This is a genomic window from Flavobacteriales bacterium, from assembly GCA_020635795.1.
Lineage (GTDB): Bacteria > Bacteroidota > Bacteroidia > Flavobacteriales_E > Vicingaceae > Vicingus.
Window position 1 is genome coordinate 1 of the sequence record JACJZD010000001.1, and the last position, 115,343, is coordinate 115,343.

Genomic DNA, 115,343 nt, shown 5'->3' on the forward strand with positions numbered 1-115,343 from the left:
TGTCAAACTCACTATAATCAGCCCTAAAACTATCAAAAAAATGATCTTTTAAATCTACTTCTGCAAAGTCCATTTTCTTAACAGCTAATACTTTATGGTCTATAAGCTCAGGATTCTCGGCCGTAACTTTTTCAAGAAAAGTTTGAATTTTAAAGACTTTTTCCGCGATACCTAATAAAGCAGCTTTAGCATGTATTTTTTTGTCTTCTGAAATTAAAATATCTACTCGATTCTCAAATACTTCATTTAGCAGTTGAGTATCGTTAAAGTCATTGCTTAGATTGTCTATTTGTTTACTGACATTTAGTATCTTTTCTCCTAGAGGTGCGGAATGTTTTATTTTGTTATAACTTTCAATTTTGATATTCATTGTTTTAAGAATATCTGGATCTTTATATCGGTTTAATTCTTCGACTGTTAAAGGATGAATATATTTTGAATATTTTAACTTATCTAACCAATGAAAAAGTTGTCCAATATCAAGATTATAAATCTTGTTAGCTTCTCTATGAATAATAATATTTGTGTCTAAAAGGACTTTCATATCATAGAACTAAAGATAATAACTTTTTCTCTTAGTTGGAAACCTTAAAACGAATACGTCAAACCACCCATCACGTTAAAACGTTGCGTAGGGTAATCTTCAAATTTTTGGTAATGTACAGCACCAATGTTGTTAAAGTTGATAAAAGCAGAAAGCTTTTTGGTGTATCGGTATTCCAAGCCTAAATTAGCATCAAATACGCCTTTTAATTCTTTGGCTTCTTTGGTAATTATAATTACACCGCTTGCATCGGTAACGCTGTTAAATGCTTTTGCATATTGTTTGTTTATAAAGAACAAATCGGTACGTACAATAATTTTATCGCTTAAATCGTAAATGCCAGAAAGCGAAATTTTCATATCGGGTTTGTGCCAAGCTTTTAACTCGTTAGCAGGGCTGTAATCAAAATAATCGCCACGTACAATTATTTTTAGTTTTTCTAATTTTTGGTAAGCCAATTCGCCACTTATTTGGTTTAAACCAACGGTATCGTAAAGTACAGTAAATTGGTTTTCCAACACATTGCTAAAGTCTTTCACAAACAAAGGCATGGTTTCCAATTGTTGTTTGCTAAAGCTGGTGTTAAAGGTTACATGCTTGCTTAAACTACCTCTAATACCAATGTAAATGTTGTATTTTTGGTTGGTGTTGGCAGCCGCCAATGTTTTGGTATTGATAAACGGGTTTTCGTTAAAATACGAGTTGAGGTTGTTTGCCAAAATACCACCCTTTATTCCCACATAAGGAATAATAATGTTTTCTACCACATTGTATTTAAACTCTGCCTCTGGGTAAAAATGGAATTTAGAAACACTATCGGCTTGGTTTACATACAAGCCTAAACCAACTTTAAATTGCCAGCTTTTAGCTGATGTTTTGATGTATGGACGTAAACCAACCATTAAGGTGTTGCCCAAATCCAATACATTGTTGAGGTTGTTGTAATTTACTTCGGCATCAATGGCGTACAATTCACGTTTGTGGTATTTACTTAAGCTACCGTCTAAACGGAGGTTGTTTTCTTCGGTGTTGTGTATATCAAAAATATGGTGGTAGTTGATGTCGAAATTGTAATCGAATTGCGAGGAGTCGGTAAAGTTTCGGGTTAATCCTGCATTGGCACTCAATTTAGTTAAGCGTTGGCGTAATTCTTTGCCATTGGTTATTTCAGGTTTAATTTTTTCTGGAAAACCATAGTAATGAACCATGTTTCTATCAAAATTAAGTTTGCTATAAAGCGTAAATTCTTTTAAAAAGCGTTTGCCAAACAAACTCAAATGGTTGTCGCTATACTCGCTATAATCAATGTTTGAAATTCCGCTTGAACTTTGGTGTTTTCCAAAAAAGCCGTATGAGAATTCTTTAGAACGTTGCGAGTTAAAATACAATTCTGCCAACGGTGTAGTCTGGCTACCAAACCCAGCTTTTGCATAACCTCGATATAGTTTAACTAACGGTTCTCCTTTAATTTTTGCAGGCAAGATGTTCTCTACTTGAAAATCGACAGGCACTTGTTTATTGATAAAGGTGTACGATAATTTTGGGATGACTTTGTCGGTATCCTGAATGGTTGGGTGTTCTTTAATTTTAAAGGCATCCGACAAAACTGGGTCGTATGGTTTAACGGTAATAATGGTGGTAGTATCAATTGGTTTTTGAGCAAAAGAAGGGGTGTTTGCTAACACAAATGTGGCAAACATGGAAATAAACAGTACGTATGTTTTATTCTTCTTCATTTGGTACATCTTCTTTTATTACAGGGTTTTCTCCCGTAGGAATAGGTTCATCAAAACTTTTTTCAGGTTCTGAAAAAAGCTTGTTTACATCTAATCCAATGTTTAAATCAATAGTCGTTTCTTCAGTTTTTGGCACTACTCGTTGGGCAGCTTCTTGTTCTTCAATAATGCGCAATTTATCTTGTGCAGCCGAAACCAATTCGGGGTATTTACTGTTGTCGATTACATTTTTTAATGTAACTTTTGCTTGGAATAAATCGCCTTTAGCAACATAATTGTCGCTCAACAATACCAACGATTTTCCCATCCAATAGTCGTAAGCCGAAAACTTTTTAATTAAAGCAAACACTTCCAATTCGCAATTGGCATATTCACCTCTTAAATACAAGATGTAAGCCACTTGGTATTTGGCTTCAGCACCAAATTTATTGTTTGATGTTGATGCTGTTTTAAACTCTTTCAACGCCAAGTTGTAATCGTCTTTGCTTAACAAACATTTACCATAAATCAAATGTGCTTCGGCAATCAGTTTAGCATCATCGTTATCTTTGTTGATAATGATTTCGCAATATTTAATGGCATTGTCAATGTTGTTTAACTGATAGTTTAAACGCATTTGTTCTACTTGTGCTTTAAACACATTGGCTTGTACATCTGCCATGTATTCTAATTTGCTGTAGTTGTTTAATGCTTCTGCAGCATTGCCCAAATCGGCATTTATTTTGGCAGCATTTAATAGCGATGTTTCGGTAAACTTATTTTTTTGTTGAGCAATAACTTTGTTAAAATCTAACAATGCCTCGTTAACATAACCAGCTTTTTGCTCGCATATGGCTTTATAAAAATGAGCGTTAATCATGTAAGCACCATCAGGATATTTTTCTAAATATTTGGTAAACTCGTTAGTGGCTTTATCGCAATTCCCATCCATGTAACTGTTTTCAGCCACTTCGTAATAATCGGTATCTAAAATTAATGCCGAAGAATCTGCTCCACCAACGGTGTTTAAATAATTTTCGTAAGCCAATAAATCACCTTTATCAATGTATATTTTTTTGATTTTTTCTAACGATTCTTTCGATTCATCGGTATTTGGATAGTCGTTTACCACTTTTTTGAAAACAGCCAAAGCATCGTTATCTTGTTTTCTATTGTAGTAAATTAATCCTTCTTTTACCAACGCACGGCTAATGTAAGGGCTGTTTGGAAATTCACTGTTAAGTTGTTTAAAGCTTTTTAGAGCCTTTTCGTTATCGTTAACAATAAGGTGAGTTTGACCCAGTTCAAAGTAAGCATCGTCCAACAAATGCGACTTTTCTTTACGTGCAATAAAGGTATTTAACAAACTAATTTTGTCATTGTAATTACCATTAACACCGTTACAAACTGCACTTTGAAAAAGTGAATAATCCGTTTGATACAATCCCATCATGGCAGCTTTATCGTAAAACTCTATAGCTCCTTTGTAATTTTTGGTAATGAAAAAGCAATCGCCAACTCGGTTTAAGGCATCGTTATTTAATTTCGATTTTTCATCAGGTGCATTTTGCGTGTATTTTCTAAACCACGTTTTGGCTTCTTCGTATTCTTTTAATTTAAAGTAAGCATAGCCCAAATTGTAGTTAGCCTTATTGCTGTTTTTTGAAGAAGTAGAGTTTGGCTCAAAAATAAATTTCTTGAATTCTCCAACAGCTTTTTGAAAATCGTCGTTCGCATAATACGATTCCGCTCTCCAGTATGTGTTTTCAGTTTTTATGTTTTTATCAATGATGTACTCGTCGCTTTTATTAAAATGAGCAATTGCTTCGTTGTATTTCTGGTTGTTAAACAATTCTAAACCACGGTAATGAGCAATTTTTTGATGAGCCTCTTGCAATTTTGGATCTAACACTTTGATGTTTGCTAACGATTTTAACGCAGCTTCGTAGTTTTTAGTGGTGTAATAAACACCTACCAAGTATTCGTAAGCATTACTTAATTTGTTTGAGTTTGGATAAGTATTGATAAACTCTTCGAAAGCAATAATAGCATCGTTAAACGGATGTAGCGATAATTCGTAGGAAATTTTCGCAAAATTAAACAAGGCATCTTCTTTAATTTGAGAATCAAAATCTTGCTTGTAAGCTTCTCTAAACGAAGTACGAGCATATTGTTTGTTGTTGTTTTTAATGTAGCACTCTGCCATGTGGTAATGTGCTGCTTGCGAAATGCTATCAGCCTCACCAATCGATTTTTTAAACCAGTTGATGGCATTGTCGCAACTATCAGTTTTAAAATAAGCAAAACCCAATTGGTAAAAATCGGCGCGTGTGGCTAACGCCGCCTTTTCTTTGTGGAAACGACTTAAATACGGAATGGCTTCGTTGTATTTTTTTGTGCGATAATAGGATTCTCCAATAATACGAGCAATTTCGGCACTACGAGCAGGTAAAGCGGTATCTAATAATGCTGGAGCGTATTCAATAACCTTGTCGTACTTGCCTTGTAAATAATAGATTTGAGAAATGTAATAAGGAGTAATTGGTGAGAACTTTTCGTCGTTGTTTAACAACAAAAAGGTTTGTAAAGCCGATTCGTATTTCTTTTGCAAATATGCAATATGTCCATAATAATAACGAGCAGGAGATGTGTATTGATTGTCGTAATCTTTTATCTCGTAAAAGTGTTTTGAAGCTTCATCAAAGTTCTCTAACGAAAAATAAGAATATCCAACTTTAAAGCGGTATTCGGCTAGTTCTTCTTCCGACAAATCAAGTGCATCAATTTTATGAAACCAAACCAAGGCCTCTTCATATTTTTTGCCTCTAAAATGGTATGAGCCCAAATAAAAGTAGGCTTGTTTAATTTTTGGACTATCAGGATAATCGTTAATAAATTCAACAAACAAATTTTCGGCATCGGTGTTAAATAAGTTTAAACCACACAATGCCATGTAGTATTTAGCATTTATCGCTACTTCCGATTTTTTATCCATGGTTGATTTGTAAACCATCGAAAATTTATCTTGGGCAGCACTGTATTTTTCTTTATCAAACAGCTCTAAAGCACTGTTATAATCTACATTTTTGTGTGTGTAAATAGTGGTTTTTTGTGCATTTAGCGAAAGACTAAAAACTACTGCAAGAATCAGGAATGATATTATTTTTCTTAAAATCAATTTATACTTTAGGTAAGTTAAATAGTTGGATAAAATTAGAATGAATAAACCAAGTTAGCGGTTTAGTGTTTTCAAGTTTTCAACGTGCGTTTGTTGAAATTATTTTGTATTCCAAAAAAGGTAATTACCAGAAGAGCAATAAAATATGTTATTTTTGTTTGACCTTATAATAATGAGTTTGTAAACCATTGAGCATGATTATAGATATTTCTTCGGCAACCATTTTTCAGCAAGACAACCTAGTTTTACAAGATGTGAACATCAATATTGAAGCTGGAGAGTTTGTATATTTAATTGGTAAAACGGGTTCTGGAAAAAGTAGTTTACTAAAAACCTTGTACGGCGAATTGCCACTTAAACAAGGCGAAGCCAAAGTGGTTGATTTTGATTTAAATACCATAAAACGAAGTAAAGTACCTTTTTTGAGAAGAAAATTGGGAATTGTTTTTCAAGATTTTCAGTTGTTAACCGATAGAAGTGTTTACGATAATTTAAAATTTGTTTTAACGGCAACTGGCTGGAAAGACAAATTAAAAATTGAAGAACGAATTAATGAAGTGTTGCGAAGTGTTGGGTTGTCGAGCAAAGGCTTTAAATTTCCTAACGAATTATCTGGAGGAGAGCAACAACGAGTTGTTATTGCAAGAGCATTGTTAAACGAACCCGATTTAATTTTAGCCGACGAACCAACAGGAAATTTAGACCCAGAAACATCAGAAGAAATCATGAACTTGTTGATTGAAATTAGCAACAAAGGAAAGGCTATTTTAATGGCTACTCACGATTTTCATTTAATGGAAAAATTTCCATCGCGTACTTTAAAATGTGAAGATGGAACGGTAAAAGATACGCATCAAAATATTACCAGAAAAAACACGTTTAAATCATCTACTCCTACTGAAGAACCAAGAACAGAAGGGGAGAATTTGTAGCTAGAATTAGCTTCATTCCTGCGTAGGCAGGAAACCAGTTTTAAAAATGTGTAAAAATGGATTCCTGACTTCCGCTTCGCTTCATCAGGAAAAATAAAAAAGTATGATAGGCAACAAGTAAAAATAAATGTTATCCATTCTTATTCCCATATACAATTTTGATGTTGTTGGTTTTGTAAAAGACTTGTCCAATCAAGCCTCGGCATGTAACATTGAGTTTAAAATTTTGTGTTTTGACGATGGTTCTATAACTGAATTTAAATCGAAAAATCAAGAACTAGCAACACTACCAAATGTTGTTTATACCGAATTACCTCAAAATGTTGGTCGTTCGAAAATAAGAAATTTATTAGCTGAAAAAGCCCAATTTGAATACTTGCTGTTTTTAGATTGCGATTCAACAACCAATAATAATCAGTTTGTTAGAAACTACATTGAAAATTTGAAATCAAACACGGTAGTTTATGGGGGTAGAAATTACGCAAATCAAGCTCCTGCTACTAAAGAAACTCATTTTAGGTGGTGGTATGGTGTTAATAGAGAGACTATTTCTGCAAAAGAGCGAGTAAAACAGCCTTATGATTCGTTTATGACCAACAATTTTATGATTTCAAAATCATTATTTCTTTCCATAAAATTGGATGAAACCTTGCAAGGTTATGGGCATGAAGACACCTTGTTTGGAATTGAATTGAAAAAGAAAAACATTCCCATTTTGCATATCGAAAACCCTTTGTGCCATATCGGTTTAGAAGGCTTAGATGAATTTTTACAAAAAACAAAAGAGGGTATTCAAAATTTACATCAGCTTATTCAGTCGGGCAAGGTTGATGAGTCCATTAAACTATTTCGTTTTTATAAGTTGGTAAACAAGTTGGGATTGTCGAATAAAATACTGAAATATTACACCAAAAATAAAACTACTATTGAGCAAAAACTTGCTGAAAACGAACCCAATTTGCGTTGGTTCGATATTTACAAGTTGGGTTACTTGATTTCTTTGACTAAACCGTAATGGTTTTTTTATTTGGAATTAATAATTTCGATTGCTTTTTCCAATAATTCGTCTTTGCCATTTTTTATACCCTCAATGGTTGGTTTAATTTCTATGTCAGGCACAATGCCGATTCGTTGTGTTTCTCTACCATCAGGATAATAAACACCAATACCACTAATCATAGTGGTTATACCTCCAGGTAAAAATATTTGAGAAACATTTCCATCTGCTCCAGCTGTTGTTGAGCCTATTGTTGTTGTGTTTGGGTTGACTTGATAAGCCATAGCATGAAACTCGGCAGAACTTTGTGTTATTTCATTTACAATTAGTACAACTTTGCCTTTATAATAATTTTTCTTTTTCATTCCTGAATATAATCGTTTTCCAAAAACAAAAAGACCAGGAGTTTCAACACTACCATTGGTAAATTTTACAAAAGGAGTCTTTTTAGGCATTAAATAATTACTCAAGGAATAGATAACAAAGTCTGAAGGGTAATTTCTAATGTCAATGATAAGTCCTTTGGTGTTTTCAATTGCTTTCCAAATTTCGGGTAAGTATTCTTTTTTTACAGAGCCGTTATCAATGTATGCTATGTCAGTATTTATTATTTTGAAGCAGGTGTCGGTTGTTTCAAATTTACTGTAAATGTTAATTTCATTTTTATTATATGTTTTTAAGACTTTGACATCCTTTTTATTGTTGCGAACAAATTCTATTTCTATGTTAGAGTCGTTACTTCTAAGAAGTGTTGATGAGATGTTTCTTAACTGTGTAGGATAGTTTGATGCAGCGGCATATTTTAAGTTATCTTTTATAATATCTTCAATTGCTCGATTATTAATCATTGTAATTTCATCACCCATTATTAAACCTGTTTCTTTTCCAAAGTTCTCATCATAATACCCAGTTACTATCGGCTTATTCTCAACAAAAGTTAAATCAAGGGGTGTATATCTTAGCCCAAAATAATTACTTAATATTTTGTTTCCTCCCCATATATTTGCGTGAGTATCATGTACACGACCAATAAGCTCTAAAATTGTAAGTGTATAATCGGTTTCATTATTAGTATTTATAACTTTAGGAATAAATTCCTCTAAAACCATTTTCCAATCTTCTTCAATCAGATTTTTATAGGGGAAGTAATATTGAATCATATTCCAGTATCTATATAATGATAAAAGACGAAATCCAGTATCTGGGTATTTCATTGATGAATAGGGATTTTCATTTTTGAAATCGGGGTTAAGAACGCCACGATGTAAGCCTATGTAATAATGCTCATTTGTTCTTTTTGCATCTTTTACTTTTAGTAATAAAGTGGTAAGTTTGTCTGAAAAAAAAGAAGTTTTAATCCAGTCTAAATCAGGTTCAATTTTTATTGTTGATGATTTAATGACTGGTGTTTTGCCAACTGTAAATTCTCCAAATTTGTTTATCCATTTCACTAAAATCTCATCTCTAGTTGAATTGTTTTCTGAATTGAGTATCTCTGGAAGGATTCTAAAAAGCTCGTAGTCCCAATTGTAATCACCTTTTGCAATATTAGGGTGGTAGTATTTTAAAAATCCCCAAACCAAACCTAGTGTTTTTAAATTTGCTATCTGGCTTGTGTTTAAAGCTATGTTTTCGATGTTTGAGCCCTTGTCAAATTCTTTATCTTTTTCGGCAGGTAATTCTTTTCTTACTATAGGTTTTAAATCTTTAATATCCTTACCATCAATACTAACTTTAAAATCATCAAGCCACATTTTGCCTTTCCCAACTAGTAAACCACCAACAACTATACGATCAGTTTTTTCAGGTTCCATATCTAGTGTTATCTCATACTTTGTCCAATCAGTTGTTTTTTGAACACCGTTTTTGTTCATATTGTCAAATGCAATTTGTGGATCAATTCGCATCCATAATCCAGCATAACCATTGGTTACATTGTCGGTTTTAATATAACCAGATAAAGTTATTTTTTTGCCATTATAGTTGTTAGGAATATTAAAAGCCCAAGCTTTAAAGTCTGAAACTTCTCCATGGTATTCAATTACAGCAGAATATTTACCACTTTTAAAAATGGTTGAATCTAAAGAAATGCTATAGTTTGCACTTCCAAAATTATTCCAGCCAATAGGCATATCATTTTCAATAGATTCAAAATCAAAATTTAAAACTGATTCAGCCTTATTTATACTAGTTTGGCAAAAGCTTGATATTGTAAAAAAGCTTAAAATTATTGTCAGCAATTTTTTCATGAGTTTTCCTAATTTAATGTTGCAGTATTCTTTGACTTTTTTTGGAGAAAATAGGTTTTAAAATTCGCTACATCCAACCATCAAACACAAACCTAGTTTTTATTTAAAAGAGTTACTAATAAGTGTTTGTTTTTCTTTTGAACGATCGGTTTTTCCAATTAAACGGTCGGTTTTGGTAAAAAAGTATTTGCAACTAAAATAAAATTTGAATTTATTAGAATAAAAGAGAAATTACTTATCTAATTTCTTTGACTAAAGCATAAAGCTTTTGTTGTTCGTTTTCCCAACACAATTCTTCTTTTGCTTTTAAGCAATTTGTAGCGTATTGTTTAAGGAGAGTTTCATTACTAAACAACTCATTAATTTTTTCAGCAATTTTTTCAGGTGTAATCACTTCTATTGTCTCCCCAACGTTATACGTAGAAACTATTTTTTTCATTTCGGGCAAATCGGAAGTTAAAACGGGGACAGCAGCATTAATGTAGTCGAACAATTTGTTTGGTAATGCGTATTTGTAATTCAAACCAACATTTTCTTCTAAACTAACACCTAAATCGGCTTGGTACGTATAATGAGGAAGTAATTCAAAAGGTATTTTTCCCAATAAAGTAACTTTATCTTGCAACTTTAAATCCAAAATTTGTTGCACTATTTTGTCAAAAACGTCACCATCACCAATAATATAAAGGTGTGTATTTTCAATCTGTTGCATGGCCGCTATTAATGGCTCCAAACCTCTATTTATATTCACCCAACCTTGATATAGAATGATTTTTTTACCGTCTATTTTAATATTTTTTACTTCGTAATGTGCTTTAATTTTAATGGGTAAATTTCTGATTACAGTAATTTTCACACCATATTTAGCCGAGTATTCATCTGCAATTTGTGGACTTACGGTAACCACATTTTTTAATTTAGGAAAAAACCATTGTTCAATGGTTTGCCATATTTTTTGAACTTTTGGGCGATTTACCAATTCAGGAACTTCGGTAAAATATTCGTGGCTATCGTAAATTAATTTTACGCCTTTAATTTTTGAAATAAGGTAATTGGCTGGTAAGGTGTCTAAATCGTTACTCCAAAGCAGGGTAGATTTAGAAAATAATAGAAAGAAAAACAAACGAATGTTGTAATTGGCGTAAAACAAAAAACCAGTATTAAACCACAAATTAAATCGTTTGGTTTTATATTTTCTATCAATGGGTAATGAGTTGTTAAGTTTTCTGCCAACGAGGACAACCTCGTAGTTTAACCCAACAAACGAAGAACAAATACGGTTAACACGTTGGTCTGTAACCAAGTCGTTTGTAACCGAAATAATTATTTGTTGTTTGCTCATGGTAGTGTAAAACTAATAGATTATAGCAAACCTATCAACATTGCACTATGAATATTTATTGTGAAGATTAGAATTAATAATAAAATAACTCGATACATTTGGCTTATTGTTAATGATACTCTTTTATGTCATTTTAAGTATGTTAATTGTCATCCTGAGCTTGTCGAAGGATATTTTACAGTTCGACACTCACTGTGACAGAATTTTAGAAAACTATGAAAACAATTGCTATTCTTGAAGGTGGCTATAGTCACGAAAAAGTAATTTCATTAAGAAGTGCTGAAACTGTGTTTCAACAGATTGATAGAGAAAAGTATGCTCCAATTAAGGTGAGAATTGACGAAGAAGGCTGGTTTGCTTTTGTAGATGGAGAGAAAATTGAAGTAAATAGAAACGATTTTTCTATTTTAGTGAACGGCAAAAAAAAAGTTTTTGAATTGGCTTTTATTGTAATACATGGTACGCCAGGGGAAGACGGGAAATTACAAGCCTATTTCGACATGTTAAACATTCCTTATAGTACTTGCAGTCAGTTGGCTTCTACACTTACCTTTAATAAATTTGTGTGTAATCAATTCTTAAAAAACTTTAACATACCTGTTGCCAATGCGGTGTTGATTCGGAAAAATGAAAAATTTGATGACGCCGATATTATCAACAAAGTGGGATTACCTTGTTTTGTTAAGCCTGCTGATGGGGGAAGTAGTTTTGGTGTTACCAAAGTTAAAGAGCAAAGCCAGCTGAAAGCAGCTATCGAATTAGCTTTAAGTCACGGTACTCAAGCGATTATTGAATCGTTTATGCAAGGTAGAGAATTTACTAATGGTATTTATAAAGGAAAAAACGGAATAAAAGTGTTGCCAATAACCGAGATTGTTTCCGATAACGAATTTTTTGATTTTAATGCAAAATATTCTGGAGAATCAAAAGAAATTACTCCAGCTGAGTTACCATTAGATATTGAAAAAACGATAAAAGCTACCACTCAAAAAATATATGAAATTTTAGATTTAAGCGGAATTTGCAGAGCTGATTATATTGTTGTTAACGATGTACCACATCTAATTGAAATCAATACTGTTCCAGGTCAATCGGCACAAAGCATTATTCCACAAATGGCTGCCCATGAAGGTATTTCACTTAAAGAATTGTTTAACGATGTAATCAGTGTTGCGTTAAGCTAACTTTCTAGATTCAAGCTTATTGATAAGCGAACTTAAGTATTTTAAAATCTCTAGAGATAAACCATTGTTGTTGGATAACAACTCTTTAAAATCGGAAATTAATACCTTGTAAACGATAGATGGTTGCAGTACCAGTGCTGAATATTCACAATCGTGGTCGTTAAAAATTAAATCAACACCTACTATTTCGCCATCGTTTTGGCTCATAATTTCTATTTTTTTCTCTTGTTTGTCTTTTACTAAAGCCACTTCACCCTTTTCAATCAAATAGATGTATTCTTTATGATCGCCTTCTTTAAACAATACCTCGCCCTGAGCAAAAGAAATACCTTTATTGGCAATTGATTTTATTCTCTCAATCAAATCTACCGACAATGCATTTAATTTATTTTTACTCTTATTCAAAACTTGTATTCTTCTTTTAAATTTAGTTTGATAAAGCTAAACCCTTCGTGAGCAACTAAAAATGATTAGTATCATATCAAAATATGATAAAATTCACTTTAACCTGCTTTAGTCGAAAATGTTAGCTGTTCTAAAAAGTTTTTTTAGGTCTAGTATTTTAATGTCTTTACCGTCTAGTTCTATGATTTTATCCTTATGAAATTCCGATAAAATTCGAATAGATGTTTCGGTGGTGGTTCCAGCAATATTTGCAATTTCTTTTCTAGTTAAGTTGGAATCGATGGTTTTGTTATCTTCTTTTAAACCATAAGCCTCATGCAAAAGTAAAATGGCTTCTGCTATACGTTCTCGCACATGTTTTTGAGCCATGTGTGTAATTTTTTCTTCTGCCCGCTTTAAATCATCCGACAGCAAATCCATTAAAGAAAAAGAAAAATTGCTGTTGGTTTTGATAAGGTTGATAATTGCTGGTTTCGAAATAAAACAAACTTCGGTATCCTCTAAAGCAGTAGCTGATGCAAAATAGCTGTCGCTATTTAAAACCGAGCGATAACCAATAATGTTTGAGGTATTTGCTAAACGTACAATTTGTTCTTTGCCCTCATCACCCAATTTGTGAATTTTTACTTTGCCAGAATGTATACAATAAATACCATGCGGCTGATTTCCTTCACTAAAAATAACCTGCCCACGTTTAAAGGTCATGTTTCTTTTTCCTTGCGAAAGCGTATCTAACTCGTCATTAGTTAGGCAGCAAAAAATGGAACTCCCAGCCTGCTTGTTCTGACACAAGGTACACGAGGGAACTTGATTTTTATTAAAAGTCATAGTTAAAAAACACTTTTTTTCAAATATCGAATTATCCAAACAATTAAAACCTGACATATGTCAGATTTTTAAATCCCATAAATTAAATAACTTTACCTAAAAATCTAATGCAATGATAAGTGTAGAAGAGGCTAAAAATCTGGTGTTAACCAATATTCAACAACAAGAAAAAAAGCGTGTCGCAATAAATTCGGCGTTAAATTATTTTTTGGCGGAGGATGTTTTAGCGCCTATTTGTGTGCCTTTGTTTAACCAATCAGCCATGGATGGATATGCCTTTAAATTTGAAGATGTACATCAACAGCTTAACATTGTTGACACTATTCCAGCTGGCGATGTTAGAATTGTAGAAGTAAAGAAAGGAGAAGCTGTGCGAATATTTACGGGGTCTAAAGTGCCTGATTCGTGTGATACGGTGGTGATGCAAGAATTGACAACAGTTAACAGAAATCTACTTACTGTTAAGGATGAAGGGTTGAAGTTTGGCGGGAACGTTCGTAAAAAAGGAAACCAAATTAAAGAAGGAGATGTTGCTCTAAAAAAAGGAACGAGAATAAACGCTGCTGCAATTGGCTTTTTAACCACTCTTGGTTTTACTCATGTAGAAGTCTTTGATTTGCCTAAAATAACTGTAATTGCAACAGGTAGCGAATTGGTAGAGTTGGGTAGACCATTAAACGAAGGGCAAATTTACGAATCGAACACACACATGTTGAATGCAGGCATACAGCAAATAGGAATAACACCTATCATTCATGTGGTTAAAGATGATGTGGCTGCAACTGAAAAGCTTATTCAAGAGGCATTGATAAATGCTGATTTTTTAATTCTTTCTGGAGGTATTTCTGTTGGTGATTACGATTTTGTAAAAGAATCGTTACTTAAAAATGGAGTGGAAGAAATCTTTTATAAAATAAAGCAAAAACCAGGCAAGCCATTGTTTTTTGGAAAAAAAGGAGAAAAAGCAATTTTTGCTTTACCAGGAAATCCTGCAGCAGCATTAAATTGTTTTTACATGTATGTGTTGCCAGCAATTAATTTGGCAATGGGGTCGTTAACCCCCTTTTTACCTATTGTTAAACTACCATTGGCAGATAAGTACATTAAAAAGGAAGGACGAGCACAGTTTTTAAAAGCACAATTTAACCCTAATGGGGTTTCATTAATGTTAGGGCAAGATTCTGATGCACTACAATCGTTTGCATTGGCTAATGGCTTAGTGTATATTGCTGCCGAAAAAGTAACTGTAGAGCAAAATGAATTGGTAGATGTTTATTTGTTGCCAAATTAAAATTTAGGTACTGATAAAAATCATAGAAAAAAGAAAATTTAGCCATTACTTTTACTTATCGTTATTTATTAGATTATACAACGCATGACAGTTAAGAATTATAAAATAAAAAGCCGAGTGTGGGTTGATGGTGAGTTTGGGACATTTTTGGCTGAAGGCAGAATTGCTTTGTTAAAGGAAATTATTTCGACTGGTTCGATTAGTTCGGCTGCAAAACAAATGAAAATGAGTTATAAAAAAGCTTGGGAAATGATTGATGCCATGAACAAAGAAGCCGAACAACCATTAGTAGTTAGAGTGTCGGGAGGAAAAGGTGGAGGGGGAACTCAAGTTACCAAAGAAGGAGAGAAAATGATCAAATTATTTGAGAAGTTAAACAAAAACTGTCAGGCATATTTAGATAAAGAATTAATAAAGATTTTTGGATAAATTGGATTTTGGGGCATTTATATTAGCAGGAGGAAAAAGCTCAAGAATGGGCAATGATAAAGGATTGTTGATGTTGAACAACAAACCGATGATAGTTCATGTTATTGAAACGTTAAAGCAATTAACAACAGATATTATAATTGTTTCAAACCAAGCGGAATACAACGAATTTGGATTGCCCGTTTTTGAAGATATGATTAAAGACGCTGGTCCATTAGCAGGAATATATACGGGGCTGACGCGCTCAAAACACAAAAAAAATATTGTGGTTAGTTGCGATGTGCCTTTTGTAAGTGTCGAATTATTAACCTTTTTGCTTGAAAATAGTTGGGAAAACGACGTGACTATTCCATTAAAAAACAATAAAACACACCAAGTAATAGGAGTGTATGATAAGGATTGTGTTGAGGTGTTTAAACAAGAATTGGAAAACAATCAACGAAAAATGAAAGTCGCATTAGAAAAAGTGAAATTGAATGTGGTTGATGCAAACAGGTTTGATGAAAAAGAATTTTTCAATGTAAATACACCACAAGAACTTAACGAATTACGATGAATTTAAAGGTAAAATATTTTGGAATGCTTGCTGAGGCTGTGGGTTGCCAAGAAGATGAAATACAAGTTACTACCTCACAAATATCAGTGGTTGAATTAACAGAGCAAGTAGTTCAAAAACATCCAAAATTAAATACGATGAGTTTTAAAGTTGCTGTAAACCAAAGTGTAGTTGATACCAATTTGATTATTACTGAAACCGACGAAATTGCTTTTTTACCGCCATTTGCTGGAGGATAAATGAATGTTAGACGATAAAGAAAAATACAGATACAGTCGTCATTTACTTTTAGATAAAGTAGGTGAACTTGGTCAGCAAAAACTGAAAGCTGCGAAGGTGTTGGTTATTGGTGCTGGAGGGTTGGGTTGTCCTGTTTTGCAGTATTTAACTGCGGCAGGGGTTGGTACAATTGGAATAATTGATTTTGATAAGGTGGACGAAACTAATTTGCAACGACAAATTTTGTTTTCCATTAACGATATTGGTAAAAATAAAGCCATAGCTGCAAAAGAACGATTAGAACAACTCAATCAATTTGTAAAATTTGAAGTGAATGTTGAAAAATTAACATCAAAAAATGCATTGTCAATTTTTAATAATTATGATGTAGTTGTAGATGGTACTGATAATTTTTCTACACGATATTTGGTAAATGATGCGTGTGTTATCAAGCAAAAACCATTGGTTTACGGGGCAATCTATAAATTTGAAGGACAAGTATCGGTGTTTAATTACCAAAATGGACCTTCGTATCGTTGTTTGTTTCCGGAGCCACCAAAACCAGGTAGTGTTCCAAGTTGTTCTGATGTTGGCGTAATAGGTGTTTTGCCTGGAATAATTGGCACTCAACAAGCCAACGAAGCACTTAAAATTATTTTAGAAATTGGAACTCCTTTGTCAGGTAAATTACTAATGTATGATGCTTTACAAAGCAGTTTTACAACTCTAAAAGTGAATCGTTCGGAAGAACAAATTACAAAAGTGTTGAATTCAAAAAATGAATTTGAAAATAATGATTATGACCTGTTTTGTGGAATAAAACCAGCAGGATTAAAGGGAGAAATAACATCATCAGAACTAAAAAAAATACTAGAGAATGAAGCCCTTCAATTGCTTGATGTTAGAGAAGAGTGGGAGCAACCTAAAATTGAACACTTTGAGGTGTTGAATATTCCTCTTAACCAAATACCAGTGAGTTTAGCACAAATAGATAAAACTAAAAAAACGGTGGTTATTTGTCAGCATGGAGTACGAAGTTTAAAAGCCATTGAGTTTTTGAAAGCCAATGGATTTAATAATTTGATTAATCTAACAGGTGGTATGGCTACCTATTAAACAATAGAAATATGAGTGAGAAAAAAATTAAAAATGTCTTTGTCGAAGGACCAATTACTCCAGAGAAAATTGCCAATTCCATTGCACATCATCAAGTAAAAACGAATATTGGTGCTCACGATATTTTTTTGGGACAAGTTAGAGCCGACGAAATTGATGGGAAAATTGTTGCTGCAATTGATTATTCTGCTTACGAAGAAATGGCAAATAAAGTATTTGATGACATTCGAGAATCAGCATTTGATAAATATGATTTAACTTGTGCTCACATTTATCATAGCAAAGGAATAGTTAAAGCAGGCGAATTGTGTTTGTTTGTTTTTACATCGTCGAAACACAGAGCAATGGCTTTTGATGCTTGCAGGTACATCACAGAAGAAATTAAAGCAAAAGCACCCGTTTTTGGTAAAGAAATATTTGAGGACGAAACTCATCAATGGAAAGTAAATAAATAGATACATGGTCGATATTACAACAAAAACTTCAACCCTCAGAATAGCAACTGCTCAGGCAATTGTAAAAGTGAGCAAACAAGAAACAATAGATGCTATAGTAAATAAAACTGTTCCAAAAGGAGATGTTTTTGCTATGAGTAAAGCAGTTGGTTTGTTAGGGGTTAAAAACACACCGTTAATTTTGGCGGACTGCCATCCAATGCCAATTGAATATACGGGTATTGATTATGAAATAAATGGGTTGGAAATTAAAGTAACCATGACTGTAAAAACCATTTATAAAACAGGGGTTGAGGTAGAAGCCATGCATGGCGCTAGTGTAGTTGCTTTAAACATGTACGACATGCTTAAGCCGATTGATAAAGGGGTTGAAATACATCACATTAAGTTGGTGGAGAAAAAAGGTGGTAAATCAGACTTTAAAGATAAATTTAGAAAAGATTTAAAAGCTGCTGTTGTAGTGTGCTCCGATACCATTTCGGCTGGACAAAAAGAAGATAAAGCAGGAAAAGCGATAATTAAAAAGTTGGAAGAATGTGGTGTTGAAATAATAGATTATGTTATAATTCCAGATGAAGTAAATGTAATTCAAGAAAAAGCAAAAGCTTACGTGGCTTCAGGAGTTAATTTAATCATCTATACCGGTGGTACAGGGTTGTCGAACAGAGATGTTACACCAGAGGCATTAAAACCTTTAATTGAACGAGAAATACCGGGTATTGACGAAGCTATAAGAAGTTACGGACAAGACAGGACGCCATATTCGATGTTAAGCAGAAGTGTTGCGGGTGTTATTGGTGAGAGCTTAGTGTTGGCTTTGCCGGGTTCAACCAATGGAGCAAAAGAAAGTATGGATGCCGTTTTTCCAGCAGTATTACACGTTTTTAGGATACTAAAAGGTGCTCAACATGACTGAAAAAGAATTGATACCTTATAATAGATTAATAATTATTGGGAATGGGTTTGATTTATCTCAAGGATTAAAATCTTGCTATAATGATTTTCTAATAGATTATTTTGGGAAAGCTTGTCATAATGTGTTTAGGAATAGCAATTATAAAGATGAATTTATTGAAATCACTTTGAATTATGGATTTGGTGATACAAGTTGGCCAGATAAATATAATGAATATAATAAAGTTATACAGTTCGTAAGAGATCCCACCCTATTAGAAGGTATAATATATCATTCAGAATTATTCAAGGAGTTAATTTCAAGTAAGCCTAAGGAAAATTGGATTGATATTGAAAAATTCTATTTTAAAAAACTTAAACAAATTTACGAAGAAGGAGAGTCACAAAATTCTTATAGTAAAGTAAAAAAGCTTAATGAGTTCTTAGATAATATATCAAAGAAACTTAATGATTATTTAAATAATATTCACTCAGTTTTTGATTATAATAAAAATGAGGCTACAGAAAATTATATTGATCATTATTACAGAAAACTTGAGGATAAAGATTTAGCTTTTATATACAGAAGAAATAAAAGTGGTTATCGAAATTCTGTGCTTAATAGAGTGATGTTGTTAAATTTTAATTATACTAATGTATTAGAAAAAGCCATAATGCAAACCAAAAATAGCTCTATCAGTGAGATAGTAAATATTCATGGTGAAGTTAATTCTGAAATTAATCCAATTATTTTTGGTTATGGAGATGATACAAGTGAAGAATATAGAAAATTAGAATTAAGAGATGAGGATGAATATTTAAGAAATATTAAATCATCAAAATACTCTAGAACAAACAATTATCATAAGATGCTAAGTTTTCTAGATAAGCAAAATTTTGAAGTTTTTATTGTTGGTCATTCATGTGGTTTGTCAGATAAAACTTTGCTTCGAACTATTTTTGAACATGAAAAATGTTTAGCAATAAAAATTTTTCATCACCAAGGCTATAATGAACATTTGAATAAAGGGATAGCAATTTCAAGGCACTTTTCTGATAAAGTTAAAATGAGAGAAAAGGTACTGCCTTTCGATGAAAATGCTAAAATTATTCAAAGAGTAGTTAAATAACTACTTCACAATTATCATTTTTTTGGTTGTTGAACGTTGGTTGTTAAAATCAATAAAATAGTAATAAATACCTTGTTCAAAATTTTCAGTTGAAATGGTTATTTTGTTGTTGGTATTTGCAACAGTTTTTCTGCTAATTTCTTGTCCTAAAGTGTTGGTAATGATTAAAGTTGCAGAGCTTAAGCCAGATGGTAAAATATAGTTGATGGTTGTTTCATTTTTTGCGGGGTTTGGAAAGCTTTGACCAAGAAATGCACCATTTTCAGTAAGTGCTTCAATACCAGTTGTACCATAAACAACATTCACTTTAAAATCATCAAAATAAAAACCATCTCTAGTTACTCCACCATCAGAAACGATTTGAAAACGTATTTTAATGGTTTGACCTAAATATTGACTCAAATCAATTTCTTCTAATACCCAAGTGTTTTGAGTACCATCATACAATGGTTTGTTAAAATCTTGGTCGGAATTTCCTAGATGTGTATAATTACCACATTGTGGAGTCCAAGTTGCACCATTATTGGTTGATACTTCTATTTGAACATAATCCCAGCCTGCTTCAATATCCCATTTAGCATAATACGACATGCTAGCAGATGTAACATTGGTTAAATTAATTGGATTAGAAAGTGTTATGGTTTTATTGATGTTGTCATTATAATTTCCTGAAGGAGAATCGGTAATTGAGCTTGACGGAGAGTAATATGTTGATGAGGTGATCCCCCAAGTTTGAGAAACTGTCCAGTTCGAAAGGTTGTTTGCATTGTCTGATAAAATAGTTTGTTGTGTTCCAAAAGTCTTGGTAATGGTGTCGTTTACAGTAAACAAACCGTTGTTAACAGTTATTACATAAGTGATTAAATCACCTGGGGTAATAGCAGGGTTTAAAACGTAGCTTATCGAATCAGTATCAGTTTGTGTTAAACTCATGCCAGTGTGGTTTTTTTGAGCACCAATGCTGATAAAATTTGTTGAAACAGGCGAAATGGTTACAGTAAAATCACCATTACCATTTAACCCCAAGCGTTGCAAATTGTAATATAAAAAACCTGATTGATTTTGAATCATTAATGGTTGTAAGTCGGTTGCTTTGGCATAGTTGTTTGCTAAATGTGCAGCTGTTAAATTTAGATGCATCATTCCTTGGCAAAGAGGATTGATGTCTACTTGGGTAGGCCAAAAACCTTGTGCGGGAGAACCAATTTCTGGAGTAAATGAATAAATTTTATTGTGGTTTGCCGTCTCACCATACATCCAATCATCAGAACCACCAGATGTTTCATATAGTGCCCACCCAGGTTGATTCGCAAAGTTGTTTTCGGCAACCATTACATCAGAAATAGCTTCGAATGTTGCATTATCAGGACAAAATCTGCCTGTTTCAAAACCATAAGGATACAAAAGTAAATTACTGTAAGAATGGAAGTTAAATGCTAAAATAAAATCGTGTTGGTTTACAAACCATTTCATGGTTTGGTTTTCGGGTTCTGAAAAAGCACTTGGACCACAATGAACATCGCTAGTTGAATCTAAACTAATACCCACAGTTCCCCAAATTGGACCGTTTGCTCCATCTGTGAAATCGTAGTTTCGGTTGTTGTCAACACCAAAAACTCCTGTACCATAATCTCTTCTGTTTTTACGCCACATGCCACCACCATTTGGGTTGGTAAATTCATTGTATAAAAATCCATCAGGATTAACGAAAGGAACAAAATACAATTCGGTATTATCCAAAATGGCTTGAATCTTAGTATTTGTTGAATAATTTTCTAATAAATACCACATGTAAAAAATCATTTGGTGGATTGAAATAGCTTCTCTAGCATGATGAACAGCATCGTACAATACTTCCGGTTCGTTTTCTTTTGTATTTGCATTGTCGCTCATTCTAATCCAATACAAATTTCTTCCTTCGTGAGTCGTAAAAGTATCTATTGGTGCTCTTGCAGTTATTAAATTCGGATATAAAAAAGTCATGCTATCAATTTCTTGCATAACTTCTGCATACGTTAAAAAACCTCCCATCGAGCCATGATTGTAATTTACAGGATTGGTGTAGGTTATAGGATTTCCTCCATTTGAACAGGTGCTGTTTTTAAATGTTGGAGTCTTAGTTTGTTGATTTCGGTCAATATAAAACTGTTGAACATCGTCTATAATTATTTCGACTGTTGCGCCTAAATTTTCGGCAAGGGCAATTTCTGAAGAGGAAAAATCGCTTTCGAAAAATACGCCCATTTTGTGTTTACCATGGTCCATAGCAATTCCACTTTGGGTTAATTTTTGAAACGTTTCAACGTTGTTGTAGTAAATTCTTGCCTTGCTGTATTTTTCTGTTTTTTGAGCCGTGATATTGCTAATAAAAGCAATTAGAAAAAGAATGGTCGTAATTTTTTTCATGAGTTTAGTCGTTTATGTTATTCCCAAAATACTTGATTAATTTCAGTAATGTAATCGAGCTGGGAGAGTTTGCATAATATTTTTTTAATGTCTTTGTTGTATGAGTTGCCAATCATTATGATGTGATTTTCTTTACATTTTGTTCTCCCTTTACCATTTAAAGGTTTTATACTTGAATCGATCTCGCTTATCGTTTTTAAAGTTTCAGCATTATTTGGCACACAAAATTCATAATCTATTGCTGTTTTAGTATCTCCGTACAAACCACGATCATCAAAATGTTTTATATTAAATGTTATTTTTTTTAGGTTGCAATTGGTAAGTTGGTTTTTTGATGAATTGCATGATAGCAAGACGAACAACGCAACAATGTATAAAAAATAAGGTTTCATAGTGATTTACCCAAAGTTAATGAATTAAAAGCCCAAAAGCACATTTTGAGTAAAGACATAAATAAAGTAAGATTCCAATTTTAGGAACTCACAGTTTATATTATTTCTTAAATATAAAGTAAACGGCAAGAATTAAAAAAGCAAAACCAATAAGGTGGTTGGTTGTAATTTTTGAATTGAATACATAAACCGAAAATGCGGAGAAAATAACTAGCGTAATAACTTCTTGAATTACTTTTAGCTGTACCAAACTGAATGGACCAGCATTGCCTTCGAACCCAATTTTATTGGCTGGCACTTGAAAAATATATTCTACCAAAGCAAAACTCCAACTAATTAAAATTACCCACAACAAGTTCCATTTGTTAAACCATTTTAAATGCCCATACCAAGCAATGGTCATAAAAATGTTAGAGACAATAAGCATGGATATGGTTAGAAAAATTTTCATCTGTATATCGAGTATTTAATACAAACACACCCCTAACCCCTCTCAAGAGGGGAAATAAATGGTTTATTTTTTTCTCATAAAAATTTGAATGGGAACTCCTGAATAACGGTAGTTTTCCCTGATTTTGTTTTCCAAAAATCGCTTGTAAGGATCTTTAACGTATTGCGGTAAGTTGCAATAAAAAACAAAAGTAGGAGCTAATGTTGGCAACATGCTCACAAATTTTATTTTAATGTATTTCCCTTTAATGGCTGGAGGTGGATTTCGTTGAATAATGTCGAGCATTAATTCATTAAGTTTAGAAGTGGTTATTTTTCGAGTACGGTTTTCGTACACTTTTACCACTTCTTCCAACACCTTAATTACGCGTTGCTTTTTAGTTACCGAAGTAAAAATAATAGGAATATCGTTAAACGGAGAAAGTCTATGACGGATTGCTTCTTCGTATTCTTTTGAGGTATTGCTCTCTTTTTCTACCAAATCCCACTTGTTTACTGCAATTACCACTCCTTTTTTATTTTTAGCAATAAGGTGTAAAATGTTTAAATCTTGAGCCATAATACCTTCGTGGGCTTCAATCATCAACAAACAGATGTCAGAATTTTCGATAGCACGAATGGAACGCATTACGGAGTAAAACTCTAAATCTTCTTCAACTTTTCCACGTTTTCTTAAACCAGCGGTGTCAATCAATTTCATATCGAAACCAAACGCTGAAAAACGAGTAGAAACCGCATCTCTGGTAGTTCCGGCAATGTTGGTTACTATGTTTCTATCATTACCCAATAATGCATTGGTTAGTGATGATTTACCCACATTTGGACGGCCAACAATAGCTAATTTTAATAAACCATCATCGTCAATTTCTTCAGGTTTTTCTATTAAATGTTTAACTACTTCGTCTAACAATTCACCAGTTCCGCTTCCACTAACAGAAGAAACGTTGAAAATCTCATCAGAAATTCCAAAACGATAAAAGACACTTGATTCTGGTATTCTGTCGTAATTATCAACTTTGTTGGAAACAAGAATTACTTTTTTCTTGCTACGTCTTAACACATTGGCAACTTGTTGGTCGAGGTCGGTTAAGCCACTGGTTACATCAACTACAAAAATTAGCAAATCAGCTTCTTCAATGGCAATCATTACTTGTTTTCTAATCTCTTCCTCAAAAATATCGCCCGAACCTTTTACATAACCACCAGTATCGATTAAAGTAAATTCTTTTCCTGCCCAATCTACTTTTCCGTAATGTCTATCACGGGTTACACCACTTGCTTCGTCAACAATAGCTTGTCTGCTTTCGGTTAGTCTGTTAAAAAGTGTAGATTTTCCAACATTCGGACGACCTACTATTGCTACTATGTTGCTCATTTTTGTTTTATAAATGATGATTATTTAAGGCTACGAAATTACGAATTAACATTTAGGGATTTGAATTTTGAGTTTCTCAATTAATCACCCACCTTACTCCTCCCTCAAGGGAGGAATCCATCGCACAATGCTAACTTCCGTCTTCCAACTTCTGACTTCCAACTACTGATTATACCCAAATCGTTTTAATTGGTTGTCGTTGTCTCTCCAATCTTTACTTACTTTAACGTAAAGTTCTAAAAACACTTTGTTTTGTACAAAAGTTTCAATGTCTTTACGGGCTTCAGTACCAATTTTCTTCAATTCTTTTCCTTGGTGACCAATAATAATACCTTTTTGAGAATCACGTGCCACAATAATTATTGCTCTAATTTTTACAATATGAGGAAACTCCTTGTATTCTTCCACTTCAACCTCACAAGAGTATGGGATTTCCTTTTGGTAATTCATCAATATTTTCTCGCGTATAATTTCCGACACGAAAAACTTCTCTGGTTTATCCGTCAACGCATCTTTATCGTAATACGGTTCGCCTTCAGGCAGAAGTTCTTTTATGCGTTCAAAAATATTGTCGATATTAAATCCGTGCAGAGCAGATAGTGGATAGATTTGAGCTTTTGGCAATTCTTTTTTCCAGAACGCTACTTTTTCCTCTAAAAATTGTTGGTCAACTTCGTCTATTTTATTGATGAGTAAAAGGATTGGTGTGTCGGTTTTCTTTAAGCTGTTTAAGATATCAGCATCACGAAACCTGTTTTCTTTTACCTCTACCATAAACAGAATAACATCAGCATCTGATAAAGCCGATTTTACAAAAGTCATCATGCTTTGGTGCATTTTGTAGGCAGGTTCTAAAACACCTGGAGTATCGGAAAACACAATTTGATGATTTTCGTCGTTAACAATACCTAAAATACGGTGTCGAGTAGTTTGTGCTTTAGAGGTGATAATGGATAAACGTTCGCCCACCAAAGCGTTCATAAGCGTTGATTTTCCTACGTTTGGGTTGCCAATAATGTTTACAAAGCCTGATTTATGCATTATTTATAGATAAAATTTGAATACAAAGAAACTAAATATTATATTTGCAGCCCGATAAACAGAAAGATAGTTCTTAAAATATATCGCGGGGTGGAGTCCGTCAGCTGACGGAGAAGCTCGTTGGGCTCATATCCGTCAATTGACGGACAACGGTTCGAGTTGAAAGAAATGATAAGGATTACGATAGTCCTCTAAATATATCGCGGGGTGGAGCAGTTGGTAGCTCGTTGGGCTCATAACCCAAAGGTCATCGGTTCGAGTCCGGTCCCCGCTACTTGAGAAAAGCTTCGAAGAAATTCGAGGCTTTTTTATTTTAAAAAAAATGTATAAAGTATATATATTATACTCAAGGAATTTCAATAAAATCTATATTGGATATACGTCTAATTTAGAAGGTAGATTTATTTCTCACAATGAAAAAGCAACAAAAGGTTATACAATAAAATATAGACCATGGGTAATTGCTTTTTTTGAAGAATTCGAGAGTAAATCAGAAGCTATTAAACGTGAGAAAGAATTAAAATCAAGTAGAGGAAGAGCTTTTGTTTGGGAAAAGATTAATGAATTAGGACTCATTCACTAATCGTCGGACTTATGTAATGGTACAGCTGCATTGAGTTTCTTAGCATTGCAGGAGTTTTTTATTTCTCTTTATTTAAGTTTTGTTCCCAAAGCCAAGCCGATTTTACCATGTCGTTAATATTGTAGTTGGTTTTCCAACCCAATACTTTTAGTGCTTTGCTCGAATCGGAGTAAATACTTTCTACATCACCTTGTCGGCGAGGACCAAACTTGTAATTTAACTTGATGTTGTTTTGTTGCTCAAAGGCATTGATAATTTCCAGCACGCTCACACCATTACCACTACCTAAATTAATTACATCGTAATTCGGAAAATTGGCATTTTCAAACAATGTTTTTAATGCAGCCACATGTGCAGAAGCAATATCACTTACATGAATGTAATCTCTTACACATGTGCCATCTTTAGTGTTGTAATTGTTGCCAAATACATTTAATTGTTTAATTTTTCCAATAGCTGTTTGCGTTACAAATGGAATTAAGTTGTTAGGTATAGGTTGTATTTCACCATTTAAACCAGAGATATGAGCACCCACAGGGTTAAAGTATCGTAACGAAATGGCTTTCAATTGGTTGTTTGCATAAATAAAATCTTCTATTATTCGTTCTCCAACTTGTTTAGTATATGCATAAGGAGACTCTGCTTTATTTAGTTGTGTTTTCTCGGTAACAGGAAGCGTGTCAATGTTCCCATACACCGAACAGGAAGAAGAAAAGATTAAACTTTTGATGTTGAACTCTTTTTGAAGTGTAAGTATATTTGTTAATCCAATTAAGTTATTGTTGTAATATTTAAGAGGGTTTTCTACTGAATCACCAACCCATTTATGAGCAGCAAAATGAATAATGCCCTTGATGTCTTTATTTTCTTCAAAAACTTTTTTTGTAGCGTCAATGTCTTTTAAATCAACATTATAAAACATTATGGTTTTACCAGTAATTTTCTCAATTCTCTGATAAGTTGTTTCTGTAGAGGTTGAATAGTTATCAATAGAGATAACATCCCAATTTGTATTTTCAAGGATGTCAATTATAGTGTGAGAGCCAATATAACCTGCGCCGCCTGTGATGAGTATTTTCATAACTAGTGTTGACTGTTTTATAAAAAAACAAGGATTTAATTTATCAACTAAATTATGCTAATTTTAAACTTTTCAAAACTATAAATTGAATATTTTAAAAAAGATATCTGTATTTACAGGGGTTAATGTGATTTCTAGTGGAATTTCATTTCTATTATTACCTGTGTTAACAAAATATCTTTCTCCTGAGGATTATGGTGTTTTATCATTATTTACAGCTGCAACTAGTTTTATTGTAGCACTTTTGTCATTTGGAACAACTAATATTATAATGGTAAAGCTATATAGTGAAAAAAATAATTTTGGAAGTTATTTTAGGACATTTTTAGGGCTAATTACCCTCAATATGTTAATTACTGTAGTTTTATTTTTACTTATAACAATGGTATCTCCAAATTTTATGGGATTACCTAAATATTTAATACTCTTTGTTCCAATTGTTGCAATAGGGGTTGTTTTTTTTGAGACTATTTCAACACTAATGACTTATAAAAAACAAACGATTAAGTTTGCCTTGTTTTCGCTTTTTAAATTCTTTATTGAGATAGGTTTAGTTATTTTATTTGTAATAGTTTTGAATTATACTTGGAAAGGTAGAATTTTAGCATTGTTTCTGAGCTTATTAGTAATTGGAATATTTGGGTATAGATACTTAGTAAGTGAAGATTTATTGAAGGGTAAACTTCAATTTGTATTTTATAAAAATCTACTAAAAGAAGGATCTCCTTTAATACTTATGAGTGTATCAATTATGGTTATGAATTTATCTGATAGATTCTATTTAGAAAAAATGGTTGGATTAAAAGAGACAGGTCTTTATAGTGTAGCATATAGTATTGCAAGCATAGAACTACTAGTTATTGGCGCCTCAATGAATGTTTTTAGACCTATGATTTATGATTATTTAGAAAACATAAAGGAAAACAAAAAACGATTATTGAATTTGTCGTTAGTTTTTATACTGTTGACATTAGGGATATTTATTATTATAGCTTTTTCAAATGAGTTTATTTTCAAATATTTTTTAGAGGTTTCGTATGAGTCTGCTTCTATCTTTGTTATACCGTTAACTTTGTCTAGCTTGTTTTGGGGGATATTTAGTTTTTATATTTCATATTATCTTTACTACAAAAAAAACAGAATAATAGGTTTGTTTTCAGTAATTGGTATTGTAATAAATTTAGTATTAAACTATTATTGTATTCTATATTATGGTGCTGTCGGAGCTGCTTATGCTACTTTAATTACTTATTTTTCAATAGCTGTTTTGGCGGTTATTTTTAAAGGGTCTATTTTAAAACAGATTAAAAACTGATGATTAATTTCTTGATAGTTGGAACACCAAAAGCTGGAACGACAGCCCTTCATAATTATTTGAGGCAGCATAATGAAATATTTATGCCTGCAAAAAAAGAAATTCATTTTTTTGGATCAGAGTTTAAATTTGGAAAAACAAGATATAGGAAAAGGATGACAGCTAATGAATATACATCGTTTTTTAAAGATTCAAAAAATAGCCAAATTAAAGGTGAGACATCTGTGTTTTACTTATATTCTAAAGATGCATTTTTAGAGATTAAAGAATATAATGAGAACATGAAAATAATCATAATGTTAAGACATCCAGTTGACTTTCTCATTTCTTATCATCAAGATGCATTATATGTGGGGATTGAAAATGAACCTGATTTTTGGAAGGCACTTGATTTAGAAAAAAATAGAAAACAAGGATTAAATATTCCAATTACTAATAATTTTGAAAAAGGGCTGTATTATTCTGAATTGATTGACTATGCTACTCATATAGAAAAATTTATGAAAACATTTAAGAATAACGTTAAGGTTATTCTTTTTGAAGAATTTTTTTCTAATCCCACAGAAGGTTATAAGGAAGTATTATCATTTTTAGAAGTGAAAAATAATGATTTTAAACTCGAAAATTTTGAAATTATAAATAAAAGAAGAAGTGTTAAAAGCAAGAAATTAAATGCTTTAATCTTTAAACCCAATCGAGTTTTTCGGATTTTATTGAGAATGATTTTTCCTTCCGAAGAATTGAGGTTGAAAATTTTTAAGCGAGTGAGAAAATTAAATACATCTCATCAACAAATTAATGATTTAAATATGGAGGAGAAGATAAAACTTCAAGCATCATATCTACATCAAATAAATATTTTAGAGAAATTACTGAATAGAAATTTAGATATTTGGAAAAACAAATATGTATAGACTTTATAGGAAGATATTTGAAATAAAAGATAAAGTATTCTCTAAGATTAGGATTTTTCATTTATCTTTAAAGTATCCTGGGTTAAAAATTCAAGGAGATACTACCATTGAACGAAATTGTAAAATAGTATGTGTTGATGGTGGTATTTTAACATTAAAAGATACTCATATTAGTGAAGGTACTTATATCATAGCTGCACAGAATGCTATGATTCAAATTTCTAATTCATTTATTGGTCGTAATTGTTTATTATCTGCAAATAAAGAAATTATTATTAAAAATGATTGCCTGATAGCTGAGATGGTTGTTGTAAGAGATCACAATCATAATTATACGCTTTCTGATGAGCTTACAAGTTCACAAGGCAACGATATTGGCTCAATCTATATCGAGAATAATGTCTGGATTGGAACAAAATCTACTGTGCTTAAAGGGGTTACTATTGGTAAGAATGCTGTTGTTGGTGCTCATTCCTTAGTTAATTCGAATTTAGAATCAAATAGTGTAAATGTAGGTGTTCCTGCAAAAAATATAAAACAAGGGTAATAATACCAAAAATTAGCGTGAAACAAATTTTAAAATTTATATATAAAAATATTCCCTTTAAGACTGTCGTTTTTAAAGGAGTGAGAATGTTTAGATTGCCAGAATCAATTTATAAACATTTATATTTTAAGGGTGTTTTTAGGGTTAAAATAAAAAGAGATCAAACATTTCAAATTAATCATTATGGATTTCAAGTCGAAAACGATATTTTTTGGTCTGGTTTGTTTGGAAGGTGGGAAAAAGATTCACTGTTATTGTGGAGCAGATTATGCGAGAAATCGGATGTAATATTTGATATAGGAGCTAATACTGGGGTTTATTCGTTAATAGCAAAAGCAGTTAATAAGAATAATAATGTTTATGCTTTCGATCCTGTAAAAAGAGTTTACGAGAAACTAGTTCAGAATATTGAGTTGAATAATTATGATATTAAGCCTTATCAAATAGCCTTATCAAATAATACGGGAGTAGCAAAAATCTATGATACTGATTCTGAACATACTTATTCCGTTACAGTTAATAAAAATTTAAACACTACAAAAAGTAAAGTTACAGAGATAGATATTGAAACTCTTCGATTGGATGAGTTTATACCGTTAAATAATATTAATAAAATTGATTTAATGAAAATTGATGTTGAAACTCATGAGCCAGAAGTGTTAGAAGGGATGGGAAAATACCTTAGAAATTATAAGCCTACACTTTTAATTGAGATATTGAATGATGAAATTGCAGGAAAGATAGAGTGCCTAATTCAAGATTTAGATTATATCTATTTTAATTTAAATGAACAAGGTTCTATTCAGAAGGTAGATAGTTTAACAAAGAGTGATTATCATAATTTCTTAATTTGTACAACAGCTGTTGCCTTAGATTTAAATCTCTTAGATTGAGTATAAAAGTTGTTCAAATAATAGCGAATACAAATAAATCTCTTGCATTTGAAATAGTAGCAAAAGGATTTAAAGAAAATAATATTGATGTAACTTACTTTTTGCTTCAAAAAGAAGAGTCAGAATTTTCTAAGTTTTTAGAGTTGATTGGTATAAAATTTTATATAATTCCAATTGATGGAAAAATAAATATTTCGAAGTCTTTCTTTAAAATATTTTACTTGTTAGTTCGGATAAGACCAAAGATTGTACATACTCATTTAAGAGAGGCGAATTTGATTGGACTAACCATTTCAAGCTTTTTATTTATACCAAATAGAATATATACTAGACATCATTCCACTTCAAATATAGAGTACCATCCAGATGCAGTAAAATGGGATAGATATACTAACTATTTATCCACACATATTGTTTCTATTTCTCAAAATGTTACAAATGTTTTAACTGAAAGGGAAAATGTTTCATTAAGAAAAATAACATTAATTCCACATGGGTTTAATATCGACAAGTTTAAACATACAAATGAACAAAAAACAAATAGCTTAAAAGTTAAGTACAATATAAAAGGAGATTCATATCCAATAATTGGGGTTATTTCTAGATACATACACTTAAAAGGGCTGCAACATATAATTCCTGCCTTTTCAGAGCTTAAAAAGATTTACCCTAAAGCATACCTGGTTTTAGCAAATGCAATAGGTAGTGATTCTAATGAAATAAAAAACATGTTAGCTGATAATTTGAAACAAGAAGATTATTTGGAAATTGCTTTTGAAAGTGATCTTTATCATCTGTATGGAGTATTTGATTTTTTCGTGCACACACCTATTAATAATGAAGTTGAAGCATTTGGCCAGACATACGTAGAAGCTTTGGCCGCTGGCGTTCCATCTGTTTTTACGCTTTCAGGAATTGCAAATGACATTATAATTAATGAGAATAATGCTTTAGTTGTAGCTCATAAGTCATCAACTGAGATTTTTAACGCTTTACAAAGATTAATAAAAGATGATTCTTTAAGAAATAAGATAATAGAAAACGGTGAAAAAACAGTTCAATGTTTTTCTGGTGAATTATATGTTGAGAATCATTTAAATTTGTATAAAAAATTATGTCATCCGAAAGACAAGAAATAAACAAAGTTAGTCCATGGTGGGGTGAACACCTTCATCGTTATGAAGAAATACTTAAATCTTTTTCAGGTACAGAAACTATTCTTGATATTGCGTGTGGTTCTGGTTTTGGAACACATTTATTAGCAACTAAAACTGAAGGAAAAGTTTATGGCGGAGATTTGTCTTCTGATGCAATTAATTTATGTCAAAAAACATGGAGAAAAAATAACCTCTCGTTCCAAATAATGGATGGAACAAATCTTTGTTTTGAGGATGATTATTTTGATATTGTTGTTTCTTTTGAAACCATAGAGCATACTACGGAGTTTAATAAGATGATTAATGAATTTAAACGCGTTTTAAAACCTAATGGGATTATTTATTTATCTACACCTAATATAATAATTAATAGCCCTTCAGGAATTGTTACAAACCCATACCATACTCAAGAGTGGAATTATGAAGAATTTATAGAGATTCTCAATTTCCATTTTAATAGTTTTGACTTATATGGGCAGAAATATAATCGATATGCTGAAAATAAAAATATAGGATATTATATTGAGAAACTATTATATAAAAAAGGGGTAAGAAAATTACCTATAAAATTCCAAGATTATATAATGAATGTGTTTGGTCAACCATCAATCTATCCAAAGTCTTCCGAATTTATTTTGGTTAATAATAGCGATGAAATACGTAAATGTAAAACCTTTTTTGCTGTATGTCGTTAGCTAAAGATGTTCTAGTTTCTATAATAATACCTTGTTATAATACAGAACTTTATATTAAGGATACTATAGATTCAATTATAAATCAATCAGTTGAAAATATTGAAATTATAGTTGTTAATGATGGTTCTACTGATAAATCAGTTCAAATTATTGAAAGTATTGAAGATTCTAGAATTAAAATAATTAACCAGAAAAATAAAGGTGTATCGGTTGCTAGAAATAATGGTTTTAATGTTTCAAAAGGTGATTTTGTTATTTTTTTTGATGCTGATGATATTATGTCAGATGGATTTATTGAAAAGAGAATCCAAATATTAAAGAGTAATTTAGATTTAGATTTTGTTTGTTCAAAAATTATCATGTTCAAGAACTTCGGTGAATTTATATCAGAAGATTTAGAAGGACCTGTAATAAATATAGAGGAGAAGATATTGATGTTTCAGAAAAATATTCATACATGCCCTTCAAACTATATGTATAGAAAAAAATCGTTGAAAAAATATAATTTGTTGTACAACCCTGTTTTATCAAGTCCAGCGGATAGATTTTTTCTTTTAGAGGTGGCAAAAGCTAGATTAAGAGGTGTATTGTTAGATAATGGAGGAGAGTTATTCTATCGTATAAATGATAAAAGTATGTCTCACCATCTTACAGAAAATTTAGTGATGAATACTGAATTGTATTATTCCGAATTAATTAGGTGTAATATTATACCCTCTAAACTAAGGAGTAAAACTTTAGCAAAAGGTTATTACATTATTAGTGGTTCTAATTTTAAAATAAAAAGAATAGATAAAGCTTTAAAGTTTGCATTTTTGTCTTTTTTTTATTCCCCATCCGTTTTTATTAGAAATTTATTTTAATCAATCTCTCAAAGATTAAATATATGTGTGGTATAGTAGGTATATATTCTATAGAACAAGTTTTTTCTGAAGAAAAAATAAAGTTAATGACATCAACCTTAATACATAGAGGTCCTGATGCGGGCGGTGTTTATGTTGAGGGTAATATTGCATTAGGACATCGGCGATTGAGTATTTTAGATTTATCGAACAATGCGAATCAACCTATGGTTTCGCATAATGGACGATATGTAATGGTTTATAACGGCGAAGTTTATAATTATAGAGATATAGCTGCCGAATTAAAACAAATTCATCAGATTGATTTTAAAACATCATCAGATTCAGAAGTTATCTTAGAAGCATTTTCTCATTATGGGATGTCTTTTGTTGAAAAATTGAACGGTATGTTTGCTATTGCTATTTATGACAAACAATTACAGGAGCTATTTTTAATTAGAGATAGAATTGGAATAAAACCTTTGTATTATTTCAAACAAGGTAATGATGTAATGTTTGCATCCGAAATAAAAGCCATAAAAGCCGTAAACACACAATTAAAAATTAATCCTCAAGCAATTCAATTATTTCTATATTTAGGTTTTATACCAGCACCTATAAGTATTTATGAAAACTTATATAAATTAGAGTCTGGTCATTACCTTAAAATAACTAAAGGGCGTGTTGAAAAAATAAAATATTGGTCTACTATAGATGCAGTCTCTGATAAAATCATAACCAATGAAAAAGAAGCACTTGTTAAGATTTCAGATTTACTATCAAGTTCAATTCAATATCAATTAAAAAGCGATGTTCCTTTTGGGATTTTTTTATCAGGAGGTATTGATTCCAGTTTAATTACGGCTCAAGCATCATCTATTTCTAGTGTGCCTATTAATACGTTTTCTATTGGATTTAAAGAAAATAGATATAATGAATCTATCTATGCAAAAAAAGTGGCTAATTATTTTAAAACTAACCATACCGAATTTATTGTATCTCAACAAGAAACTTTGGAACAAATAGATGAATTAATAAATGTTTATGATGAGCCTTTTGCTGATTCATCAGCTTTTCCAACTCTTTTGGTTTCCAAATTAGCTAAGAGTAATGTTACGGTATGTTTATCTGGAGAGGGAGGTGATGAATTGTTTTTGGGTTATGGGTCTTATAAATGGGCACAACGATTAAATAACCCTTTAGTACAGACTTTTAGGAAGCCTATTTCATTATTTTTATCTAGCTCAAATACCAAATATAAACGACATTCAAATTATTTTAATTATGCAAATAAGAAATTAATTCCAAGTCATATTCTTTCCCAGGAACAAGACTATTTTTCAATTTTGGAACTAAATAATCTAATGTCAGATGATATTAACCAAAAAGCGAAGGATGGAGTTAATTTTTTGTATGATTTTAACGAAAAGATGGATATTTTAGATAGAAAATTAAATCCAATGGAACGGCAGGCATTTTTTGATTTAAATTATTATTTACAAGAAGATTTGTTAACAAAAGTTGATAGAGCAAGTATGTACTACTCTCTAGAGACTAGAGTGCCATATTTAGATCATCGGTTAATTGAGTTGGCTTTAAACATTTCTCCAAATTTAAAATATAAACATGGAGAAAGTAAATATCTTTTGAAAGAAATTTTGTATCAGTACATACCAAAATCGTATTTTGATAGACCAAAACAAGGGTTTGCAATACCATTATCGATTTGGTTAAAAAATGACTGGAAGTTCCTTATTGACAAATACTTGGATGATAAGATTATTATGAAACATAATGTTGTAAAAGTTGAATATTGTAACGATTTAGTAAATAGATATTTGAAAGGAGAAAATTCATTGTACAATCGAATATGGTTATTGATTGTTTTGCATAAGTTTTTAGAAAAACAATGATATATAATTTTTTATTTCATAGAGTCAGCCCTGAAAGGGATGTATTATGGGACCCGATGGATCCTAAATTATTTCAAAAGTGTATTAGACAAATCACTAATAAGTTTGAAGTGATTAGAATTGAAGACTATGTTCTTGATAAATCGTTATTTCAAAGTGGTAAATATGCGACCATTGTTTTTGATGATGGCTATAAAGACAACATTGAATTTGCTGCAGATATCTTAAATAAGTATAATGTTAAATCATCTTTTTATGTAGTTACAGATTGCATAGATAATAATAGTCTTACATGGACTCATTTGTTAGAATATTTATTCCAACAAGCTAGAAAAATTGAATTAGAGTTACCATACTCATTTCTTCCTTCACACATGAGAAATGTTAAGCTTTGTAATAAATCAGAAATATTAGATTTTATATTAAAATTCAAACCATTCTTAAAAACAATTGCTCATGAAGAAAGAAGCATTGTTCTTAATCATATAACTAAACATTTTTCTGATATAGTATACCCAAAATTGATGATGAATTGGACAGATATTAGACAACTGAATCAATCAGGTCATTATATCGGGTCTCATGGACTAACCCATAATATGCTCGGTACAATGAAGAAAAAAACTGATCAAGTCTTTGAATTATCTCAGTCAGCCACTAGAATTTATCAGGAATTGGGATATTCACCGATATCAATATCTTACCCTATTGGAAGTTATAATAGAGATACAATTGAAGCAGCAAAACTTTTGGGTTATAAATTAGGGCTAGCGGTGAAACAAACAGTGTATAATCCACTTATTGACAATGATTTTGAGATTCCTAGAATAGAACTTTATAATGAGGCTTGGTGGAAAACACAGTTAAGAATATCAAATAAGCTAGAACACATTAAAAAATTAATTCGCTATAAATGAGAGTTGTTCTTTGGATTGGAAAGGAGCCAAATCAAATAGCTCTTTTAAATAAAATTTCAAAACAACACCAAGTTTTAGGTGTTGTTTTAGAAACAAAACAAGGGATAGTTAAAAAAAGAAAACTTACCTTAAACATCGTTATCAAAAAAGTTATTGAAAGAATACTCTTAAGGAAAGTAGCTGTAACATGGAAGATGTTAATGGAACATTATAAGAAGCACTTTGTAGATATTTCGTGTTCAAATATTATAGAAGTTACAAATATCAATTCAAAAGAAGTTATTGATTTTACAAATTCATTGGAATGTGAATTAATCCTAGTTTCAGGAACACTTATTATAAAAAAGCACATGTTTTTGGCAGAATCAACTTATGGAATTATTAATTTACATACAGGTCTTTCTCCATATATAAAAGGGGGTCCGAATTGTACAAATTGGTGTATTGCAACTCGCCAGTTTCATTTAATAGGTAATTCCGTAATGTGGTTGAATGAAGGAATAGATAGTGGAGAATTGATTTTAACAGAATGTACTAAATTTGATGGTAATGAGTCTTTTTTTGAAATACATTTAAAGGTAATGGAACATGCTCATGAATTGTATCTTAAAGCATTGAAATTGATAGAAAGCAATGAGGCGAATCGGGTTAATCAAGATATAATAGGGTGTGGTACAACTTATTACACAAGGGATTGGGGTTTAATTTGGCAAATAAGATTATGTAAAAATTTGAAACAATTTAGTAAAGTGATTAATTCGAATGAGTACAAATTTTTACAGGAAAAAGTAGTAAAGGTTGATTTAAAGAATTGATGAATAAAAAACAGGTATTATATATTTCGTATGATGGAATGACTGACCCACTTGGGCAAAGCCAAGTATTACCTTATTTGGTTGGTTTATCAAAAGAAGGTTTTCAATTTACGCTTGTTTCATGCGAAAAAAAAGAGCGTTACAGTAAAAATAAATCTATTATTGAAGATATTTGTTTTCAATATAATATTGATTGGAAGCCCATTTTTTACACTAAAACACCTCCTGTTTTTTCTACCGTTTGGGATATAATTAAACTCAATAAAAGAGCAAAAAAACTTCATCAAAAAAAACAGTTTCAACTTATACATTGTCGCAGTTATATACCCTCATTAATCGGATTAGCTTTTAAACAAAAGTATGGTGTTAAATTTATTTTTGATATGCGTGGGTTTTGGGCTGATGAGCGTGTAGATGGTGGGATATGGAATCTTAAAAATCCTCTTTTTAAACAGGTTTATAAGTATTTTAAAAAGAAAGAAAAAGAATATTTAACACATGCTGATAAAATCATTTCTTTAACCGATAATGGGAAAAAAGAAATGTTGAATTGGGATATACCAAACTTGTATGCTGAAAAAATAACAGTAATACCTTGTGCAGCAGATTACAACCTCTTTGAATTAGTAACATCTGATAAAAAAGAAAAGGCTAAATACAATTTAAACTTAAATAATGATGAGTTTGTGCTTTCTTATATAGGTTCTTTAGGAACTTGGTATTTGGTTGATGAGATGTTGTTGTTTTTCTCGATTTTGAAATCAAAATATCAAGATGCAAAATTTCTAATTATTACTCCTGACGATAAGAAAACTATTTTTGACTTAGGAAGCAAATACAAGCTAGAACCCGAAGATTTTAGAATTCAATTTGTACAAAGAAATCAGTTGCCAATGGTCGCTTATGCATCTAATGTAAGTATTTTTTTTATAAAACCTTCATATTCTAAAAAAGCAAGTTCACCTACAAAAATGGGCGAATTATTGGCTATGGGGATACCAATTATTTGTAATAATAATGTTGGAGATGTGGAAGAAATTATCAATACTACAGGAGGAGGATTTTGTATTACAGAAATGAATGAAGCCAATTTCACAAAGATTGTTGATTCTTTAGAGCAATTTGCTGATTTTATTGGGTCACATGTAAGGGAAAAATCAAGAGATTACTATGATTTACAAAAGGGATTAAATTTGTATATTTCTGTTTATAAAGAATTATTTTAAGATAAATTTGCCAAATGAACTTTTTACCTTATAATAGATTTCCAACAAAAGAGATAAAACTTGTAAATGATAAATCTATAGCTTCTTTTTTAATTGATAATGATTCAAATTTTGATGAAGAAACGGTTAAATCATTTGGAGATGAATGGTTAAAGTTTAATTTATTTTCAGAAGAAGAAATTAAACTTGCAGGTAATCAGTATTTTGATTTAGTTGGGGAAGATATTTTAAATAAGGAAACTATTGTCCTTGATTTGGGGTGCGGAAGTGGTAGGTGGACAAAGTTTATATCGAAAAAGGTAAAGATAGTTGAAGCAATTGATCCTAGTGATGCTATTATTTCTGCAGCTAATTTAAATAAAAATGAAGAAAATGTTAGAATTACCCAAGCAAGTGTAAGTAATATTCCATTTGAAGATGAAAGTTTTGATTTTGTTATATGTTTGGGAGTTTTACATCATATTCCTAATACATCTCAAGCACTTATTGATGTTGTAAAAAAAATTAAAACTGGGGGATCTATATTGCTTTATTTATATTACAACCTTGATAATAGGGGTATGTTGTATAAATACTTATTCAAAATTTCAACAGTTTTTAGATTAATGATTAGTAAATTACCTCATGGATTAAAGAAATTGACATGTGATATAGTGGCTGTAGTTGTTTATTTACCTTTGGTTTTAATCACAAGAAGTTTAATTAATTTATTTGGGACAAAAAGTTGGATTAAAAAAATTCCATTGTCATATTATTCAGATAAATCATTTAACATCATTCGAAATGATGCTTTAGATCGATTTGGAACACCATTAGAACAACGATTTAGTAAAATTCAAATAGAACAAATGATGTTGAAATCAGGATTAACAAAAATTGTTTTCTCTGATAACGAACCGTATTGGCATGTTTTGGGTACAAAATAATATGTGTAAAAAAATTTTAATTGTAACACACCATCGTAAAGATAGATCTCCTGGTCAAAGATTTAGATTTGAACAATATCTAGATTTTATTTCGGCTAATAACATTCAATTTGAATGGGATATTTTGTTGTCTAAAGAAGATGATTTAATATTTTATTCAAATAGAAACATTAGTAAAATAGTATTAATAATTAAGCTTTTTTTTAAGCGGTTAAAAACGGTGAGAAAAGCAAAAAATTACGATGCAATTTTCATTTTTAGAGAGACATTTGTTGTAGGGGGTGCATTCTTTGAAAGATGGATACATAAACGAAATCCAAATATTATTTTTGATTTTGATGATGCAATATGGCTCAAAAATGTATCAAATCAAAACAAAAAATTTGAGTGGTTAAAAAAACCAGAAAAGACAAATGACATCATTAAAATTTCAAAAGTAATAATTACAGGAAACAGTTATTTATCTCAGTATACTAGAAAAATTAATCCTAAAGTTGTTGTAATTCCGACAACGATTGATACATCGTATCATTTTGTAAGAAATAATAACTGTAAAGATGTAGTTACAATTGGATGGACAGGTTCCTCCACTACCTTGCCTTATTTTGAAGAAATATTGCCAGAATTAGAAAAATTAAAATTAGAGTTTGGTGATAGAATAAACTTTCAAGTTATTGTTGATATTAATAAATATTATTCATCTATAAATACACAAACAACCCCTTGGTCAATAGAAAAAGAGATAGAGGATTTATCTAAAATAGATATAGGTTTAATGCCATTGCCTGATACAGAATGGGCGAAGGGAAAATGTGGCTTTAAAGCATTACAGTATATGAGCTTAGAAATACCTGCTATTGTTTCTGCTGTCGGAGTAAATAAAGAAATTATTAATGATAATGAAAATGGATTTTTAATTTATAATAATGAGTGGATTGATAAAATCAAAATTTTATTAAACAATCCTGAAATAAGAGTTAATATTGGGCGGAGAGCAAGGAAAACAATTGAGCAAGAGTATTCTGTGGAATCAAATAAATTGAAATATTTAAAGATATTTAAAGATATTTAATTGGTCTGTTCCTTTGATTTATAATAAACAATTATTAGGCTTGTAATAAAAAACATTTCGGCTGGTATTTTATAACGCGAAAGTGCTCCAAAATTATAAGAACTAATTCCCACTACCACACCAAAAATTATTGCAAAAAGCATCATAAAAAAAGCCTCTTTACTTTTAAAAAGTAGAATAAATAGTCTTAATCGTAATTTTATTACTAAATATAAGAAAAAAATAAAAAGAACTAATCCTTCAAAAGCACCTAACAATGTAGGTAGATTACGTACTTCCCACAAATATGGTCTAAAAAAAGTAACATTTAGTGCTGCTGGTGCAATTGATAACATTCCTAAAGGTGTGAAATCCATATCGCCTAAAGTATAGCCTGATTGATCTTGGGTTTCTGCTAAGTAGGTGTGCCATCCCTGAAACCCCTCAAGAGTTTTATCTATGTTTTCTAAGTTGTATTTTCCTGCACTTTCAGAGAAACTGAGTGTTAGGAAGTATCCTGAAATTAAAAGGAATACTAGCAGTATAGGTAGTATAATGATTCGAATAAAAGAACCTTTTATTAATTCTTTAGAGCTAGATTGTATCCAAATAAAAAAACAAGGTATAAGAACATACAAAATATAAGGCTTTAACTTAAATAGGATATAAGCGCCTATTACTAAAATTAGGATACTTAATATTTTTTTTCGATTAAAAATAAACAGGTTTGATACTGTATAAATCAACCAGCCTATTATGCCTTGGGTAACAGTGTCTTTTAATATACCAGAACTCCAAAGTATTGCAGTTGGGACGAAAAAAAAACCAATTAATAAATATTTTGAGATGTTTGGGTATAATTTAGATAGGTTTGAGTATCCAAACCAAAGCCCAAGAAATGAAGTGAATGCGAATAAAATGGAGGTTAATAAATAGCTGTTTAATCCTATAAAAGTTAATAAAATAGTGTTATAAGCCATTGTAAAAACATCGTTTGCTCTATAAATATAATTATGTTCAAAACTATAGTCATCAATTAGTTGCTCTGATGATAACAACATTTTTAGATTATCTAAAGGATTGTCAATTATATAATTAACCCATCCTTCAGCTGCATTGAAATAAAAAAAGGTGTCTCCACCTTTATAATAATAAATAGAAAAAAGTGCGAAAAAAATCCCGCCAAATAATTTTGCAGAAAGTGCCCATAAAAAGTATTTGTATTCTGGATTTTCGTGTTTTTTTATACGAATATAAAACAATGCAAACACATAAATAATAAACAAGTATAAAAATGCTAATACAAAATCATATAGTCCTAATTCTGGAATCATATAACTTCAAAAAATGATTTTATACGATTACAAACCAACTCAACATTATTTTTTTCTAATCCATAAAACAAAGGTAACCTCACAACTCTCTCACTTTCTATTTTACTAAAATCATTACCTGAAGAAATAAACTTATATTTAATACCCATATCACTCAAATGTAAAGGAGAATAATGGAAATAAGCACTAACACCAGACTGGCTTAAGTTAGAAATCAATTTATCCCTAACATCTATATTTTTTACTTTAATAAAAAAAATGTGAGCATTATGGTTGTTGGTAGGTTCAGGAAAATCAATCAATCCTTTTTCTTTTAACGGTTGTAAACCTTTTTGATATAAACTGTATAGCTCTTTTCGAGTGTTGGTTACTGATTTCAAACTTTGTAGTTGACCATACAAAAATGCAGCATTAATTTCGCTCAAACCATAACTTGAACCTAAACTTTTCCAGCTGTATGTAGAAATTTTACCTTCAAGAAATTTTTTCCTATCGGTTCCTTTCTCCAAAATAATGTCAATTTTTTCAACCAATTTGCTATTATTTATCAGGATAGCACCACCTTCTCCGCAATGTATGTTTTTAGTATCGTGAAAACTTAAGCATCCTACATCACCAAATGTTCCCAAGTGTTTATTTTGGCAATAAGAATCAATGCTTTGTGCTGCATCTTCAATTAAAAAGAGATTGTTTTTTTTACAAAATTCAACGATTTTTTCAATATTTTCTGCTAGTCCAGCATAATGAACTAACACCACAGCTTTAGTCTTTTTGGTAAGTGCTTTTTCCAGTAAAGTCTCGTCCAAACACATTGTTTTCGGATTGATATCTACAAAAACTAAATTAGCTCCTCTCAACGCAAATGCATTTGCTGAAGAAACAAAAGTATATGACGGTATTATAACTTCGTCTTCTGGTTTCAATCCAATAGCTAAAGCTGATAATTCAAGAGCAGAAGTACAGCTTGTTGTTAATCGAATTTCTTTACATCCAGTTAGTTTAGATAATTCTTCTTCGCACATCCTCGAGAATTTTCCGGGTGATGAAAATACTTTTTCTTGGATTACTTCATTGATGTAAGTAACTTCGTTTCCAGAAATATAAGGTATGTTAAAAGGAATTTTCAAATGTTAAAACTTGTTTTCGCTACAAATAACAAAAATAAAATTAAAGAAATAAAGCATTTAATAGGTAATTCTATCGAATTATTGAGTTTAGAGGATATTGGATGTGTAGAAGATATTCCTGAAACTTCTGATACCATTCAGGGTAATGCTATTCAAAAGGCAAAATATGTTTATGATAATTATGGATACAATTGTTTTGCCGACGATACAGGACTTGAAATTGATGAATTAAATGGAGAGCCTGGTATTTATTCTGCACGTTATGCTGGTGAGCAAAGAAATTCTGAAGATAATATGAATAAAGTGTTGGAAAAATTGAATGATGCAACCAACAGAAATGCTCAATTTAAAACAGTAATCGCATTAATAATTAATGGAGAGATATCTTGTTTTGAAGGGATTGTTAAAGGTGAAATGACTCGTGTTAGGAGTGGCGAAGAAGGCTTTGGATACGACCCAATTTTTAAACCAAAGGGGTATGATATAACGTATTCAGAAATGAATTTGGAGTTGAAAAATAAAATCAGTCATAGGGCTTTGGCTACACATCAATTAATTGAACATCTGCAAAAGATGAGTTCGTTCTAAAAATAAACCACATAGATACATAGTTGTTTGTGAAATCAAAAAAGTTTTTTCGACAAATTCAGCATGAACATAGCTTTCTATAGTTATCCCGATTTATCGGGATAAAACTATTGTATGGCTATATAAAAGAATTGTTCAATGTGAATAGTAGAAATCTATGTGTCTATGTGGTAAATTTTAGTTAAAAATTTCCTCTTAATGTTATTACCAAGTTCCTACCTGGAGCACTAATGTTTGATGCAAAAACTCGATAGTTTTGGTCAAGTATGTTCTCAAGAGCAACTTGTAGTTGCATGTATTTGTTAAATTGATAAGCAGATCTCACATTTAAAGTCATCCAAGAAGGCATATATCCATTAATGGGGTCTGTTGAGTAAGCTTGATTATCTTCTCCGGCAAGATTATAGTCGTTTGAACTTTTTGTTCCATTATACTGAATAAAAAATTCACCCCTAAACTTGTTTAGTTTTAAATTAAAACTTGTTTTTCCGAATACTGGAGAAATATGGTCTAAAGGATAATCTGTTGAATCGGTTTTAAGTCTTCCAAAAGTATAATTAACTGTATTGGTAATCGAAAAATGTTCCGTTACATCAGCATTTAAATAAGCATTAAATCCATAAATAAAAGCCTCTGCAGCATTTACATTTGTGGTTACTTGGCTCAATTGCCCACTATACATTATGGAATCTTGTCCGTTAAATTTACCAGAACTAGAAGTTATCGCATTTTTATATATGGTATAATATCCAGTCCCTCCAACGGTAATCTTATCATCAAAAGTTTTAGATAATCCAAAATCGATGTTATAAGTGTATTCTGGTTTTAAATTTGGATTTGGCACAACCACTCTTCCTGGAACCGACTCAAACACCTTGCTTAAATCATCTACATTTGGAGCTCTAAACCCTGAAGAACCTAACAAAGTAAATCTCCAACCCAACCCTGGCATATAAATCAAACCTAAATTGCCGTTTACAGAAGTACTATGCTGAGTAACTTCTTTAAAAGGAAAAGGGAAGAATGTAGTGTCAATAAACTTGGAATTTAATAACACATTATTTACCCTTAAACCATCGGTTAAAATAAGTTTTTTGCTTATTTCGAATGTATGAGAAAGGTAACCAGCAATACTTTGCATTATAGAACCTCCATCAGGATATCTAGTGTCTATAGGAGCTATTTTTCCAGTTACAATGTTTTGCTCACTTGCAGTAGAATTAACCTGGTTATACCAACCATCAAGTCCATAACGAAATTCATGCTTGTTCAGCTTTTTTTCAAAGTCAGCGTTAAGAGTAAAAACAGCTACGGTTTCAATACGGCGATTGAGCATATCTTTTCTAAATCTTCGGTCGTAACGACTTTCTTCAATGTTCTGATAACCTAATATTATTCTAGCATTGTCATAAATCACATTTTCATTCGACAAGGTTAACGTGTACGATGCAAACATTCTTTTTTGTGGTCCATAATACCATTCTGCAAACTTTGGATTCGTTCCACTAAGTTGAGTTAATCTATCATAACGAGGAACATTAGAAGATGATGAATACTGCAAGTTAATGGTATGTGAGACCTTGCTGCTCTGCTTAAACAAAAACTTTTGTAAGATGTCGTATTGCAAATATCCAGATTGTTTTTGGATGTTAACATTGTTGTTGGTCAACATCGAATCTTTTCCATTTATGCGTTCTACGTAGAAAGTTCTTTTTCCAAAATCACCATAAAAAGGGTTTCTGATGTTACCTTGACGTAAATCTCCAAACTTAGAATAAGTAATGCTGGTTAGTGAACCAAATTTTTTTCCGCCAACACTTATGTCCGTATGCCCAGTTTGTTCGTTATAAGCAGTGGAGTAACGAGTAAAAGCATTTGATTTTACAGTTAAACTTGTACTGTCGGATAAAATCGGATTTTTAGTATAAAAGTGCATTACACCGCCCAAAGCATCGCTACCATACATTACAGAACCTGGACCAAAAACAATTTCTAATTTATCTAACATAGAGTTGTCGAGTGTAATAATATTTTGGAGATGACCTCCACGATAAATGGCATTATTCATTCGGACACCATCAACAACCATTAATACTTTGTTGGTCTCAAATCCTCTAATAACAGGGCTTCCACCACCAAGCTGACTTTTTTGTACCAATACATTCCCCGAACTCTGCATTACTTCGGCAGTGGTTTGTTGGTTCATAAAAGCCAATTCTTTTGACTTGATAACTTGAATGGGTTGTGCTACGTCTTTTATTTTTTCTTCAAAACGACTAGCAGAAATAACCACTTCATCAATAGAAAATGATTTTTCGGATAAGCGAACAGTATAATTTAAAGCTATTAATTCACTATAACTATAAGCTTTAATGGTGTAGCCAATATGACTAAACACAATCGTATCCATATTTTTGAACGCACTGATGTCAGCCAAACCTTTGGTGTTGGTAATGGCTGATATGGTTGGGTTGCTGCAATAAATAGCTACTTCTGATAAAGGCTGCAAGTTAGTGTTATCAGTAACTTTTACCAATTGAGCACACAACGATAACGAGTATATTATACTCGTAAAGAGTAAAATAATTTTTCTCATTTTTATTGGGTTATTAAACAAATAAGTAAAGGCAGTTGTACAAAATACACCGCCAATTTTTTAATTAAAGAGTAATTTAAACCAATTCGGGAGGTGGGTTTGTTGTACCAATAAATGGTATTTGATAATAACAAGAATAATTTGTTAGAGGCTTTTTGATTAACAAAATATCCAAATTTAATGTGACTTCATTACTAGGAAAGTATATATTAGATAGAAGTTTAAATACATTTTTTATAGGATGAGAACCATTGTTTTTGGAGTCCATACTTTTTTTAACTTCATCATTTAGTCTGGCAAAAAGTATAGTTTCTTGACTATCAGTAATGCAATGTAAAAGTGTTGTAGTTTCGTTTACACTTTCTTTTTTCACTACATCGTACATTACTCCTTTATAGCGAAACTCCCTTTCGTGTTCCCAATCAAATTCGTTGCTATTTTGTTGAGTTAAAACTATAGTGGTTAAATCTTCGGTGGGAACATGGTTTTTAATTCGCTGCTTTATTTCTCTTTTTACTTGATATTGTTGAACTTTAAATAACACAACAACCCCAACTGCATTAAACAGTAATGTAAGTAAAAGTAATATAGCGAAGGTTTTTTTTACCACTACACCAAAGGTACATTAAATCATAAATAATTTAAGTGGTAATTAAGTAAAGTTAAAATTGAATAATTTTTGTGATATTATTGGCAAGAAAATAACGTTTAAATAAAAAAGACCCCAACGAAAGTTGAGGTCTCTGTGGGCCCACTTGGAATCGAACCAAGCACCTACTGATTATGAGTCAGTTGCTCTAACCGAATGAGCTATAGGCCCTTTTGTGTATTACACAAAATTAAGGGTGCAATTTTACGTATTTGAAATTAAATAACCAATAAATAGCGGGACTATTTTGCTATTTTTGTTTTCTGTAAATGCTAAAAGGGATTGAAAATATCATATTTGATTTAGGAGGGGTTATTATCAATCTTAATCAAGACTTAACCCATAAGGCTTTTAAAGAATTGTTTGATGATAATTTTGATAAAATTATTGCTGAAGCAACAGCTAATAATATATTTGAACATTATGAAACAGGCAATTTATCTACGCTTCAGTTTTTAAATTTCTTTCAAAAATATAAGCCAGTATTGAGCCATCAACAATTAATTTCAGCATGGAATAGTATGCTGTTGGATATTCCAAAATCAAGAATAGACTTAATCAAAGAGCTATCGAAAAATTATAATGTTTATCTACTGAGTAATACCAATGAAATACATTACAATTATATTGAAGACTACTATCAACGAATTTTTATACAGGGTAATTTTGAGTCGTTGTTTAATAAAGTTTACCTTTCTTATCAAGTAAGATTGAGAAAACCAACCCTTGAAATTTTTGAGTTTGTATTGGATAACGGCAGCCTTAATCCTGAAAAAACCTTGTTTATTGATGATTCATTAGAACACATTAATTCAGCACTAAAACTGGGCATTAAAGCTCAGCATTTGAATCTTAACAATAATGATACATTAACAACATTGCTAAATGAATATTAACGGAAAACATCATCATACGATTTGGGTTAATGAAACTAATCCTGCGTTAATCCAAGTTTTTGACCAACGCTATTTTCCTCATAAAATTGAAGTTTTTGATATTTCTACAACCAACGAAGCAGCTTTTGCTATTAAAGATATGGTAGTTAGAGGTGCACCATTAATTGGAGTTACAGCTGCTTATGCGATGTATTTGGGTTGTTTAGAAGCAAAATCGCAGCCTAGACCTCAAGAATACTTAAAAAAAGTAGCTGAAAAACTAAATGCAACCCGACCTACGGCTGTAAATTTGGCTTGGGCAATAACAGAAATGATTAAAGCTATTGATGGAATTGAAGATGCTGATGATAGAATTGGAGTAGCGTTAAAACGAGCTAATGAAATTAAACAAGAAGACATCGATATCTGTTTTAATATTGGACAGCATGGATTAAAAATAATTCAAGAAATTGCAGAAAAAAAAGGTTCTAGAGTAAATGTTTTGACCCATTGCAATGCTGGTTGGTTAGCTACTGTCGATTGGGGAACAGCAACATCGCCCATTTATCAAGCATATCAAGCAGGTATTGACGTACATGTTTGGGTAGATGAAACTCGTCCAAGAAATCAAGGGGCTAACTTAACTGCTTTTGAATTAAATCAACAAGGCGTTCCACACACTTTAATTAATGATAATACGGGCGGGCATTTAATGCAGCATGGAATGGTTGATTTGGTTATTGTGGGTACTGATAGAACCACTCGAAATGGAGATGTTGCCAATAAAATTGGAACATATTTAAAAGCGCTTGCAGCTCACGACAACAATGTGCCTTTTTATGTAGGATTACCTTCGTCAACATTAGATTTTAATATGATTGATGGGGTTAAAAACATCCCTATAGAAACTCGTGATGAAAATGAAGTAAAGTACATACAAGGGTTGGAAAAAGGTGAAATTAAATCTGTATTGATTTGTCCTGAAACTACTCCAGCATTAAACTATGGGTTTGATGTTACTCCTGCAAAATATGTAACAGGATTGATTACCGAAAGAGGTATTTGTAAGGCTTCAGAAGAAGGAATTAAAGCATTGTTTCCTGAAAAATTTTAACATGAGCAATCAAAAGCACAATATAGACGAAGGGTACATAAAATTTAATATTGAATGGATTAATGAGCCGTTATGTGTTGATGTGCCTAAAGAGTTGATGTTATGGAGGGACAAAATGCACGAATTAAAACAAATTGGTCATTATGCTGAGATAAACATTGGATATGGAAATATAAGTGTTAAACTAGATAATGGATTTTTAATTTCAGGTACTCAAACGGGTAATATTTTTCCCATTCAACCTAACCATTTTACGTTGGTATCTGATTACAATATTGCTCAAAATAGTGTTGTTTGTATAGGTCCAATAAAAGCTTCGTCTGAATCAATGACTCATGCAGCAATTTACGAAGCTCATCCATCAATCAAAGCAATTATTCACATTCATAATTTAGATTTATGGGAGGAGCTATTGAACAAAGTACCAACAACAAATAAAGATGTTCCATACGGAACGCCAGAAATGGCGAATGAAGTATTTCGTTTATTTAAAGAAACAAACGTAGATAAAGAGAAAATAATTGTAATGGCTGGTCACGACGAAGGTATTATTGCCTTCGGAAAAAATTTGGACGAAGCAGGAGCGGTTTTACTTAATTTCTTGACAAAGTTCAATTAACACTCCATTTGCAGATTTTGGATGCACAAAGCATACTAATTTGTTGTCAGCCCCTTTCTTTGGATTTTCATTAAGAATAACAAATCCTTCTGATTTTAAACGAGACATTTCAGCATAAATGTCTTCCACATCAAAAGCAATATGATGAATGCCTTCACCTTTTTTTTCGATAAACTTGGCAATTGCACTATCAGGATTGGTAGCTTCTAATAATTCAATTTTATTCTCACCTACCATAAAAAAAGAAGTGGAGACCGCTTCACTTTCTACCGATTCAGTTTTATAAGGTTCTTGATTAAAGATTTTGCTATAAATTAAATTAGCATCGTTTAAGTTTTTAACCGCTATCCCTATGTGTTCTATCTTTTTCATTATTATGTCGAAAAAAAAAGTCCCGAAATTTCGGGACTTAGTATAAAATATTTTTTTCAGCTTATTTCTTTACGAAAGTATCTGTTTTGTTATCGTAATTTAAATAGTAAATTCCTTTTTTAAGGTTTGTAACATCCACTTTTTCACCAAATCCTTTCTTAACAATGTTTCCGAAACTATCGTAAACCTCAAATAATGTTTCTCCAGTAAAAGTTAAGAAATCTTTTGCTTTAATTGGACTAAAAGTAACTTCTCCACTTGTAGAAATATAACGAGAAGCTTGTGAATATCTAGGTTTGCTAGAGTAATCAACTTGTTTTACTCTAAATTTATTCTCACCAGAGTGAGGAGTGATTTTAAAATCGTATTTATTTTCATCTACAGCACCGTTACCATCAACTTCGCCCACTTTAATCCATTTGTTCCATCTGTATTGCTCAATAATATAAGCCAATTTACCTGTTTCGTTTTTTGTAGTCCAAACAAAGTTGCCATCTTTTGAAATGTCCATTGAAACAATTTCGAATGTACTTTTTGGCTTTAAAACCTCAGGGTTTAAAACTTTTGGTTTACAATCATCTTTATGTTTGATTTTAACGATAACTGGATCGCCAACTTTTAATTGGAAATTTGCAAAATCTATTTCAAAAGCACTAGAGTTAACCTCGTCAGTAGTAACATCACCATTAATGGTTACTTCGAAAGTACAAAAACCAACACCACTACCAGCAAATGGATTTTGAACGTAAAGGTTTTTTCCTTGATAATGACCTTCTAAAACAATAACTCCAGCGTTTACATTTAATGTAAGAACAGCTAAAAGTATTATGGTTAAAATTCGTTTCATTTTGTTCTGAATATAGAATTAGAGTAATTTAATGTGCAATATTAAAACCTTATTTGGTTTTTTCAAAATTTTTCTTGCGATTTTATCTAAAATATAACCCGATTAATCGATTTTGTTAAACTATTCAACTAACATTCTTGCGATAGTTAATTTTATAACATTATGTCCAAATATAATAAAAATTCATAATATTTTAAACATATGTTGTTAAAAAACTTATTTTTTTAAAAGTGAGGTTAAAATTGAAGCTATTCCAATTAACATTAAAATGCTAAAAATCAATATCAAATACGAAGAAAATTTAGTTTGATATCCAAAACCATGGAGAGTGATAAATAATTCGCTAAAAACAAACCCAACAATTATTAACCATAAACTATATTTTATAGCAGTAGTGTTTTTAAAAATGTTTGTTAGCTTAAAAAAAACGAGTAACGAAAATGTAATGAACCCAATCAAGGTGAGATGTATGAAGCTCATGATAATATACCGATTACCAAAAGCAATATTTTGAAAAATTGTTAGAACAGAGATTGATTGTAGAAGTGTTTTGACAAAAAAAGAAAAAACAAAAATCAGTATTAATGTTTTGGTAAGTCTTGTGTTTTGTTTGAAAAAGGGTTTAATATTCGGTAAAATAGCAATGGCAAAATACACTAAAGCAATAAGCTGCATTATAGAAGCTATAGATGCATAAATCAGTATGTTGTTTCTGAACGTCATTCCCAATAACATTAAAAAATAAGCAGGAACAACTGACGCAGTTAAAAGATAAAAGAAGATGTTAAAATGTTTCGTATGTGTTATTTTACCATGGTTATCTAAGTGATAAATTAAAATTCCGAGTGCCGCAAACGTAAAATAGCCATTAAACTGAAAATGTAAAAAGAAATAAATGGTTGAATGATAAAGTTCGCTACCTGCAAGTCCTTTAGCAGAAATAATTCCAATTGCCCAAGGAGCTAATGTCGATAACACATAAAGCATTAAACCTGTTTTTATATATTTTACAGGCAACGAATGTTGATTTAATAAGGTATTCTTTTTTACATCAATAAAAAAACGAGCAACAAACCAATAACTCATCAATTGAAATAGAGTGGAAAACAATATAGAAAAGAAACCATACCCCTGATAAATAAAGGAAATAAGTATGCCAACAATTACTGTTGTTGTGAGCAGAAATTGTAGCTTGTAACCATTTTTTATAATGTCCTGTCTACTAATGAAAGTGGTGGTGATGATATAAAAAAATGAAAGATAGACCCACCCCTGGAAAGCAACATGAGAATGAGCATGCAACAAATTGGAATATGTGAAGGGAACAGATAATATTGGAAATATTCGCATGACAACTCCTAAAAGAGCTACCATAAACAAAAATGAAAAACTAATGCGAATTAATTTTGGACTCAAAATGTATTTAGTGTTTACCTTTTCGACTTAAAAAAAGTAGTTAATAATTCGGTAGATTCATTACTCAGCGTATTGGCTATCACTTCTGTTTTAGGGTGAAGAATATTTTTGCCTATAGAATTAAAACCTCGTTTTTCATCTGAAGCAGCGTAAACTATTTTTTTTACTTGGCTCCAATAAAGTGCACCAGCACACATTACACAAGGTTCTAAAGTGACATAAATAGTACATTCGTTTAAATACTTTCCACCTAAAAAGTTGGTTGTCGATGTTATTGCTAACATTTCAGCATGAGCAGTTACATCGTTAAGTTTTTCTGTCATGTTGTGTGCTCGGGCAATTATTTTATTGTCGCAAACCACAATTGCTCCTACAGGAACTTCATCTTCATCAAAAGCCTTTTGAGCTTCCTTTAAAGCTTCTTTCATAAAATATTCGTCAGAAAAAACAGATAGCATGCGGAGTTATTTGGTAGTGATTTTTGCAAAGGTCGACCAAAGAACATAAAGTAATAAAATTAATGGGAATGCCACCAAGCTAAATAATGCTAAAAACAAAAAGAATAGCAATATAAATGTTAATGGTAATTCATTACCCTTCCATTTTAGCGATTTCATTTTTAAAGAAAACATTGGGACTTCGGCAAGTAAAAGAAAAGAAAATACAATTCCTAAACCTAGCATTAATATGGGGTTAGATATAATTGGAATCACCATATTTTTTGTAGGAATAATTTGCGGAAAATCAGGAAAGAAATAAATAACCACAATGAAAATAAAAAAACCAGCATTTGCAGGGGTAGGTAATCCTATAAAGCTTGAAGTTTGGCGTGTGTCTATATTAAACTTTGCCAATCGAAATGAAGAAAAAACGGGGATAAAAAAGGCTAAATAGGGTAGCCAAGAATAACTAGTTATCAAATCAGAAGGATTGATTTCCTGTAAATGATTTACATATTGGAACAAAATAATACCAGGCGCTAAACCAAAGGAAACCATGTCTGACAAAGAATCCAATTGTTCGCCTAAAGGGTTTGAAACTTTTAACAATCTAGCTGCAGCTCCATCCATAAAATCGAAAATGGTCCCTACAAAAATTAATAATGAAGAAATATAAAGCTCTCCAGTAAAAGCATTAGTAATGGCTAAACAACCACAAAGTAGGTTTAAAGTCGTTATTGCGTTTGGAATATGTTTTTTCATGTTGGTGTTAATTGCTTGTAAAAGTATAAAACTTCGATTTAAGTTTAAGGAAATAGTTTTCAAAATACTTAAAACTGATGTGCGAAATAAATATGGTAGCGATTAAAATGATGATTGGGTAAATAAGGAAGACGTGCCAATAGGTTTCGGCAAACGAAAATTGTTCTAAAGCTTTAATTAGAATGGTAATAACAACACCATGAAAACAATATAATCCGTATGAAATTTTCCCTAAATGGTTCAATATTTTTGACTTTCCGGGGTTAAAAAATCTATTTTTTCCGTATGATTGTTCAAGTATAAAAAGTGCAAAAAGTATGGAGAAATAGAGTCTAGAAACAATAGTAAATAGTTTATACTGGTTGAGTTGATTAAAAAACACTATGCTTAAAACCAGAATGGTATACAAAGCAATGGTTTGTATTTTGCTCATTCCAATTACTTTTTGAAATATTTTTTTATTATAAAAAGCCAAGTAAGCAATTATTCCTCCAATACCAAAATTACCTAATGCACTAATGGTATTAAAGTATAGTTGTAGACTTTCATGGATGTAGTATGCCCTGAAAACAACAGAAATTACAATAAGTAGTACAGATAGCCATAATAAGTTTATTTTCAAGTACTTCATAACCACCGACCAAACAATATAAAATTGTTCTTCAATAGAAATTGACCAAAGAAAAGCAAGGAAAAAAAGGAAGTTTGTGCCGTTTTCAATAATGTAAAAGTTGATAATAAACAATCCAAAGTATTTAAATGGTGGAATGGGTTCAATTTGAATGGTTAATTGCTGGCTCAAATACGAGAGCATAATTCCAATTAATACAATTAAAAAATAAAGCGGCCAAACTCTTAATGTACGACGAACTAAAAAGTTTTTAATATTGAATGATTGAGTAATTTTTTGTTCTTCAAGTATTATCCAAGAAATTAAAAAACTAGAGAGTACAAAAAAATATTCTAATCCCAGCATGCCTATTTTCCCCCAATTATAAACAAATTGAAACGCTCCGCTAGATTTAATTATGGGGTTAATAGATATAAAGGTGTGAGCTAAAAATACAATGATGAATGCAAAAAAACGGCTTGCATCTAAATTGTCGAAGTATTTTTTTGAATTAGTCAAGCAATTTTTTTTACAATAATATTCTATTTTTTAAGTTAAAGCAAAGGAAAAAGAAACGAGTAAATTGAAATATGCCAACAATATATTCAATTATTTGTTAATTTTCATCCCTATTTGCACCAATGCTTAAAGTAAAAATAACCATATTATTAATTTGTTCTACGATATTGTCGTTTGCACAAACTTCTGCACCAAAATATAGTAACGAGTTTTTAGCTATTGGTGTAGGGGCAAGAGCGTTGGGTATGTCTAATTCTAACATAACCTCTGTTAATGATGTTACTTCTGGTTATTGGAACCCTGCTGGATTAACCAGAATTGATAAAGATTTTTCATTAGGATTGATGCATGCAGAATACTTCGCTGGTATTGCTAAATACGATTATGGTGGTTTTGCAGCAAAAATTGACAGTGTAAGTTCGTTTGGTGTTTCTATCGTTCGATTTGGTGTTGATGATATTCCGAATACCACTCAATTAATTGATGCAGATGGCAATATAAATTACGATAGAATAACTTCGTTTTCGGTGGCTGACTATGCCTTTTTATTTTCTTATGCTCGTCGTTCAAATATACCTGGATTAAGATATGGAGCTAACGTAAAAATTATCTACCGTAAAGTTGGTGATTTTGCTAAAGCGTATGGTTTTGGATTAGATTTAGGTGGACAATACGACTATAAAGGTTGGAATTTTGCTGTTATGGCAAGAGACGTAACATCTACCTTTAATGCGTGGAGTTTTTCGTTGGATGAGGAGACAATTGATGTTTTTGAAGCCACTGGCAACGAAATTCCAGAAAACTCTACCGAAGTTACATTGCCAAAAGTAATTTTGGGTGTTGCAAAAAATATCAGAATCAGTAAAAAATTTAATGCATTGAGTGAAATAAATTTTGATTTATCAACCGATGGTAAAAGAAATGTTTTAATTACTGGAGATCCTGTTAGTATTGACCCGCACATGGGTGTTGAAGTTGGATACGATAATTTGATATTTTTGAGATTTGGGGTTGGTAATTTCCAAAAGGTAACGGACATTTATGCAAACGACAAAATTTCTTATCAACCCAATTTTGGTATAGGAATTAAATTTAAAGGAGTTTCGTTAGATTATGCATTGTCGGATATTGGTGACCAATCTGAGGCGTTATATTCCAATATCTTTTCGTTGAAGTTCGATTTCAACAAAATTGTTCATGCTAAAGAACCAAAACAACAATAATATATCTGTTAATTTTTGTAATTTTCTATTTTAAAGCAAATAGATTGAAGCAAAAAGAGTTTACATATCAATTCGTTAGAAAAATTTCCTTCGTATTGTTGGTGTTTTTTTCGTTCAATTCATTTGCTCAACCTTATTATAATAGTTGGATTAATTATTCTCAGCAGTATTACAAGTTCAAAGTATCATCAAATAATCTTTATCGTATAGATTCTCTTGCATTGTTTAATGCTGGAGTTCCAATTAATTCGATTGACCCAAGAAATATTCAAGTTTTTGCAAGGGGGCAAGAGATTCCATTGTTTGTTAGTGGTGAAAATGATGGAATATTTAATACTGGAGATTTCATCGAGTTTTATGGTAAAAAAAATGATGGTTGGTTTGACGAGGGATTTTATGGAGGTGTGGCAAATCAACCAAACCCTTATTATAGTTTAATTAATGATACGATAAATTATTTTTTAACTTGGAACAACTCAATTGCAAATTCAAGATTTACAGTTGAAAACGATACCAATTATTCCGTTTATGCACCGACACCATATTTTGAGAAGGAAGTTACAAAAGTATATTCAACTTCTTATTTTTGGGGTAAAACATTATTAATAGGAAATACCTCGGAAAATCAATTCGGTTACGACCCTGCTGAAGGTTGGTTTGATGCGCCTTATACTTTGAATGGATTTACAGCAAAAGCATTAAACACACTTAATGCTTATGGTTTGGCAGGTAATGCTAAACTAAAAACTACAGTGATAGGGGCTTCAGATTTTTCCTCTGTTTTACCAGATCAACATTTAAGGGTTCAACTTGGCTCTACTACTATTGACACAATTTTTGAAGGATATCAAAAAATTGATTTGGAAGTTGGTATTCCAATTGGAGATGTTTTATCCTCTACAACTGTTACTTATAATAGTATCAACGACTTAGGTTCTTCTGTTGGAAAACAAACGGTGGCTTATACTCAATTAAATTATCCTCATACTACCGATTTAGAAGGTGTTACTAAGTTCGAAAAAATGTATGTTGAAGATGATTTAATAAATGCAAAATCGTTATTTCAGTTTACAAACTTTGCTGGTGCAGGAAAAATCATTTTTTATGATTTAACCAATGCAAAAAGGATAAACATTGCTGATTCTTCTTCAAGTTTTCAATGTCTAATACCTAATGCTGGAAATAAAAAAGAATGTATTGTTTATCGCGAATCAGAAATAAAAAATATTACCACACTAACTCCAATAAATTCTACTGGCTTTTTTACCGATTATAGCACAAGCGTTGATACTGCTTTTATAATAATAACCCATGCCTCTCTTTTAGCCGAAGCGAATACTTACGCTAGTTATCGTCAAAGTAGTTTTAAAAATCCGCAAAACAGTTATGTAGTAAGTATTGATGAGTTGTATGATCAATTCGCTTATGGAATTGAAAAACACCCTTATTCAATACGAGGATTTGTTGATTACGTTTTGGATAATTGGACGAGCCAACCGAACTATTTATTCCTTTTAGGAAAATCAATAAAGTCGAACGAGGCAAGAAGTGGTGTTAATTTCACTCAAAATTTAGTTCCTTCTTTTGGTCACCCAGCTTCGGATATGATGCTTACTGCTGGATTAAATGGTACCATTACAGAATCACCTATACCAATGGGTAGGGTTTCTGCTAAAACAGGTTTACATGTTAGTTTATATCTAAACAAAGTAATGCAACATGAAAATCCCATTCCTAATCAATTTTCATCGCCTTATGGTGAAACGGATTGGATGAAAAAAGTATTGCATTTTGCTGGAGGTGATGATGCTGGCTCAGCAAATTTATTTATGTCATATCTGAATGGGTATAAAAATACCGTTGAGGATGATTATTTTGGAGGTAATGTTTACTCGTTTGCTAAAACGTCAACAGCACCTATACAAACAACCATGTCTGATTCTATAAAACAACACATTGGTAATGGTGCGGCATTAATGACATTTTTTGGTCATGCCTCAGCTACTGGAGGGTTTGATCAAAATCTTGATGACCCTTCGTTATGGCCTAATCAAAATGGGAAATATCCTTTTTTATTAGGTAATGCATGTTTGGCTGGAGATATTCATTTACCATCCGCAAATAGTGTGAGTGAAAAGTATGTGTTGATTGATAATAAAGGCGTAATAGGGTTCTTGGCATCGGTAGATTTTGGTGAGGCTGCACGTCTAAATTCTTATTCGGCTGAGTTTTATAGAAATTTATCGACATATAATTATGGAGGTAGTGTTGGTCGTCATATCAAAAATACAATACAAGCGATACAAGGACCTGGTACAAACCCATTAGTAACATCTACCACGTTAGGGATGACATTGCATGGAGACCCATCTATTGCTTTAAATTCTTATGAAAAACCTGATTATATGATTCAAAACAGTTCGGTTTTCTTTACGCCAACTCTTGTTACATCTGATTTGGATTCGTTTAAAGTAAATATCGTTATTTCTAATTTGGGCAAGTCTATCGATACCTTAATAGCAGTTGAACTTACACGAGTTTTTCCATTCAATACCCCGAGTTTTGGTGATACCACCTATGTTAAATTTATTCAAGCACCTCAATACAAGGATACAATAAGTTTTACTCTTCCTGTAGATTTAATTCGTGGACTTGGCACTAATGGGATAAGTGTTTATGTTGATGCATTAAGTGATATAGATGAAATTTTTGAAACAAATAATCAAGTAACTACTTCATTAGACATTAGTTCTGGGGAGATTATCCCCATCTATCCTTATAAATATGCTATTGTTCCAAATCAGGGAATAACTTTACAAGCATCAACAGCATTTCCATTTGAACCAGCCAAGAACTATATTTTTGAAATAGATACCACCGATTATTTTAATAGTCCCATTAAAGAATCAACTATGGTTTATCATGCTGGAGGCGTTGTTTCTTGGCAGCCAAATCTTTTACAGAATATGCCTGATAGTACCGTGTATTTCTGGAGAGTAGGAAAAGATTCTGTGGATGCAACAGGTTATAAATGGAGAAACAGCTCTTTTCAATACATCGATGGAAAAGAAGGTTGGGAACAAGCACATTTTTTTCAATTTGAAAATGATGAGTATGAGTTTTTAAAGCACAATAGAGCAACCAGACAATTTGAATTTTCTCCCAATGTTAAGCAATTGAGTGCGAAAACCTATGGTGCCGCGGAAATTAGTGAGCTTTATGATACTAAATATTTAATAGATGCTGGAGTGGTAGCTTTTGGTGGTTCGCAGGTTTACGCTGCACTTCATGTAGGTGTAGTTGATGGTTTAACTCTAAAACCTTGGCGAGCAGATGAATATGATTTTGGGCAAACTAATTACCCAGGAAGTAATGATAAACCAGAATTTTTTATTTTTAGACATAATGACCCAAATCCCCCATTTTTAGAGATGGAATCATTAGCGAGTATGTTAAACGATAGTGTTCCCATTGGTCATTATATCGTAGTATGGACTTGGTATTACAAATCTTTTTCCTATTATTTACCAATGCCAAACAATTTAAGAACTGCTTTTCAAAATTTAGGAGCAATTAATTTACCGACTATTCAAGATAGCTTACCATTTATATTTATTGCCCAAAAAGGTAGCCCGTCTAATGTAGTAGAGGTTATTGGTGATTCGATTAGTCATAAAGCATTAACGGGTTCTATGGTAATGACTTCTGTAGCCAATTACGCCAATATATATTCCGAGATTTTAGGTCCTGTGCTAAGCTGGGATACCTTATCTTGGCAAACTACTCATTTGGAAAATCCGTCTCAAGATAGTTCAATTTTGAATGTATATGGTATAGATAACTTAGGGAATGAAACACTTTTGATTAGTAATTTACCAACCGATTCAACTGATATTCGATTAACTGATCGAATAGATGCAGCTCAGTTTCCTTTCATGAAGTTGAATACTTATTTATCGGATAATACAGATTTTACAGCTCCGCAATTACGTCGTTGGCAAATTACTTATGAAGATATTCCTGAATGTGCCTTAGACCCAACAATTTATTATAGTTTTTACAAAGATACCATTCAGGAAGGTGATAAAGTAAAATTGTCAATTGCGGTTAAAAACATTAGCAGACATGATATGGATAGTTTGTTAATATCGTTTTCGGTATTAGATAAAAACAATCAAATTACCTCAATACCTTATGCTCGCCAAAAACCCCTATTGGCAGATAGTGTTATAATTGCTGATATAGAGTTTTCAACCTATGGTTATCCTGGGTTAAATTATTTGTTGGTTGATGTAAATCCCAACAGCGACCAATTAGAAAAATACCATTTTAATAATGTTGCACAAATACCATTTTATGTAGGAGTCGATAAAATCAATCCAATTTTAGATGTAACCTTTGATGGTGTTCACATTTTAAATGGAGATATTGTTTCGTCTAAACCAGAAATTGTAATTGAGTTAACAGATGAAAACAAATATTTAGCATTGGATGATACATCAACTTATGCCATTTACATCAAATCGCCTGATGGACTAGAACAAAGAAAGTATTTTAATGCGGGTGGTTTAAATGAAATGCAGTTTATTCCTGCTTCACTACCCAAAAACAAATCTAAAATTATATACAAAGGTAATTTCCCAGTAGATGGGATTTATCAACTTCGAGTTCAAGGAGCTGATAAGTCTAACAATCAATCTGGTACGTTTGATTATCTAATAAAGTTCGAAGTGATTAATAAATCGACTATTACTAATTTGCTGAATTATCCTAACCCATTTTCGACAGCTACAAAATTTGTGTTTACATTAACAGGTAGTACTATTCCTGAAATATTTAAAATACAGATTATGACCGTTACTGGAAAAGTAGTTCGTGAGATACATAAGGATGAATTTGGACCAATAAACATTGGTAGAAACATTAGCGATTTTACGTGGGATGGAACGGATACTTATGGTGATAGATTAGCAAATGGATTATACCTTTATCGAGTAATCACAAAAATTAATTCATCTGATATTGAATTAAGAGAAACAGAAGCTGACCAATATTTCAAAAAGGGTTTTGGTAAAATGTATTTATTTAGATAATTGAACCTTAAAATGAAATATTTAGTTTTTTGTATTCTTCTAACATCCTTTGTTTTATCTCAAAATGGTTATTCAACTAATTCCTTTACTGATAATGATTCTATTGTTTATTATGAGAACTTATCTCATAAACTATTAATAACGACTGGGATAAATTCTACTTTTTCTGATTTAACTATTAAAAATAAAAGTGATAATAAAGAATTGCAGATAAAACCTTTGGGACAGGTTAGCTTAACCGCTGGGTTTAACTATAAGTGGTTAGGGTTGGAACTTGGTATTGGATTACCTCCAAATCAACAAGAAAAAGCAAGAAAAGGCAATACTTCTAAATTAGATTTGCAGTTAAACATTTATTCTAGAAGAATTGGAGCTGATGTGTTTTTTCAGCATTACACAGGTTTCCATTTGGATAATCCAAACAATTTTACAACATGGAGGTCTGACACATTACCACAGCTTCCAAAAATGCAACAATATGCGATTGGGGCTACTTCTTTTTATATATTTAACCACAATAAATTTTCATATAGTGCCCCATACGTAAGAAATGCAAAGCAAATAAAGAGTGCAGGTAGTTTGTTAGGTGGTATTTATTTTAATTTAGATGCAGCAGCATCGGATGGGGGTTTTGTGCCTAATGATAGTCTATTAATTAACGCTCGAGATTCATTTCCAATTTATGCATACAATTCAACTTCTTTTGGGGTGTCTTTTGGATATTCATATACATTAGTCATTTCACCAAGTTTTTTTTTGAATTTAACACTTATGCCTGGGTTAGGGCGAAAACAAATAAAGATAGAAACCTTTAAAATAGATTCTAATGGTGTTCAAACGCGACCATTAGAAACTACAAATGGAGTTTCTAGCAGGGTGATGTTTCGAGCAGCAATAGGCTACGAAAAAAACGATTTTGCAATTGGAACATCATTTTATTCTTCACGAGGTACAATAGCAATTAAAAATTTTGAATTTACACCAGGTCTTGGGAGTTTTAGGATTTTTGTTGCGAAAAGGTTTGGTTTGAGTAAAAAGACAAAAAATCACCCAACACAATAAAAGCTAACAAATAGGTGTTTACAATTTAACTCACATTGAAAAGTGGGAGGGGTGCTTTAATAGTATTTTAGCTAATAAAAACAACTATCTATGTTAAGTCAAATTTTATTGCAAATTAGTGTTGGAAATACGCCTGTTCAAACTGTTCCATCTCCTATAACAACTGAAAAAACATTATCAATTTGGGAATTAGTTTCATCTGGCGGTATTGGAGGAAACATTATTATGATATCTCTATTGGTTTTATCAATAATTGCAGTTTATATCATTGTTGAACGGTTTTTATCGATTGCAAAAGCGAGTAAAGAAGATGCAAACTTTATGAATCAGATTAAAGATTTTATCCTTGATGGAAAAATTGATGCAGCAAAGAGTTTATGTAAAATGAATCAAACGCCAATATCTAAGATGATTGAAAAAGGTATAAACAGAATTGGAAAGCCTTTAAGTGATATTGGAACTGCAGTTGAAACAACAGGTAAATTAGAGTTAAATAAATTGGAAAAAAATCTTTCTACTCTTGCAACAATTTCTGGGGCTGCTCCAATGATTGGTTTTCTTGGTACAGTAATCGGGATGATTATGGTTTTCCATAAAATGGCTTCAGCTGGAGGTAATATTGATGTTGAAATGCTTTCACAAGGTATTTATACCGCAATGATAACTACTGTGGCTGGTTTAATTGTAGGTATTATTGCTTATGTAGCATACAATATTTTAGTAGCCAAAGTAGAAAAAATAGTATTTGTAATGGAAGCTAGAACAACTGAATTTTTAGATATTTTACACGAACCAGCGGCATAATGGCAATACGATCAAAAAATAAAGTAAGTACCAATTTCAGTATGTCAAGTATGACAGACATTGTGTTTTTGTTGCTTATATTCTTTGTAATAACTTCTACGTTAATTAGTCCAAATGCGTTGAAGTTATTACTTCCAAAAAGTTCGAGTAAAACGTTAAGTAAACAGACAATTTCTGTCTCGATAACTAAAGAATTGGAATATTATGTAAATCAGGATAAAGTTGCTTTTGAAAGTATTGAAGGGATATTGCAGCAACAATTGGCTGGAGAAGTTGAGCCTGGTGTTATTTTACATGCTGAAAAATCAGTGCCCATAGAAGAGGCTGTTAAAGTAATGGATATAGCAAACAGAAATAAGTATAAGCTTGTTTTAGCTACAGCGCCTCAGTAGTTTTTATGGAATTTTATGAAAATTTCATCTATACAATAAAATGCAAATCATAAAAGAAAAAAATAACAGAGCTGGATTGATTGGAACAATACTGTTTCATGCATTGTTATTGTTGTTGTTTTTATTTGTAGGAATGACTTACCCTGATCCGCCACCACCTGAAGAAGGAATTACCATCAATTTTGGAAATAGTGAAGATGGTATGGGAGATAATCCAACAGAAGAATTATCTGAATCTGAAAGTGAATCGAATGAAGCAACAAATAATGCTGCAAGTAGTTCTTCTCCTGCTGAGCAACAAATTTTAACTCAAAACACTACGCCAACAGTTAATGTTAACGCTACAACTACCACCACAACTCAAACAACCAATACAACTCAAAACAGTACAAGTCAAAACTTATCAGAAGCATTAAATGCTTTTAATAATTCTGGAGGGCAATCTGGTAATGAGGGTGAGACTGGAAATCCTGGAAACCAAGGGAGTTTAGAGGGGGATGTTAATAGCAGTAATTATACAGGTGGAGGTGTTGGCAATGGAGTTACTTATTCTTTGTCTGGAAGAAACTTGTTGAGTATGCCTAAAATTGAAGATAACTCGCAAGAACAAGGTAAAGTAGTTGTGGATATTGTTGTAGATAAATATGGTAAAGTAATAAAAGCTACTCCAGGAGGTAGAGGTTCTACCACCACAAGTCCTATTTTGTATAAAAAAGCTGTAGAGGCGGCATTAAAAACCAAATTTAATGCTAAACCAGAATTAGTTGCTGACCAAAAAGGACAAATGACCTTTGTTTTTATTCTCAATTAATGACCTATCAGCAAACATTAGATTATTTATTTAGTCAATTACCCATGTTTCAGCGTATTGGAGCATCTGCCTATAAGGTTGATTTGTCTAATACCATCGAGTTGTGTAATTTGTTGGGGAATCCTCAGCATCATTTTAAATCAGTACACATTGCGGGTACCAATGGTAAAGGTTCTACTTCACACATGCTAGCGTCTATTTTACAAGAGGCGGGTTATACAGTTGGATTATATACTTCTCCTCATTTAATAGATTTTAGAGAACGAATTAAGATTAATGGAGAAATGATTTCCGAACAAGAAGTAGTTGACTTTGTTACGAAATACAAGAAAGATTTTGAAAAAATAAACCTATCATTTTTTGAATGGACAGTAGGTTTGGCATTCGACTATTTTTCGAACCAAAAGGTTGATATTGCTGTTGTAGAAACTGGACTTGGAGGTAGGTTAGACTCAACAAATGTAATTATTCCTGAAATTTCTATCATTACTAATATTGGTAAAGACCATATGCAATTTTTGGGCGATACTTTAGAGAAAATTGCAGTCGAAAAAGCGGGAATAATAAAAAAAAATGTCCCCATAATAATTGGGGAAACACAACCCGAGATAAAGCATGTGTTTGTTTCTAAAGCAAAGGAATTAGGATCAGCAATTTATTTTGCAGATCAAATTATTCAGCAAGGATTAGAATCTGATTTAAAAGGAAGTTATCAGAAAAAAAACATCAAAACTGTATTGGCATCAGTTCATGAATTAAAGAAACTAGAGTTTGCTATTTCAGATGAACAGATAAAAAGTGGATTACTGCATGTTGTGAGAAATACGGGTTTAATGGGTAGGTGGCAAACATTAGGGTTAGACCCAAAAATTATTTGCGATACTGGGCATAATGAAGCTGGAATCAGAGAGGTTGTAAGTCAATTGGAATCATTAACTTATAATAAGTTACATTTTGTTTTAGGGGCAGTAAATGATAAGGAAATTGATTCTGTTTTGGAGTTATTGCCTAAAAATGCAGTGTATTATTTTTGTCAGGCAAAAATACCTAGAGCATTAGATGTGAATGAACTAAAAAATAAAGCGAAAAGTTATCGATTGAATGGTAATGCTTATAGCTCTGTTAAAAATGCATACGAGGAGGCTAAAAAAACAGCCAATAAACATGATTTGATTTTTATTGGAGGGAGTACTTTTGTGGTTGCTGAGGTTTTACAGTAAAAAAATGGAATAAAAAAAGGGTGAAATCTTAGATTTCACCCTTTTTTTATTCAGTAATGAATAATTAGTGAGCAGCTTCTTCAGTAGCAGCTTCTTCAGCTGGAGCTTCTTCAGTAGCTTCAACTTCAGCAGTAGCTTCTTCTGTAGCCTCTTCTAAAGTGTTCATTAAATCGTTAACAGCAGCTTCAGCTTCAGCTTGAGCAGCAGCTTTTTCTTCTTCTGATGGTCCACAAGCAACTAAAGAAAACATTGCAGCAACCATGATCATTGAAAGTAATTTTTTCATTTTGATTAAGTTTATTTGTTTGGTTATTGATTACAATTTAAGTTACAAATGTATATAAAAATATATTATAAATACAAATAAAATTTACTTTTATTCAGATTCTTTGAAAATTACAGCTAATAGAGTTTCTCCAACAGCAGATAGCGAAGGTTTACTTATTACTTCCATATTATCATTATGGGTGTGCCAGCTTTGGTGAAAATTACCTGTGCTTCTTTCGTAATGAATAATATCTATACTCGGAATGTTGGCAATTTGATTTACATATTTATGGTCATCAGTGCCTACAAAAAATGTTTGTTCTGCTACAAAATGATTTGAATAACCCAATTCTGCAGCAGTGTTCCATACCTTAGCAACAATATTTGGGGCATATTTCATTGAAATACTTTCTTGAGTAAATAATGCGTTAGCATTACCAACCATGTCCAGTAAAATACCAAAATCGGCTTTATAATTAGGTTTGTGTAAGTTTTTTGCCCAATATTGCGAGCCTAAACACCAACTGTCAGAATCCATCATGGTCATCGCTGAATTTGGCTGACCATAATCTTCTGCATCAAAAAAGATGATATCAACACCAATGTTTGGTTTTTTAATACTTAGCTGACGAGCAACTTCAATTAATATTCCTACGCCACTTGCTCCGTCGTTAGCTCCAAGTATTGGTTTGGTTAAGTCTTTGGTATCTTGGTCGGCAAAAGGGCGGGAATCCCAATGAGCAAAGAGTAAAATTCTTTTTTTTGCTTCAGGATTATATTCTCCAATAATATTTTTAATAGTAATATTCTTATTATTGAATGTTTTAGCACTTCCTACTTGAATTGCAGTTGTTAAACCATATTCGCTAAGTTTATTTTTTAAAAAATTAGCACATTTTGAGTGAGCATCGTTGTTTGGAAATCGAGGACCAAAGTCAACTTGTTGTTTAATAAATAAATAAGCAGAATCAGCATCAAAATTAGGTCGTTCTAACTTAGGTGCTAAAATAGTTGTATTGTTGGTTTTAGGAGCTGGTTGCTTTGTCGGTTTTTCTCCTTCGCAAGCAAACAGTAAAGTGCAAATTGATATTACAACTAAAAAATTAATTTTCAATTTCCCAAGTAGTGCCATCTTTGGTGTCTTTAAGAGTGATTTGTATTTTATTCAACTCATCTCTTATAAAGTCTGAAGTTGAGTAATCTTTATTTTCTTTGGCTTTTTTTCTTAATTCGAGGATAATACTAAGAGTATTATCAAGTAATTCAGGGTTAGATTTTTCTTTTTCAGGCATTAACCCAAGAATATCAAAAACAAAAATTGAATAATGATTTGTTAGTTTTTCTAAATCTTCTGTTGTAATGGTCTCTTTTCCTTCTTTAAGTAGGTTAATATATTTTAGTCCATCAAACAAGTTGGCAATGGTAATTGGAGTATTAAAATCATCATTCATACTCGCTTCGCATTTTTCAATAATGGAAGAGACATCAAATGATGTTGTTTTTGCTGGATTAATAGAGTTAAGAGTTTTAATGCCAGTTAATAGTCTTTTTAAACCTTTTTCAGATGCCTGAAGTGCTTCATTAGAGAAATCAACAGTGCTTCGGTATTGAGCTTGCAAAAAGAAAAAACGAACAGTCATTGGGTCGTAACCCTTATCTAATAATGGATGGCTACCAGAAATTAGTTCTAAAGGCAAAAATGAATTGCCTAACGATTTACTCATTTTAGAACCATTCACAGTTAACATGTTCCCATGCATCCAATATTTTACAGGAGTTTTTCCTCCTGCCCCTACCGATTGAGCAATTTCACATTCGTGATGTGGAAATTTTAAATCCATCCCTCCTCCATGAATATCAAATTGTTCTCCAAGATATTTTGTGCTCATTGCAGAACATTCTAAGTGCCAGCCAGGCACACCTGCTCCCCAAGGAGAGTTCCATTTCATAATGGTTTCAGGAGATGATTTCTTCCATATAGCAAAATCGGCAAAAAACCTTTTTTCGTCACCACCTTCCAAATTTTCTCTAGTTTGTTCTAATAATTCATCTATTTTTCTTCCAGATAATTCACCATAATTATACTTTTCAGTATATTTTTTTACATTAAAATATACTGAACCATTTTTTTCATAGCCATAACCATTGGCAATAATTTTTTCAATTAATTCTATTTGCTCTATAATATGACCTGTAGCAGAAGGCTCAATATCAGGGTTTTTAAGATTAAATAATTGGGTGGTTTGATGAAAACTGTTGGTGTATTTCTGAACAATTTCCATTGGCTCAATTTTCTCAAACCTTGCCCTTCTCTCAATTTTATCTTCTCCAGCATCAGCATCATCAACTAAATGACCAACATCAGTAATGTTTCTTACATACCTAACTTTATATCCCAAATGTGTTAAGTACCGATAAACAATGTCAAAAGTTAAAAAGGTTCTGATATTTCCTAGGTGAGCTTCATTATAAACGGTTGGGCCACAAACATACAGCCCAACAAATGGAGGATTGATGGGTTCAAATTTTTCCTTTTTTCCCGATAAACTGTTGTATATGAATAATTGATTTTGTGACATCCGTTTTCAATTTTTTGTAAAAGTAAATTTTTTCATGTTATGGATGAAACAAAAAACCCGACAAGTTATGTTGTCGGGTTTTTTGTTTTAATTCTAAATTATTTATTCTTTTGGAAGTGGTGCGTTACCAATGTGTCTTCCAGCTTTATATTTTTCAATAGCATATAATATACCGTTATTATCATATTTATATAGCAAACCATCCATTAATCGATAGTTCTCAAAGAAACCAACTTTAGATAGTTGTTTGTCTTTGTTGTACATAGTGTGTTGACCATTACCATTGAAAGAACCAGAGTTTACTTCGTCATTCTTGTCCGCTTTAACAATTTTAACAGGAGCTTTAGCTAATTCTTCAGCTTCTTTATTTTTATTCGGAGTTTTTGGTTCGTAAACTTTCGTGTTTGCAACATCAAGTTCCCCATCTATAAATGATTTTTCGGCTTTAACAGATCCGTCTTCATAGTATTCTTTTACAAATTTTTCTTTACCTGCTACAATATCAGCCTCTATCATTACCTGTCCATTTTCATAAAAGTATACTTGTTTTCCATCTCTTTTTCCTGATTCGTTAAATACAAACTCTTGGGCTGTTTTCCCATTTTCATGGTAACGTTTAAATCCTCCTGTATTTCGGTTGTTTTCCCAATTACCTTCTTCTTCTACTTGCCCGTTCTCAAAGTAAGTTTTATATGTTCCGTTTGGTCTACTATTAACGTAAGCGATTTCACTTTTTACTTTTCCACTTGGAAAGAAATTTTTCCACAAGCCCTGCTTTCTACTATTTTCATAGTTCCCTTCTTCAACAACTTGATCTGGTTCATAACCAGGTAATTTTTTCATTTTTCCAAAAATCCTCCAAAAACCTTGCTTAAGATTGTTTTCGTCAATTACGTTTATAGTGTCGCCATTTACCACCTCGTATTTGAGGGCGGACTGTGCAGTACTAATGCTGCAAACAAATATGGGGAGAAGAATGTATAATATTTTTTTCATTCGAATAAGTATAAACAATTTTGCAAAAATAAATATATAAATTAATCTAACTACTTTTTTTAATATTTAGCTGAAATAAAGTTTTTCTTCGATTAAACAGCTTCAAACACTTATTACGTAGTTTTACTTTTTTAGTTTCAATAATTGTTCCAAATTTTTTATCATATCAATTGTCATACTTTCAAGTGAATAATTTGGAGACCAATTCCAATCTGTTTGAGCCCTTGTGTCATCAATGCTTTTAGGCCAGCTATCAGCAATTTTTTGTCTAAAATCTTCTTTATATGAAATGGTAAAATTGGGTAAATGTTTTTTTATTTCTTCGCTAATTTGTTTTGGAGTAAAAGAAATGCCAGCTAAGTTATAACTTGATCTAATTTTAATGCAATCTGTTGGGGCTTGCATGATTTGTATGGTAGCTTTTATGGCATCAGACATATACATCATTGGTAAAGCTGTTTGCTCTGTTAAAAAACACTCATATTTATTGGTAGTAATAGCTTGATGAAATATGTCTACAGCATAATCAGTAGTCCCTCCGCCTGGTAATGATTTATAGCCTATTAACCCTGGGTAACGAATGCTTCTAACATCAACACCATATTTTTGGTGGTAATATTCACACCAACGTTCTCCAGCAAGTTTACTAATGCCATAAACTGTACTAGGCTCCATTATGGTATATTGAGGAGTATTTTCTCTAGGTGTTGTTGGTCCAAAAACAGCTATGGAGCTTGGCCAATATACTTTGTCTATTATTTTATCTTTAGCTAAATTTAATACGTGAAATAAACTATTCATGTTCAGCTCCCATGCAAATTCTGGGCTTTTTTCAGCTGTAGCAGACAATAACGCTGCTAACAAATAAATTTCTTTTACCTGATGTTTTTTTACTATTTCAAGTAACTGATTTTTATCTAAAATATTTAGAATTTCAAAAGGGCCATTGTTATTGGTTGGAGGTTCTTTAATATCTGAGGCAATAACGTTATCGTTGCCATAAATTTTACGAAGTTCTTCAACTAATTCGGTGCCTATTTGACCAGATGAACCAATAACTAAAATAGAAGACATGAAGCTTAATCGATTTTGAATTTAAGTTATAAAAGTATTAAAACTTTCTAAAATTAAAGGGTTTATTGGTTTGTTTTAGCCGAATGAGCTATAACTGTGGACTAAAGACTTATTTTACTTTCTCAACTTTAATGATTTTAACTGGGCAAGCTTTGGCAGCATTAACATTTGCTATGTATTCGTCGTCGCCTACAACAGCAGTGTAAAATCCTTTTTTGTTTTTTCCTTCAATTAAAGTGCATTTGCCGTCTTTTTTAGACATACGCCACCTGTCATAAGCTATTTCGACACAATAATTGCATCCAATACATTTGTCGCGCTGATGAATTATGCGAATCATTCGGCGTCAATAACTTTATATAGTTTATCTGATGCTCTGATTATTTCATCCATAGGTGTAGAAAAATTAATTCCTTTTTCCACTTTTTTTACTGATTTATCAGCAACTCTTAATTCTTTTATAGTAGTCTCTATAACACCTGATGATGGTCCTGTAATTAAAACCTTATCGCCAATACTTAATGAATGAGCTTCGAGTTTAAATTCGGCAATATTGATTTTTGGAAAATATTTAACTCCATGACCAATGTATTTTTTTCTGGTTGTAGCTTGAGAACCATGTCCTTCCGACCATTCACCAAGTTCTTGTCCTAAATAATAACCATCCCAAAAGCCTCTGTTGTATACGGTTGCTAATTTTTGATTCCAACCTTCAATTTTTTCTTTCGTATAGGTTCCGTTTAAAAATGCATCGGCAGCCTCACGATAACATTCAGTAACTGTTTTAACATATTCTGGAGCTCGACCTCTTCCCTCAATTTTTAACACTTTTACTCCTGCGTTTATAATATCGTCAATAAATCCAATCGTACATAAATCTTTAGGCGACATGATGTATTCATTGTCAATCAACAGTTCATTTCCTTCTTCGTCTTTTACTTCGTAAGTTCTTCTGCAATTTTGTACACAAGCACCTCTGTTTGCAGAAGAATTGTTAGTATGTAAACTCAAATAACACTTGCCAGAAACAGCCATGCATAATGCTCCATGTGCAAAAATTTCTATTTCAACTAAATTTCCTGATGGACCTCTTACATCATCTTTAATAATTCCATCAGTGATGCTTTTTACCTGAATTAAGCTTAATTCCCTAGCTAACACCATAACATCAGCAAAATGAGCGAAAAATTTAATGGTTTCTAAATTGGTAACGTTGGTTTGAGTAGAAATGTGAACTTCAAAACCAACAGAGTGAGCGTAATTTATTACGGCTTGGTCGGATGCAATAACTGCAGTAATTCCAGCAGCTTTTGATTTGTCAACGATACGTTTCATCAACGACAAGTCGTGGTCGTAAATAATAGTGTTTAAGGTCAGGTATGAACGAACATTATTTTCCTTGCAAATTTTAGCAATGGTTTCGAGATCGTCGAACGTAAAATTGTTTGCTGCTTTTGCACGCATGTTCAATTGCTCAATTCCAAAATAAACAGAATCTGCTCGTCCTTGTATAGCTGCCATTAATGAATCAAACGATCCAGCAGGAGCCATTATTTCTATTGTTTTACTCATCAAATTAAATTAGAATGCGAAGTTACAAGATTTTAATAAAATATGATTCAATCAGTTAGCTTTATTTAGAATCATTCTAAAGATGAATAATTTATGATAAAGAGCATAATGTAATAATTTAGTTTTCATTACTTTAGTCAAAACTTTAAACTTAAAAATATGATAAGAAAATACTTTTTTGTAGTGTTGTCGTTAATTTTATTCACGTTCAATGCTGATGCAACAAACTATACTTCCGCTGCAAACGGCAATTGGATGAATCCTTTTACATGGACACCTATTGGAGTCCCTATTCCTGGTGATAATGTTACTATAAGTCATGTGGTTACATTGGATACAAGTTTTGCATATACTTCAGGAACAATTTCTGTTTTAGGAAGTTTAATTAATGATTCATTTGGTAGAGACATCTGGTTGAATGGTCCTTCAGCACAATTTAGTAGTAGCGGTATTGTTACTTTACGTTCAATTCTAATTAGTTCAGGTAGTTTTGTAAATTCAGGAGTTTTAAATGTGAAAAGAGTTGCAAATTTTGGCTATTTGACCAATAATTCACTAATGCAAGGAGTTGATAGTTTGTATAATGATGGAGAATTTAGCAATAATGATAATTTGCGAATAATGACATTCTTTAATGATAGTATATTGAAAAATTATGGTACAATACAAGGGTTGACTACCGTTGTTGATAGCATGTATAATAATGGAACTTTTACTAATTTTTCTAATGGGTTAATTAAAGCCGATAGTGCTACAAATAATGGATTATTTACCAATAATGGTGCTATTGAGTGGTTACAATTCACCAATTATATTAATGGTGTATTTACCAACAATAATGCATTGAGTTTTGATGATATGACCAACATGGGGAACTTTACCAATAATGGCTCAATAGTAGGAGCTGTTAGTATGTGGAACAATGAGGTGTTTAACAATACAAGTACAGGAACAATTACTCTTTCAGTAAGTTTTTTAAATGCAGATAGTTTAAGTAATACTGCTAGCTTTAATAATGATGGTAGCTTTGATATTGGAGATAGCTTTTATAATTTTAATACGATAACTGGGTCAAGCACGGGTTCTTTTACGATGCAGGATACCTCATATAATTCAGGGTCGATGACTGGAGCATTTGATTTTTGTGATGCAACACCTCCACCATCATACCCTTATATTGATTTTAATTTGGGAACAATTGCTCCTACTATTACCTATTGTTTAGGAACTTTTGTTTCAAATACTGAAACATCAAGTAAGTTTGCTCTCTATCCAAACCCAACAAAGGGCAATATTTATTTTGGAAAAACAAACCAATTTGTTGAGGTTTATGATGTTTTAGGACAGCAAATCGTAAAAGATTATACAAATCAAATTAATCTTAATGGATACAATAAAGGAGTTTATTTTGTTGTAATAAAAGATAAAGAGGGATTTCAACTGTTTAAAGAAAAGTTGATTAAAGATTAAGTAAATGAACTTTACTGTTCAATAATAATTATAAGCATAAGGTGTGAAAACAATAATTACTTTTTTTCTACTATTTATATTCTTAGGCTCGACAAATGCTCAAACAACTGCTATACCAGATGCCAATTTTGAACAGGCTCTAATTTGGTTAGGATTGGATTCATCTATAGATGGTCAAGTAACAACTGCTAATATTGATACAGTTACCTATCTAAATGTAAATTGGTCAAATATTTTGAGTTTAACTGGGATTCAAGATTTTGCGTCTTTAACTCATCTCAATTGTTCATATAATAGTATAGAAAGTATTGACGTTAGTCAAAATTTAGTTTTATCACATTTAGATTGTAGAGACAACTTAATACCTAGTTTGAATGTTAATCAAAATACTCTATTAACTTATCTTAATTGTCAGAATAATCTTATTACAAGTATTAATGTGTCTCAAAATGTGATACTAGATACAATAAATTTTTCAAATAATTTAATTACAAGTATTGATGTTACACAGAATACTAATCTAAAGTATTTAGATTGTTCTGTTAATCAGTTAAGTCAATTAAATGTTACATTAAATGATTCTTTAAGGTATTTGAATTGTACTAGCACACAACTAACTAGTTTAGACGTTTCACAGAATTATACATTGATGTATTTAGAATGCGTAAACAATTTAATAACTAATATAGATGTGACTCAAAACCATATTTTAAATGATTTAAGATGTTTTTTGAATCCTATTTCAAGTTTAAATGTATCTCAGAATCCTTTATTGAATTTTTTGAGCTTTGGAAGCAATTATTTAACAGGTATAGATATAACTCAGAATAAACTTCTTAAGTATCTTTTTTTTTCGTCAACCCAAATTTCTAGTATTGACTTGTCGCAAAACCCTTTGTTGGTTCGGTTTAGATGTGACAATAATCTTTTAAATGAATTAGATATTTCTCATAATACATTATTAACCGATTTCCATTGTACTAATAATCTACTAACTAGCCTAGATTTATCGAATAATTCATCTATATATAATTTTGATTGTAGAAATAATCAACTAACGTGTTTAAATATAAAAAATGGGAACAATACTAATATACCAAGTACACTTTTTTATGCTTATGACAACCCAACGCTTACTTGTATTGAAGTCGATAATGTTGCTTGGTCTACAACAAATTGGACACTAATTGACCCACAAACTTCTTTTAGCACTAGTTGCCCTAATCCATGCTCTGTTGGAATTAACAATAACAACTTATCTAATTATACTGTTTACCCTAATCCAACAACAAGTATAGTAAATATTGTAGGTCAACAACAATTTGTAGAAGTTTATTCGGTTGACGGAAAATTACTTTTTCAAGATTTGACCAAACAAATAAATATTGGAAACTATAAAAGTGGAATGTATTTTTTGGTAATAAAAGATAAAGAAGGAAATCAGCTCTATACCGAGAAACTAATAAAAGAATAAAAGAAAAGCCGCGTTAAGCGGCTTTTTTTATAATGTTACTTTAATATTTAATTCGTCGAGCTGTTTATTATCGATTGTTGCTGGAGCATCAATCATCACATCTCGTCCGCTATTGTTTTTTGGAAATGCTATAAAATCACGAATGGTTTCTTGTCCACCAAATAAGGCACAAAGCCTATCAAAACCTAAAGCAATTCCACCGTGAGGAGGTGCACCATATTCGAAGGCATTCATTAAAAATCCAAATTGAGCTTGAGCTTCTTCTTTGGTAAATCCTAATAAATCGAACATTCTTGATTGTACAGCTCTATCGTGTATACGGATAGAACCACCACCAATCTCAGTTCCGTTTAACACTAAATCGTAAGCATTTGCTCTAACTTTTCCTGGGTCAGTATCCAATAAAGCTAAATCTTCAGTTTTTGGAGAAGTAAACGGATGATGCATAGCATGGAAACGCTTACTTTCTTCGTCCCATTCTAATAAAGGAAAATCGTACACCCAAAGCGGAGCATAAATATCAGGGTTTCTCAATCCCAATTGGTTTCCTAAATGCAAACGTAAATCGTTCATTTGTTTTTGTGCAGCTGCTAAATCACCCGAAAGCACCAAGATTAAATCACCTGCTTTTGCACTACATGCTGATGCCCATTTTTTTAATTCGTCTTCGCTGTAAAATTTATCAACTGACGATTTGAATGTTCCATCTTCGTTGCAACGTAAATAAATCATGCCTTTAGCTCCAACTTGCGGTCTTTTTACAAAGTCAGTTAATTCATCTAATTGTTTTCTAGTAAATGAAGCACAATTTTCAGCATTTATAGCAATAACTGTTTCGGCATCATCAAAAATGGCAAAACCTTTATTTTTAACAATATCAGTAAGGTAATTAAACTGCATTCCAAAACGGATATCTGGTTTATCACAACCATAATTCAGCATAGCATCAGCATAGCTCATTCTTGGAAATGAATCAAAATCAATTCCTTTAGTAACTTGAAACAAATGAACCATCAAGGCTTCAAAAGTTTGTAAAATATCTTCTTGAGTTACAAAAGCCATTTCACAGTCAATTTGAGTAAACTCTGGCTGACGGTCTGCTCTTAAATCCTCATCTCTAAAACAACGTACAATTTGATAATACCTGTCGTAACCACTCACCATTAACAATTGTTTAAAGGTTTGTGGCGATTGAGGTAAAGCATAAAACTGACCTGGATTCATTCTACTTGGCACAACAAAATCACGAGCACCTTCTGGAGTTGATTTAATCAAGTAAGGAGTTTCGATTTCTAGAAAATTAATGCTGTCTAAATATTTTCTAACTTCAATAGAAAGTCGGTGTCTTAATTCAATATTGTTACGTAAAGGATTTCTTCTCAAATCCAAATAACGATATTGCATACGTAATTCCTCGCCACCATCCGTTTCGTTTTCGATGGTAAAAGGTGGGGTTTTGCTTTTGTTTAATATGGTAAGGTTGGTAACAATTATTTCTATATCTCCTGTCGGGATGTTGTTGTTTTTACTTTGTCTTTCGGCAACTTTACCTGTAACCTGAACAACAAACTCACGACCTAAATTAGCCGTAAGTTCACTTTGATTTTCTGAAAACACCAATTGAGTAATTCCATAACGGTCGCGTAAATCCACGAAAGTCATGGCGCCTAAATCGCGTTTTTTCTGAACCCATCCACATAGGGTAACTTCTTGGTTTACGTTGTTAATTCTTAATTCTCCGTTGGTGTGCGATCTGTACATTTTATTAAATTTTGAGCGACAAAAATAATAAAAAGATATGGTTGAAATAACGATAAAATGGAATTAATAAATACTTATCAGTTGTGATTTTGTAGTACCTTTTTCATCAATAAGTTTAACTAAATATAAACCACGTTTAAATGACGAAACATCAATTGTAGATGTAACTTGATTAATAGTGGTTGAGTAGATTTCTTTCCCGTTTATATCAAACAAACGAATTGATGTCGGAGTAGGATTTTCTAACTCAATAAAGAATTTATCTGAACTTGGGTTGGGATATATCTTTAATTTGTTTTTTTGAACATTTTCATTTAAACTATTTGTAACACATCCACCATTATTAGAGAAGGTAACCTCATTATCTTCAAAACAATTTATGTATTCTGCATTTTCAAAATAAAACATAAACAAGCTAAATAATCCAGAATTAATATCACCAATACCTTCAACATAATTTAAACCAGTACCAAAAGGATTACATGACGAACTCCAATTAGATATTAAATTATAATTGTACCGTTTTCTAAAATCTGATTGGATTATAATACTGTCAATAGAGGTAATTATCATTTTTAAGCTATCTAAAGTTTCATATACAACAGTGTCTCCAATACTAATATTAAAATCATATAAGAGAAGTTCTTCATCAAAACTTGTAGGAGATGAATTAATTGTGAAACAGAAATTATAATTGCGTGTATAATTATATAGACTATCTGGAAAAAATAATATTTTTTTATTTACCTCTCGAAGTGCTCCATAATATAGCGAATTTAAGGTGTCAATTGGGCAGTTGAAGATGGGGGTCTGAGTCGTTGATGGTAAAATAAATTGCCCACAGGAATACGTGTAGAGTTTTTTATAAGAGTTACCATTTATATTAGTGTCACCCTTTAAAAAAATATTGTAATGTGTAAAACCATAGGTAGACATCTGATCATAGATAGATGTTTGTTTCCAAACACCAACGCTATCAGGAAAAGGAAAATAAGTCTGAGCAAAAGAACTCGTTGAACAGATAAGAAGAAAAATAACAACTATTTTTTTCATTTTTGATTTTTAATAAAAATCGGTAAAACACTGATTTTAAGTTTAAATGTAAGCATAAAAAAGAATTCATGCTTAATTATTGCAAAAAATTAAAAAAGGCTTAAATTTGTGCTTCGTAACAGCAAGTTGGGATATCCTACCCGGGATAATGTGAAGTTGGCAAGAGAATTTATCCATAATAAGCTGTGTTTTTTAAATTTATTTATTAACCACTAAACAAATTGTTATGGCATTTGACATTGAAATGATTAAAGCTGTTTATGCAAAGTACCCACTAAGGGTTGCTGCAGCAAGAAAGGTAGTTGGAAGACCTTTAACACTTTCCGAAAAAATTCTTTACACCCATCTTTGGAATGGTGAAGCAACAGTTGCACACGAAAGAGGTAAATCATACGTTGATTTTGCTCCTGATAGAGTTGCAATGCAAGATGCGACTGCGCAGATGGCGTTGTTGCAATTTATGCAAGCGGGTAAGGCTAAAGTAGCAGTTCCTTCTACTGCTCATGCTGACCACTTGATTCAAGCAAGAATTGGTGCTACGAAAGATTTACAAGATGGGATAAATGAGAATAACGAAGTGTTTAACTTTTTAAGTTCTGTTTGTGATAAATATGGTATAGGCTTTTGGAAGCCAGGTGCTGGTATTATCCATCAAGTGGTATTAGAAAATTATGCTTTCCCTGGAGGAATGATGATTGGAACCGATTCGCATACAGTTAATGCTGGGGGTTTAGGAATGGTTGCAATTGGTGTTGGTGGTGCTGATGCTGTTGATGTAATGGCAGGTATGGCTTGGGAGTTAAAAATGCCTAAATTAATAGGTGTTAAATTAACAGGAAAATTAAACGGTTGGACAGCGCCAAAAGATGTGATTTTAAAAGTTGCGGGTATTTTAACCGTAAAAGGTGGTACAGGTGCTATTGTTGAGTATTTTGGCGAAGGTGCTAAATCACTTTCTGCAACAGGTAAAGGTACTATTTGTAACATGGGGGCTGAAATTGGAGCAACTACATCAACTTTTGGGTATGATGATTCAATGAGAAGATATTTAAAAGCAACCGATAGAGCTGATGTTGTTGCTTTGGCAGACGCTGTAGCTGAACATTTAACTGGTGATGATGAAGTGTATGCTAATCCAGAAAAATATTTTGACCAAGTAATAGAGATTGATTTATCTGCATTGTCGCCACATTTAAACGGACCATTTACGCCGGATTTAGCTACTCCAATTGCTGAAATGAAAGAAAAAGCAGCGGCTAATGGTTGGCCAACAGATATTGAGTGGGCTTTAATCGGTTCTTGTACCAATTCATCGTACGAAGATTTAAGTAGAGCAGCTTCAATTGTTGAAGATGCAGTAAGTAAAGGTGTAAAACCGAAAGCTATTTTAGGAATTAATCCAGGTTCTCAGCAAGTTTATTTTACTGCTAAAAGAGATGGGTTAATTGACACGTTCAATAAATTTGAATCGGCTAGAATTTTTACCAACGCTTGTGGACCGTGTATTGGTCAGTGGGATAGACCAGGAGCAGAGAAAAAAGAAAAAAACTCCATCATCCATTCGTTTAACAGAAACTTTGCAAAACGCGCTGATGGTAATCCAAATACTCACGCTTTTGTTGCTTCTCCAGAAATGGTAGCTGCAGTTGCAATTTCAGGAAAACTAGATTTTAATCCAATTACGGATACATTAGTAAATGAAAAAGGGGAAGCAGTTAAATTGGCTGAACCAACTGGATTTGAATTACCAATAAAAGGATTTGCGGTGGATGATAATGGATATCAAGCTCCAGCAGAAGATGGTAGTAAAGTAACTGTAAAGGTTGATCCAAAATCAGACAGATTACAGTTGTTGGATGCTTTTCCTGCTTGGAATGGATTAAACATTACAGGTGCTAAATTGTTAATTAAAGCACAAGGTAAGTGTACCACCGACCACATTTCAATGGCTGGTCCTTGGTTGCAATATAGAGGTCATTTAGATAATATTTCAAACAACTGTTTAATTGGGGCAGTTAATGCTTTTGGTGGAGCTACCAACGAAGTAGTAAATCAGTTAACTGGAGCAAAAGGAGAAGTGCCTGCAACAGCAAGAGCATATAAAGCTGCTGGTGTTCCTAGTATTGTTGTTGGAGACCAGAACTATGGTGAGGGTTCTTCAAGAGAGCACGCTGCAATGGAGCCTCGTCATTTAGGAGTTGTTGCAGTTATTGTTAAGTCTTTTGCGCGTATTCATGAAACAAACCTTAAAAAACAAGGTATGTTAGGGTTGACATTTGCTAATGAAGCAGATTATGACAAAATAAAAGAAGATGATACCTTTAACTTTATTGACTTAAAAGATTTTGCACCGAATAAACCACTTTCGTTAGAATTGGTTCATGCAGATGGTTCTTCTGAAACAATAATGTTGAAACATACTTACAATGCTCAACAAATTGATTGGTATAGAGCTGGTTCAGCACTTAACTTAATTAAAGAAGAAGCTGCTAAGGCTTAAACATTAATATTCAAACTTAAAATGCCTCACAATTTGTGGGGCATTTTTTTATTAGCTTTGTTACTTACTAATAATCAACAATGTGAAAATAAAAGAAGTTATACAATTAATAGAAGAATTGTCTCCATTGTCTTATCAGGAGAGTTATGATAATGCAGGGTTAATTGTTGGGGATAAAAACCAAGCTATTACTGGGGTGTTAATTTGTTTGGATAGCACAGAAGAAGTCGTTCAAGAAGCGATAGATAAAAACTGTAATTTAATTGTTGCCCATCATCCCATTGTGTTTTCGGGGTTAAAAAAGCTTAATGGCAAAAATTATATTGAACGAACGGTTATCAAAGCGATAAAAAATGACATTGCCATTTATGCGGCTCACACCAATTTAGATAATGTTGTGAATGGCGTAAATTTCAAAATAGCAGAAAAATTAGGTTTAAAAAACATTCAGATTTTATCTAAAAAGAATCAACTACTTAAAAAGATTGTGGTTTTTTGTCCTGTATCTCATGCTGAAGAGGTAAAAGTTGCCATGTTTAAAGCTGGTGCGGGTGCTATTGGAAATTACTCGGAGTGTAGTTTTAATACAACAGGTATTGGAACATTTAAAGCAGGAGAATCTACTACTCCTTTTGTTGGTGAAATTGGAAAATTGCAAAAAGAAGAAGAGTTAAGAGTTGAGGTTGTGGCAGAATCGTTAAGAGTTGATGGAATTGTTCAAGAAATGATCAAAGCTCACCCTTACGAAGAAGTGGCTTACGATGTTTATCAATTAGATAATACTTATAATATAGGTAGTGGAATTGTTGGAGATTTAGAAAATCCTATCGACGAAATAGCATTTTTAAAACAAGTAAAAACAACATTTAATGCAGGGAGTCTTCGATATACCAAATTGAAAGAAAAAAAAATACAAAAGGTGGCTTTGTGTGGTGGTTCGGGTAGTTTTTTATTAAACAGTGCCATCTCATCGGGTGCAGATGTGTTTATTTCTGCTGATTTTAAGTATCATCAATTTTTTGATGCAGAAGATAAAATAGTTATTGCAGATATAGGGCATTACGAAAGTGAACAATTTACATCTGAAATATTTTATGAAATACTTACAAAAAAAATTACTAATTTCGCCGTTCGTTTATCTGAAATAAATACAAACCCAATTAATTACCTTTAATATGGCAAAGAAAGAAGCTACAGTAGAAGAAAAATTAAGAGCATTGTACGAGTTACAAGTGATTGATTCAACTATTGATAAAATACGTACAATAAGAGGAGAACTTCCTTTAGAAGTACAGGATTTAGAAGATGAAGTTGAAGGTCTTCAAAAAAGATTAGAAAATCTGAATACAGAAATCGAAAACCTTAAAATTGAATTGTCAAATAAAAAGAATTCGATTACAGATTCGAATAACTTAATTAAGAAATACGAAGAACAACAAAATAAAGTTAGAAATAACAGAGAGTTTGATGCAATTACTAAAGAAATTGAGTTTCAAAAATTAGAAATTGAATTAGCTGAAAAGAAAATCAAAGAAGGTGGTTATTTATTAGCTACTAAACAAGAAAAGATTGATGAGGCTGTTGAATACCTTGATGGAAGAAAAATTGATTTGAAAAATAAACAAAACGAATTGGCAGAAATTACTGCTGAAACTCAAGCTGAAGAACAAAGTTTGATGAAAAAATCTGAGGCAGCAGCTAAAGTTATTGAAGATAGATTGTTGAATGCTTATCACAGAATACGTTCTAATGCTAGAAACGGATTAGGTGTAGTAACTATTCAGAGAGATTCTTGCGGAGGTTGTTTTAATGCTATTCCTCCACAACGTCAGTTAGACATTAAAATGCACAAAAAAGTATTGGTTTGTGAGCACTGTGGTCGTATTTTAGTTGATTCAGCTTTTGATCCTAATTACGAAGAAGTACCAGAGGAAGCTAAACCAAAAAGACGATTAGCGAGAGCGAAAGCAATTGATGAAGATGAAGCATAAGATGTAAATCATATAAAATGAAAGGGATTCAATTTGAATCCCTTTCATTTTTATTGACTAATCAGTTGGTCAATTTCAATTTCATCTTTAACAATAAAACTATTTGGAAATTGAGCCATAATTTCTTTTTGAAATTTATAAGCTTCTAATTTTGTTCTAAAATCACCAACCCTGATTTTAAAAAAAGGTTGTTGATATACTTCGTGAGCTTTAACGGAGTTAAACGAGCTTAAAAATCTGGCTTTTTCATCTCTTGCAGGTTGTTTTTTGTTGTCCGAAAAAATTTGAATTCGATAACCTGTTAATGTATATGAAGATTTGTAGGTTTGAACCATATCGTCAATTCGACTATCTTTAATCACTTTTACAGTGTTTGTTGATGAAGAGTCGGTTTGTGCTGAAAGATAAGCAGAGACTAAAAGAAATATAAAGACAATTGTTTTATTCATTATTTGGTAAATTGGTTAGTCAAAATTAAAATAAATAAATCCAGAAATGGATTAATTTGTTCAAAAATGATTCCATTTTTGGAAAACACACTATTTAGAATCATTCTAAATTGCATTTTATTCAAACAATTTTTCCAAAATCATATAAAAAAAACAAGGTTTCTTATAAATTTGTTGCCGTTGAACTAACAGATTTCATAAAATTATTGTAACTATTTTAGTATGAATAAGATAATAAATAAAGTAAAAAAATCAGCATTACTTAAATTGTCGTTTTTGTATGTTGTTTCACTTTTTGCACACACTTCATTGTATGCACAAGGCGGTAAAGATTTATTTAAAACAAATTGTGCTGCTTGTCATAGTGTAGGGGCTAATAAATTGGTGGGGCCTGGATTAGAGGGTGTGAATGAAAAAAGAACCAGAGAATGGTTGTTGAAATGGACAAAAAACTCTAGTGAGTTGATAGCTAGTGGAGATGCTGATGCTAAAGCTATTTTTGAAGAGTTTAATAAAATTCCTATGCCTGCTCAGGCACTTTCTGATGAGCAATTGAATGAAATCTATGATTATATTGCAAATCCAAATGCTGAAACAGCAGTTGCTGCAAAAGAAGAAGCTCCAAAAGCTGAAGGTGCAAGCGAAGAGGTATTACTAGGAGAGAAATTGTTTAAAGCAAATTGTGCTGCATGTCATAGTGTTGGTGATAATAAATTGGTTGGTCCTGGGTTAAAAGGAATCAATGAAAAAAGAAATGCTGAATGGTTGGTAAAATGGATTACAAATTCTGCTGAGTTAATAGCTAGCGGAGATGCTGATGCTAAGGCAATTTTTGAAGAATTTAATAAAGTTCCAATGCCTGCTCAAGCAGTTAGTCCTGATGAAATTAAAGCAATCTTGGCTTACATAAAAAATCCACCTGTAAAAGCTGGTGATGTTGCTCAGGTTGAAGAGGCTGCAACTGAAACTAAATCAGATTCAAAAGCTACAATGATTATTTTAATCATCATTATAGTTGTTTTAGCTGGTTTAATCATGTTGTTGAATAAGTCAAGAGTTTCTATTGCTAAAGCTGCGGCTAACAAAGAAGGTGTTGAATATGCTGGACCGATATCTTTTGCTGAAGCCTGCAAATACACGGTAAGCAAAAATAAAGGAATTGTTGCTGCTGTTGTTATTGTACTTGTTTTTGGAGGGTTATTAAACTTAATGGATGGAGCACTTACAATAGGTGTTCATACAGGATATAAGCCAGAACAACCAATCAAATTTTCTCATAAAGTACATGCTGGAGACAATAAAATTGACTGTAACTACTGTCACTCTAGTGCTCGACACAGTAAAACATCTGGTATCCCATCATTAAATGTGTGTATGAATTGTCACAAATATGTTGACGGTTCAAATGGTAAAACATTTACTTACAATGGTGAAGAGTATCCAATGACTGATGAAATCAAAAAAATCTATAAACATTTAGATTACAATCCTGAAACGCAAGCTTATGGTAATAACCCAACTCCTGTAAAATGGATTAAGGTTCATAATTTACCTGACCATGTTTACTATAGTCACCAACAACACGTTACTGTAGGTGGACAAAAATGCCAAACTTGTCATGGTCCAGTTGAAGAAATGGATGTTGTGGAGCAATATTCTCCATTGACAATGAAATGGTGTATTCAATGTCACCATGAAACAGGAGTTGTTACTGAAGGTAATGGATACTACGAAGAAATGCATTCAAGAATGACTGAACAATACAAAGACAAATGGTTAGGAGATGGAAAACTAACTGTTGAAGAAATTGGTGGTTGGGAATGTGCAAAATGTCATTATTAAAATAATTAGAACTTTTAAGCTTTAACATAATATTATGGCTAATACAAAAAAATACTGGAAAGGTTTAGAACAATTTAATGAAGATCCTAAGTTTTTAGAATCTGCAAAAAACGAGTTCCCGGAACATTTACCTGTTGATGAATTTTTAGGAGATGCTGAATCATTAGAAAGTTCTTCAACTTCACGAAGAGATTTTCTTAAGTTTTTAGGGTTTGGTGTTGCTGCTGCTTCGTTGGCTGCTTGTGAAACACCTGTAACTAAAGCGATACCTTACTTAAATAAACCAGAAGAGATAACTCCTGGTGTTGCTAATTATTATGCATCTACTTATTTTGATGGTAATGATTATGCGCCTATTTTAGTTAAGACAAGAGAGGGACGTCCAATTTTTATTAGTGGTAATACTTCATCTACTTTAACTAAAGGTGCAGTAAATGCAAGAATCAATTCATCTGTTTTATCTTTATATGATAACAATAGATTGAAAAACCCAATGATGGATGGTAAAGAATCTGATTGGAAATCAGTAGATTCGGCTATTAAAAATGGATTAGCTAATGCTAGCAAAGTAAGAGTTCTTTCATCAACAATTATAAGTGATGCTACGAGAAGTATCTTGTTTGATTTCGCAGGTAAAGATGCTACAGATGATAAAGGAAACGTTATAGGTAGGACTTTAGATGGATGGGTTCAATACAACCCAATTTCATATTCAGGTATTTTAAATGCTAACCAAGAAACTTTTGGTAAAGGTGTTGTTCCAACTTACAACTTTAAAAAAGCTAAAACTATAGTTAGTATTGGTGCTGATTTTATGGGTAACTGGTTAGATGCTTTAATGTATGTAAACGATTACGCACAAACTCGTAAACCTGATGCTGATTGGATGTCGAAACACTACCAGTTTGAAGCTAACATGTCGTTATCTGGAACAAATGCAGATGTAAGAGTTCCTGTTAAGCCATCAGAATACGGAGCAGTTGTTGCCCAATTGTTAAATAAATTAGGTGGTAGCGTTAATGCTGCTGCAACTAAATATGATGATTATATAGCAGCAGTTGCAAAAGATTTAAAAGCTACAGCAGGAGAGTCAATTGTTGTTTGTGGTTCTAACGATAAAAATGTACAAATTTTAGTAAATGCCATCAATAACCTGTTAGGTAATTATGGTAAAACTATTGATTTAGTTCGCCAGTCGAATACTAAAAGAGGTGATGATACTGCATTATTAGCATTAATTAAAGAAATGAATGCTGGTGAAGTTGATGCCTTGTTTATTTATGGTGTTGATCCAGTATTTACTTTAGGTGATGAGTTTAAATCGGCTTTAGCTAAAGTAAAACTATCTGTTTCGTTTGCTTCAAAAATGGATGAAACAGCTGCATTGTGCAAGTTTGTTTGTCCTGACAACCATGCTTTAGAGTCGTGGAACGATGCAAAGCCTGTTCCTGGATATTACTCATTAGCTCAACCAACCATTTCGAAATTATTTAATACTCGTCAAGCCCAAGAAAGTTTCTTGACTTGGAAAGGAAATAGTACTTCTTATTACGATTATCTAAAAGCGTATTGGGAGAAAAACATATTTAACCAACAAACTAGCCAGTTGTTTTTTACAGATTTCTGGAATAAAGCATTACATGATGGTGTTGTTGAATTGCCTTTTACTTCAACCGAAAGTTTAACCTTTAATGGAGATATTGCAACAGCTTATGCTGCAATTAAAACTGCAAAAACAGGAGCAATTGAAATTGAATTAACTCAAAATATTGGTGTTGGTGATGGTGCTGGAGCAGATAACCCTTGGTTACAAGAAATGCCAGACCCATTAACAAAAGTAACTTGGGACAACTACGTAACCATGAACCCAGCAGAGATGTTGGATAAAGGTTATAACATTAACTTAGGTCAAGAAGAATTGGCAAATGTTGTTAATGTTACAGTAAACGGAAAAACGGTAGAGAATTTACCTGTGGTTGCTCAACCAGGTCAAGCTAAAGGAACAATAGGTGTCGCTCTTGGTTATGGTAAAAAAGTAGGTAACATGACCGAAGCAACTGGTAAAAATGCTTATCCATTGGTTTCATTAACTGATGCTGGTCTATCATATTATGGTGTTGCTACTCTTGCAGATGTTTCCATGGATTATCATGTTGCTGCGACTCAAACTCAGCAAACGATAATGGGTAGAGATTCAATTATTAGAGAGACAGTAATAGACATCTACAAAAAAGGAAACAAAGAAGATTATAATCCTGCTCATACTTTATTGGTTCACGAGAAAGGAGAAGCAATTAAGAAAAATATCAAAGAAATTGATTTGTGGGGAGCTCAACCAGTTGAAAACATTGGTCACAGATGGGGAATGTCAATTGATTTGAATACTTGTATTGGTTGTAGTGCTTGCGTTACCTCTTGTGTTGCAGAAAACAACGTTGCTGTAATTGGTAAAGATGAAGTAAGAAGAGGTAGAATTATGCACTGGATGAGAATAGATAGATATTATTCTAGTGACTATCAGGAAGTTGGTAAAATTGGTGATACACATGATAAAACAAAAGCAGCTGAAAATGTAGGAGGTATTTCTGCATACACTCAAATGGAAAGAGCTGCAGATAATCCTCATGTTGTTCATCAACCAATGATGTGTCAACACTGTAACCATGCTGGTTGTGAAACAGTTTGTCCTGTTGCAGCTACCACACACAGTAATGAAGGGTTAAACATGATGGCTTATAACAGATGTATTGGTACAAGATATTGTGCAAACAACTGTGCTTATAAAGTGAGAAGATTTAACTGGTACAATTACAAAGCTTATAAATTATTTACTGATGTGAATCCATCACAAGATGATTTAGGACGTATGGTGTTAAACCCAGATGTTGTAGTTCGTTCAAGAGGTGTAATGGAAAAATGTAGCTTATGTGTACAACGTATTCAAGCAGGTAAATTAGATGCTAAAAAAGCAGGAACTAAAGTTGAAGATGGTTCAATCCAAACAGCTTGTTCTACAGCTTGTCCTACAAATGCAATTACTTTTGGTGACTTGAATGATTCATTAAGTAAAGTTGCAGAAGGAATGAAGCATGATAGAGCGTATAGAGTTATTGAAGAAGTAGGTCAACAACCTAACATATACTATCAAACTAAAGTTAGAAATTTAAAAAATAGCGAAGCTTAACAGTTGTTTTAAAAAAATTTAAAAGAATGCATAAAGAGTCAGCAATAAGAGAACCATTAATATTAGGTCACGACGTTACTTATAGTAAAATAACTAACGATGTGTTGCATACAATTGAGAATTCTCCAACAAAAACATGGAAAGTACTAATGACCATTGCAACAATAATTGCTTTATGGGGTGTTGGTTGTATTTTGTATTTATTAGGTACAGGAATCGGAACGTGGGGATTAAACAATACTGTAGGTTGGGCTTGGGATATCACCAACTTTGTTTGGTGGGTTGGAATCGGTCACGCAGGTACGTTAATTTCTGCCGTATTATTACTTTTTAGACAAAAATGGAGAATGGCTATTAACCGACCAGCAGAAGCGATGACTATTTTCGCGGTGTTTATGGCTGGTACATTCCCTATGATTCACATGGGTAGAATTTGGATGGCTTACTGGGTATTACCGCTACCAAACGAATTTGGTTCATTATGGGTCAACTTTAACTCACCATTACTATGGGACGTATTTGCGATTACTACGTATATGTCAGTATCATTAGTTTTTTGGTACATTGGTTTAATTCCTGATTTTGCAACTATTAGAGATAGAGCTAAAAAACCAGTTCCGAAATTAATGTATTCGTTATTGAGTTTTGGATGGACTGGAAATGCTAAAGCTTGGCAACGATTTGAAGAGGTGTCTTTAGTATTAGCTGGTTTAGCTACTCCTTTAGTATTCTCTGTTCACTCTATTGTATCTATGGATTTTGCTACCTCGGTAATACCAGGTTGGCATACTACCATATTCCCTCCTTACTTTGTGGCTGGTGCGGTATTCTCTGGATTTGCTATGGTTCAAACCTTAATGATTATTGTGCGTAAAGCAATGAGATTAGAGCAGTATGTTACAATAAAACACATCGAATACATGAACATTGTTATTATTGTTACAGGTTCTATAGTTGGTGTAGCATATTTAACAGAGCTTTTTATGTCGTACTATTCAGGTGTTGAATACGAATCTTATGCATTTATTAATCGGTTTTCTGGTCCTTACGCATGGGCTTATTGGGCAATGATGACTTGTAACGTAGTTTCTCCTCACTTATTCTGGTCTAAAAAATTAAGAACAAGTTTAGGGTTTACATTCTTCATGTCTATTATCGTAAACATTGGTATGTGGTTCGAGCGTTTTGTAATCATTGTAACTTCCGTTCATAGAGATTATTTACCATCAAGTTGGTCAATGTTCTATCCTACTTGGGTTGATATAGGTGTTTATATCGGAACAATAGGTATATTCTCTGTATTCTACTTATTATTCTTGAAATATTTCCCAGTATTGGCGTTTAATGAAGTTAAAACAATTTTGAAATCATCAGGTGAAATGTATAAGAACATGTCGGATGAAGATTTTAAGAAATTACACCCAGTAAAAAAAAATAAATAATTTATAGTTTATTGAATATTTAAAACTATGTCAGATAAAAAAATATACGCAGTTTATGATGATGATTATGTGCTTTTAGAAAGTGCAAAACATCTTGTTGCTAAAGGCATTTATATTAGAGATGTATTTTCTCCATTTCCAATTCATGGTTTAGATCCAGTTATTGGGTTAAAAAGAACACGTATTGCTATAACTGCATTTATATATGGAATGATAGGTGTTTCATTAGCATTGTTAGGTATGTGGTATTTTATGATTCAGGATTGGCCATTGAATATTGGAGGAAAACCAAATTTCTCATTAATTGATAATTTACCAGCATTTATACCTGTAACTTTTGAGTTTGGTGTTTTATGTGCTGCTCATGGTATGGCAATTACTTATTTATTAAGAAACTGGACTTTGCCAGGATTTAAAGGAAGAAATCCCTACCCAAGAACAACAGACGATAGATTTGTTATGGAGATTCACACTCACGATAACGAAATGTCAGAAGAAGAAATTAAATCATTGATTAACGAAACTTGTGTTTTGGAAGTTGATGTTAAGAATTCATAATTTATAGAAAGTAATGTTTATGAAAAATAAGTATCATAATATTTTAGCCAAACTTGCATTTTCTTTTGTGTTGGTTTCAGTTTTTTCATGTAAAGAAAAAAATGGATTAGCTCCAGAATACATGCCAGACATGTATCGTTCTCCTGCTGTTGAACCGTATGTTGATTATGGTGATATAAAAGATAGAACAAACGAAGAATTTACAAACACCATGTCTGTAAGAACTCCAGTAAATGGAACTATTCCAAGAGGGTTTACTCCTTATGCATACGAAAATAATGCAGATGGTTATATGTTGGCAGGTCAAAATTTAAAAAACCCAATCGCATATAGTGATGTAGTTGGAAAACAAGGTGAAGAATTGTATGGTATGTTCTGCGTTCATTGTCATGGTAAAACAGGACAAGGAGATGGAATTTTGGTTGAAAGAGAAAAATTCCCTCCACTTCCAGTTAAATTTAATCCTGGATTGGATATTTCTGAAGGAAAAATGTTTCACTCAATTACCTACGGAAAGGGTTTAATGGGGCCTCATGCCTCACAATTAAATAAAGAAGAAAGATGGAAATTGATTCACTTCATAAGAACTAAATTTATGAACGAAGGTCAAACTGCTGTTGTTGCTGTTGATAGTAATGTTGTTACAGAAGAAGTTCCTCAATAATTTTTAGACTAATAAAACATTTATAAAAATGGAATATAAAGTATCAAAAAAAGCAAACATTACCACTATACTTTTAATAGTTATTGGTTTAGCTTCATTCTTAATCGGATTATCTACTAGTCACGGACATACTGGACAAAGAGTTTGGGCTAATTTATTAGTAAACGGATATTTTTTCTTTACTATTTCTTTAGCATCATTGTTTTTTGTGGCGTTGCAGTTTATTGCAGAAATGGCATGGGGTGTTACAACACAACGTGTTTTTCAAGCAACAATGAGTTTTATGCCAATTTCAGCCGTTGTTTTATTGCTGGTGTTTATCGGTGGGTCAATGCATTGGAACCATATTTATCACTGGATGGCAGAAGGTATTACTGATCCATCAAGTGAACATTATGATGCAATTATTGCTGGTAAATCTGCATATTTAAATCAACCATTCTTTTGGGGTAGAACAATTGTTTATTTTGCAGTATGGATGTTTTTTGCAAATTGGTTTGTTAAAAAATCAAGAGCTGAAGATCAATTGACAGTTGCTCATGGAGAAGCAAACCCAATCTATAAAAAATCAATTTTTATGGGAGTATTGTTTATCGCATTTTTTGCTTACACATCTTCATCATCAGCATGGGATTGGTTAATGTCTATTGATACGCACTGGTTTAGTACTATGTATGGATGGTATTCGTTTTCAGGAATGTGGGTTTCTTCTATAACATTTGTATTGTTATTGGTTATTTACTTAAAATCGTTAGGCTACCTTAAAGAAGTGAACGATAGTCATTTACATGATTTAGGAAAATGGATGTTTGCAATTAGCATGTTGTGGGCTTATTTATGGTTCTCTCAATTTATGTTAATTTGGTATTCTGACATACCTGAAGAAGTAACCTATTATGTTGAAAGATTTAACGATTACAAATTACTTTATTTAGGAACTTTCTTTGTAAACTTCTTATTACCGTTCTTTGTTTTAATGTCGAGAGATGCTAAAAAGAATGTGGTATTTTTAATTCCTGTTGCAATAATTATTTTTGTTGCTCACTGGCTGGATGTATTGGTGATGGTTTTACCTGGAACAATGCACAATCATGGTAGTTTAGGAGCTATCGAAATAGGTATGTTTTTAACATTCTTAGGATTGTTTATCATGGTAACATTAAGAGCTTTAACTAAAGCTCCATTGATGCCAAAAAATCACCCAATGTATGATGAGAGTGTTCATTTACACACTTAATTGATATGAAAATAAATTTGAGCCCATATTTTATGGGCTTTTTTTTTGAGCTATGGATTATTGTTTAGGAAATTGCGTAGGTTGTTTAAAAGTCAACCATTCATTATTTAACGATTTAAGCGATAAAGAACTTGAATTAATGAATAGAGATAGAAGTAAGCTTTTTTTTAAAAGGGGAGATGTCATTTTTAGAGTTGGAGCTATTCCACTGGGTTTATATTGTTTGAATGCTGGCAAAGTTAAATTAGTTAAAGAAGGTAAGATTGAAGATGAATTTATTGTAGGTTTAACAAAGCCTGTTGATTTTTTAGGTTTCGACAATTTAATGTCTGATACAGCTTATAAGTATTCGGCTATTGCAATAGAAGAGGTTTCAATTTGTGTAATTAAAAAACAAAATTTGTTCGAAGTTATATCTAAAAATGCCGATTTAGCCAATAAAATAATTCAGCACCTCTCTCAAAAATTAATACAACAAAACGAAAGATTGTTGATTCTTACTCAAACAAAATTAGAGTCTAGATTAGCCTATACATTAATAGATTTAATTAATTTTTATGGATTTGAAGCTGATGGTAAAACACTTGCGGTTGAATTGAAACGAAAAGAATTGGCATCTTTATCGAGTATGAATACGGCAAATGTGATAAGAATGATGTCTCATTTAAAAAAGATAAAAATAATTGACACCAAGCTTCGAAAAATTCAAATATTAAAACTAGATTTATTAAAAAATCTGGTAGATTAGTATAGCAAAAAAAATATTTTTTTTGTTTGACAGAAAATTTGTAATATTTTAGGAAAATATCTATTTTCGGGCTTTTAAATTATGTTATATAACATACGATTTAATAACAATTAAAGATTGAACAAACTATGATGGTATTATTGGTAAGTGTAACTGTATTATTGGTTATCATTTCGGCGGCGCAAATATTGAAGATTGCTGAATTAAGTGCTATTAGTAAAGGCGAAAAAGTTTACGAAATTTCGGAAAAAGAGAATAGAGTTCAATCTATTTTAATGTTGGTTTTCCTTGTGTTTTATTTTGCATTTTTTGCTTGGCAATATGTTAAATGGGGAGATTTAATGTTGCCTGTTTCTGCTTCAGAGCATGGGGTTGGGATAGATAACCTGATGAATATTACTTGGTTGCTTATTATTCCAGTATTTATCGTTACTCATATTTTATTGTTTTGGTTTGGGTTTAAATATGCTTACAAAGCAAATAGAAAAGCAGTATTCTTTTCTCATAGCAATAAATTAGAATTAATTTGGACAATTATACCTTCTTTAGCATTGACAGTATTGATTCTTTATGGATTAAACAACTGGAATAAAATAATGACTCCTGTTAATACTGAGGAAGAGCATGTGTTAATTGAATTAGTTGGTCAACAGTTCTCATGGGGAGCAAGATATGCTGGTAATGATAAAAAGTTAGGAAGAGCGCATGTGAATTATATTGAAGGAACAAACTTTATGGGTATTGATGCATCAGACGATAATTCAAAAGATGATATCGTTGTAAAAGGAGAGTTTCATTTACCAGTTAATGTGCCAGTACAATTTGTATTTCGTTCAAATGATATTATTCATAGTGCATATATGCCTCACTTTAGAGCTCAAATGAACTGTGTTCCAGGGTTAAAAACACAATTTAATTTTGTCCCTACTATTACAACAAAAGAGATGAAAAAAATAACCAATAATGAAAACTTCGAGTATTTGTTATTGTGTAATAAAATTTGTGGTGCAGCACACTATAATATGCAAATGAATATCGTTGTTGAAAGTAAAGAGGATTATGAAAAATGGCTTTCTTCACAAAAACAATTTGCTTCAAATAATTAATTAGAATTTATACTAAATAAGATAATAGAATGAGTACACATCATCATCACGATCAAGATTTTTTATTTAAGTACGTTTTTAGTACTGACCATAAAATGATATCAAAACAGTTCTTGATAACTGGTTTTATAATGGGTTTTATTGGTATGATAATGTCCACACTTTTTAGGTTGCAATTAGGTTGGCCAGGAGAAAGTTTTTGGATAGTTGATAAATTGTTGGGCTCGTGGGCAGAAAATGGGGTAATGGCTCCTGATAAATATTTGGCGTTGGTTACCATGCACGGAACAATTATGGTTTTCTTTTTACTTACTGCTGGTTTAAGTGGAACTTTTAGTAATTTACTTATTCCATTACAAATAGGGGCAAGAGATATGGCTTCTGGTTTCTTAAACATGTTGTCTTATTGGTTCTTCTTTCTCTCAAGTGTAATTATGCTAATTTCTTTAGGTGTTGAGGGTGGTGCTGCTTCTGCAGGATGGACTATTTATCCGCCTTTAAGTGCATTGCCTCAAGCTATTCCAGGCTCTGGATTAGGAATGACATTATGGTTAGTAGCTATGGCTATTTTCATTGTTTCATCATTATTAGGTAGTTTAAATTACATTGTTACAATTCTTAACTTACGTACCAAAGGAATGAGTATGACAAGATTGCCGTTAACGATTTGGGCGTTTTTGTTAACTGCTATTATTGGTGTAGTTTCTTTCCCAGTTTTATTATCTGCGGCTTTATTGTTGATTTTTGATAGAAGTTTTGGAACAAGTTTCTATTTGTCGGATATTTATATTGGTGGTCAAGTATTAGAGCATTCAGGTGGTAGCCCAATTTTATTTGAGCACTTATTCTGGTTCTTAGGTCATCCTGAGGTATACATTGTATTATTACCAGCTTTAGGGATTACTTCAGAAATTATTTCTACCATGACTAGAAAGCCAATTTTTGGTTATAGAGCCATGATTGGATCGATGATTGCAATTGCTTTCTTATCTACTATTGTTTGGGGTCACCATATGTTTGTGACAGGGATGAATCCGTTTTTAGGAGCTGTATTTACTTTTACGACATTATTAATTGCAATACCTTCTGCTGTTAAAGTATTTAACTACTTAACTACTTTATGGAAAGGAAACATTAAATTTTCTCCTGCCACTTTATTTAGTATCGGTTTAGTTTCTACCTTTATCTCAGGAGGATTAACGGGATTAATCTTAGGTGATTCAGCTCTTGATATCAATGTTCATGATACATACTTTGTTGTTGGTCACTTCCATATTGTAATGGGTCTTTCTGCTATATTTGGAATGTTCGCAGGTGTTTATCACTGGTTTCCAAAATTGTTTGGTAGAATGATGAACAACAAACTTGGTAATTTACATTTTTGGATAACAATTGTTTGTGCTTATGGAGTATTCTTTCCGATGCACTTTTTAGGCTTAGCAGGTGTTCCGAGAAGATATTATACTAATTCTGAATTTCCTTTATTTGATAATTTATTAGACATAAATGTACTGATAAGCACCTTTGCAATTGTTATTGCATTTGGTCAATTGTTATTTTTATACAATTTTGTTTATAGTGCATTAAGAGGTCCTAAAGCACCTCAAAACCCTTGGGATAGTAACTCATTAGAGTGGACTGCTCCGGTTGAACATATTCATGGAAATTGGTATGGTGATATTCCGGAAGTTCACAGATGGCCTTACGACTATAGCAAAGTAGATGAAAATGGAGAATACATTGGAGGTAAAGATTTTATCCCACAAACTACTCCATTATACGATAATGAAACTGACGAAGCACATTAATTAGGAAATGGCAGTAATTACGTTACAAGACAATATGACGACTAAAGCTGAAATTCGTAAGAAAACAGCGAAGCCTTTACTATGGATTGGTATAGTAAGTATTGTTATGTTTTTTAGTGGTTGGACTAGTGCTGTAATTGTAAGTAAAGGTGGTAATGGAAATTGGTTAAATATTGAATTGCCATTTGCATTTGCTTTAAGTTCTATTATTATTATATTGAGTAGCCTTACATATCATTTTGGATTTATTTCCATTAAAAAAGACAACAAGAACGCGTTAAAACTTACCAGTGTTGCAACATTAATACTTGGGTTTTTATTTGTTGTTAGTCAATATTATGGATGGAAAGAGTTGTACTCAAATGGAATAGTAGCTACTGGATCAAGTAGTACAAGTGCAAGTTCATTTATCTATTTAATTACAGTTTTTCATGTGTTACATTTATTAGCGGGAATTATTTCGTTAATAGTAGTTGCGGTAAAATCATATAAGGAAAAATATAATTCGTCTAATTTTTTAGGTGTAGAGGTAAGTCTAATTTACTGGCACTTTTTAGGTGTTTTATGGATTTACTTGTTTTTATTTTTAAAATATATAGCTTAATAATAATATTTAGTATTATGTCAAATTCAATTTCAATGGACAAAAAAACTGCTTGGGCTGGTGATAATAAATCGCCATTAAATGCAGGGTATGGAAAGTTAATGATGTGGTTTTTTCTTGTGTCAGATGCACTTTCTTTTACTGGATTTTTAGCCGCTTACGGATTTTACCGTCATTATTATGGTGCATTATGGCCAAGTGCTGAGAACGTGTTTACACACTTCCCTTTTATGCATGGCGACCACCCATTGTTGTATGTAGCGTTAATGACTTTCATATTAATTATGAGTTCTGTAACAATGGTTTTAGCTGTTGAAGCTGGACATCGTATGGATAAAAAAGGGGTTACGCTTTGGATGTTGTTGACCATCGTTGGTGGAGCTATATTTGTTGGCTCTCAAGCATGGGAATGGGGTCATTTTATACATGGTTCGGAATTAGGTGCTATTGAGTTAGGAAAAGGAGTATTTACACTACCTGATGGTTCTGTTGAAATGACGAAAGGAGTAATTGCAAGATGGAGAGCAGATGAACAAGCATTGCTTTTACCGTGGAAAGATGGAGCCGATTATATACAAGTAAGTGGTGCACAAATGAAAGAAATGGTCGAAAATGGAATTAAAGTTCAGGGAGCAAATCTAACACATAATGAATACGGACATCCTTTGTTTGCTGATTTCTTCTTCTTTATTACTGGTTTTCACGGTACTCACGTATTTAGTGGGGTGGTATTAAACTTCATTATCTTTATCAATGTAATAATGGGAACTTATGAAAAAAGAGGTCACTACGAAATGGTTGAAAAAGTTGGTTTATACTGGCATTTCGTTGATTTAGTTTGGGTATTTGTTTTCACATTCTTCTATTTAATTTAGTACATAAAAATTATAACTATGGAACATTCGGGACATTCAGAACACACAGAAGCTTATGAATATGCAGTTCATCATTCAGAAGAAGCTGGAAAAAAAATAAGAAAAAGAATCTGGTTAATTTTTTGGGTTCTTCTAGCCATCACTACAGTTGAAGTACTTTTAGGTATTTACTGGAAAGAAATGGGACTGCCTTGGGGGTTAATAAAAATGACTTTTATTGGATTGACTATACTAAAGGCATTCTATATTGTTTCTGAGTATATGCACTTAAAACATGAAGTAACTTTTTTCAAAAACATTATCATTATTCCGTTTGTATTGTTTGCATTATATTTGGCATATCATGTAATGACTGAAGGAATTTATTCCGACATGATGGAAAAATGGTTGTATTAAAACCATTATTTGATAGCATAAACAAAAGATCACAAGTAAATTTGTGGTCTTTTTATTTTTATAAAAAATCTAAATGAACTCAAAAGTTAAGAAAGTAATTTATTTAGTGGCAATATTGTTGTTGCCATCATTGTTTTACATGTTTTTGTATACTGGAAAGCATAATTTTCATCGGTTAGAGTATATTGGACCAAAAGAAGCAGTTTTAAATGATAATGGTAAATATGATACCAATTATCATCAAATTCCCTATTTTGAATTTATTAACCAAGATGGAAAAATAGTAACTCGTGACGATTTATTGGGGCATGTTTATATTGCTGATTTCTTTTTTGCTACATGCCCAACTATTTGTCCAAAAATGACGACAAACATGTCGTACATTCAAAACAAATTTAAAGACAATAAAAACCTTCGATATTTATCCATTACAGTTAATCCAGAACATGATTCGGTTTCGGTTTTAAGAGCTTACGCTGACAAGGTACATGCCGATACTAAATCGTGGGATTTTGTTACTGGGAATAAAGATTCCATATATGAAATAGCATTCAATGGTTTTTTTGTAAGTGCACAACGCGACTCAATTGCCCCAGGTGGATTTTTACATTCAGGAATGTTAATTTTAGTAGATAAAAATGCGCATATTCGAGGTTATTTTGATGGTACTACACATAAAGAGGTAAAAGAACAGTTAATTGATGCCATTGATATTTTGTACAAAGAGGACGTTGTTCCACTAAAAGGAAAAAAGAAGCCGCAAATAGAGCAAATAAAGTAAATTCAGTTGCTTAAATTTGTATGATGTTGTTTAAGTTACTAGCTATAATACTATTTGTTGTTGTTTCTTCGGTTTCGGCTTTTTCACAATGTGCAATGTGTAAGGCAGTAGTTGAATCAGATGCTGGTATGTCGAAGGGTATTAATGATGGAATATTGTACCTAATGGCTGTGCCATACATATTATTAGTGGTAATTGGCTATTTTGTGTACAAGCATTATAAAAAAACCAGAACAGATGTTTAAGTTAAAAATATTTGGTCTTATTCGTTTAGTCTTTTTTTTTATTTTTTTATCTCAATCGTTATTTCTTCTTTCTCAATCTGAGTTATCCTCATCATACTTTGAAGACGACATTAAAAAATCATTTAAGGAGCGCCCACAACTTGATGTAAAATTCGATTTTCGTTTTTCTTTTATTGCTTCTAGAGATTTTCGAACAAGTGGATTTAAGCTTGGAGTAAGCTTTAATAGAAAATTTAAAATGGGTTTGGGTTATAATCAATTGATTGTTCCAGCAAAATCTACGATTAAAGACAACGATAAATTATTTAATGCAGAACTAAAATACATTTATTTCTCACCTTATTTCGAGTATGTATACTATACATCAAAACGTTGGGAATTTAACTTGTCGGCACAAGTTGGTTTTGGGAGTGGGCATTATCAATATTATAATGTTGAAGAAGACAGAACGATAAAAACCAAGTATTCTACGATTTTATCGTACGAACCAGTTATGCTAATTGATTATAAAATTATACGTTGGTTTGGTGTTGGTACAGGAGTTGGCTATCGTTTAATTTTTTACAAGAACAGTAATATTGAGGAACATTTAACATCTCCAGTTTATGTGTTTAAGGTTAAAGTATATTTAGGCGAAATTGTTCGAACAATAACAGGCAAACAAATACAAGCTGAATAGATTTTTTAACAATGATAGTTTAGTTTTAAGGAATTCTTACATTTGAACTATGAACGATAATCTCGACGCAAATAAAGAAAATTTAAATTCTGTTGAACGAGAATTTGAAAAGGTCTTGCGTCCGCTTTCGTTTGATGATTTTACTGGTCAAGCACAAGTCATTGAAAATCTAAAAGTATTTGTTAAGGCTGCGGAACAACGAGGAGAGGCTCTTGATCATGTTTTGCTTCATGGACCTCCAGGTTTAGGAAAAACAACTTTAGCAAATATTATAGCTAATGAATTAAATGTTGGATTCCGTGTAACTTCAGGCCCTGTGTTAGAAAAACCAGGAGACTTAGCTGGGTTACTGACCAACCTTGAAGAAGGAGATGTGCTTTTTATTGATGAAATTCATCGGCTTTCACCAGTTGTAGAAGAATATTTGTACTCTGCAATGGAAGACTATAAAATCGATATCATGATTGATAGTGGCCCCAATGCAAGAAGTGTTCAAATAGAATTAAATCCTTTTACATTAGTAGGTGCAACAACACGAACAGGTTTGTTGACATCTCCATTAAGAGCTCGTTTTGGAATAACTTCTCGTTTAGAATATTACGATACAGAATTACTTTCCACCATCATTCAACGTTCTGCAGGTATTATTAATGTAGAAATTGACGAGCAAGCAGCGATTGAAATTGCAGGAAGAAGTAGAGGTACGCCTCGTATCACGAATGCTTTATTGAGAAGGGTAAGAGATTTTGCTCAAGTTAAAGGAGATGGTAGAATTACCAACGAAATAGCTTTGTATGGTTTAAATGCATTGAATGTAGATAAGTATGGATTAGATGAAATGGACAACAGAATTTTAGTTGCCATTATTGATAAATTTAAAGGAGGCCCAGTTGGTTTAACGACTATTGCAACTGCAGTGAGCGAACAAGCAGGAACCATAGAAGAAGTTTATGAGCCATTCTTGATAAAAGAAGGTTTTTTGATGCGTACACCTAGAGGTAGAGAAGCCACTGAAAAAGCTTACAAACATTTAGGTAGAATTCAACACCCCAATCAAGGAAATTTGTTTTAAATAAAAAAACCGATAGTAGCTACTATCGGTTTTTTTTATCTCATCACCTAGAACTCATCACCCAATAGCTTTAATCATATCTTGTTTGGTAATAATGTGGTGTTTGTCCCCATCGTAATTTACAACAACAGCTTTAACGCCTTGTTGAAATAATTTAGAAACTTGTTCGAATGTTGTTTTTTCAGTTACAACTGGAAAAGCCTCTTGCATTACATTTCTTACAGGCATTTCTTTTAGTTCAGCATTTTCTAAAAGCTTTCCAAACAAATGACTATCGTTTAAAGACCCCACAAATTTGTTGTTGTCTACAACTGGAATTTGAGAAATGTTGTATTGATTCATCAATAAAATAGCTTGCGTAACGGGTGTATCGGAACTAACAGTAACCAAGTGTTTACCAACATGGTCTTTTATTAGGTCTAAAGCCGTTTTCTTCTCTTCTTGTAAAAAACCTCTATCACGCATCCAATCATCGTTGTACATTTTTCCTAAATAACGAGTTCCGTGGTCATGGAATATTACCACTACCACATCACCTTCTTTAAACATGTGTTTCATTTGTACAATACCAGCCATAGCACTTCCTGCACTATTTCCAACAAAAATACCTTCCTCACGTGGAATTCTTCTTGTCATAACTGCCGCATCTTTATCGGTTACTTTTTCGAAATGGTCGATTAAACTAAAATCAACATTTTTAGGTAAAAAGTCTTCACCAATACCTTCTGTGATGTAAGGATAAATCTCATTTTCATCAAAAATACCAGTCTCTTTGTATTTTTTGAAAACAGAACCATACGTATCAATTCCTAAAATTTTAATATTAGGATTTTTTTCTTTCAAGTATTTTGCTGTTCCACTAATTGTACCTCCAGTACCAACACCAACTACTAGGTGAGTTATTTTACCGTCTGTTTGATCCCAAATTTCTGGTCCAGTTGATTCGTAATGTGCTTGTGCATTACTTGGGTTGTCATATTGATTTGGTTTCCACGAGTTAGGGACCTCGTTTACTAAACGACTAGAAACTGAATAGTAGGAAGCAGGGTCTTCAGGAGCAACGTTTGTAGGACAAACAAATACTTCTGCTCCAAAAGCTCTTAAAGCATCAAATTTTTCTTTCGATTGTTTATCGGTAGAAGTGAAAATACATTTATAACCTTTTATAACTGCAGCAATAGCTAACCCCATACCAGTATTTCCACTTGTTCCTTCAATAATGGTTCCACCTGGTTTTAATCTACCATCTTTTTCCGCATCTTCTATCATTTTTAAGGCCATACGGTCTTTAATGCTGTTGCCAGGATTAGTAGTTTCTACTTTTGCCAACACTAAAGCAGGAATATCTTTTGTTAAGCTATTGATTTTAATTAACGGAGTGTTTCCTATTGTTTCTAAAACGTTATTGTAATATTTCATTTTTAAGGTTATGAGTTTATAAGGTTATGAGTTTAATAGTTTTAATGTTTAAGTTTTGTTTTTAACCTCTTACATTTCTAAACGAATAAACTTTTCACAAAAGTAATAAATAGCTTTTATTTAATCGAATCGAATGGCTTTAACAGGAGAAATTTTTGTGATAACATAAGAAGGCAAAATCAACATCAAAAAACAAACGATTAATGTCCCAATGTTTAAAACAAGAATTGAATTAAGACTCAACTTAATAGGAACTTCTGATACATAATAAGATTCTTCGGGGAGTTTGATGAAGCCGAATTTTAATTGAAGTAAGCACAAACCTATACCAACTATATTCCCGATGATTAAACCTTTAACAATAAGGTTTAGGGCATTGTATAAAAATATTTTACGCACATTCCAATTGGGCATACCCAAAGCTTTTAAAATTCCAATCATGTTGGTGCGTTCCAAAATCAAAATTAATAAAGCAGATATTATGTTAATAACTGCAACTAAAACCATTAGAATAATAATAATAATCACGTTAATATCTTGTAATTCTAACCAATTAAAAATATCTGGGTTTTTATCTACTATGGTAACGGAGTGCAAATCGTAACCAATATTATCGTAAACAAATTGATCTAGTCGTTCTAAATCGGAATATTTATCAATAATCACTTCAAAACCACCAATTAAGTTGCTACTCCAATTGTTTCTTTTTTGAATGTGAGAAATATCTGTAATCACAAATAAATTGTCGAATTGTTCTAATCCAGACTGGTAAATACCTTTTACTTTGAAATCTTTTGGGCGTAATTGCCCATCCGACTGAATAAAATACAAAAACATTTTGTCGTTCAACTTAATGTTCATTTTATTGGCAATGGTTTGCGAAATTAAAATGTCGTTAGTCGGATTTAAGGTGTCAATAATAATCGGACTACCTTCTTTAAGTTTATCATTAAAAAAACTCCAATCGAAATCATCACCAATCCCTTTAACAATAACGCCATAAATGTCTTCATTGGTTTTTATTATTCCTGCTTTTGTAGCAAAAATTTGGATGTGTTTTATTCCATCAACCGTATCTAAACTTGGGTAAAATACTTGGTATTTATCAATTGGAGTAGCTTCGTAAGTGTTTTGGGAATCGTATTTCGAAATTTGAATGTGCCCTCCAAAACCAATTACTTTGTTTCTAATTTCACGCTGAAACCCTGCAACAATACTCAACGAAACAATCATAACTGTTAGCCCCAGAGCAATGGCTGCAATGGAAATTTTAATAATAGGTTGAGTAAATTTTTTCGATTTACTGTCGCCTCTCATTATATTTTTTGATATGAAATATTCGAGATTCAAAATACTTACTTTTGTAACAGAGCTTTTATCAAACCTTAACAAAAATAGTAATTTGTATCAGATGCCTTTTAAACTAGTAAGTTTTATTCTCTTTGTTTCCATGTTTAGTGTTTGTTGTTCCGGACAAGGCGATTTGCCTTCGTCGGAAAAACCAGTGCTGGAAAAAACAGACAATGTAGCAAAAGTTGAACAAACAAAAGTGATTGTCGGAGCGGAACAAACCAATTTGTATTTGCCTTTGTTGCTAAACAAAAAGGTTGGCGTGGTGGCTAATCATACCTCTATGATTAATGATGTTCATTTGGTAGATTCATTATTGACTTTAAAAATCAACCTTAAAAAAGTATTTAGCCCTGAGCATGGTTTTAGAGGTAAAGCTGATGCGGGAGAAAAAGTTAGCTCGAACATTGATTCGAAAACCAAATTACCCATTGTTTCGCTTTACGGAAAAAACAAAAAACCTTATCCCGAACAAGTAAAAGGGTTGGATGTAATTGTTTTTGATATTCAAGATGTTGGGGCTCGATTTTACACCTACATTTCTACTATGCATTATGTAATGGAAGCTTGTGCCGAAAACAACATCAAATTTGTGGTGTTAGACCGACCAAACCCCAATGGAAATTATGTTGATGGACCTATTTTAGAAAACGATTTTAAATCGTTTGTGGGTATGCACCAAGTGCCCATTGTGCATGGTATGACAGTAGGTGAGTATGCTCAAATGATTAACAATGAAAATTGGTTGGCGAATGGTGTAAAATGCGATTTGGAAGTAATTAAAATGCAAAATTATACTCACCAAACCGAATATGAATTACCAATAAAACCATCACCGAATTTGGCAAATATGCAAGCTATATTATTGTACCCATCGTTATGTTTGTTCGAAGGTACACCTATAAGTGTGGGGCGAGGAACTGAAAAACCTTTTCAGTGGATTGGTAACCCCAAATTAAAATCGGACTTTATGTTTGTACCAAAAAGCATGGAAGGAGCCAAAGAACCTTTACTAAAAGGAGAAACCTGTAATGGATTAGATTTGAGTGCCGTTAGTGTAAAAAAGGAGTTAGACTTATCGTATTTGATAAGCTTTTATAACCAGTACCCCGATAAAGAACATTTTTTTGAAAAGTTCTTTAACACCTTGGCTGGTAATGCAAAGCTACAAGAGCAAATAAAACAAGGAGAAACCGAAGAAGAAATAAAAGCCACTTGGCAAAAGGGTTTGTTGGAGTTTAAAACCAAACGTAAAAAATACTTGTTGTATCAGGATTTTGAGTAGTTTTTTACTCGTCATTCTAAATTTTTCCGTCATTCCTGCGTAGGCAGGAATCTCTTTATTATTACCTTTGAATATGACTGGAAAAGGTGGTTATATTTATATTGTTTCAAATAAATCAAGAGCAGTTTTATACATTGGTGTTACTGCTGATTTGTGCAATAGAATGTTCGAACATAAAGAGTTAAAAGGCTCATTTTTTACTTCAAAATATAAATGTGTTGATTTATTATATTACGAATTTCATGAAACAATTGAAGGAGCCATTGAAAAAGAAAAAAATTTGAAAAAGTGGAAACGAGAGTGGAAAGATAAACTGATTAAAGAATTTAATCCTGAGTTAATTGATTTGTTTGATACCGTTCAAGATTTCCGATAGATTTTAAAAGAGATTCCTATTTCCGTTGCACTCCACAGGAATGACGTGCTATTCAGCTTCCATCTACCATTTTACATTTACTCGTCATTCATGCGAAAGCAGGAATCTAATTTAGTCGATGTAAAAAATTAAGAATTAGCTTTCACTACAAAACTCCTGTCACCAGAATCGTTAAACGGACCATCAATAGTATTCCCGTTTTTATCCACTAATTGTAAACGTATGGTATTGGTGGTTTTAGTTAAACCTTTAATGGTGTAAGCTGCCCATTTATCTATAATAAATTCAGTGTTATTTATGGTTACTTTTAGTTTGTTTTCGGTAGCAGAAATAGCAGTGTTTACCAAATAAAAATCTAAAATTGGGGTGCTGGTTTCAGGTTGTGGTAAGTAATAAAACAAGTGTGGTTGGTTCATGTTGAACAAAGGGTCCATGTCGCCAATAATTACATTTTTTAGCAAATGAGCCTTGTTCTTTTTTACACTCAGTTTGTTTTGGTCGGTTAAAAAAGCCAAAAACACATTGTTTCCGTACAAAAATTCTTTTTTAAAGTGAGGGGTATCGAAAAAACTTAAAGTGTAATTGTTTTCTAAAATAGCAATGTTGTAATTGCTTATGTTTTCAATGTTAAAACTTAAATCATTAACGCCTTCTTTAAATTGTTTGGTAGAAAGTTTTAAAGTAGCATTGTTGTACCCTTCTGCTTTTATCTCCTGTAGAGTAATACCATCTTTGGTGTACGTTTTTATTTCAGTATCGGCAACAGGCTCAATAATAACAGCTTCACCAGTTACCACTTTTGGAGGAATAACTTTGCTGGTAGAGTCAGCTTTTTCAGTGCTGTCTGTTTTAGTGTCGGAGCCAGAACAAGCAAATAGAAAAAAATAGGATACAAAAAACAGATTTCTGACTACGAATGAATAACGAAAAAAATAGGAGTTCATAAATCTGTGGCATTTTTAAAAATTCAATAAAACTTGGTTTTTTTCAACCGCATCACCTTTGTTTACTGCAATACTTTTTATTACACCATCAGTTGGCGATTTTATTACATTTTCCATTTTCATAGCTTCCAAAATCAATAAAGCATCGCCTTTTTCTACAGTTTGTCCAACTTCAACCGAAATATCAATAACCAAACCTGGCATTGGAGCTTTTAGGTTGGTAACCTTTGTAGTGGCTAAATTGTCCATTCCAAGGCTTTTTAATAATTCATCGTATTTGTCTTTAACTGCAAACTTGAATTTTTTACCGTTTACTTTTATAAAAAAGTTTTTTTCTTCCTTGTTAACTTTCAACAATTCTACATTGTACGACTTGTTGTTTTTTATCACATGAAAAGTACGCTCGTTAATTTTCGACACATCCCAATTGAATACAGCGTTATCAATAGTTCCGCTTTTCAACTCTTTGTCAAAAGCAATTTGATGCTCTTTTTTGTTTTCTGCAATTACCTTTATCGTATCCATAAGTTAACTTTATTACACATCAAAAATAATGATATAAACTAAAATGAAGAACTTTGAACCCATAAAGAAAATTCCAAAATGAAATTAAATTATAAAAAACTAGGTGAAGGCACGCCTTTAATTATTTTGCATGGCTTATTTGGTTCGTTAGATAATTGGATGAGTATTGCCAAAGAATTGAGTTCAGATTTTGAGGTTTATTTGGTCGATGAACGAAACCATGGTCAGTCGCCTCATAGCAATGAGTTTAGTTATGAAGTAATGGCTGAAGATTTATATGAGTTTATACAAGAACATCACATTGTAAACCCAATTGTTTTAGGGCATTCTATGGGCGGAAAAACAGCCATGCAGTTTGCGATGAATTACCCAAGTTCATTGTCCAAATTAATTGTTGCAGATATTGCTCCAAAGGCTTACCCAGTTCATCACCGACAAATTATTGATGGGTTGTTGTCGTTAAATTTTGAAGTGATTAAAACTAGGCAAGAGGCAGATATGGAACTTTCAAAACACATTAGCGATATATCTGTGCGTCAGTTTTTGTTAAAAAACTTGTATTGGATTGAATCAGGGAAATTGGCTTGGCGATTTAATTTGTCAGTAATTAATGATAATATTGATATGGTGGGAGTTGGATTGAAAAACATCAACATTTTTTCAAAACCTACACTTTTTGTTCGTGGCGAAAAATCGAATTATGTGTTGGATTCAGATTTTGAAGAAATTAAAAAAATATTTTCTGATGCTAAAATAGAAACAATTTCAAATAGCGGACATTGGGTTCATGCTGAAAACCCAACAGAATTTCTTCAAATTGTTAAATCTTTTTTAATGAGCTAAAACCAATTTGCAACTGAACGAACAAAAAAAACGTCTTATAAAAACGGTTATAATTGCAATAATATTAAGAAATTAGTAACATAATTTGTATTATTGTCGTAAGGTATCAATATTTTGAATTTAATTTAGATTTAATGAATTTCAAAAAGTATTTATTTACACTAACAATAGCTTTAGTTGTTGTTAGTCAAACTTTTGCCGGTGATTTTTACTGGGTTGGAAATAGTGGAGATTGGAACGATGCGTCGCATTGGGCTACTCAATCAGGTGGAAAAGGCGGAATATTAGTCCCTTCTGCTGCTGATAATGTTTTTATTGACAACAAATCATTCAAATCTAGAAATAGTGTAATCACAATTAATTCAAGTATTGCTGTTCATAATTTAACCATTTCGGCATTAGAATCAAACTTTACGATTAAGTCTAACAAGCAAACAGAAATCAATATTTATGGTTCTGTTTTAGTAAGTTCAAAATTCGAAAATCAAATTCATTCAACTTTAAGGTTTAAAAGTAATAACATCGAAACTATTCATTTAGGTTGGTTTGTATGGGAATCGGATATTTATTTTGAGGGTAATGGAACATACAAGTTAACCAGTCCAATTCAAAACCATAATGCTGCACTTCATCATGTTTCTGGTGTTTTAGACTTGAATTATAACGATGTGCTAAGTGGTGATTTTATCTCAAATTCGAATACTAAGAGAACATTAATTAGTGGAAAATCTACAATACTGACTTATAGAAATTTTATAGTAGAAAATAGAAAAAACGATTTTAATTTTTCTGAGACAACACTATATACATTAGGGCAGGATGACTTAGCTAAAGGAACTGTTGGTGGAGATGTTATAAACACGGTAACCTCAGCAACAGTTAATAGTGATACTGTGTCATGTGGAAATGTTTGTGATGGAACACTTACAGTGTCTTTTACAACTACTTGCCCAACCGCTACGGTAGATTGGTTGCCTGGGACTGGCACTAATGTTTATATGGGAGAATGTTTTAATTGCCCAATACCTGGACCAAATGCTACTTCTACTATTACAGGGTTATGCCCAGGTATTTATACTGCTGTGGTACGTAACAGTTGTGATGCTAGCGTTAAAGCTCCTCAGGGAGAGGTTAAAGGCCATCCGTCTATTGTTCCAATATTGGAGGATATTATTCAAACCACTTGTAGAGACACTTGTGATGGTAGTATTGATGTTATTGTTACGGGAGCTTCATATGCTGAGTTTGCTTATCAATGGTATCCGATACCACCATTTACATTAACAGATACCTTTCCTACAGTAACAGGTTTGTGTACCGGTAATTATTCTTTAGAAGTACAAGATGGTTTTGGTTGTATTGATACATTCGATTATTTTGTTCCTGAACCTGATTATATTTATCCAAATGTATCGGTTACGGATATTCTATGTTTTGGTGATTGTAATGGATCTGCAACTGCTAATCCAACAGGAGGAAATGGCGGTTATACCTATCAATGGTCTGCAAATGCTGCTCCAAATGTGTTAACCAATCCTGGTATTACTAATTTGTGTATAGGTAGTTATACTGTTGATATTTTAGACGTTAACAATTGTCCTGGAGATACGACTATTACCGTTTCATCTCCTGATTCGCTTGATATTGTCTCATCTCAAATAGATGTGAGTTGTGGAGGTTATTCTGATGGTTCTGCAACTGTTACAGTAAATATAGGAGGTGTGCCTAATTATACGCACAATTGGAGTACAGGTTTTGTTGAAACGACTACACCAGGTCAATCATCTACTATTTTAAATCTAGTAGCAGGAACATATACCGATTCGATTGTAGACGCTAATGGTTGTGATACCGTAATTACGTTTGTTATTACTGAGCCTGATACTCTATTAACAACAACAACATTCACCAATGTAAAATGTTTTGGTGCAAATGATGGAACTGCAATAACTTCACCATTTAATGGAACATTTCCGTACTTTTATTCTTGGTCATGTGGTCCATCAACTTTCGATTCTATTGTAGGTATTGGTCCTGGACAATGTATAGTTACTGTTACTGATAGCAAAGGTTGTGAAATTCAAGATACCTTTGATATTACAGAACCATTACCTCTTCTTTCAAATCCAGCACTTGTTTCAGATATGTCCTGTCCTGGAGTTTGTGATGGGGTAGCAACATCTAACCCATCTGGAGGTACCACCCCTTATGTTTGGAGTTGGAATAATGGCGATAATACTCAAACAACTACAACTGGTTTGTGTCAAGGGTTTGTAACAGTTACTGTAACAGATTCCAATTTATGTACACACACCGATAGTGTGTTGATTTCAGAACCTCTACCAATGGTGTTAACAATGACTGAAACGGATGTTACTTGTAATGGAGCATGCGATGGAACTGGTGGGGTGACTGTTACTGGAGGGACTCCTGGATATACTTATAATTGGTTGCCAGCGCCTCCAAATGGTCAAGGAACAGATACAATTTGGGGCTTGTGCCCTAATGTATATACTGTTACAGTTATTGATAATAATGGAACAGGTTGTAGTGTTAGCAACAATATTACAATAACACAGCCTGTAGTATTAACTGCTACAGTTACAACTACAGATTTAAGGTGTAATGCACTTTGTGAGGGAACTGCAACAATTACCCCAGCAGGAGGTCAATCACCTTATATGGTTTCATGGGATGGAGCACCTTTTGTTAATGTTGTAGGTGCTAGTAATACGATACTTAATTTATGTGCTGGTAACCATACGGTTAATGTGAGGGATGCAAATGGTTGTATAACACCTATAAATTTTGTAATTAATGAACCAACACCATTAACAACGGTAAGTTCAGGAACTAATCCGCTTTGTAATGCGGTTTGTTCAGGCACAGCAACAACTAATCCAGCAGGAGGAACTTCTCCTTATGTGTACAGTTGGAATACAACTCCAATAAATCAAACAACTCAAACGGCAACAAATTTATGTGCTGGAGTTTACATTGTAACAATTACAGATGATTCTCTATGTACCATTCAGGATTCAGTTACAATTATTGAGCCTCCAGTTTTAGATGCAAATGTATCTTTTACAAATATTACTTGTAATAATCAAAACAACGGGACAGCAACAGCTTTACCATTTGGGGGATCTCCAGGTTATACTATTTCGTGGACTACTATTGCAGGTGTTCCAATTGCAGGAAATCCAATTAGTGGTTTGTCAGCTGGACAATATGTTGTTACTGTAACTGATTTTTCTGGTTGTATAGATAGAGATACTATAACAATTACCAATCCGCCTAAAATTCAAGTAAATCCATCAGCGGTTAGTACAAGTTGCCAAACTTTTTGCGATGGAGTAGGTACTGCTAACCCAACAGGAGGAACTGGTTCGACTTATACTTATGCTTGGTGTAATGGAGATAATACTCAAACGACCACTTCAGGATTATGTGCCGGAACGTATTGTATAGTTGTTACAGATTCAGTGGGTTGTTCTGTAATGGATTCAGTAACCATTTTACCTTCAATCATCATAAATATTGCTACTGATACTGTTGGAATTAGTTGTAATGGATTGTGCGATGGAACAGCAACTGCAAATCCTTCGGGAGGTATTTTACCTTATACATATTTATGGAATGACCCAGCTTCTCAAGTTACTCAAACTGCAGTAGGACTTTGTCCTGGTAATTATACAGTTATTGTTACTGATAGTGTTGGTTGTACTGCAAATGCAACTGTTACAATGCCTGTTGATCCTAGTGTTTTAGTTCCAAATGGAACTTTTACTAATGTTACTTGTTTTGGGGCAAATGATGGTACAATATCTGCTGCTCCAACAGGAGGTGTTCCTCCTTATACGTTAACATGGTCAAATACTCCACAAACTGGATTAGGCGCAGGAACATATTGGGTTACTGTAACTGATGCAAACTTGTGTTCTCAAACAGATACTTTACGTATTATAGAACCAGATTCTATTACTCCAAACGAAACTGTCGTTCATGTAAATTGTAATGGAAATAGTACAGGGAGTATTTCATTAGCTCCAACTGGTGGCACTCCTGGATATACTTACTTGTGGAGTGGCGGTTTAGGAACAAATTCTTCAGTATCTAATCTGCCAGTTGGTTCATATACAGTAACCATTACAGATACTCTTGGTTGTAGTAAACAAGTAACTTATCAAATTACTCAACCTACTGTTTTTGCTTCAAATCCTTTAAATATACCCGAAACTTGTGCAAATGCTTGTAATGCAACTGCTGGTATTATTGTTAGTGGAGGAACTGCTCCTCATACCACTAGTTGGTCTACTGTACCGCCTCAATCAACAGATACTATAACAAACTTATGTGCTGGAACTTATTCTGCAATTTCAATTGATGCAAATGGTTGTTCAACCAATCAAACCATTACAATTGCGCCGAAACAACCTTTATTAGCAAACAGTTCAGGTACTTCAGTAGCTTGTAATGGAAACTGCACAGGAACAGCAACAGTAGCTCCTTCAGGTGGAACAGGGCCTTACACCATAGTTTGGACTGCTGTTGGTGGTTCAGCAATTTCAAACCCAACTAATCCAACAATTTCTAATTTATGTCAGGACACTTATAACGCAACAATAACTGATGCAAATGGTTGTTCAACAATAGGGACTTATATTGTGACTAACCCAGCATTATTACAAGTAACTTTAGATAGTACAAACATAACTTGTAATGGAAATAATAATGGAACAGCTACTGCTAATCCTGTTGGTGGTACTTTGCCTTATACGTATTCTTGGACAGGTGGTAGTTTACCTGTGCCAACTACAACTCAATCTATATCTAACTTAACACCAGGTATTTATACAGTTAATGTTACCGATTCTTTAGGCTGCTTCTTTTCGGGCTCTGTTAATATTGTAGAACCTTTATTAATAACTCCAAATGAAGTAATTATTGGTGCAAATTGTGGTGTTAATGATGGATCGATTGATGTGTTTCCATCTGGAGGTACTCCAACTTATACACATTCATGGTCAAATGGTTCTTCTTCTAATTCTTTAACTGGTTTAGGAGTAGGTTTTTATACCGATACAATCACAGATTTGAATGGTTGTAAACAAAATTTCACGTTTGCAGTCAGTAACCCTGCAGGACCATCTGGAGTAACAGCAACAGTTAATGATGCTTCGTGTTTTGGTGCTTGTGATGGATCGGCAAATGTTATTCCTATTGGTGGAACTCCTGGGTATACTTATGATTGGAATGTTATTCCTATTGAAACAGATTCAACAATTACTGGGCAATGCGCTGGCACTTTAAATTTAACAGTAACCGATGCAATGGGTTGTGTATTAAACACATTTGTTGTTATAGGCGAGAAAGATAGTATAGCAACAAATTCAACTTTTACCAATGTTTCTTGTAGTGGTAGTTGCGATGGTACAGCAAGTGTAACACCATCAGGAGGTACAGCCCCTTATACTTATTTATGGTCTGGAAATAGTGTGAACGGTCAAACAACAGCTGCTGTTTCAGGTTTATGTTTGGGAGCAGTTAGTGTAACAATTACTGATTTTAATGGTTGTACCAAAGTAGTTAATTTTAACATTACTAGTCCAAATGCTTTAACTGTTACAACTACCGCAACCGAAGTAAATTGTAATGGTGGTACTGATGGTACTGCTACAGCAACGCCTTTAGATGGAACATCTCCTTACACATATCAATGGAGTGATCCATTGTCTCAAACAACTCCGGTTGCTTCGGGATTAGCCCCAGGAACATATACTGTTACTGTAAGAGATGTTAATGGTTGTTCAGTTACTGATGTTGCTGTAGTTAACGAGCCATCTCTAATTGTTGCCAATGAAACAACGACAACAGCGGCTTGTGGAGTGAGTGATGGAACAGCAACTGTTGCTCCAACAGGAGGCTCAGGTGCTGGTTATACGTATAATTGGACTTCTTTAGGGTTATCAGTACCTAATGTTACTGGATTAGCCGCAGGTACTTATCCTTTAGAAATTACCGATGGAAATGGCTGTATGCAAACATTCTTGATACCAATTAGTAATCCTAATGGGCCTGTAATTACAACTACGTCAACCGATGCTTCATGTAATGGTTCTTGTACTGGCTCAGCTTCGGTTAGTGTTACCTCAGGAACTCCTAACTATACATATTTATGGACAGGAGGAACAATTACTGGTCAAACAACTACAAGTGTGAATGGATTATGTGCAGGTACTTATACGGTAAGAGTTACAGATGGTAATGGTTGTAGAACAGTGAGAACTGTTGTGATTGGAGAGAATTCGGTATTGGCAGCTACAGTTTCTAGTATAAATGTTACTTGTAATGGTGGAAATGATGGTTCAGCAATCATTGTTCCTAATGGAGGAGTTCCTCCATATAGTTACTCTTGGTCAGGACCATGTCCTGCTCCAAACAATAATGCGGTGTCAGGTTTATGTGCAGGTACTTATACCGTTACAGTTTCTGATGCTTTAAATTGTTCAGGACCAATTACTGTAGTGATAAATGAACCAAATGTGTTAACTGTATCTGCAGTTGCTAACAATTTAACTTGTTTCGGACAAAGTGATGGTTCTGCAACCGCAACTCCAGCTGGAGGAACAGCTCCTTATACTTATTTATGGTCTAATGGGTTAACCACACCAACAATTTCTGGGTTGGCTGCTGGAAATTATTCAGTTACAGTTACAGATTCAAAAGGTTGTTCAGCTACTGATAATGTTACCATTTTTAGCGGTAATAGTTTAACAGCTAATTTTAATACTACTGATGCAACTTGTGGCGTTTGTGATGGTTCTGCTACGATTAATGTTGGTGTTGGATCAGGTCCATATACTTATTTATGGCTACCTGGGGGTCAAACTACTCCAACAGTTAATAATATATGTCCTGGTGCATATAACGTTGATGTAACAAATAGTTTAGGTTGTACTCAAACATTTAATGTTTTAATAAATAATCCTAATGGACCGACATTATTAAGTGGTGCAGATAGCGTTTCTTGTTTTGGTTTTTGCGATGGCTTGGCTTGGACAGAGGTTACTGCAGGAACATCACCATTTATTTATCAATGGGATGACAACTTATTACAGACTAATGATACTGCTACTAGTTTATGTGCAGGATTATATAATGTAGTTGTACAAGATAGTTTAGGATGTATTTCTGTTGACTCTATTCGAGTTGATCAACCTGCACAGATACTTGCTAATTTATCTACAACTCCTGTATCTTGTAATGGAGTTTGCGATGGAACAGCAACAGTAAATCCATCAGGAGGTGTTGGGTCTTATACAATCAATTGGAGTAATGGGGATAGTGGACCAACAGCCACAGCTCTTTGTGCAGGTAATCATTCAGTAACTATTACAGATGGTAATGGCTGCCCTATCGTACATAATTTTACATTAACTGCTCCTACGGTGTTAACAAATACCATGACATCAACATCGACAACATGTAATGGTGATTGTGATGGAACAGCTTTAACAACTGTAAGTGGTGGAACACCACCATATACTTATTCTTGGGATTCTGCACCAATTCAAAATGGTTCTTTAGCAACTAGTTTATGTGCAGGCTTATATACGGTTACTACAACTGATAATAGAGGTTGTGTGCAAGCTGATACTATTTCAGTAATTACTCCTTCAGTATTATCTACAAGTTCAGTAGTTACTGATGCAAATTGTAACGGTCAAAATGATGGAAGTATAACTACCCATCCAGTTGGAGGTGTTGCTCCCTACACATTCATTTGGAGTACATCACCAATTCAAACTGACTCTATAGCTACGGGATTGATTGCGGGAACTTATAATGTTATTGTTGTTGACGCAAATGGCTGTACTGCTTACGATACATTAACGGTTAACGAGCCTAACACTTTAAATGATAGTACAATCGTGAATGGTCCTACATGTGGTCAATGTGATGGGTCTGCAACTGCGAATCCAGTTGGAGGTGTTGGTCCATATACTTATTTATGGGGTAATGGACAAACAGGACAGACAACAACAAATTTATGTGCCGGAATTATTACTTTACAAATTACTGATCAAGGAATAGGTTGTATTTATAACTACAATGTAATTGTTAATAGTATTACTGGACCGACAGTGGTCCTTTCTTCAACAGGAGAAAGTTGTCCAGGATCTTGTGATGGAACAGCTTTAGCGTCTGCTTCTAATGGTAATCTTCCATATTCGTTCTCTTGGAATCCAACAGGTCAAACGGATTCGTTAGCTATTGGATTGTGTTCAAATTTCTATACAGTTACAGTTACTGATGCTATCGGTTGTATTACAATTGACACTTTATCGATTACTTCAACAGGGCTTAATTTATCAATCATTAATGTAATTCCAGAATCTTGTTTTAATTCTTGTGATGGTAGTGCAACCGTTGTTGCTGGAGCGGGATCAAATCCATTTACTTATCAATGGAATCCTACAGGTGGAAATAATGATGTCGCTACAAATCTTTGCACAGGAAGTTATACCGCAGTTGTGACGGATGCTTCAAATTGTAGAGATTCTATCGGAACAAATATCGTAGGTCCAAATGTTTTGAGTGTTTCCATCGGAGTTAATACAGCTATTTCTTGTAATGCATCATGTGATGGAGCTTTAATAGCATCACCTTTAGGAGGAAATGCTCCGTTCACTTATTTATGGAGTGATGGACAAACAGGACAATTGGCAACAAATTTATGTGCTGGAACTTACTATGTAGTAGTTACCGATGCTGGTGGTTGTACAGCTTCTGATACCATTGTGTTGAATGAACCAACTGCAATTTTGGCTAATGAAACCTTATTTACTCCTGCATGTAATGTTTGTGATGGTTCTATTCAATTAAATCCTTCAGGTGGTACAGGTCCTTACTCATTTTTATGGGGAGCTCCAATTGCAGGACAAAACACAGGGACTGTAATTAACTTGTGTGCGGGTATTTATTCAGTTGATATTACGGATAATACGGGTTGCTCAAATACATTTACATTCCCATTAAGTAATACAAATGCCCCAGACCCAAATGTTATCAATACACCTATTACGTGTAATGGTTCTTGTAATGGTGTTTTATTGTCAAGTCCAACTGGTGGTACAGCTCCATATACTTATGTTTGGTCGCCGAACGCCGTACCTAATAATTTATTTGATAGCACTATAACCAGCTTATGTGCTGATGTATATAATGTTAGTGTTACAGATGCTGTAGGTTGTGTCGGAGTTTCAATTGATACAATAGTAGAGCCAATAGTTTTACTTGCTAACATTGATTCATCTAATGTGACTTGTAATGGTTTAACCGATGGTTGGGCAGTAGTTCATCCTTCAGGAGGAATGGCTCCGTATAATACTGCGATTTGGGCGCCAGGTGGAGTACAAGATTCTATATTTAATCTTTCTCCTAATACATACGTAGTAAGTGTAACTGATGCTAATGGATGTTCAGTAACTGACAGTGTAATTATTACTGAACCAACTTTAATTACGGCAACATCAAATGTTGTAGATGCTAGCTGTTCTAGTGTTTGTGATGGACAAGCTTCATTGGTTGTTAGTGGTGGAACAGGAACGTATACATATAGTTGGAACCCTAGTGGACAAACTACAAATCCAGCAACTAATTTGTGTTTTGGAAGTTACACCGTAACAATTACT

General features: G+C 32.5%; 98 protein-coding genes and 2 tRNA genes (1 of these 100 running past the window's edge). 62 read left to right on the forward strand and 38 right to left on the reverse strand.

What is annotated here, in order from left to right; genetic code table 11:
- From H6589_00005 to H6589_00015, 3 genes are all read right to left on the reverse strand, one after another.
- The coding region (locus tag H6589_00005) for a hypothetical protein (protein ID MCB9172974.1) at positions 1 to 544 on the reverse strand (544 nt) is incomplete at its 3' end.
- Positions 545 to 588: 44 nt separating this feature from the next.
- Positions 589 to 2,280 (reverse strand): hypothetical protein, encoded by a 1,692-nt coding sequence (locus H6589_00010; protein MCB9172975.1) that lies wholly within the window; start codon positions 2,278 to 2,280, stop codon positions 589 to 591.
- Complete coding sequence (locus H6589_00015) at positions 2,267 to 5,437, reverse strand: tetratricopeptide repeat protein (GenBank protein ID MCB9172976.1); 3,171 nt, start codon at positions 5,435 to 5,437, stop codon at positions 2,267 to 2,269. Before H6589_00015 ends, H6589_00010 begins: the two co-directional genes overlap by 14 nt.
- 194 nt (positions 5,438 to 5,631) lie before the next feature.
- Here H6589_00015 and H6589_00020 point away from each other — a divergent pair, with 194 nt between their 5' ends.
- Positions 5,632 to 6,369: an ATP-binding cassette domain-containing protein gene (locus tag H6589_00020; protein MCB9172977.1), complete on the forward strand. Its 738-nt coding sequence runs from the start codon at positions 5,632 to 5,634 to the stop codon at positions 6,367 to 6,369.
- Between the two features lie 127 nt (positions 6,370 to 6,496).
- Positions 6,497 to 7,384: a glycosyltransferase gene (locus H6589_00025; GenBank protein MCB9172978.1), complete on the forward strand. Its 888-nt coding sequence runs from the start codon at positions 6,497 to 6,499 to the stop codon at positions 7,382 to 7,384.
- Between the two features lie 8 nt (positions 7,385 to 7,392).
- On the opposite strand, the gene H6589_00030 is transcribed toward H6589_00025, so the two are convergent.
- Together H6589_00030 and H6589_00035 are read right to left on the reverse strand one after the other, a co-directional pair.
- On the reverse strand, positions 7,393 to 9,615 hold the full coding sequence (locus tag H6589_00030) for a peptidase S41 (GenBank protein ID MCB9172979.1): 2,223 nt from the start codon (positions 9,613 to 9,615) through the stop codon (positions 7,393 to 7,395).
- 235 nt (positions 9,616 to 9,850) lie between these two features.
- Positions 9,851 to 10,957, reverse strand: coding sequence for a glycosyltransferase (locus H6589_00035; GenBank protein ID MCB9172980.1), 1,107 nt, complete (start codon positions 10,955 to 10,957; stop codon positions 9,851 to 9,853).
- A 215-nt stretch (positions 10,958 to 11,172) separates the two neighbouring features.
- Here H6589_00035 and H6589_00040 point away from each other — a divergent pair, with 215 nt between their 5' ends.
- Complete coding sequence (locus tag H6589_00040) at positions 11,173 to 12,141, forward strand: D-alanine--D-alanine ligase (GenBank protein ID MCB9172981.1); 969 nt, start codon at positions 11,173 to 11,175, stop codon at positions 12,139 to 12,141.
- Here the strand turns inward: H6589_00040 and H6589_00045 are convergent.
- Together H6589_00045 and H6589_00050 are read right to left on the reverse strand one after the other, a co-directional pair.
- The gene (locus H6589_00045; GenBank protein MCB9172982.1) at positions 12,133 to 12,546 is read right to left on the reverse strand and encodes a cyclic nucleotide-binding domain-containing protein; all 414 of its coding nucleotides are present in this window, start codon (positions 12,544 to 12,546) and stop codon (positions 12,133 to 12,135) included. The genes H6589_00040 and H6589_00045 overlap by 9 nt on opposite strands.
- A 108-nt stretch (positions 12,547 to 12,654) precedes the next feature.
- Positions 12,655 to 13,374, reverse strand: a complete 720-nt coding sequence (locus H6589_00050) for a Crp/Fnr family transcriptional regulator (GenBank protein ID MCB9172983.1) — start codon at positions 13,372 to 13,374, stop codon at positions 12,655 to 12,657.
- Positions 13,375 to 13,486: 112 nt separating this feature from the next.
- On the opposite strand from H6589_00050, the gene H6589_00055 reads away from it, so the two are divergent.
- The 8 genes from H6589_00055 to H6589_00090 all read left to right on the forward strand — a co-directional run bounded on the left by H6589_00055 (position 13,487) and on the right by H6589_00090 (position 19,464).
- Positions 13,487 to 14,665, forward strand: coding sequence for a molybdopterin molybdotransferase MoeA (locus tag H6589_00055; protein ID MCB9172984.1), 1,179 nt, complete (start codon positions 13,487 to 13,489; stop codon positions 14,663 to 14,665).
- An 84-nt stretch (positions 14,666 to 14,749) separates the two neighbouring features.
- Positions 14,750 to 15,094, forward strand: coding sequence for a LysR family transcriptional regulator (locus tag H6589_00060; protein MCB9172985.1), 345 nt, complete (start codon positions 14,750 to 14,752; stop codon positions 15,092 to 15,094).
- Positions 15,087 to 15,650 (forward strand): molybdenum cofactor guanylyltransferase, encoded by a 564-nt coding sequence (locus H6589_00065; GenBank protein ID MCB9172986.1) that lies wholly within the window; start codon positions 15,087 to 15,089, stop codon positions 15,648 to 15,650. Before H6589_00060 ends, H6589_00065 begins: the two co-directional genes overlap by 8 nt.
- Positions 15,647 to 15,889, forward strand: a complete 243-nt coding sequence (moaD, locus tag H6589_00070; GenBank protein ID MCB9172987.1) for a molybdopterin converting factor subunit 1 — start codon at positions 15,647 to 15,649, stop codon at positions 15,887 to 15,889. The genes H6589_00065 and moaD overlap by 4 nt, the downstream gene beginning before the upstream one ends.
- A 4-nt stretch (positions 15,890 to 15,893) precedes the next feature.
- The gene (gene moeB / locus H6589_00075) at positions 15,894 to 16,985 is read left to right on the forward strand and encodes a molybdopterin-synthase adenylyltransferase MoeB (GenBank protein ID MCB9172988.1); all 1,092 of its coding nucleotides are present in this window, start codon (positions 15,894 to 15,896) and stop codon (positions 16,983 to 16,985) included.
- Positions 16,986 to 16,996: 11 nt separating this feature from the next.
- On the forward strand, positions 16,997 to 17,440 hold the full coding sequence (locus tag H6589_00080; protein MCB9172989.1) for a molybdenum cofactor biosynthesis protein MoaE: 444 nt from the start codon (positions 16,997 to 16,999) through the stop codon (positions 17,438 to 17,440).
- Between the two features lie 4 nt (positions 17,441 to 17,444).
- Complete coding sequence (locus H6589_00085) at positions 17,445 to 18,356, forward strand: bifunctional molybdenum cofactor biosynthesis protein MoaC/MoaB (protein MCB9172990.1); 912 nt, start codon at positions 17,445 to 17,447, stop codon at positions 18,354 to 18,356.
- Positions 18,349 to 19,464: a hypothetical protein gene (locus H6589_00090; protein ID MCB9172991.1), complete on the forward strand. Its 1,116-nt coding sequence runs from the start codon at positions 18,349 to 18,351 to the stop codon at positions 19,462 to 19,464. Before H6589_00085 ends, H6589_00090 begins: the two co-directional genes overlap by 8 nt.
- Here the strand turns inward: H6589_00090 and H6589_00095 are convergent, their stop codons facing one another.
- The 5 genes from H6589_00095 to era form a co-directional block, all read right to left on the reverse strand.
- A complete protein-coding gene (locus H6589_00095; GenBank protein MCB9172992.1) occupies positions 19,465 to 21,870 on the reverse strand; it encodes an immune inhibitor A in 2,406 nt (801 codons plus the stop codon). It abuts the gene before it with no gap.
- 17 nt (positions 21,871 to 21,887) lie between these two features.
- Positions 21,888 to 22,262: a hypothetical protein gene (locus H6589_00100; protein MCB9172993.1), complete on the reverse strand. Its 375-nt coding sequence runs from the start codon at positions 22,260 to 22,262 to the stop codon at positions 21,888 to 21,890.
- Positions 22,263 to 22,362: 100 nt separating this feature from the next.
- Positions 22,363 to 22,713, reverse strand: a complete 351-nt coding sequence (locus tag H6589_00105) for a DMT family protein (GenBank protein ID MCB9172994.1) — start codon at positions 22,711 to 22,713, stop codon at positions 22,363 to 22,365.
- A 63-nt stretch (positions 22,714 to 22,776) separates the two neighbouring features.
- On the reverse strand, positions 22,777 to 24,087 hold the full coding sequence (der, locus tag H6589_00110) for a ribosome biogenesis GTPase Der (GenBank protein MCB9172995.1): 1,311 nt from the start codon (positions 24,085 to 24,087) through the stop codon (positions 22,777 to 22,779).
- A 162-nt stretch (positions 24,088 to 24,249) separates the two neighbouring features.
- Positions 24,250 to 25,131, reverse strand: a complete 882-nt coding sequence (era, locus tag H6589_00115) for a GTPase Era (GenBank protein MCB9172996.1) — start codon at positions 25,129 to 25,131, stop codon at positions 24,250 to 24,252.
- A 198-nt stretch (positions 25,132 to 25,329) separates the two neighbouring features.
- Between era and H6589_00120 the strand changes: the two genes are divergently transcribed.
- A tRNA-Met gene (locus H6589_00120) sits at positions 25,330 to 25,402 on the forward strand.
- A 48-nt stretch (positions 25,403 to 25,450) separates the two neighbouring features.
- Positions 25,451 to 25,711, forward strand: coding sequence for a GIY-YIG nuclease family protein (locus H6589_00125; protein ID MCB9172997.1), 261 nt, complete (start codon positions 25,451 to 25,453; stop codon positions 25,709 to 25,711).
- Positions 25,712 to 25,769: 58 nt separating this feature from the next.
- On the opposite strand, the gene galE is transcribed toward H6589_00125, so the two are convergent.
- Positions 25,770 to 26,792 carry a UDP-glucose 4-epimerase GalE gene (gene galE, locus H6589_00130; GenBank protein MCB9172998.1) on the reverse strand — a complete coding sequence of 341 codons (1,023 nt, stop codon included), beginning with the start codon at positions 26,790 to 26,792 and terminating at the stop codon, positions 25,770 to 25,772.
- An 85-nt stretch (positions 26,793 to 26,877) separates the two neighbouring features.
- On the opposite strand from galE, the gene H6589_00135 reads away from it, so the two are divergent.
- Genes H6589_00135 through H6589_00195 form a run of 13 tightly spaced genes read left to right on the forward strand, consistent with a single transcriptional unit; the run spans position 26,878 to position 40,024 of the window.
- A complete protein-coding gene (locus tag H6589_00135; protein ID MCB9172999.1) occupies positions 26,878 to 28,107 on the forward strand; it encodes an oligosaccharide flippase family protein in 1,230 nt (409 codons plus the stop codon).
- Positions 28,107 to 29,021, forward strand: coding sequence for a sulfotransferase domain-containing protein (locus H6589_00140; protein ID MCB9173000.1), 915 nt, complete (start codon positions 28,107 to 28,109; stop codon positions 29,019 to 29,021). The genes H6589_00135 and H6589_00140 overlap by 1 nt, the downstream gene beginning before the upstream one ends.
- Entirely contained in the window at positions 29,014 to 29,568 is a 555-nt protein-coding gene (locus H6589_00145) for an acyltransferase (protein MCB9173001.1), read from the forward strand. The genes H6589_00140 and H6589_00145 overlap by 8 nt, the downstream gene beginning before the upstream one ends.
- Positions 29,569 to 29,585: 17 nt before the next feature.
- The gene (locus H6589_00150; protein MCB9173002.1) at positions 29,586 to 30,461 is read left to right on the forward strand and encodes an FkbM family methyltransferase; all 876 of its coding nucleotides are present in this window, start codon (positions 29,586 to 29,588) and stop codon (positions 30,459 to 30,461) included.
- Positions 30,458 to 31,600 carry a glycosyltransferase family 4 protein gene (locus H6589_00155; protein MCB9173003.1) on the forward strand — a complete coding sequence of 381 codons (1,143 nt, stop codon included), beginning with the start codon at positions 30,458 to 30,460 and terminating at the stop codon, positions 31,598 to 31,600. Before H6589_00150 ends, H6589_00155 begins: the two co-directional genes overlap by 4 nt.
- Complete coding sequence (locus H6589_00160; GenBank protein ID MCB9173004.1) at positions 31,576 to 32,313, forward strand: class I SAM-dependent methyltransferase; 738 nt, start codon at positions 31,576 to 31,578, stop codon at positions 32,311 to 32,313. Before H6589_00155 ends, H6589_00160 begins: the two co-directional genes overlap by 25 nt.
- On the forward strand, positions 32,304 to 33,176 hold the full coding sequence (locus H6589_00165) for a glycosyltransferase family 2 protein (protein MCB9173005.1): 873 nt from the start codon (positions 32,304 to 32,306) through the stop codon (positions 33,174 to 33,176). The genes H6589_00160 and H6589_00165 overlap by 10 nt, the downstream gene beginning before the upstream one ends.
- Positions 33,177 to 33,199: 23 nt before the next feature.
- Positions 33,200 to 35,068, forward strand: coding sequence for an asparagine synthase (glutamine-hydrolyzing) (gene asnB / locus H6589_00170; GenBank protein ID MCB9173006.1), 1,869 nt, complete (start codon positions 33,200 to 33,202; stop codon positions 35,066 to 35,068).
- Positions 35,065 to 35,985, forward strand: a complete 921-nt coding sequence (locus H6589_00175) for a polysaccharide deacetylase family protein (GenBank protein MCB9173007.1) — start codon at positions 35,065 to 35,067, stop codon at positions 35,983 to 35,985. The genes asnB and H6589_00175 overlap by 4 nt, the downstream gene beginning before the upstream one ends.
- Positions 35,982 to 36,800: a hypothetical protein gene (locus H6589_00180; protein ID MCB9173008.1), complete on the forward strand. Its 819-nt coding sequence runs from the start codon at positions 35,982 to 35,984 to the stop codon at positions 36,798 to 36,800. Before H6589_00175 ends, H6589_00180 begins: the two co-directional genes overlap by 4 nt.
- A complete protein-coding gene (locus H6589_00185) occupies positions 36,800 to 38,026 on the forward strand; it encodes a glycosyltransferase (protein ID MCB9173009.1) in 1,227 nt (408 codons plus the stop codon). The genes H6589_00180 and H6589_00185 overlap by 1 nt, the downstream gene beginning before the upstream one ends.
- Before the next feature lie 14 nt (positions 38,027 to 38,040).
- Entirely contained in the window at positions 38,041 to 38,952 is a 912-nt protein-coding gene (locus H6589_00190; protein ID MCB9173010.1) for a class I SAM-dependent methyltransferase, read from the forward strand.
- Positions 38,933 to 40,024: a glycosyltransferase gene (locus H6589_00195; GenBank protein MCB9173011.1), complete on the forward strand. Its 1,092-nt coding sequence runs from the start codon at positions 38,933 to 38,935 to the stop codon at positions 40,022 to 40,024. Before H6589_00190 ends, H6589_00195 begins: the two co-directional genes overlap by 20 nt.
- On the opposite strand, the gene H6589_00200 is transcribed toward H6589_00195, so the two are convergent.
- The gene (locus H6589_00200; GenBank protein MCB9173012.1) at positions 40,021 to 41,337 is read right to left on the reverse strand and encodes a hypothetical protein; all 1,317 of its coding nucleotides are present in this window, start codon (positions 41,335 to 41,337) and stop codon (positions 40,021 to 40,023) included. The genes H6589_00195 and H6589_00200 overlap by 4 nt on opposite strands.
- Positions 41,334 to 42,464 (reverse strand): dTDP-4-amino-4,6-dideoxygalactose transaminase, encoded by a 1,131-nt coding sequence (rffA, locus tag H6589_00205; protein ID MCB9173013.1) that lies wholly within the window; start codon positions 42,462 to 42,464, stop codon positions 41,334 to 41,336. Before rffA ends, H6589_00200 begins: the two co-directional genes overlap by 4 nt.
- Between rffA and H6589_00210 the strand changes: the two genes are divergently transcribed.
- Complete coding sequence (locus tag H6589_00210) at positions 42,465 to 43,052, forward strand: non-canonical purine NTP diphosphatase (GenBank protein MCB9173014.1); 588 nt, start codon at positions 42,465 to 42,467, stop codon at positions 43,050 to 43,052.
- 181 nt (positions 43,053 to 43,233) lie between these two features.
- Here H6589_00210 and H6589_00215 read toward each other — a convergent pair whose 3' ends face one another.
- The 3 genes from H6589_00215 to H6589_00225 all read right to left on the reverse strand — a co-directional run bounded on the left by H6589_00215 (position 43,234) and on the right by H6589_00225 (position 46,468).
- Positions 43,234 to 45,648 (reverse strand): TonB-dependent receptor, encoded by a 2,415-nt coding sequence (locus tag H6589_00215; protein MCB9173015.1) that lies wholly within the window; start codon positions 45,646 to 45,648, stop codon positions 43,234 to 43,236.
- 76 nt (positions 45,649 to 45,724) lie between these two features.
- A complete protein-coding gene (locus H6589_00220; protein MCB9173016.1) occupies positions 45,725 to 46,258 on the reverse strand; it encodes a hypothetical protein in 534 nt (177 codons plus the stop codon).
- Positions 46,259 to 46,394: 136 nt separating this feature from the next.
- Positions 46,395 to 46,468 (reverse strand) — tRNA-Ile (locus H6589_00225).
- 98 nt (positions 46,469 to 46,566) lie between these two features.
- On the opposite strand from H6589_00225, the gene H6589_00230 reads away from it, so the two are divergent.
- Genes H6589_00230 through H6589_00240 form a run of 3 tightly spaced genes read left to right on the forward strand, consistent with a single transcriptional unit; the run spans position 46,567 to position 48,905 of the window.
- Positions 46,567 to 47,193: an HAD family phosphatase gene (locus tag H6589_00230; GenBank protein MCB9173017.1), complete on the forward strand. Its 627-nt coding sequence runs from the start codon at positions 46,567 to 46,569 to the stop codon at positions 47,191 to 47,193.
- Entirely contained in the window at positions 47,183 to 48,286 is a 1,104-nt protein-coding gene (gene mtnA / locus H6589_00235; protein ID MCB9173018.1) for an S-methyl-5-thioribose-1-phosphate isomerase, read from the forward strand. Before H6589_00230 ends, mtnA begins: the two co-directional genes overlap by 11 nt.
- 1 nt (position 48,287) lies before the next feature.
- Positions 48,288 to 48,905, forward strand: coding sequence for a class II aldolase/adducin family protein (locus H6589_00240; protein MCB9173019.1), 618 nt, complete (start codon positions 48,288 to 48,290; stop codon positions 48,903 to 48,905).
- On the opposite strand, the gene mce is transcribed toward H6589_00240, so the two are convergent.
- The 6 genes from mce to H6589_00270 form a co-directional block, all read right to left on the reverse strand.
- Complete coding sequence (gene mce / locus H6589_00245) at positions 48,876 to 49,277, reverse strand: methylmalonyl-CoA epimerase (GenBank protein MCB9173020.1); 402 nt, start codon at positions 49,275 to 49,277, stop codon at positions 48,876 to 48,878. The two genes, H6589_00240 and mce, sit on opposite strands and share 30 nt — an antisense overlap.
- 61 nt (positions 49,278 to 49,338) lie before the next feature.
- The gene (locus tag H6589_00250; protein ID MCB9173021.1) at positions 49,339 to 50,124 is read right to left on the reverse strand and encodes a hypothetical protein; all 786 of its coding nucleotides are present in this window, start codon (positions 50,122 to 50,124) and stop codon (positions 49,339 to 49,341) included.
- Between the two features lie 216 nt (positions 50,125 to 50,340).
- Entirely contained in the window at positions 50,341 to 51,210 is an 870-nt protein-coding gene (locus H6589_00255; GenBank protein ID MCB9173022.1) for a hypothetical protein, read from the reverse strand.
- A gap of 344 nt (positions 51,211 to 51,554) precedes the next feature.
- Positions 51,555 to 51,998, reverse strand: a complete 444-nt coding sequence (locus H6589_00260; GenBank protein MCB9173023.1) for a nucleoside deaminase — start codon at positions 51,996 to 51,998, stop codon at positions 51,555 to 51,557.
- Between the two features lie 6 nt (positions 51,999 to 52,004).
- Positions 52,005 to 52,742: a CDP-alcohol phosphatidyltransferase family protein gene (locus tag H6589_00265; GenBank protein ID MCB9173024.1), complete on the reverse strand. Its 738-nt coding sequence runs from the start codon at positions 52,740 to 52,742 to the stop codon at positions 52,005 to 52,007.
- 7 nt (positions 52,743 to 52,749) lie between these two features.
- Positions 52,750 to 53,871 carry an acyltransferase gene (locus H6589_00270; GenBank protein ID MCB9173025.1) on the reverse strand — a complete coding sequence of 374 codons (1,122 nt, stop codon included), beginning with the start codon at positions 53,869 to 53,871 and terminating at the stop codon, positions 52,750 to 52,752.
- Positions 53,872 to 53,993: 122 nt separating this feature from the next.
- Here H6589_00270 and H6589_00275 point away from each other — a divergent pair, with 122 nt between their 5' ends.
- The 7 genes from H6589_00275 (at position 53,994) to H6589_00305 (ending at position 64,476) form a co-directional block, all read left to right on the forward strand.
- A complete protein-coding gene (locus H6589_00275; protein MCB9173026.1) occupies positions 53,994 to 55,094 on the forward strand; it encodes a PorV/PorQ family protein in 1,101 nt (366 codons plus the stop codon).
- A gap of 44 nt (positions 55,095 to 55,138) precedes the next feature.
- Entirely contained in the window at positions 55,139 to 60,187 is a 5,049-nt protein-coding gene (locus H6589_00280; GenBank protein ID MCB9173027.1) for a hypothetical protein, read from the forward strand.
- A 12-nt stretch (positions 60,188 to 60,199) separates the two neighbouring features.
- The gene (locus tag H6589_00285) at positions 60,200 to 61,249 is read left to right on the forward strand and encodes a DUF4421 family protein (protein MCB9173028.1); all 1,050 of its coding nucleotides are present in this window, start codon (positions 60,200 to 60,202) and stop codon (positions 61,247 to 61,249) included.
- Positions 61,250 to 61,339: 90 nt separating this feature from the next.
- The gene (locus H6589_00290; protein ID MCB9173029.1) at positions 61,340 to 62,053 is read left to right on the forward strand and encodes a MotA/TolQ/ExbB proton channel family protein; all 714 of its coding nucleotides are present in this window, start codon (positions 61,340 to 61,342) and stop codon (positions 62,051 to 62,053) included.
- Positions 62,053 to 62,445: a biopolymer transporter ExbD gene (locus H6589_00295; protein ID MCB9173030.1), complete on the forward strand. Its 393-nt coding sequence runs from the start codon at positions 62,053 to 62,055 to the stop codon at positions 62,443 to 62,445. The genes H6589_00290 and H6589_00295 overlap by 1 nt, the downstream gene beginning before the upstream one ends.
- A gap of 40 nt (positions 62,446 to 62,485) precedes the next feature.
- Complete coding sequence (locus H6589_00300; GenBank protein ID MCB9173031.1) at positions 62,486 to 63,256, forward strand: hypothetical protein; 771 nt, start codon at positions 62,486 to 62,488, stop codon at positions 63,254 to 63,256.
- Entirely contained in the window at positions 63,256 to 64,476 is a 1,221-nt protein-coding gene (locus tag H6589_00305; protein MCB9173032.1) for a bifunctional folylpolyglutamate synthase/dihydrofolate synthase, read from the forward strand. Before H6589_00300 ends, H6589_00305 begins: the two co-directional genes overlap by 1 nt.
- 64 nt (positions 64,477 to 64,540) lie before the next feature.
- On the opposite strand, the gene H6589_00310 is transcribed toward H6589_00305, so the two are convergent.
- The 7 genes from H6589_00310 to H6589_00340 all read right to left on the reverse strand — a co-directional run bounded on the left by H6589_00310 (position 64,541) and on the right by H6589_00340 (position 70,964).
- A complete protein-coding gene (locus H6589_00310) occupies positions 64,541 to 64,762 on the reverse strand; it encodes a hypothetical protein (GenBank protein ID MCB9173033.1) in 222 nt (73 codons plus the stop codon).
- Positions 64,763 to 64,852: 90 nt separating this feature from the next.
- Positions 64,853 to 65,875 (reverse strand): M28 family peptidase, encoded by a 1,023-nt coding sequence (locus tag H6589_00315; protein MCB9173034.1) that lies wholly within the window; start codon positions 65,873 to 65,875, stop codon positions 64,853 to 64,855.
- Complete coding sequence (locus tag H6589_00320) at positions 65,847 to 67,322, reverse strand: cysteine--tRNA ligase (protein MCB9173035.1); 1,476 nt, start codon at positions 67,320 to 67,322, stop codon at positions 65,847 to 65,849. The genes H6589_00315 and H6589_00320 overlap by 29 nt, the downstream gene beginning before the upstream one ends.
- Positions 67,323 to 67,424: 102 nt before the next feature.
- Positions 67,425 to 68,318, reverse strand: coding sequence for a toxin-antitoxin system YwqK family antitoxin (locus H6589_00325; protein MCB9173036.1), 894 nt, complete (start codon positions 68,316 to 68,318; stop codon positions 67,425 to 67,427).
- 123 nt (positions 68,319 to 68,441) lie between these two features.
- On the reverse strand, positions 68,442 to 69,392 hold the full coding sequence (locus tag H6589_00330) for an NAD-dependent epimerase/dehydratase family protein (GenBank protein MCB9173037.1): 951 nt from the start codon (positions 69,390 to 69,392) through the stop codon (positions 68,442 to 68,444).
- Positions 69,393 to 69,501: 109 nt separating this feature from the next.
- A complete protein-coding gene (locus H6589_00335) occupies positions 69,502 to 69,732 on the reverse strand; it encodes a ferredoxin (GenBank protein ID MCB9173038.1) in 231 nt (76 codons plus the stop codon).
- Positions 69,729 to 70,964: a U32 family peptidase gene (locus tag H6589_00340; protein ID MCB9173039.1), complete on the reverse strand. Its 1,236-nt coding sequence runs from the start codon at positions 70,962 to 70,964 to the stop codon at positions 69,729 to 69,731. The genes H6589_00335 and H6589_00340 overlap by 4 nt, the downstream gene beginning before the upstream one ends.
- Positions 70,965 to 71,123: 159 nt before the next feature.
- Here H6589_00340 and H6589_00345 point away from each other — a divergent pair, with 159 nt between their 5' ends.
- Together H6589_00345 and H6589_00350 are read left to right on the forward strand one after the other, a co-directional pair.
- On the forward strand, positions 71,124 to 72,434 hold the full coding sequence (locus H6589_00345; GenBank protein MCB9173040.1) for a T9SS type A sorting domain-containing protein: 1,311 nt from the start codon (positions 71,124 to 71,126) through the stop codon (positions 72,432 to 72,434).
- Positions 72,435 to 72,477: 43 nt separating this feature from the next.
- A complete protein-coding gene (locus tag H6589_00350; protein MCB9173041.1) occupies positions 72,478 to 73,908 on the forward strand; it encodes a T9SS type A sorting domain-containing protein in 1,431 nt (476 codons plus the stop codon).
- Positions 73,909 to 73,935: 27 nt separating this feature from the next.
- On the opposite strand, the gene aspS is transcribed toward H6589_00350, so the two are convergent.
- Positions 73,936 to 75,669 (reverse strand): aspartate--tRNA ligase, encoded by a 1,734-nt coding sequence (gene aspS / locus H6589_00355; GenBank protein MCB9173042.1) that lies wholly within the window; start codon positions 75,667 to 75,669, stop codon positions 73,936 to 73,938.
- A gap of 63 nt (positions 75,670 to 75,732) precedes the next feature.
- Positions 75,733 to 76,722, reverse strand: coding sequence for a T9SS type A sorting domain-containing protein (locus tag H6589_00360; protein ID MCB9173043.1), 990 nt, complete (start codon positions 76,720 to 76,722; stop codon positions 75,733 to 75,735).
- Positions 76,723 to 76,948: 226 nt separating this feature from the next.
- Between H6589_00360 and H6589_00365 the strand changes: the two genes are divergently transcribed.
- The 3 genes from H6589_00365 (at position 76,949) to H6589_00375 (ending at position 81,213) form a co-directional block, all read left to right on the forward strand.
- Positions 76,949 to 79,222 carry an aconitate hydratase gene (locus H6589_00365; GenBank protein ID MCB9173044.1) on the forward strand — a complete coding sequence of 758 codons (2,274 nt, stop codon included), beginning with the start codon at positions 76,949 to 76,951 and terminating at the stop codon, positions 79,220 to 79,222.
- An 82-nt stretch (positions 79,223 to 79,304) separates the two neighbouring features.
- The gene (locus tag H6589_00370) at positions 79,305 to 80,396 is read left to right on the forward strand and encodes a Nif3-like dinuclear metal center hexameric protein (GenBank protein MCB9173045.1); all 1,092 of its coding nucleotides are present in this window, start codon (positions 79,305 to 79,307) and stop codon (positions 80,394 to 80,396) included.
- A gap of 1 nt (position 80,397) precedes the next feature.
- Positions 80,398 to 81,213, forward strand: coding sequence for a hypothetical protein (locus tag H6589_00375; protein ID MCB9173046.1), 816 nt, complete (start codon positions 80,398 to 80,400; stop codon positions 81,211 to 81,213).
- A 50-nt stretch (positions 81,214 to 81,263) separates the two neighbouring features.
- On the opposite strand, the gene H6589_00380 is transcribed toward H6589_00375, so the two are convergent.
- Positions 81,264 to 81,662 carry an SPOR domain-containing protein gene (locus tag H6589_00380; GenBank protein ID MCB9173047.1) on the reverse strand — a complete coding sequence of 133 codons (399 nt, stop codon included), beginning with the start codon at positions 81,660 to 81,662 and terminating at the stop codon, positions 81,264 to 81,266.
- A 222-nt stretch (positions 81,663 to 81,884) separates the two neighbouring features.
- On the opposite strand from H6589_00380, the gene H6589_00385 reads away from it, so the two are divergent.
- From H6589_00385 to ruvB, 16 genes are all read left to right on the forward strand, one after another.
- Positions 81,885 to 83,504 carry a c-type cytochrome gene (locus H6589_00385; GenBank protein ID MCB9173048.1) on the forward strand — a complete coding sequence of 540 codons (1,620 nt, stop codon included), beginning with the start codon at positions 81,885 to 81,887 and terminating at the stop codon, positions 83,502 to 83,504.
- Positions 83,505 to 83,535: 31 nt separating this feature from the next.
- The gene (locus H6589_00390) at positions 83,536 to 86,688 is read left to right on the forward strand and encodes a TAT-variant-translocated molybdopterin oxidoreductase (GenBank protein MCB9173049.1); all 3,153 of its coding nucleotides are present in this window, start codon (positions 83,536 to 83,538) and stop codon (positions 86,686 to 86,688) included.
- A gap of 26 nt (positions 86,689 to 86,714) precedes the next feature.
- Positions 86,715 to 88,130 carry a polysulfide reductase NrfD gene (gene nrfD / locus H6589_00395; GenBank protein MCB9173050.1) on the forward strand — a complete coding sequence of 472 codons (1,416 nt, stop codon included), beginning with the start codon at positions 86,715 to 86,717 and terminating at the stop codon, positions 88,128 to 88,130.
- A gap of 27 nt (positions 88,131 to 88,157) precedes the next feature.
- Positions 88,158 to 88,688, forward strand: coding sequence for a DUF3341 domain-containing protein (locus H6589_00400; protein MCB9173051.1), 531 nt, complete (start codon positions 88,158 to 88,160; stop codon positions 88,686 to 88,688).
- A gap of 19 nt (positions 88,689 to 88,707) precedes the next feature.
- Complete coding sequence (locus H6589_00405) at positions 88,708 to 89,352, forward strand: cytochrome c (protein MCB9173052.1); 645 nt, start codon at positions 88,708 to 88,710, stop codon at positions 89,350 to 89,352.
- Positions 89,353 to 89,434: 82 nt separating this feature from the next.
- Positions 89,435 to 90,589, forward strand: coding sequence for a quinol:cytochrome C oxidoreductase (locus tag H6589_00410; GenBank protein MCB9173053.1), 1,155 nt, complete (start codon positions 89,435 to 89,437; stop codon positions 90,587 to 90,589).
- 52 nt (positions 90,590 to 90,641) lie between these two features.
- Complete coding sequence (locus tag H6589_00415) at positions 90,642 to 91,337, forward strand: Crp/Fnr family transcriptional regulator (GenBank protein ID MCB9173054.1); 696 nt, start codon at positions 90,642 to 90,644, stop codon at positions 91,335 to 91,337.
- A gap of 128 nt (positions 91,338 to 91,465) precedes the next feature.
- Complete coding sequence (locus H6589_00420; GenBank protein ID MCB9173055.1) at positions 91,466 to 92,443, forward strand: cytochrome c oxidase subunit II; 978 nt, start codon at positions 91,466 to 91,468, stop codon at positions 92,441 to 92,443.
- 29 nt (positions 92,444 to 92,472) lie between these two features.
- Positions 92,473 to 94,251, forward strand: coding sequence for a cbb3-type cytochrome c oxidase subunit I (locus H6589_00425; GenBank protein ID MCB9173056.1), 1,779 nt, complete (start codon positions 92,473 to 92,475; stop codon positions 94,249 to 94,251).
- A 7-nt stretch (positions 94,252 to 94,258) separates the two neighbouring features.
- On the forward strand, positions 94,259 to 94,855 hold the full coding sequence (locus tag H6589_00430; protein ID MCB9173057.1) for a cytochrome c oxidase subunit 3: 597 nt from the start codon (positions 94,259 to 94,261) through the stop codon (positions 94,853 to 94,855).
- Positions 94,816 to 95,730 carry a cytochrome c oxidase subunit 3 gene (locus H6589_00435; protein ID MCB9173058.1) on the forward strand — a complete coding sequence of 305 codons (915 nt, stop codon included), beginning with the start codon at positions 94,816 to 94,818 and terminating at the stop codon, positions 95,728 to 95,730. Before H6589_00430 ends, H6589_00435 begins: the two co-directional genes overlap by 40 nt.
- An 18-nt stretch (positions 95,731 to 95,748) precedes the next feature.
- Positions 95,749 to 96,126: a cytochrome C oxidase subunit IV family protein gene (locus tag H6589_00440; GenBank protein ID MCB9173059.1), complete on the forward strand. Its 378-nt coding sequence runs from the start codon at positions 95,749 to 95,751 to the stop codon at positions 96,124 to 96,126.
- A 73-nt stretch (positions 96,127 to 96,199) separates the two neighbouring features.
- Complete coding sequence (locus H6589_00445) at positions 96,200 to 96,907, forward strand: SCO family protein (GenBank protein ID MCB9173060.1); 708 nt, start codon at positions 96,200 to 96,202, stop codon at positions 96,905 to 96,907.
- Positions 96,908 to 96,930: 23 nt separating this feature from the next.
- Positions 96,931 to 97,152, forward strand: a complete 222-nt coding sequence (locus H6589_00450; GenBank protein ID MCB9173061.1) for a hypothetical protein — start codon at positions 96,931 to 96,933, stop codon at positions 97,150 to 97,152.
- The gene (locus H6589_00455) at positions 97,145 to 97,831 is read left to right on the forward strand and encodes a hypothetical protein (GenBank protein ID MCB9173062.1); all 687 of its coding nucleotides are present in this window, start codon (positions 97,145 to 97,147) and stop codon (positions 97,829 to 97,831) included. The genes H6589_00450 and H6589_00455 overlap by 8 nt, the downstream gene beginning before the upstream one ends.
- Positions 97,832 to 97,880: 49 nt before the next feature.
- The gene (gene ruvB, locus H6589_00460) at positions 97,881 to 98,903 is read left to right on the forward strand and encodes a Holliday junction branch migration DNA helicase RuvB (GenBank protein ID MCB9173063.1); all 1,023 of its coding nucleotides are present in this window, start codon (positions 97,881 to 97,883) and stop codon (positions 98,901 to 98,903) included.
- A gap of 57 nt (positions 98,904 to 98,960) precedes the next feature.
- Here ruvB and H6589_00465 read toward each other — a convergent pair whose 3' ends face one another.
- On the reverse strand, positions 98,961 to 100,322 hold the full coding sequence (locus H6589_00465) for a pyridoxal-phosphate dependent enzyme (protein ID MCB9173064.1): 1,362 nt from the start codon (positions 100,320 to 100,322) through the stop codon (positions 98,961 to 98,963).
- A 120-nt stretch (positions 100,323 to 100,442) separates the two neighbouring features.
- A complete protein-coding gene (locus H6589_00470) occupies positions 100,443 to 101,639 on the reverse strand; it encodes an ABC transporter permease (GenBank protein ID MCB9173065.1) in 1,197 nt (398 codons plus the stop codon).
- A 94-nt stretch (positions 101,640 to 101,733) separates the two neighbouring features.
- Between H6589_00470 and H6589_00475 the strand changes: the two genes are divergently transcribed.
- Together H6589_00475 and H6589_00480 are read left to right on the forward strand one after the other, a co-directional pair.
- A complete protein-coding gene (locus H6589_00475) occupies positions 101,734 to 102,957 on the forward strand; it encodes a DUF1343 domain-containing protein (GenBank protein ID MCB9173066.1) in 1,224 nt (407 codons plus the stop codon).
- 73 nt (positions 102,958 to 103,030) lie between these two features.
- A complete protein-coding gene (locus H6589_00480; protein ID MCB9173067.1) occupies positions 103,031 to 103,333 on the forward strand; it encodes a GIY-YIG nuclease family protein in 303 nt (100 codons plus the stop codon).
- 128 nt (positions 103,334 to 103,461) lie between these two features.
- On the opposite strand, the gene H6589_00485 is transcribed toward H6589_00480, so the two are convergent.
- Together H6589_00485 and H6589_00490 are read right to left on the reverse strand one after the other, a co-directional pair.
- Positions 103,462 to 104,277, reverse strand: a complete 816-nt coding sequence (locus H6589_00485; protein MCB9173068.1) for a hypothetical protein — start codon at positions 104,275 to 104,277, stop codon at positions 103,462 to 103,464.
- A gap of 15 nt (positions 104,278 to 104,292) precedes the next feature.
- Positions 104,293 to 104,802, reverse strand: coding sequence for a biotin/lipoyl-binding protein (locus H6589_00490; GenBank protein ID MCB9173069.1), 510 nt, complete (start codon positions 104,800 to 104,802; stop codon positions 104,293 to 104,295).
- 78 nt (positions 104,803 to 104,880) lie between these two features.
- Between H6589_00490 and H6589_00495 the strand changes: the two genes are divergently transcribed.
- Together H6589_00495 and H6589_00500 are read left to right on the forward strand one after the other, a co-directional pair.
- Positions 104,881 to 105,645 carry an alpha/beta fold hydrolase gene (locus H6589_00495; protein MCB9173070.1) on the forward strand — a complete coding sequence of 255 codons (765 nt, stop codon included), beginning with the start codon at positions 104,881 to 104,883 and terminating at the stop codon, positions 105,643 to 105,645.
- Positions 105,646 to 105,779: 134 nt separating this feature from the next.
- A protein-coding gene (locus H6589_00500; protein MCB9173071.1) for a gliding motility-associated C-terminal domain-containing protein crosses the window boundary here: on the forward strand, positions 105,780 to 115,343 show its 5' portion. It continues 786 nt past the right edge of the window; 9,564 of the gene's 10,350 nt are visible here — the first part of the coding sequence; it begins with the start codon at positions 105,780 to 105,782; its stop codon lies off the right edge, out of view.

Excerpts from the sequence above, each read along its gene's own strand:
- H6589_00010 (MCB9172975.1), bottom strand. The coding sequence starts at position 2,280 with ATGAAGAAGAATAAAACATACGTACTGTTTATTTCCATGTTTGCCACA.
- H6589_00020 (MCB9172977.1), top strand. The coding sequence starts at position 5,632 with ATGATTATAGATATTTCTTCGGCAACCATTTTTCAGCAAGACAACCTA.
- H6589_00025 (MCB9172978.1), top strand. The coding sequence starts at position 6,497 with ATGTTATCCATTCTTATTCCCATATACAATTTTGATGTTGTTGGTTTT.
- H6589_00030 (MCB9172979.1), bottom strand. The coding sequence starts at position 9,615 with ATGAAAAAATTGCTGACAATAATTTTAAGCTTTTTTACAATATCAAGC.
- H6589_00035 (MCB9172980.1), bottom strand. The coding sequence starts at position 10,957 with ATGAGCAAACAACAAATAATTATTTCGGTTACAAACGACTTGGTTACA.
- H6589_00040 (MCB9172981.1), top strand. The coding sequence starts at position 11,173 with ATGAAAACAATTGCTATTCTTGAAGGTGGCTATAGTCACGAAAAAGTA.
- H6589_00050 (MCB9172983.1), bottom strand. The coding sequence starts at position 13,374 with ATGACTTTTAATAAAAATCAAGTTCCCTCGTGTACCTTGTGTCAGAAC.
- H6589_00055 (MCB9172984.1), top strand. The coding sequence starts at position 13,487 with ATGATAAGTGTAGAAGAGGCTAAAAATCTGGTGTTAACCAATATTCAA.
- H6589_00060 (MCB9172985.1), top strand. The coding sequence starts at position 14,750 with ATGACAGTTAAGAATTATAAAATAAAAAGCCGAGTGTGGGTTGATGGT.
- moaD (MCB9172987.1), top strand. The coding sequence starts at position 15,647 with ATGAATTTAAAGGTAAAATATTTTGGAATGCTTGCTGAGGCTGTGGGT.
- moeB (MCB9172988.1), top strand. The coding sequence starts at position 15,894 with ATGTTAGACGATAAAGAAAAATACAGATACAGTCGTCATTTACTTTTA.
- H6589_00080 (MCB9172989.1), top strand. The coding sequence starts at position 16,997 with ATGAGTGAGAAAAAAATTAAAAATGTCTTTGTCGAAGGACCAATTACT.
- H6589_00085 (MCB9172990.1), top strand. The coding sequence starts at position 17,445 with ATGGTCGATATTACAACAAAAACTTCAACCCTCAGAATAGCAACTGCT.
- H6589_00090 (MCB9172991.1), top strand. The coding sequence starts at position 18,349 with ATGACTGAAAAAGAATTGATACCTTATAATAGATTAATAATTATTGGG.
- H6589_00095 (MCB9172992.1), bottom strand. The coding sequence starts at position 21,870 with ATGAAAAAAATTACGACCATTCTTTTTCTAATTGCTTTTATTAGCAAT.
- H6589_00100 (MCB9172993.1), bottom strand. The coding sequence starts at position 22,262 with ATGAAACCTTATTTTTTATACATTGTTGCGTTGTTCGTCTTGCTATCA.
- H6589_00105 (MCB9172994.1), bottom strand. The coding sequence starts at position 22,713 with ATGAAAATTTTTCTAACCATATCCATGCTTATTGTCTCTAACATTTTT.
- der (MCB9172995.1), bottom strand. The coding sequence starts at position 24,087 with ATGAGCAACATAGTAGCAATAGTAGGTCGTCCGAATGTTGGAAAATCT.
- H6589_00125 (MCB9172997.1), top strand. The coding sequence starts at position 25,451 with ATGTATAAAGTATATATATTATACTCAAGGAATTTCAATAAAATCTAT.
- galE (MCB9172998.1), bottom strand. The coding sequence starts at position 26,792 with ATGAAAATACTCATCACAGGCGGCGCAGGTTATATTGGCTCTCACACT.
- H6589_00140 (MCB9173000.1), top strand. The coding sequence starts at position 28,107 with ATGATTAATTTCTTGATAGTTGGAACACCAAAAGCTGGAACGACAGCC.
- H6589_00145 (MCB9173001.1), top strand. The coding sequence starts at position 29,014 with ATGTATAGACTTTATAGGAAGATATTTGAAATAAAAGATAAAGTATTC.
- H6589_00160 (MCB9173004.1), top strand. The coding sequence starts at position 31,576 with ATGTCATCCGAAAGACAAGAAATAAACAAAGTTAGTCCATGGTGGGGT.
- H6589_00165 (MCB9173005.1), top strand. The coding sequence starts at position 32,304 with ATGTCGTTAGCTAAAGATGTTCTAGTTTCTATAATAATACCTTGTTAT.
- asnB (MCB9173006.1), top strand. The coding sequence starts at position 33,200 with ATGTGTGGTATAGTAGGTATATATTCTATAGAACAAGTTTTTTCTGAA.
- H6589_00175 (MCB9173007.1), top strand. The coding sequence starts at position 35,065 with ATGATATATAATTTTTTATTTCATAGAGTCAGCCCTGAAAGGGATGTA.
- H6589_00180 (MCB9173008.1), top strand. The coding sequence starts at position 35,982 with ATGAGAGTTGTTCTTTGGATTGGAAAGGAGCCAAATCAAATAGCTCTT.
- H6589_00185 (MCB9173009.1), top strand. The coding sequence starts at position 36,800 with ATGAATAAAAAACAGGTATTATATATTTCGTATGATGGAATGACTGAC.
- H6589_00190 (MCB9173010.1), top strand. The coding sequence starts at position 38,041 with ATGAACTTTTTACCTTATAATAGATTTCCAACAAAAGAGATAAAACTT.
- H6589_00195 (MCB9173011.1), top strand. The coding sequence starts at position 38,933 with ATGTTTTGGGTACAAAATAATATGTGTAAAAAAATTTTAATTGTAACA.
- H6589_00200 (MCB9173012.1), bottom strand. The coding sequence starts at position 41,337 with ATGATTCCAGAATTAGGACTATATGATTTTGTATTAGCATTTTTATAC.
- H6589_00210 (MCB9173014.1), top strand. The coding sequence starts at position 42,465 with ATGTTAAAACTTGTTTTCGCTACAAATAACAAAAATAAAATTAAAGAA.
- H6589_00215 (MCB9173015.1), bottom strand. The coding sequence starts at position 45,648 with ATGAGAAAAATTATTTTACTCTTTACGAGTATAATATACTCGTTATCG.
- H6589_00230 (MCB9173017.1), top strand. The coding sequence starts at position 46,567 with ATGCTAAAAGGGATTGAAAATATCATATTTGATTTAGGAGGGGTTATT.
- mtnA (MCB9173018.1), top strand. The coding sequence starts at position 47,183 with ATGAATATTAACGGAAAACATCATCATACGATTTGGGTTAATGAAACT.
- H6589_00240 (MCB9173019.1), top strand. The coding sequence starts at position 48,288 with ATGAGCAATCAAAAGCACAATATAGACGAAGGGTACATAAAATTTAAT.
- mce (MCB9173020.1), bottom strand. The coding sequence starts at position 49,277 with ATGAAAAAGATAGAACACATAGGGATAGCGGTTAAAAACTTAAACGAT.
- H6589_00250 (MCB9173021.1), bottom strand. The coding sequence starts at position 50,124 with ATGAAACGAATTTTAACCATAATACTTTTAGCTGTTCTTACATTAAAT.
- H6589_00255 (MCB9173022.1), bottom strand. The coding sequence starts at position 51,210 with ATGAGTTATTGGTTTGTTGCTCGTTTTTTTATTGATGTAAAAAAGAAT.
- H6589_00260 (MCB9173023.1), bottom strand. The coding sequence starts at position 51,998 with ATGCTATCTGTTTTTTCTGACGAATATTTTATGAAAGAAGCTTTAAAG.
- H6589_00265 (MCB9173024.1), bottom strand. The coding sequence starts at position 52,742 with ATGAAAAAACATATTCCAAACGCAATAACGACTTTAAACCTACTTTGT.
- H6589_00275 (MCB9173026.1), top strand. The coding sequence starts at position 53,994 with ATGCTTAAAGTAAAAATAACCATATTATTAATTTGTTCTACGATATTG.
- H6589_00285 (MCB9173028.1), top strand. The coding sequence starts at position 60,200 with ATGAAATATTTAGTTTTTTGTATTCTTCTAACATCCTTTGTTTTATCT.
- H6589_00290 (MCB9173029.1), top strand. The coding sequence starts at position 61,340 with ATGTTAAGTCAAATTTTATTGCAAATTAGTGTTGGAAATACGCCTGTT.
- H6589_00295 (MCB9173030.1), top strand. The coding sequence starts at position 62,053 with ATGGCAATACGATCAAAAAATAAAGTAAGTACCAATTTCAGTATGTCA.
- H6589_00300 (MCB9173031.1), top strand. The coding sequence starts at position 62,486 with ATGCAAATCATAAAAGAAAAAAATAACAGAGCTGGATTGATTGGAACA.
- H6589_00305 (MCB9173032.1), top strand. The coding sequence starts at position 63,256 with ATGACCTATCAGCAAACATTAGATTATTTATTTAGTCAATTACCCATG.
- H6589_00310 (MCB9173033.1), bottom strand. The coding sequence starts at position 64,762 with ATGAAAAAATTACTTTCAATGATCATGGTTGCTGCAATGTTTTCTTTA.
- H6589_00315 (MCB9173034.1), bottom strand. The coding sequence starts at position 65,875 with ATGGCACTACTTGGGAAATTGAAAATTAATTTTTTAGTTGTAATATCA.
- H6589_00320 (MCB9173035.1), bottom strand. The coding sequence starts at position 67,322 with ATGTCACAAAATCAATTATTCATATACAACAGTTTATCGGGAAAAAAG.
- H6589_00325 (MCB9173036.1), bottom strand. The coding sequence starts at position 68,318 with ATGAAAAAAATATTATACATTCTTCTCCCCATATTTGTTTGCAGCATT.
- H6589_00330 (MCB9173037.1), bottom strand. The coding sequence starts at position 69,392 with ATGTCTTCTATTTTAGTTATTGGTTCATCTGGTCAAATAGGCACCGAA.
- H6589_00335 (MCB9173038.1), bottom strand. The coding sequence starts at position 69,732 with ATGATTCGCATAATTCATCAGCGCGACAAATGTATTGGATGCAATTAT.
- H6589_00340 (MCB9173039.1), bottom strand. The coding sequence starts at position 70,964 with ATGAGTAAAACAATAGAAATAATGGCTCCTGCTGGATCGTTTGATTCA.
- H6589_00345 (MCB9173040.1), top strand. The coding sequence starts at position 71,124 with ATGATAAGAAAATACTTTTTTGTAGTGTTGTCGTTAATTTTATTCACG.
- aspS (MCB9173042.1), bottom strand. The coding sequence starts at position 75,669 with ATGTACAGATCGCACACCAACGGAGAATTAAGAATTAACAACGTAAAC.
- H6589_00360 (MCB9173043.1), bottom strand. The coding sequence starts at position 76,722 with ATGAAAAAAATAGTTGTTATTTTTCTTCTTATCTGTTCAACGAGTTCT.
- H6589_00365 (MCB9173044.1), top strand. The coding sequence starts at position 76,949 with ATGGCATTTGACATTGAAATGATTAAAGCTGTTTATGCAAAGTACCCA.
- H6589_00375 (MCB9173046.1), top strand. The coding sequence starts at position 80,398 with ATGGCAAAGAAAGAAGCTACAGTAGAAGAAAAATTAAGAGCATTGTAC.
- H6589_00380 (MCB9173047.1), bottom strand. The coding sequence starts at position 81,662 with ATGAATAAAACAATTGTCTTTATATTTCTTTTAGTCTCTGCTTATCTT.
- H6589_00385 (MCB9173048.1), top strand. The coding sequence starts at position 81,885 with ATGAATAAGATAATAAATAAAGTAAAAAAATCAGCATTACTTAAATTG.
- nrfD (MCB9173050.1), top strand. The coding sequence starts at position 86,715 with ATGCATAAAGAGTCAGCAATAAGAGAACCATTAATATTAGGTCACGAC.
- H6589_00400 (MCB9173051.1), top strand. The coding sequence starts at position 88,158 with ATGTCAGATAAAAAAATATACGCAGTTTATGATGATGATTATGTGCTT.
- H6589_00405 (MCB9173052.1), top strand. The coding sequence starts at position 88,708 with ATGAAAAATAAGTATCATAATATTTTAGCCAAACTTGCATTTTCTTTT.
- H6589_00415 (MCB9173054.1), top strand. The coding sequence starts at position 90,642 with ATGGATTATTGTTTAGGAAATTGCGTAGGTTGTTTAAAAGTCAACCAT.
- H6589_00420 (MCB9173055.1), top strand. The coding sequence starts at position 91,466 with ATGATGGTATTATTGGTAAGTGTAACTGTATTATTGGTTATCATTTCG.
- H6589_00425 (MCB9173056.1), top strand. The coding sequence starts at position 92,473 with ATGAGTACACATCATCATCACGATCAAGATTTTTTATTTAAGTACGTT.
- H6589_00430 (MCB9173057.1), top strand. The coding sequence starts at position 94,259 with ATGGCAGTAATTACGTTACAAGACAATATGACGACTAAAGCTGAAATT.
- H6589_00435 (MCB9173058.1), top strand. The coding sequence starts at position 94,816 with ATGGATTTACTTGTTTTTATTTTTAAAATATATAGCTTAATAATAATA.
- H6589_00440 (MCB9173059.1), top strand. The coding sequence starts at position 95,749 with ATGGAACATTCGGGACATTCAGAACACACAGAAGCTTATGAATATGCA.
- H6589_00445 (MCB9173060.1), top strand. The coding sequence starts at position 96,200 with ATGAACTCAAAAGTTAAGAAAGTAATTTATTTAGTGGCAATATTGTTG.
- H6589_00450 (MCB9173061.1), top strand. The coding sequence starts at position 96,931 with ATGTTGTTTAAGTTACTAGCTATAATACTATTTGTTGTTGTTTCTTCG.
- H6589_00455 (MCB9173062.1), top strand. The coding sequence starts at position 97,145 with ATGTTTAAGTTAAAAATATTTGGTCTTATTCGTTTAGTCTTTTTTTTT.
- ruvB (MCB9173063.1), top strand. The coding sequence starts at position 97,881 with ATGAACGATAATCTCGACGCAAATAAAGAAAATTTAAATTCTGTTGAA.
- H6589_00465 (MCB9173064.1), bottom strand. The coding sequence starts at position 100,322 with ATGAAATATTACAATAACGTTTTAGAAACAATAGGAAACACTCCGTTA.
- H6589_00470 (MCB9173065.1), bottom strand. The coding sequence starts at position 101,639 with ATGAGAGGCGACAGTAAATCGAAAAAATTTACTCAACCTATTATTAAA.
- H6589_00475 (MCB9173066.1), top strand. The coding sequence starts at position 101,734 with ATGCCTTTTAAACTAGTAAGTTTTATTCTCTTTGTTTCCATGTTTAGT.
- H6589_00480 (MCB9173067.1), top strand. The coding sequence starts at position 103,031 with ATGACTGGAAAAGGTGGTTATATTTATATTGTTTCAAATAAATCAAGA.
- H6589_00485 (MCB9173068.1), bottom strand. The coding sequence starts at position 104,277 with ATGAACTCCTATTTTTTTCGTTATTCATTCGTAGTCAGAAATCTGTTT.
- H6589_00490 (MCB9173069.1), bottom strand. The coding sequence starts at position 104,802 with ATGGATACGATAAAGGTAATTGCAGAAAACAAAAAAGAGCATCAAATT.
- H6589_00495 (MCB9173070.1), top strand. The coding sequence starts at position 104,881 with ATGAAATTAAATTATAAAAAACTAGGTGAAGGCACGCCTTTAATTATT.